General features: G+C 29.8%; 80 protein-coding genes and 1 tRNA gene (1 of these 81 only partly in view). 37 read left to right on the top strand and 44 right to left on the bottom strand.

Features of this window, described 5'->3' with window-relative positions; all coding sequences use genetic code 11:
• Positions 1 to 288: 288 nt before the first annotated feature.
• The 3 genes from radA to GFV00_RS08245 all read left to right on the top strand — a co-directional run bounded on the left by radA (position 289) and on the right by GFV00_RS08245 (position 3,224).
• A complete protein-coding gene (gene radA, locus GFV00_RS08255; protein WP_105297192.1) occupies positions 289 to 1,644 on the top strand; it encodes a DNA repair protein RadA in 1,356 nt (451 codons plus the stop codon).
• 265 nt (positions 1,645 to 1,909) lie between these two features.
• A complete protein-coding gene (locus tag GFV00_RS09840) occupies positions 1,910 to 2,776 on the top strand; it encodes a M23 family metallopeptidase (RefSeq protein WP_160557313.1) in 867 nt (288 codons plus the stop codon).
• A gap of 40 nt (positions 2,777 to 2,816) precedes the next feature.
• Complete coding sequence (locus GFV00_RS08245; protein WP_160557314.1) at positions 2,817 to 3,224, top strand: polymer-forming cytoskeletal protein; 408 nt, start codon at positions 2,817 to 2,819, stop codon at positions 3,222 to 3,224.
• Between the two features lie 36 nt (positions 3,225 to 3,260).
• Here GFV00_RS08245 and GFV00_RS08240 read toward each other — a convergent pair whose 3' ends face one another.
• On the bottom strand, positions 3,261 to 4,529 hold the full coding sequence (locus GFV00_RS08240; protein WP_160557315.1) for an NAD(P)/FAD-dependent oxidoreductase: 1,269 nt from the start codon (positions 4,527 to 4,529) through the stop codon (positions 3,261 to 3,263).
• Between the two features lie 165 nt (positions 4,530 to 4,694).
• Between GFV00_RS08240 and GFV00_RS08235 the strand changes: the two genes are divergently transcribed.
• Positions 4,695 to 5,270: a DUF3109 family protein gene (locus GFV00_RS08235; protein WP_160542595.1), complete on the top strand. Its 576-nt coding sequence runs from the start codon at positions 4,695 to 4,697 to the stop codon at positions 5,268 to 5,270.
• Between the two features lie 7 nt (positions 5,271 to 5,277).
• Here GFV00_RS08235 and GFV00_RS08230 read toward each other — a convergent pair whose 3' ends face one another.
• Genes GFV00_RS08230 through GFV00_RS08215 form a run of 4 tightly spaced genes read right to left on the bottom strand, consistent with a single transcriptional unit; the run spans position 5,278 to position 10,652 of the window.
• Positions 5,278 to 5,799: a thioredoxin family protein gene (locus GFV00_RS08230; RefSeq protein ID WP_160557316.1), complete on the bottom strand. Its 522-nt coding sequence runs from the start codon at positions 5,797 to 5,799 to the stop codon at positions 5,278 to 5,280.
• A 2-nt stretch (positions 5,800 to 5,801) separates the two neighbouring features.
• Positions 5,802 to 6,530: an LPS export ABC transporter ATP-binding protein gene (gene lptB / locus GFV00_RS08225; protein ID WP_105297198.1), complete on the bottom strand. Its 729-nt coding sequence runs from the start codon at positions 6,528 to 6,530 to the stop codon at positions 5,802 to 5,804.
• Between the two features lie 60 nt (positions 6,531 to 6,590).
• A complete protein-coding gene (locus GFV00_RS08220; protein ID WP_160557317.1) occupies positions 6,591 to 7,739 on the bottom strand; it encodes a PAS domain-containing sensor histidine kinase in 1,149 nt (382 codons plus the stop codon).
• A gap of 57 nt (positions 7,740 to 7,796) precedes the next feature.
• A complete protein-coding gene (locus tag GFV00_RS08215; protein ID WP_160557318.1) occupies positions 7,797 to 10,652 on the bottom strand; it encodes a BamA/TamA family outer membrane protein in 2,856 nt (951 codons plus the stop codon).
• Positions 10,653 to 10,655: 3 nt separating this feature from the next.
• Between GFV00_RS08215 and GFV00_RS08210 the strand changes: the two genes are divergently transcribed.
• The 4 genes from GFV00_RS08210 (at position 10,656) to GFV00_RS08195 (ending at position 13,446) form a co-directional block, all read left to right on the top strand.
• Positions 10,656 to 11,405, top strand: coding sequence for an RNA methyltransferase (locus tag GFV00_RS08210; RefSeq protein WP_160557319.1), 750 nt, complete (start codon positions 10,656 to 10,658; stop codon positions 11,403 to 11,405).
• Positions 11,402 to 12,172: a Kdo domain containing protein gene (locus tag GFV00_RS08205; RefSeq protein ID WP_160557320.1), complete on the top strand. Its 771-nt coding sequence runs from the start codon at positions 11,402 to 11,404 to the stop codon at positions 12,170 to 12,172. Before GFV00_RS08210 ends, GFV00_RS08205 begins: the two co-directional genes overlap by 4 nt.
• Before the next feature lie 103 nt (positions 12,173 to 12,275).
• A complete protein-coding gene (locus GFV00_RS08200) occupies positions 12,276 to 12,842 on the top strand; it encodes a cob(I)yrinic acid a,c-diamide adenosyltransferase (protein ID WP_160557321.1) in 567 nt (188 codons plus the stop codon).
• Positions 12,808 to 13,446 carry a thiamine diphosphokinase gene (locus GFV00_RS08195; RefSeq protein WP_255450639.1) on the top strand — a complete coding sequence of 213 codons (639 nt, stop codon included), beginning with the start codon at positions 12,808 to 12,810 and terminating at the stop codon, positions 13,444 to 13,446. The genes GFV00_RS08200 and GFV00_RS08195 overlap by 35 nt, the downstream gene beginning before the upstream one ends.
• Before the next feature lie 167 nt (positions 13,447 to 13,613).
• On the opposite strand, the gene ffh is transcribed toward GFV00_RS08195, so the two are convergent.
• Positions 13,614 to 14,960, bottom strand: coding sequence for a signal recognition particle protein (gene ffh, locus GFV00_RS08190; protein ID WP_160557323.1), 1,347 nt, complete (start codon positions 14,958 to 14,960; stop codon positions 13,614 to 13,616).
• Positions 14,961 to 15,168: 208 nt separating this feature from the next.
• Here ffh and GFV00_RS08185 point away from each other — a divergent pair, with 208 nt between their 5' ends.
• Positions 15,169 to 16,095 (top strand): manganese-dependent inorganic pyrophosphatase, encoded by a 927-nt coding sequence (locus GFV00_RS08185; protein ID WP_160557324.1) that lies wholly within the window; start codon positions 15,169 to 15,171, stop codon positions 16,093 to 16,095.
• Between the two features lie 113 nt (positions 16,096 to 16,208).
• On the opposite strand, the gene GFV00_RS08180 is transcribed toward GFV00_RS08185, so the two are convergent.
• Both GFV00_RS08180 and GFV00_RS08175 read right to left on the bottom strand, forming a co-directional pair.
• Positions 16,209 to 16,664, bottom strand: coding sequence for a DinB family protein (locus GFV00_RS08180; protein ID WP_160557325.1), 456 nt, complete (start codon positions 16,662 to 16,664; stop codon positions 16,209 to 16,211).
• Between the two features lie 31 nt (positions 16,665 to 16,695).
• Positions 16,696 to 17,361, bottom strand: coding sequence for an HAD family phosphatase (locus tag GFV00_RS08175; RefSeq protein WP_160557326.1), 666 nt, complete (start codon positions 17,359 to 17,361; stop codon positions 16,696 to 16,698).
• Positions 17,362 to 17,659: 298 nt separating this feature from the next.
• Here GFV00_RS08175 and GFV00_RS08170 point away from each other — a divergent pair, with 298 nt between their 5' ends.
• The 10 genes from GFV00_RS08170 (at position 17,660) to GFV00_RS08125 (ending at position 27,715) form a co-directional block, all read left to right on the top strand.
• Complete coding sequence (locus GFV00_RS08170) at positions 17,660 to 18,910, top strand: CinA family nicotinamide mononucleotide deamidase-related protein (RefSeq protein ID WP_160557327.1); 1,251 nt, start codon at positions 17,660 to 17,662, stop codon at positions 18,908 to 18,910.
• Positions 18,911 to 18,972: 62 nt separating this feature from the next.
• On the top strand, positions 18,973 to 19,926 hold the full coding sequence (locus GFV00_RS08165; RefSeq protein ID WP_160557328.1) for an aldo/keto reductase: 954 nt from the start codon (positions 18,973 to 18,975) through the stop codon (positions 19,924 to 19,926).
• A 201-nt stretch (positions 19,927 to 20,127) separates the two neighbouring features.
• Positions 20,128 to 21,390, top strand: coding sequence for a sodium:proton antiporter (locus tag GFV00_RS08160; protein ID WP_105297211.1), 1,263 nt, complete (start codon positions 20,128 to 20,130; stop codon positions 21,388 to 21,390).
• A gap of 336 nt (positions 21,391 to 21,726) precedes the next feature.
• Entirely contained in the window at positions 21,727 to 21,987 is a 261-nt protein-coding gene (locus GFV00_RS08155; RefSeq protein WP_220234011.1) for a GlsB/YeaQ/YmgE family stress response membrane protein, read from the top strand.
• A 13-nt stretch (positions 21,988 to 22,000) separates the two neighbouring features.
• Complete coding sequence (locus tag GFV00_RS08150) at positions 22,001 to 22,234, top strand: hypothetical protein (protein ID WP_105297212.1); 234 nt, start codon at positions 22,001 to 22,003, stop codon at positions 22,232 to 22,234.
• A gap of 196 nt (positions 22,235 to 22,430) precedes the next feature.
• Complete coding sequence (locus GFV00_RS08145) at positions 22,431 to 23,789, top strand: MATE family efflux transporter (protein ID WP_160557329.1); 1,359 nt, start codon at positions 22,431 to 22,433, stop codon at positions 23,787 to 23,789.
• A 12-nt stretch (positions 23,790 to 23,801) separates the two neighbouring features.
• On the top strand, positions 23,802 to 24,404 hold the full coding sequence (locus tag GFV00_RS08140; RefSeq protein WP_160542611.1) for an AAA family ATPase: 603 nt from the start codon (positions 23,802 to 23,804) through the stop codon (positions 24,402 to 24,404).
• Positions 24,405 to 24,665: 261 nt separating this feature from the next.
• Positions 24,666 to 25,412: a 3-oxoacyl-[acyl-carrier-protein] reductase gene (gene fabG / locus GFV00_RS08135; protein WP_160557330.1), complete on the top strand. Its 747-nt coding sequence runs from the start codon at positions 24,666 to 24,668 to the stop codon at positions 25,410 to 25,412.
• A gap of 73 nt (positions 25,413 to 25,485) precedes the next feature.
• Positions 25,486 to 27,153, top strand: coding sequence for a 2-succinyl-5-enolpyruvyl-6-hydroxy-3-cyclohexene-1-carboxylic-acid synthase (gene menD / locus GFV00_RS08130; protein ID WP_160557331.1), 1,668 nt, complete (start codon positions 25,486 to 25,488; stop codon positions 27,151 to 27,153).
• A 4-nt stretch (positions 27,154 to 27,157) separates the two neighbouring features.
• The gene (locus tag GFV00_RS08125; RefSeq protein WP_255448803.1) at positions 27,158 to 27,715 is read left to right on the top strand and encodes a hypothetical protein; all 558 of its coding nucleotides are present in this window, start codon (positions 27,158 to 27,160) and stop codon (positions 27,713 to 27,715) included.
• 84 nt (positions 27,716 to 27,799) lie between these two features.
• Here GFV00_RS08125 and GFV00_RS08120 read toward each other — a convergent pair whose 3' ends face one another.
• The 6 genes from GFV00_RS08120 to GFV00_RS08095 form a co-directional block, all read right to left on the bottom strand.
• Positions 27,800 to 30,178, bottom strand: coding sequence for an outer membrane beta-barrel family protein (locus GFV00_RS08120; RefSeq protein WP_160557332.1), 2,379 nt, complete (start codon positions 30,176 to 30,178; stop codon positions 27,800 to 27,802).
• A gap of 409 nt (positions 30,179 to 30,587) precedes the next feature.
• Positions 30,588 to 32,978: an outer membrane beta-barrel family protein gene (locus GFV00_RS08115; RefSeq protein ID WP_160557333.1), complete on the bottom strand. Its 2,391-nt coding sequence runs from the start codon at positions 32,976 to 32,978 to the stop codon at positions 30,588 to 30,590.
• 410 nt (positions 32,979 to 33,388) lie between these two features.
• Positions 33,389 to 35,605, bottom strand: coding sequence for a peptidase domain-containing ABC transporter (locus tag GFV00_RS08110; protein ID WP_160557334.1), 2,217 nt, complete (start codon positions 35,603 to 35,605; stop codon positions 33,389 to 33,391).
• The gene (locus GFV00_RS08105; RefSeq protein ID WP_160557335.1) at positions 35,592 to 36,917 is read right to left on the bottom strand and encodes a radical SAM/SPASM domain-containing protein; all 1,326 of its coding nucleotides are present in this window, start codon (positions 36,915 to 36,917) and stop codon (positions 35,592 to 35,594) included. Before GFV00_RS08105 ends, GFV00_RS08110 begins: the two co-directional genes overlap by 14 nt.
• Positions 36,918 to 37,347: 430 nt before the next feature.
• On the bottom strand, positions 37,348 to 37,530 hold the full coding sequence (locus tag GFV00_RS08100; RefSeq protein WP_160557336.1) for a hypothetical protein: 183 nt from the start codon (positions 37,528 to 37,530) through the stop codon (positions 37,348 to 37,350).
• Positions 37,531 to 37,611: 81 nt separating this feature from the next.
• On the bottom strand, positions 37,612 to 39,993 hold the full coding sequence (locus tag GFV00_RS08095; RefSeq protein ID WP_160557337.1) for an outer membrane beta-barrel family protein: 2,382 nt from the start codon (positions 39,991 to 39,993) through the stop codon (positions 37,612 to 37,614).
• Between the two features lie 480 nt (positions 39,994 to 40,473).
• On the opposite strand from GFV00_RS08095, the gene GFV00_RS08090 reads away from it, so the two are divergent.
• Genes GFV00_RS08090 through dtd form a run of 3 tightly spaced genes read left to right on the top strand, consistent with a single transcriptional unit; the run spans position 40,474 to position 42,665 of the window.
• Entirely contained in the window at positions 40,474 to 41,259 is a 786-nt protein-coding gene (locus tag GFV00_RS08090) for an exodeoxyribonuclease III (RefSeq protein ID WP_160557338.1), read from the top strand.
• A gap of 15 nt (positions 41,260 to 41,274) precedes the next feature.
• Complete coding sequence (locus tag GFV00_RS08085; RefSeq protein WP_160557339.1) at positions 41,275 to 42,195, top strand: OmpA family protein; 921 nt, start codon at positions 41,275 to 41,277, stop codon at positions 42,193 to 42,195.
• A 17-nt stretch (positions 42,196 to 42,212) separates the two neighbouring features.
• A complete protein-coding gene (gene dtd / locus GFV00_RS08080) occupies positions 42,213 to 42,665 on the top strand; it encodes a D-aminoacyl-tRNA deacylase (protein ID WP_160557340.1) in 453 nt (150 codons plus the stop codon).
• A gap of 159 nt (positions 42,666 to 42,824) precedes the next feature.
• Here the strand turns inward: dtd and GFV00_RS08075 are convergent, their stop codons facing one another.
• From GFV00_RS08075 to GFV00_RS08050, 6 genes are all read right to left on the bottom strand, one after another.
• Positions 42,825 to 44,075: a pyridoxal phosphate-dependent aminotransferase family protein gene (locus tag GFV00_RS08075; RefSeq protein WP_105297230.1), complete on the bottom strand. Its 1,251-nt coding sequence runs from the start codon at positions 44,073 to 44,075 to the stop codon at positions 42,825 to 42,827.
• A gap of 23 nt (positions 44,076 to 44,098) precedes the next feature.
• Positions 44,099 to 45,127, bottom strand: coding sequence for a PLP-dependent cysteine synthase family protein (locus GFV00_RS08070; RefSeq protein WP_160557341.1), 1,029 nt, complete (start codon positions 45,125 to 45,127; stop codon positions 44,099 to 44,101).
• Positions 45,128 to 45,274: 147 nt separating this feature from the next.
• Entirely contained in the window at positions 45,275 to 46,435 is a 1,161-nt protein-coding gene (locus GFV00_RS08065; RefSeq protein WP_160557342.1) for a GlmU family protein, read from the bottom strand.
• A 144-nt stretch (positions 46,436 to 46,579) separates the two neighbouring features.
• Complete coding sequence (locus GFV00_RS08060; protein WP_160557343.1) at positions 46,580 to 47,269, bottom strand: Sir2 family NAD-dependent protein deacetylase; 690 nt, start codon at positions 47,267 to 47,269, stop codon at positions 46,580 to 46,582.
• Between the two features lie 63 nt (positions 47,270 to 47,332).
• Positions 47,333 to 49,396, bottom strand: a complete 2,064-nt coding sequence (locus tag GFV00_RS08055; protein WP_160557344.1) for a cytochrome c biogenesis protein CcdA — start codon at positions 49,394 to 49,396, stop codon at positions 47,333 to 47,335.
• A 275-nt stretch (positions 49,397 to 49,671) separates the two neighbouring features.
• Complete coding sequence (locus GFV00_RS08050) at positions 49,672 to 53,034, bottom strand: hypothetical protein (RefSeq protein ID WP_160557345.1); 3,363 nt, start codon at positions 53,032 to 53,034, stop codon at positions 49,672 to 49,674.
• A gap of 294 nt (positions 53,035 to 53,328) precedes the next feature.
• On the opposite strand from GFV00_RS08050, the gene trxA reads away from it, so the two are divergent.
• The gene (gene trxA, locus GFV00_RS08045; RefSeq protein ID WP_105297236.1) at positions 53,329 to 53,625 is read left to right on the top strand and encodes a thioredoxin; all 297 of its coding nucleotides are present in this window, start codon (positions 53,329 to 53,331) and stop codon (positions 53,623 to 53,625) included.
• Here trxA and GFV00_RS08040 read toward each other — a convergent pair.
• A complete protein-coding gene (locus tag GFV00_RS08040) occupies positions 53,622 to 54,077 on the bottom strand; it encodes a regulatory protein RecX (protein ID WP_160557346.1) in 456 nt (151 codons plus the stop codon). The two genes, trxA and GFV00_RS08040, sit on opposite strands and share 4 nt — an antisense overlap.
• A gap of 103 nt (positions 54,078 to 54,180) precedes the next feature.
• On the opposite strand from GFV00_RS08040, the gene GFV00_RS08035 reads away from it, so the two are divergent.
• Positions 54,181 to 54,564 carry a hypothetical protein gene (locus tag GFV00_RS08035; RefSeq protein WP_160557347.1) on the top strand — a complete coding sequence of 128 codons (384 nt, stop codon included), beginning with the start codon at positions 54,181 to 54,183 and terminating at the stop codon, positions 54,562 to 54,564.
• Positions 54,565 to 54,716: 152 nt separating this feature from the next.
• Here the strand turns inward: GFV00_RS08035 and tssD (GFV00_RS08030) are convergent, their stop codons facing one another.
• From tssD (GFV00_RS08030) to GFV00_RS07960, 15 genes are all read right to left on the bottom strand, one after another.
• Positions 54,717 to 55,112: a type VI secretion system tube protein TssD gene (gene tssD, locus GFV00_RS08030; RefSeq protein ID WP_160557348.1), complete on the bottom strand. Its 396-nt coding sequence runs from the start codon at positions 55,110 to 55,112 to the stop codon at positions 54,717 to 54,719.
• Between the two features lie 105 nt (positions 55,113 to 55,217).
• A complete protein-coding gene (gene tssD, locus GFV00_RS08025) occupies positions 55,218 to 55,604 on the bottom strand; it encodes a type VI secretion system tube protein TssD (RefSeq protein WP_160557349.1) in 387 nt (128 codons plus the stop codon).
• Positions 55,605 to 55,713: 109 nt separating this feature from the next.
• On the bottom strand, positions 55,714 to 56,229 hold the full coding sequence (gene tssO, locus GFV00_RS08020) for a type VI secretion system TssO (protein WP_160557350.1): 516 nt from the start codon (positions 56,227 to 56,229) through the stop codon (positions 55,714 to 55,716).
• A gap of 11 nt (positions 56,230 to 56,240) precedes the next feature.
• Positions 56,241 to 57,401 carry a hypothetical protein gene (locus GFV00_RS08015; RefSeq protein WP_160557351.1) on the bottom strand — a complete coding sequence of 387 codons (1,161 nt, stop codon included), beginning with the start codon at positions 57,399 to 57,401 and terminating at the stop codon, positions 56,241 to 56,243.
• A 15-nt stretch (positions 57,402 to 57,416) separates the two neighbouring features.
• Positions 57,417 to 58,391 (bottom strand): TssN family type VI secretion system protein, encoded by a 975-nt coding sequence (locus tag GFV00_RS08010; protein ID WP_160557352.1) that lies wholly within the window; start codon positions 58,389 to 58,391, stop codon positions 57,417 to 57,419.
• Entirely contained in the window at positions 58,388 to 59,335 is a 948-nt protein-coding gene (locus GFV00_RS08005) for a type VI secretion system baseplate subunit TssG (protein WP_160557353.1), read from the bottom strand. The genes GFV00_RS08010 and GFV00_RS08005 overlap by 4 nt, the downstream gene beginning before the upstream one ends.
• A 2-nt stretch (positions 59,336 to 59,337) precedes the next feature.
• Positions 59,338 to 59,988, bottom strand: coding sequence for a C40 family peptidase (locus GFV00_RS08000; protein WP_160557354.1), 651 nt, complete (start codon positions 59,986 to 59,988; stop codon positions 59,338 to 59,340).
• Positions 59,985 to 61,835, bottom strand: a complete 1,851-nt coding sequence (locus GFV00_RS07995) for a type VI secretion system baseplate subunit TssF (protein WP_160557355.1) — start codon at positions 61,833 to 61,835, stop codon at positions 59,985 to 59,987. The genes GFV00_RS08000 and GFV00_RS07995 overlap by 4 nt, the downstream gene beginning before the upstream one ends.
• Before the next feature lie 3 nt (positions 61,836 to 61,838).
• Complete coding sequence (locus GFV00_RS07990; RefSeq protein ID WP_160557356.1) at positions 61,839 to 62,273, bottom strand: GPW/gp25 family protein; 435 nt, start codon at positions 62,271 to 62,273, stop codon at positions 61,839 to 61,841.
• Positions 62,274 to 62,286: 13 nt separating this feature from the next.
• Entirely contained in the window at positions 62,287 to 63,000 is a 714-nt protein-coding gene (locus GFV00_RS07985) for a hypothetical protein (protein ID WP_160557357.1), read from the bottom strand.
• Entirely contained in the window at positions 63,001 to 63,495 is a 495-nt protein-coding gene (locus GFV00_RS07980) for a hypothetical protein (RefSeq protein ID WP_160557358.1), read from the bottom strand.
• A gap of 146 nt (positions 63,496 to 63,641) precedes the next feature.
• A complete protein-coding gene (locus GFV00_RS07975) occupies positions 63,642 to 65,015 on the bottom strand; it encodes a DUF5458 family protein (protein ID WP_160557359.1) in 1,374 nt (457 codons plus the stop codon).
• Positions 65,016 to 65,017: 2 nt separating this feature from the next.
• Positions 65,018 to 65,464, bottom strand: a complete 447-nt coding sequence (locus tag GFV00_RS07970) for a hypothetical protein (RefSeq protein WP_160542641.1) — start codon at positions 65,462 to 65,464, stop codon at positions 65,018 to 65,020.
• 29 nt (positions 65,465 to 65,493) lie between these two features.
• On the bottom strand, positions 65,494 to 67,932 hold the full coding sequence (locus tag GFV00_RS07965) for an ATP-dependent Clp protease ATP-binding subunit (protein WP_160557360.1): 2,439 nt from the start codon (positions 67,930 to 67,932) through the stop codon (positions 65,494 to 65,496).
• 49 nt (positions 67,933 to 67,981) lie between these two features.
• Positions 67,982 to 69,073: a PKD domain-containing protein gene (locus tag GFV00_RS07960; RefSeq protein ID WP_160557361.1), complete on the bottom strand. Its 1,092-nt coding sequence runs from the start codon at positions 69,071 to 69,073 to the stop codon at positions 67,982 to 67,984.
• A gap of 949 nt (positions 69,074 to 70,022) precedes the next feature.
• Here GFV00_RS07960 and GFV00_RS07955 point away from each other — a divergent pair.
• From GFV00_RS07955 to GFV00_RS07930, 6 genes are all read left to right on the top strand, one after another.
• Positions 70,023 to 70,865, top strand: a complete 843-nt coding sequence (locus tag GFV00_RS07955) for a hypothetical protein (protein WP_160557362.1) — start codon at positions 70,023 to 70,025, stop codon at positions 70,863 to 70,865.
• 697 nt (positions 70,866 to 71,562) lie between these two features.
• A complete protein-coding gene (locus GFV00_RS07950; protein WP_160557363.1) occupies positions 71,563 to 71,919 on the top strand; it encodes a YciI family protein in 357 nt (118 codons plus the stop codon).
• The gene (locus tag GFV00_RS07945; RefSeq protein ID WP_160557364.1) at positions 71,909 to 73,114 is read left to right on the top strand and encodes a DUF6596 domain-containing protein; all 1,206 of its coding nucleotides are present in this window, start codon (positions 71,909 to 71,911) and stop codon (positions 73,112 to 73,114) included. The genes GFV00_RS07950 and GFV00_RS07945 overlap by 11 nt, the downstream gene beginning before the upstream one ends.
• Before the next feature lie 50 nt (positions 73,115 to 73,164).
• The gene (locus GFV00_RS07940; protein ID WP_160557365.1) at positions 73,165 to 73,344 is read left to right on the top strand and encodes a hypothetical protein; all 180 of its coding nucleotides are present in this window, start codon (positions 73,165 to 73,167) and stop codon (positions 73,342 to 73,344) included.
• Positions 73,345 to 73,990: 646 nt separating this feature from the next.
• Positions 73,991 to 76,429 carry an excinuclease ABC subunit UvrA gene (locus GFV00_RS07935; protein WP_160557366.1) on the top strand — a complete coding sequence of 813 codons (2,439 nt, stop codon included), beginning with the start codon at positions 73,991 to 73,993 and terminating at the stop codon, positions 76,427 to 76,429.
• An 11-nt stretch (positions 76,430 to 76,440) separates the two neighbouring features.
• Positions 76,441 to 76,602, top strand: a complete 162-nt coding sequence (locus GFV00_RS07930; RefSeq protein WP_160562700.1) for a hypothetical protein — start codon at positions 76,441 to 76,443, stop codon at positions 76,600 to 76,602.
• A gap of 85 nt (positions 76,603 to 76,687) precedes the next feature.
• Here the strand turns inward: GFV00_RS07930 and GFV00_RS07925 are convergent, their stop codons facing one another.
• From GFV00_RS07925 to GFV00_RS07915, 3 genes are read right to left on the bottom strand one after another with little or no spacing between them, the layout of a single operon-like run.
• On the bottom strand, positions 76,688 to 76,936 hold the full coding sequence (locus tag GFV00_RS07925) for a hypothetical protein (protein ID WP_160557368.1): 249 nt from the start codon (positions 76,934 to 76,936) through the stop codon (positions 76,688 to 76,690).
• Positions 76,914 to 78,560 (bottom strand): DUF2235 domain-containing protein, encoded by a 1,647-nt coding sequence (locus GFV00_RS07920; RefSeq protein ID WP_160557369.1) that lies wholly within the window; start codon positions 78,558 to 78,560, stop codon positions 76,914 to 76,916. Before GFV00_RS07920 ends, GFV00_RS07925 begins: the two co-directional genes overlap by 23 nt.
• A 1-nt stretch (position 78,561) precedes the next feature.
• Positions 78,562 to 79,668 (bottom strand): DUF2931 family protein, encoded by a 1,107-nt coding sequence (locus GFV00_RS07915; RefSeq protein ID WP_160557370.1) that lies wholly within the window; start codon positions 79,666 to 79,668, stop codon positions 78,562 to 78,564.
• 21 nt (positions 79,669 to 79,689) lie between these two features.
• On the opposite strand from GFV00_RS07915, the gene GFV00_RS07910 reads away from it, so the two are divergent.
• Positions 79,690 to 79,827, top strand: a complete 138-nt coding sequence (locus tag GFV00_RS07910) for a hypothetical protein (protein ID WP_160557371.1) — start codon at positions 79,690 to 79,692, stop codon at positions 79,825 to 79,827.
• A 26-nt stretch (positions 79,828 to 79,853) separates the two neighbouring features.
• Here GFV00_RS07910 and GFV00_RS07905 read toward each other — a convergent pair whose 3' ends face one another.
• From GFV00_RS07905 to GFV00_RS07895, 3 genes are all read right to left on the bottom strand, one after another.
• A complete protein-coding gene (locus GFV00_RS07905; RefSeq protein WP_160557660.1) occupies positions 79,854 to 80,405 on the bottom strand; it encodes a DUF2931 family protein in 552 nt (183 codons plus the stop codon).
• Positions 80,406 to 80,565: 160 nt separating this feature from the next.
• Positions 80,566 to 80,724 carry a hypothetical protein gene (locus GFV00_RS07900; protein WP_160557372.1) on the bottom strand — a complete coding sequence of 53 codons (159 nt, stop codon included), beginning with the start codon at positions 80,722 to 80,724 and terminating at the stop codon, positions 80,566 to 80,568.
• A 740-nt stretch (positions 80,725 to 81,464) separates the two neighbouring features.
• Positions 81,465 to 81,538: transfer RNA gene (locus GFV00_RS07895), tRNA-Asn, on the bottom strand.
• 191 nt (positions 81,539 to 81,729) lie between these two features.
• Here GFV00_RS07895 and GFV00_RS07890 point away from each other — a divergent pair.
• From GFV00_RS07890 to GFV00_RS07875, 4 genes are read left to right on the top strand one after another with little or no spacing between them, the layout of a single operon-like run.
• Positions 81,730 to 82,239 (top strand): hypothetical protein, encoded by a 510-nt coding sequence (locus GFV00_RS07890; protein WP_160557373.1) that lies wholly within the window; start codon positions 81,730 to 81,732, stop codon positions 82,237 to 82,239.
• A 12-nt stretch (positions 82,240 to 82,251) separates the two neighbouring features.
• Complete coding sequence (radC, locus tag GFV00_RS07885; RefSeq protein WP_160557374.1) at positions 82,252 to 82,929, top strand: DNA repair protein RadC; 678 nt, start codon at positions 82,252 to 82,254, stop codon at positions 82,927 to 82,929.
• Positions 82,930 to 82,944: 15 nt separating this feature from the next.
• Positions 82,945 to 84,207, top strand: coding sequence for a polysaccharide deacetylase family protein (locus GFV00_RS07880; RefSeq protein ID WP_160557375.1), 1,263 nt, complete (start codon positions 82,945 to 82,947; stop codon positions 84,205 to 84,207).
• Positions 84,185 to 85,102: a hypothetical protein gene (locus GFV00_RS07875; protein ID WP_160557376.1), complete on the top strand. Its 918-nt coding sequence runs from the start codon at positions 84,185 to 84,187 to the stop codon at positions 85,100 to 85,102. The genes GFV00_RS07880 and GFV00_RS07875 overlap by 23 nt, the downstream gene beginning before the upstream one ends.
• A gap of 134 nt (positions 85,103 to 85,236) precedes the next feature.
• On the opposite strand, the gene GFV00_RS07870 is transcribed toward GFV00_RS07875, so the two are convergent.
• Both GFV00_RS07870 and GFV00_RS07865 read right to left on the bottom strand, forming a co-directional pair.
• Complete coding sequence (locus GFV00_RS07870) at positions 85,237 to 87,273, bottom strand: M3 family metallopeptidase (protein ID WP_160557377.1); 2,037 nt, start codon at positions 87,271 to 87,273, stop codon at positions 85,237 to 85,239.
• 80 nt (positions 87,274 to 87,353) lie between these two features.
• A complete protein-coding gene (locus GFV00_RS07865) occupies positions 87,354 to 88,046 on the bottom strand; it encodes a metal-dependent hydrolase (RefSeq protein WP_160542652.1) in 693 nt (230 codons plus the stop codon).
• 84 nt (positions 88,047 to 88,130) lie between these two features.
• On the opposite strand from GFV00_RS07865, the gene GFV00_RS07860 reads away from it, so the two are divergent.
• Entirely contained in the window at positions 88,131 to 88,733 is a 603-nt protein-coding gene (locus GFV00_RS07860; protein ID WP_160557378.1) for an outer membrane beta-barrel protein, read from the top strand.
• A 52-nt stretch (positions 88,734 to 88,785) separates the two neighbouring features.
• Positions 88,786 to 89,205, top strand: partial view of a hypothetical protein gene (locus GFV00_RS07855; protein WP_160557379.1) — the 5' end (the start) only. 987 nt of this gene lie beyond the right edge of the window; the window shows 420 of its 1,407 coding nt (coding positions 1-420); the start codon lies at positions 88,786 to 88,788; its stop codon lies beyond the right edge, outside the window.

Below are 89,205 nucleotides of genomic sequence, written 5' to 3'. Positions count from 1 at the left end.
TCTCTCTTCTTCTGTTTTTCTCTTTCGTTGTTCCTGACTTGCGGGTGCAAAGATAGCTACTTTTTCTTTCCCCGCAAGTTTTTTTTTAATCTTTTTTTAATCTTTTTTGCTAAGCAATCATCAATCTCCTGAATATCACCTATTTAACCTCAAAAAAAATTTTAATTTTTTTTTTTTTATTTTTTTAATGCTCCTATTACTAGTTATTATATACTCATTTACAAAGATTATTATAGACTATCTTTGTACTAACTAATAAATGTAAATAACTATATATATCTATCAAATATGGCTAAGGCTAAAACTACTTTTTTTTGTCAAAATTGCGGAACTCAATATTCTCAATGGCTGGGTCAATGCAAAGTATGCGGAGAATGGAACACTATTGTAGAAGAAGTTATTGAAAAAAGTTCTGCAAATTCTATTTCTTCCCTTAGTTCCTCTTCTTCTAAAAATAAAATATATAAGATTCATGAAATTGAAACTACGGATGAATATCGTATTCTTTCTAATGACTCTGAACTGGATCATTTATTAGGTGGCGGTATTGTTCCCGGTAGTGTTATTTTGATTGGAGGCGAACCCGGCATCGGTAAATCTACTTTGTTGTTGCAAATTTCTTTACAAATACCCAGAAAAGTATTATATGTTTCGGGAGAGGAAAGCAGTAATCAAATTAAAATGAGATCTGACCGTCTGGATATTTCTAATTCTGAATGCTATATTTTAACGGAAACTTCAACTCAAAAGATTTTAAAGAAAGCTCATGAGCTTCAACCGGAGTTGTTAGTGATTGATTCCATTCAAACTCTACATTCCTCTTATATAGAATCTTCTCCGGGAAGTATATCTCAAATTAGAGAATGCGCTTCCGAATTAATTAAATATGCTAAGGAAACTTCTACTCCTGTATTTTTAATTGGACATATTACTAAGGAGGGTTCTATAGCCGGTCCTAAAATTTTGGAGCATATGGTAGATGTCGTTCTTCAGTTTGAAGGGGACAGAAATTATGTTTACCGACTTTTACGTGCAAATAAAAATAGATATGGATCTACTTCCGAACTTGGAATTTATGAAATGTTCTCTTCCGGATTGAAACAGGTAAAAAATCCGTCTGAAATTTTAGTATCTAAAAAAGATGAAAGTTTATCGGGAAATGCTATTGCGGTTACTTTGGAAGGATTACGCCCTATGTTGGTTGAAATTCAAGCATTGGTATCAACGGCTGTTTATGGAACGCCTCAACGGGTGACAACGGGTTTTGACGTCAAACGATTAAATATGTTATTAGCTGTTTTGGAAAAACGTGCGGGTTTTCATTTGGGAACTAAGGATGTGTTTTTAAATGTTACCGGAGGTATTCGTGTTGATGATCCTGCTATTGACTTAGCTGTTATTTGTGCTATTTTGTCTTCTAATGAGGATATTTCTTTACCGGATAATTGTTTATTCGCTGGTGAAATTGGTTTAAGTGGTGAAATCAGGCCTGTAAATCGTATTGAACAGCGAATTATTGAGGCTGAAAAATTAGGTTATGATGTCATTTTCATTTCTAAGTATAATAAAATTGATCGCAAGAAATATAATATTAGGGTCGAAATGGTTTCTAAAGTTGAAGATGTCTATAAGTTATTATTCTAATTAATTGTATATAAATTTCTCTTTCTTCGTATGGTGTAAACTTTTGCAGTCAATATATTTTTATTATACTAATAAGTGAAATTTGGCATTTATTATCTATTACACATTGTACTTTTATTTTTCAAATTAACGAAAATTGTGGACAGTTTATTGCTTACAAATAATGTCTAAATTTTTGCTAATTTATTGTTAAACGTAATGTTTAATATTATACTTTTAGTTTTAATTTTTTATATTTGTTCCACTACCTTCAGAATATTATACTATGAAAAATAACAAATCTAAATATTCCACTATAATTATTACTGATAAAAATTCACTGGAAACAAAAATTTTTTCTGTTAAGAATAAGCATATAAGAAATATTTTTCTGTACAAAAAGATTTTACTTTTATCAATTTTTACTATATTTTGTTTAGTTGCGGGATTGGTTAGTTATATAAGTTATGTGTATTACCAAAAACAAGATTTACATGTTAAGATTGCCGATCTTGAAAGCAAGTTGGATACTAAAAAATTAAATGATATGATTATCAATCTTAATGAAGCTGAAAAATCTTTATTAAAGATTGAGAGATACCTTAAAGATCGTCAAGTTAAAACACTCCCTACTAACGCCACTAATTATAATGTTGATAATGTGGGGGGAGAGTATTATCCTGTTAATGATTCTAACTTAAATTTAATTGAAAATAAAAAAAAGAGAATTTCCGATATATATAAAAAGATTCAATTCATTCCTATCGGCTTACCTCACGTTGGAAGGATTACTTCTAATTTTGGTGTGAGAGGAAATCCGATGAAAAAAGGTAAAGGATCCGAGTTTCATCCGGGTTTGGATATAGCGGGAACTATTGGTGATCCTATTCATGCTACTGCGAATGGGGTTGTTACCTTTGCCAGTGTTAGAGGAGGATATGGAAATTGTGTAATGATAAAGCACCATTTCGGTTATGAAACATTATACGGTCACATGTCTAAAATATTGGTTAAAGAAGGACAGGTTGTCAATGCCGGAGATGTTATTGGTGAATTAGGAAGTACCGGCCGTTCTACCGGACCTCATGTTCATTATGAAATTATTTTAAATAAAGAAAAAGAAAATCCAAATAATTATTTGCATGTAAATTAAATATGAAATAAATTTAACTACTATATAAAATAAACTAACTATGTTCAATAAAAAAAAAGGAGCTGCTCTTAATTTATCTACAGAAAACATTACTACTATTATTGCGGAGGATTGTAAAATCGAAGGAAATATAGAATGTAAGGAATTCATTAGAATTGATGGTCAAACATTAGGAAATGTCAATAGCACTTGTGGTCTTGTCGTTGGTCAGAAAGGAAGTGTTAAAGGAGATATTAGGACTAAAGAACTTATTGTATATGGTCAAATTGACGGCGATATTTTTGTTGATAATCTTAGTTTGAAAAATTCGGGATCTATTATAGGAAATATGCAGGTAAAAAGTTTTCAAGTTGAAAATGGTGCCTTATATAAAGGCACCGTTAGTATGGATCAAAATAATTCTACTCCTGTTAATAAAAAAGAAAATAATTCTCAAATTGTAGTATAAATTCTATTACTTAAATATATACAATATTTTAGGTATTCAGGGTCTTGGATCTCCAATTTTATAAGCACTTCCTAAGGAAGAATTTTTAGATATGTATATGGTTAACCAACGATATAAAGTATTTAATCTATTACCTATGGAAACTAAAGAAATTAAGTGGATGGATGACCAAATAATCCATGCCGGTAATCCTTTTAAAAATAAGGTAGGATGAATCAGATCGGCTACGGCTTTATTTCTTCCGATAACTGCCATAGACCCTCTATCTTTATAACTGAATGGTACAGGTTGATAGTTGTCTTGGGTAAGTTGTTTTTTTAAATTATTTGCCAAATTTTTTCCTTGTTGTATTGCTACTTGGGCTAATTGCGGATGTCCTGCAGGAAAATTAGAATCAGTAGTCATTATACAGGTATCTCCTATTGCATATACATTAGAAAATCCTTGAATTTTATTATACGCGTCAACTTGCATACGTCTACCTCTTCCATACACTTCTTTGGGTATTCCTTCAAAAATTCTTGAAGTAACTCCCGCTGTCCAGATTATGGTTTTTGTTTCAATTTTATCTCCGTTAGAAAAATATATAGTGTTTTCATCACAATCTTTTACTTGTGTATTTACGAGTATTTTAACTCCTAATTTATCTAAGGCGTGATAAGCTTCTTTGTGAGATTTTTCGCTCATAGGTCCCAATAATACGGGGCTTCCTTCTACCAAATAGACTTGAATTTGGTCTTTTAAATCTTTATAGTCAACATTTTCAATATAATTGATAATTTCGCGAATAACTCCTGCTATTTCAACTCCGGCAGGTCCTCCTCCGGTGATGACGATGGATAATAATTTTTTCTTTTCTTCTAAATCAGTTTCTCTACTTGCGGCTTCTAACCTTTCTAAAAGTATATTTCTAAGTAACAAAGCATCATTTAAGGTTTTCATTGGAAAGGCATATTTCTCTAAATTTTCCATTCCGAAATAGTTACTTTGCGTTCCCGTTGCTAAAATCAAAATATCATAATCTAATTCTCCATTAGATAAGACTACTATGTTTTCATCGGATTTGATTTCAATTAATTCTCCTAATCTGAATTTAACATTTTTTTTATGTCTTATAAATCTACGGAATGGATAGCTGATAGCTGCGGGATCTAAAATACTTGAACTTACTTGATATATTAATGGTGGAAAAAAATTATAGTTGTTTTTGTCGACTAAGGTAATTTCAAAATTAGGATCATTGGACAATCTGGTGATTATATTAATCCCAGCAAAACCTCCACCTATTAATACGATTTTTTTCATAATTTGCACTAAAAAATTAATTTAACATATTGATGCAAACACATTTATTTCTTAAGAACACAAAAATGTATAGCATACATTTTATCAAAGTTACTGTTTTTTTGTAAAGTTATATAAACTTTTAATAAAAATTTAATGCTATCTTTGAATTTATTTTCAAAAATCATGATTCAAATAGAAGATACAATAATTTCTTTAGATGTATTACAGAAACAATTTGTTTGTAATCTTAGTAAATGCAAAGGGATATGTTGTGTGGAAGGAGATTCGGGAGCTCCACTCGATGAAGAAGAATTACCGATTCTTGAAGACATATATGAGCAAGTATCGCCTTATCTTAGAGAGGAAGGTAGAAGGGCTATTGAATTGGAAGGTAAATATACAACCGATCTTGATGATGATTATGTTACTCCGTTAATAGAGGGTAGAGAATGTGCTTATGTAATCTATGATGAAAATCAAGCTGCGAAATGCGCCATTGAAAAGGCTTACGAAGACGGTAAAATTGATTTTAAAAAACCTATTTCCTGTCATCTGTATCCGGTTCGTCTTCAAAAATTACGAAAATATGTTGCGGTAAATTATGATGAATGGTATATATGCAAGGATGCGTGTACTTTAGGTAAAGAACTTAATGTTAAAGTTTTCGAATTTTTAAAAGAACCTTTAATTAGAAAATTCGGAGAAAATTGGTACCATCAGTTGATAGAAGCTGAGAAACTTTTAGAGATAAGTAAATAATTTAGCTTTATTTTTCCTGCAATGCATCTATGGTTTTTTGTATTTCTGTGTCATTTGCCGTAATTGCATAATAGTAAGCAATTTTTCCTTGTTGATCTATTACCATATAGCGTGGAATCCAATTTAATTCAATATATTCTGTAAAAGGATTTTTCCAACCAGTTGAAAACCAATAATTATCACCCGTATTTAATTCATACTTAGTGATACCGTTTTTCCAAGAGTCGTAATTTTTGTCTAATGACAGATAGATAAAATCTACATTATTATTTTTTTGCTTAAGAGCCCGTGAATCGGACATTCCCACTATGCAATCTTTACACCAAGATGCCCAAAATTTCAGGATAATAACTTTACCTTTGTGTTTATTTAGTACGGATTGCATCGTTGTTTCTTTATTATCCGTATCAACTACAAATTGCTTTAAGGCTTCTTCGGAAAATTCAGTTTTGGAAATTAATGGAACTTGTTGACTATAACTTAATGTAGCTATTAAAGTAATAAATAGTCCTGTTAATATTTTTTTCATTATTATATTTTTTCAAATCTGAAATTTTCTCCTAAATATACTTGACGAACTATCGGATCATTTGCTAATTCTTCGGGATATCCTTCCTTTAATATATTTCCTTCGAACATAACATAAGTTCTATGAGTGATAGCCAAAGTTTGCTGAACGTTATGGTCTGTTATTAAAATTCCTATATTTTTATTTACCAAAGAACGCACGACTTTTTGAATGTCTTCAACGGCAATAGGGTCAACTCCTGCAAAGGGTTCATCCAGTAAAATAAATTTAGGATCGGTAGCCAGACATCGGGCAATTTCGCAACGACGTCTTTCTCCTCCCGACAATAAATCTCCTCGGTTCTTACGAACGTGTTCTAAACCAAATTCTTCTATTAAAGAATCGGCTTTTATTTTTCTTTCTTTCTTCGAAAGTTTAGTCATCTCCAATACTCCCACAATATTATCTTCTACGGATAATTTCCTGAATATGGAAGCTTCTTGAGCCAAATACCCGATTCCTTTTTGTGCTCTCTTATACATGGCATCTTTGGTTATGTTAATCTTATCCAAAAATACATTTCCTTGAGTAGGTTTGATTAAGCCTACTATCATATAAAAAGAAGTGGTTTTTCCGGCTCCATTAGGCCCTAACAATCCTACTATTTCTCCTTGTTTTACATTTAATGAAACATCTTTAACTACTCGTTTGTTTCCGTATGTTTTTATTAAATGTTCTCCTCGTAATATCATAATATCAAAAGTAATTAAATTACTACGTTTTTTTCTATTACTCAATAAAATTTTTACAAATTATTTTTTTAAAGTTATTCTAAAAGTAGTCCCTTTATTAATTTCGGTATTTTGAACGAAAATTTTACCGTAGTGATAATCTTCAATAATTCGCCTGGCCAGAGATAAGCCTAGCCCCCATCCTCTTTTTTTAGTTGTAAATCCGGGTTTGAATATTTTTTTCACATTTTTTGATTCAATGCCTAATCCTTCATCGGAAATATCTATAAAAATATTTTTTTTGTTATCGTGGATTTGCAATTTGATTTTTCCTTCTCCTTTCATGGCATCTGCCGAATTTTTAATGAGATTTTCGATAACCCAACTATATAAGATGTTATTTAAGGAAACATATACTGGATACTCAGGTGCTTGAAATTCAAACCCTATTTGTTTGGACATTCTTCTTTTCAAATACATAAATGCTTGTTCCGATATTTCCACGATATCTTCTTTTTTTAGTGAAGGAGTTGATCCTATTTTAGAGAATCTGTCGGTAATATTTTGCAGTCTGTGTACATCTTTTTCAATATTTATTATCGGTTTCTGATCAATTTCTTCTGTTTTTAATATTTCCAGCCATCCCATGATGGATGAAAGCGGAGTACCGATTTGATGTGCGGTTTCCTTAGCCATTCCTGCCCATAGTAAACTTTGCTCTGTTTTTTTTACGGTTTTAAAATACCAATAGGTAAACCAGACAAACAATGTTACTAGTATAATTAGCACAAAGGGATAATAACCTAATTGTGTCAGCAGAACCGAGTTTTTATAATATACGTATTGATTTCCAAAAGGAAGTTTAATAAGAATGGGATAGTAGGATTCTGCCATTTCGTGCAATTCTTCCTTTAATTTTAAAGAATCTGAAATAATTTTTTTACTTACATTTTTAGAATCAATGTAATTTCCTTTTTCATCTACTAAAATTACGGGTATGGAAGTGTTTTGCTCGATAAGCTGCACTAAAAAAAATTGTGTTTTTGGAGGAATATCTGTTTCCGTGTTTAATAATTCCAACGTTTTGGCATAATTTGAAATTTTTACGGATTCTTCTTCTTTTAATTCTTCAACTTTGCTGTTAGAAAAGATTATAATAAAAAGAGCTACTATAAGCGCCAATATATATCCAAACCAATTCCGTAATCTAACATTTTTAAAAAAACTCATTTTCCGAATTTTATGAATTCATATATCAACGTATTTATACAAACAAAAATTATTTGATTAAAACGGATAGTCGATAGCAAAATTAACTTGAGGTTTCAACAGATTAATATATTTAAAATACCATCGGTCATTTTCATCTCTTCTTGGATCATGAAATCGATAAGCAAAATCAAAGCGAATGATAAAGTTACTTATATCCCAACGGATCCCCCATCCTCCTCCAATTCCCAGTTCTTTATAGAAGGAATTAAATTCAAATTTATTCAGGGAATTATTATTAATTCCCCAAACATTTCCTGCATCTACAAATAAAGCTCCTTCGAACCCTTTACTTGGTAAAGGAAACCTGTATTCTACCTGAGTCAACAATTTAAAATTATCGATTGCTATTAGTTCATAGCCGTCTTTTCCTCCTAATTTTGATGATCCCGGACCAAAACCAAAGGATTTCCAAGCTCGAACATCACTCGGTCCACCCACAGAGTAGCTTCGGTCAAAAGGCATACTAAAGGAATTTCCATAAGGTATTCCTATTCCGGTAAAAAGTCTTGCATTAAACGATTTTTTTCCGGAAAAAATCCAAAATTTTCTTAAATCCAAATCGAATTTCACATATTGTGAATAGGGAACTCCAAATATTTGTTTTATAGTTTTATTATTGGAAGTTGTAAAATCTTTGAGTGTTTTGTTAAATAAAGATTCCAAATTACCGGCTAATTCTACTTGTGCTTTTAAATAAAAAGGATGTTTACCCGGAAAATATCCTAATCGTTGATCGTAGGTAAAATCATATTTAAAAGAGGAGATTAATACATTCTGTGTGAAACGATAACGACGAAATTCCATTAAGTCGTAATCGTTAGCTAAACTTAAATGCGTAGTTCTTAAATAATCTTGAAAGTCTATATTATTCTGAATTTGAAACAGCAAATCATTATCGTTATGGTTTTTGTCGTACTCCTCTTTGGCGGAAGGATACTGTTGAAAATATAAATCGTAAACACTATTTCTTACTTTACTGTCTTGTGTATATATGTTGAAATAATTATTAGGATTTAAAAACTGTGTATATTGTAGATTCCATAATGTAATTTGGTGAACGGTAGTTCGTGTGGGATTGAAATTATAAAGTAATCCGGCATTATAACTTCTTTTATCCAAACCTATATTATATTGTGCATTATATCCTAACGAAATTGCCGATGAAGGCCCCCAGGCTTTAGGAATAATTCTTTTTGCGTTGAAAGGCAAAATAAGCTTAGGAAAGGATAAACTGGCCTGCGCTGATAGTTCCGATGCATTAAAAATTTTACTGTTATTTTTTTTGGTTTTAATATTTCCTAAGGATCCTCCAAAACTGACACTTAAATTTTCTGCTCCCCCAAAAAGATTTTTTACCGTAAAGGTAAGATTGGGAGTTATACCGAAATTAACAACACCTGAATTAAACGCTTCAAATCCTAATTCATAAGAATATTTATCCATGGGAGAAAGGATGATATTGGATATTAAGGTGGAATCAGAGTCTTTTTCAGGAACTGTATTAAAACCGAGGATGTTAAAATTATTTACTTTATATATATTCCGTCGAGTACGAGTCTCAGAGCTTAAATTATAAGAATGCCCTTTTTCAATAGCTAACATATCTGCCAATACTCTGTTTTTATATTTATTTCCTAAATGGTTAACAATGAAAGCTATGGTATCGTTAACCATGATTTTTGTTTTCTTTCCGTCAACCCGTCTTACTATTTTTTTGGTAGTTACATAGAAACTTGAGTCTATAGTATTTTTACTTGTATCTCTATTTTCGTTATCTAAAAGTGAAATGTTTATTTTATTGTATTTAAATCTTTTGAATTTATGCACTAAAGTATCTTTCTTAAGAGTATCCGATCTAGTGGAATCGGTAACAGTTGCGGTAGTGGTAGAACTTCCTATTTGGCTTTTCTTGATTGATAATCTGACCGAAACATCATATACATTATTAGCCGTATCAACATAGTAAATAACTTCATCTTTAAGATCATTAAAACGATAATATCCAATATTTTTAAAACGGTTTTCCAAACGGGATATCTCATTCTCAATTACATAAGCATCTAATCGATCTCCTTTTTTAACATAGGAACCTCTACTGAATAGGTTGTATATAAATTCGTCTTTTGAAAGTTCATAAGTTTGAGACTTTTTTTTCTTCGCCTGTCTTGTTCGTTTTAAATAATGAGCATATAAATCATCTTTTATTTCATCGGCAATATCATAGGTGATCGTATCCATAATCATAGGACGTCCTAATTTTATGGAATATTGCACATGAGCTTTTTTACCGTAAGTAATTACACTGTCTCTTACAATGGACTTACGCCAACCTCTGTTTTTAAAATATTGTTGTATATTTTTTGAAGAAGTTTTAGATAGTAAGGTATCAACTAATACAGGGGCTTCTCCATTATTATAAAAAAAGCGATCAAACCATCTGGATTTGCCAACATAATTTTTTAAGTTATATTTTACATATAGAGAATCCAGTAATTTTTGATTTCTTTGTTTTTGACTAACGGAATAGTATTCTGCGTAGACGGAATCGAATGTAGGATTTGAGAAATCATACAGCCACAACCCTAATGGAATTATGAATAGTATTTTTTTGTTAGATTTTTGCTTTACATAACTGTCCAGTTCATCCTCAAATGGTTTCTTGTATTCGTTGATAATTTCTTTGCCTTTTTTATTCAAAAAGGGATTACCGTATGCATCCAAATAAGGTTTTCCTTTTTTATCTACATATTTATATTTATTATCAATAAATAAATGTCCATTTTTAGGTACTTTATTTGTTCTACATGAAAAAATGAGAAACAGTTGAACAAAAATCAATATTTTTACTATAATATTGTATCCTAATTTCATTTTATGTTGTCTGCAAGTAAAATTAAACTTATTCAGTCGCTTTCAAAAAAAAAGTATAGACAAAAATATAACTTATTTGTTGTTGAGGGTATAAAAAGCATTAAAGAATTCTGCTTTTCGCAGTTTTCTGTAAAAAACATTTACAGTACGGTTCCCATTTCTTTTTTAGATGAAAATCAATATCAGATGATCAGTTTCGAAGAATTAAAGAAGATTAGTTTTCTAACTACTCCTCACGATGCATTAGCAGTATTAGAAATACCTCAAAATTCAAATAATTCATATAGTGGAATACAATTAGTATTGGATGAAATACAAGATCCGGGAAATCTGGGAACGATTATACGTCTTGCAGACTGGTATGGAATTAAACAGATTTTGTGCAGTAAAGGAACTACTGATGCCTATAATCCCAAAGCAGTTCAATCTGCAATGGGATCGTTAAGCAGAGTAAACGTTGTATATACTGACATCGCTGAAATATTGACAAATTCCAACATACCGGTTATGGGAACAGATATGAAAGGTGAAAATTTATATACAACGGGTTTACCCGAAAATTTTTATGTGGTTATGGGTAATGAAGGAAATGGCGTTTCAGATGAAATAAAATCTCTGTGTACACATACTCTAACAATCCCCAGATTCGGCTTAGAACAAAAAACAGAAAGTTTAAATGTCGCCATGTCTACCGGAATAATTTTAAGTGAATTCTACTCGAGAGCTGCAAAATTAAAAGGGAATATAAAATGAAATGGAATTCGTATATATCTAAAAAATATCGTAACAATACGGACATATTAAATGAAATAATTGAAAATTTTGATTCTTTAGGTGAGATTATATTTCAAGAACGGAACACTTTACGTAAAATACCTCATCCTGTACTGGGAAACGTAGCGGTAAAATCTTTTAAAAAGCCTCATCTTCTCAATCAACTTGTTTATGCTAATTTTAGAAAATCTAAAGCCCATCGTTCTTATTTTCATGCTGAAATTTTAACTTCTAAGGGTATAAACACACCGGAACCGATTGGTTTTTTTGAAGAGATTCATAATTTTAAAATCAAAAGATCTTTTTATTTTTCAAAGTATTCTGAGTATGATTTTACTTTTAGGGAACTCATTGAAAAAAGAAATAGTTTTGATGATTGGGAATTAATACTGAAAGAATTTGTTTCATTTGTTTTTTCTATTCATGAAAATCATATCTTATTTAAAGACCTTTCACCGGGAAATGTACTCATAAAAAATGATCAAGAAAAAAACGCATATTCTTTTTCATTAATCGATTTAAATCGGATGAGTTTTCAATCTTTATCTTTAGATCAAAGGCTTCAAAATTTTATTAGATTATCCTTAACGGATGAAATGATCCCTATCATTGCAAAAGAATATGCCAAATACAGCCATGAAAATGTTAATTTTATCAGGGAACAATTGCTTAAAAAAAATAATAAATTCATTGAAAAGAAGGAAAGAAAGAAAAAGATAAAGAAACTGTTGGGCAAAAATGTTTAGCATCTTTTAGTCCCGTTTTTATTTAAATTAACTTTACTATTAAAAATTATAAAGATTTAATTTTTTAAACTTTTTCATTTACAAGTAACAAAAAGATATATTAATGAAAATATATACGAAAAGAGGTGACGACGGAACTACGGGTTTGTATGGAGGAAAACGTGTATCTAAGAATTCCATTCGCGTTCAATCCTATGGCGAAATAGATGAATTAAATTCTTATATCGGTTTGCTAAGAAGCTATGGTTCTCTTAAAAATATTGATGAACAATTAAAAATTATACAAAATTTACTATTTACTATAGGTGCTGAATTAGCTACTCCTTCAGATAAAATGTATTCTCCAAATGGAAAATCAAAAATATCTTGCTTACTTTCTGAAGAAAAAATAATTTTATTGGAGCAATGGATTGATGAAATAAGCGAAACCCTCCCTCCTTTAAAGCAATTTATTCTTCCGTCAGGAAATGTATCTTCTTCTACTGCACATGTTGCAAGAACCGTATGCAGAAGATCAGAAAGAACTATAGTTACCTTAGGTGAAATTGAAGATATAAGACCCATAATTCAAAAATTTATAAATCGTTTGTCTGATTATTTGTTTGTTCTTGCGCGATATTTTGCACATTTAGCAAATGAAATTGAAGAACCTTGGAATCCCAATGAATAAAGCATTACTTTTTTTAAACGGAAAAAAACCTACAATTTTACCTGAAAATTTAGATTCATATTCCATTATTACGTGTACAGACGGGGCGTACAGCAGATATGTAAAAAATTTACCTTTTACAATTAATTATATTTCAGGAGATCTGGATAGTGTACAAGTATCGACTATTCCGACGTCTATTCCAATTATTGAAACTCCGGATCAAAACAAAACTGATTTTCATAAGGCTTTAGAATTATTGCTGGATAAAGGTATACATGATGTGGATGTTTACGGTGGCAGCGGAAGAGAAAGCGATCATTTCATTGGAAACTTATCTACAGCACTTTTTTTTAAAAATAAACTCCGCATTACATTTTACGATGATTATTCGAAATTCTTTTTCTCGGGTAAATCAACTAAAATTAACGGTGCAAAAGGTAAAACCATTTCCTTAATCCCTTTTTTTGAGGCTAAAAATATTTGTACGAAAGGTTTACAGTATCCCTTATCCAACGAAACTCTTATATTTCCGCAACGATTGGGTACGCGTAATGTGGCTGTAGAAAAAGAAGTTGTTATAACCTACGGTGAGGGAGAACTGTTGATCTATATCAGCCGCTAAACTTTTTTGCTAAAAAAATTAGTTAAGTCATGAGGTTTTAACGATATAAGTGCTTGAAATAACATCCAATAGCTAAATAATTCACGATTAACTAGTTAACCGTTATAATCATTATTAATGATTCTTTAAAAAGTTTATCTTTTATTTAAACAATATGGATATCTTATTTAAAAAGGTTTTCCTCCCGACATTTGTTTTGCCATTGCTTGCATCATCATCCTTCCTTGCGGAGTTTGCATCATCTTCATCATTTTGCTCATCTGTTCAAATTGTTTTAACAGCTGATTGATATCCTGTATGGATCTACCGCTTCCTTTAGCTATTCTATTCTTTCGAGATGTAGTTATAATAGCCGGATTTCTTCTTTCTTCAGGAGTCATGGAATAAATTAAAGCTTCTATATGCTTGAAAGCATCGTCATCGATATTAATATCTTTTAATGCTTTACCTGCACCCGGTATCATTCCAAGCAAATCTTTCATATTTCCCATTCTCTTAATCTGCTTAATTTGATTAAGGAAATCGTCAAATCCGAATTGATTTTTCGCTATCTTTTTCTGTAACTTACGTGCTTCTTCTTCGTCAAATTGTTCTTGGGCTCTTTCTACTAATGATACCACATCTCCCATCCCTAAGATACGATCAGCCATACGCGAAGGATAGAAAATATCCAGCGCTTCCATTTTTTCTCCGGTGGAAATAAATTTAATTGGTTTTTCAACCACAGTACGTATAGTTAAAGCAGCACCTCCTCGGGTATCACCGTCTAATTTGGTTAATACTACCCCATCATAATTCAATACATCATTAAAAGCTTTGGCTGTATTTACCGCATCTTGTCCGGTCATGGAATCCACTACAAACAAAGTTTCATTTGGACTGACTTTTTGATGAACGTTTCTGATTTCATTCATCATACTTTCATCAATCGCCAAACGTCCTGCAGTATCAATTATAACAACATTAAATTTATTTTGTTTAGCATATTCTATGGCATGACCGGAAATATCAACCGGATTTTTACTTTCCGGTTCTGTGTATACTTCTACTCCAATTTGATCTCCTAAAACTTTTAATTGATCAATTGCAGCCGGACGATATACGTCACAGGCAACTAACAGAACTTTTTTTTGTTTTTTAGTTTTAAGATAATTAGCTAATTTTCCCGAGAAGGTAGTTTTACCGGAACCTTGTAAACCCGCAATTAAGATAACGGTAGGATTTCCCGACAAATTTACTCCAACATTTTCTCCTCCCATTAGATCGGCCAACTCATCATGTACAATCTTCACCATTAGCTGACCCGGCGTAACGGAAGTAAGCACATTTTGACCTAAGGCTTTCTCCTGAATCCTTTTAGTCAAATCTTTGGCTACTTTATAACTAACGTCTGCATCCACTAAAGCTCTTCTAATTTCTTTAACGGTTTCAGCAACATTAATCTCCGTGATCTTTCCTCTCCCGCTGATGTTATGTAATGCCTTATCTAATTTATCTTGTAAATTCTGAAACATATTCGGTACTTAAATACTATTATACTATTTATACTAACTGCAAAAATAGTAAAGTTTTACTTAATTTAAAAATATGTATTTCAGTAATTAGAAAGCGCCTTTCTTTGCTAAAAAAGTTTAAAAATGTATATTTGCTTTTATATTAAATTAAATAAAAAAGACATCGTGTTTATATACATGATTAAAAAATTTTCAAATTTTAGCTAACATGAATAAAATTTTAATTACAGGGCATCAAAATCCTGATACGGATACCATTACCTCTGCTATCTCATTTTCTTACTTACAAAATGCCTTAGGTAAAAATACAGAGGCAGTCGCTTTAGGTATTCCTAATGAAGAAACCCAATTTGCCCTGAATTATTTTAAGATACAAGCGCCTAGAGTTATTTCTAGAGCTTCCGATGAAACGAAAGAAATTATTTTGGTAGATCACAATGAATTCCAACAATCGGTTGCTGATATTGAAGAATTGACTATTTTAGCTGTAATAGATCACCATCGTATCGCTAATTTTCATACTTCTGTTCCTCTCTATTATCGCGCTGAACCTGTGGGATGTACTCAAACTATTATTTCAAAAATTTATAAAGAAAATTCCATTGAAATTCCCGCTGCTATCGCAGGTCTTATGGTATCAGGGATTATTTCCGATACGTTATTATTTAAATCTCCTACTTGCACACAAGAAGATATTGATGCGGCTCATGAATTAGCAAAAATTGCCGGTATTGAGGTTGAAAAATATGGGCTTGATCTTCTTAAAGCAGGAACCAATCTTTCCAACAAATCTGCCGAAGAATTACTATCTCTGGATGCTAAATCTTTCGAAGTAAACGGAAAAAAGGTACGGGTTGCTCAAGTTAACACAATTGATTATGATGATGTATTTTCAAATAAATCCAATATAGAGGCTGCTATAACCGACCAAATTAATAAAGAAGGTTATGATCTTTTTTTACTTGTAGTGACTAATGTGTTGGATAGTGATTCAAAAATTTTAGCTATGGGTAATGCTGCTCAGGCTTCAGAAAAGGCTTTTGGAATACGACTTGAAAACGGCGAAGCTTTCCTTAAAGGGGTGGTTTCCCGTAAAAAACAGATTATTCCCCAAATAACTGAAGCATTATCCTAGATTCATCCATATTCTTAATTTTTTTAGAAGCCAAGCACTTTATTTAAAAGTGCTTGGTTTTTTCATTTTACAGTTAACACTAAAGGTTGCTAACTTATTTCAAAAAAAATATTTTACACTAATTTTTTCATACTTGACACTATTCCGTAGTGTAATGCTTCATGGGTATTGTTAAAATTTATCGCATCTTCAACGGAAGAAATCACAATGCCCATTTTTGTTTCAAATTCAGTATAAGATTCAAATTTTTTTTCATTAAAATCTTCTTCCAGTTGTTCAGCGGTGATAATGAGCTTACTTTTTAAGTAGTCAATTTCATCTTCTGTAATTACAAATCTGGGAAAAGTACCATTTTGATAGTTTTCAATCCAGTCATTGGTTATCAGCGGATTTAAACCTGACATTTTATAATGAAGAATTTGTTGAGAAACCAACGTATGGGCAACATTCCAAAAAATATTATTTTTAAATCCTTCAGGAATTTTCTGTAATTGCTCTAAACTTAAATCGTCAATCTCTTGTACTAAGGATTTACGGTATATTTTAAAAATTTCAAATTGTTTTTTCACCTCAAAAAGAATTTTAGCAAAAGTATTAAAGTTATTTAACTAAACCAATGGCCCTAATCGTATCGGAATCTAAATTAGAAAAATCATTTATTATTTGATCCGCTGTAGACAAATCTTGATCACCGGAAGCTTCACTCTTATAACCTATACAAAATATACCGGCCCTATTGGCGGCAATAACGCCATTAGTCGAATCTTCAATGACAATACAGTTTTCTTTTGGTTGTCCTGATAATTTTACAGCTTCTAAAAATATAGTAGGATCGGGTTTTGATTTTGGAAAATCTTCTCCACTCACAATATGTTTAAAATAAGGAAACAATCCAAAACGATCAAAAATTTTAGTTAAGGTTACACGAGCCGAAGAAGTAGCCAAAAGTAATTGAAAATTATCTTTATATAAACTTTCGATAAGATTTCTTACACCCGGCAATAAATCTAGATCTTCATCTTCTTGAAAAATTTTATTAAAAATATTTCTTTTTTGTTGAACCAATTTCTCAACCTCTTGTTTCAAACCATATTTTTGTTTCAAATTTTGATATAAATTACGGGTAGATAATCCTCTGAACGTATCATATTCTTCCTGAGATATATCCAATCCTATAGAATGAAAATGTTTTTTAAATGACAATTCATGAATAGGCTCAGTATCTACTATTACCCCATCCATATCAAAGATAACTGTGTTTATCATAAGTTTATTTTATCTACGATTGCAGTGTAGGTTTTAATTCAGATATTTTTTAATTATTCTCAATAAAATTTGATTTATTTAAAAAATTGTGAATTTAAAGGCTCAAATTTAAGAAATATTGTGTCTACTATGCAGCCATTACTAATATTCTAAATTTGGGATGAGCATCTACTTTATATAAATTAATTGTAAAATTTTACACTATTTCTGAAATTTCATTTTTTTAAAATTTTTAACTCATGAAATTAACACAAATATCCTGTATAATTATCTAAATTTGATATTTAAATTTATATATATGAAAGCGTGTATTATCGTTATTGGAGATGAAATTCTTTCCGGAAGAACTCTGGATACTAATTCTAATTTCATTGCTAAAAAACTAGATCTTACAGGGGTTTCGGTCACAGAAATTTCGACAATTTCCGACAACCCCGATTCTATAGTTACTAAATTAAAAGAAGCCTTCGCATCTGATACTAATTTTATAATAACAACCGGGGGACTGGGACCTACTAAAGATGATAAAACCAAACAAACTTTAGCAGAATTTTTATCTGATCAATTAGTTGTTAATCAACCTGCTTTGGATTACATCACTCAGTTGTATTGTACAAATGGCCGAACGATGAATGATTTGACCCTTAAACAAGCTCTTGTACCATCACATTCGGAAGTTATAATTAATAGATATGGTACAGCTCCTATCTTGTGGACAAAAAAATCAAATAAGATTTTAATCAACCTTCCGGGTGTTCCCTATGAGACCCAAGCTATGTTTGAAGAATTTATTATTCCGAAAATAAAAAAAGAATTTAACCTTCCCTTTATTGTAAGGCGTTCTGTTATTGTTGTAGATTATCTTGAAAGCGAGTTAGCCACAACGTTAACGGATTGGGAAAACAATTTACCTGATTTTGTGTCTTTGTCTTACTTGCCTTCGGGGGCTAGGATTGAACTTAGATTGAGTGCAAAGGGAACTGATAAAAATCTACTTGAAGAAACAATTACTAAAGAAATAAAAAAACTATCTCAAATTTTACATGAGAAATTACTCTCAACTACTACTACCAATATAATTGAAATTATCGCCGATTTTTTCTCAAAAAATAATCTTACTTTATCCGTCGCTGAAAGTATTACCGGTGGAAACATATCTCATAAAATCACTTCGTTAGCGGGAAGTTCTGTTTATTATAAAGGAGGAATTACGGCTTACAGCTCTTTAATTAAGGAGAGCGTTTTAAAGATACCCGAACCTTTTATTCATACTCATAAAGTGGTTAGTGAAGAAGTAGCGAAAGAAATGGCAATCCGGTGTGCCAAGTTATTTAATTCAGATGTTGCAATATCTACTACAGGCGTTGCCGGTCCAAGTTCTGATGAATTTAACGATCCGGTAGGTTTAGCTTACATAGGTTTATATGTTTATGGAAACACCTATGTAAAAAAATATTATTATCCTCATGTAACGAGAGATGAAATGATTATTCGAATAACCAACAAAGCGTTGGAATTTATTTATTTTGAAATGATTGAAAACAAATAAAAGTTGACCTACGCATTTGGTATAATTTTAGATTTTATGTATTGATAACAAATCATCAGATTATGAAAAAAAGAAAATTAGGTCCGACTGATCTTGAGGTTTATCCATTTGCTTTTGGAGGCAATGTATTTGGTTGGACTGCCGATGAAAACACTTCTTTTGAATTATTAGATCAATATACCGAATTAGGATTTAACTTTATTGATACTGCAGATGTATATTCTGCATGGGTTCCCGGTAATAAAGGCGGAGAATCAGAAACCATCATTGGAAAATGGATGCATCAAAAAGGGACTAGAGATAAACTTGTTATTGCAACTAAAGTAGGGGCAGAAATTGACAGTACACATAAAGGGTTGAAAAAATCATATATTCTCTCAGAAGTTGAGGAATCACTAAAACGTCTTCAAACCGATTATATAGATTTATATTTCACTCATTTTGATGATCCCGACACTCCCATAGAAGAAGTATTGGACGCCTATCAGCAATTAATTAAAGAGGGTAAAATACGTTACATAGGGGTTTCCAATATGTCTCCTGAGAGAATTGTAAAATCATTGGAAATAAGTAAATCTAATAATCTACCTTCTTATTCCGTTTTACAGCCTGAATATAATCTGTATGATCGTCAACCGTATGAAAAGGATTATGAGCCGATTGCCGAAAAATACCAATTAGGTGTCATGACTTACTATTCTTTGGCAAGTGGTTTTCTAACCGGTAAATATCATTCGGAAGCGGATTTAAATAAAAGTAAAAGAGGCGACAGCTTAAAGAAATATTTAAACGACAGAGGCTTACGAATTATAAAAACTTTAGAGGATGTTGCCGCACGAAATACAGCTACCCCGGCTCAGGTTGCTATCGCATGGATCATCCAAAGACCGAGTATTACTACTCCTATAGCCAGTGCTTCTAAATTGGGACAATTGGATATATTAAAAGCGGTAGACCTAAATTTATCTCAAGATGATATTAATGATTTAGACAATGCCAGTAAGGTAACTTCATAACGACAAGCGCTCAAATAATATAAAAAAAAGTATTCATCCCCTTGAATACTTTTTTTCCTTTTATAAGATAATTTAATTAATATAATCTGTTTTTATAAGATAAATATAAAATTTTTCTGTCTTTTAAGCAGGTGATGAAATTTGATTTTATTTTTTCTCTAATATTATTTATTATCTTTGCAAAAAATTTTATTCAATTTCATGGAATTATACTACTCATTTTCAATCCTTATTATTTTAGCTGCTATTTTTTCATACATTAATGTTAGGTTTTTAAAATTCCCTTCTACCATCGGAATAATGATCATTGCGTTAATTATGTCAATTATTTTAGTTCTTTTAGGTAGTTTAACCTCTAAACCTTTAAATGATATTGCCTCATTAATAAAAGAATTTGATTTTACCGAAATTTTGATGGGGTGTATGTTAAATTTCCTGCTATTTGCCGGAGCTATACATATCAATATGTCGGATCTAAAAGAACAAAGGCTTCCTGTTATAATATTTTCTACTTTAGGAGTTATAATATCTGCCATCGTTGTGGGCGTAGGCCTTTATTATACATCCAATTATCTTCTTCCTCTTATAAATGTACATACAGAAATTCCTTTAATATATTGTTTACTTTTTGGTGCTTTAATTTCTCCGACAGATCCGATTGCGGTATTGAGTATATTAAAACAAGCCAATGTTTCTAAGTCTTTAGAAACAAAAATTGCAGGTGAATCTCTTCTTAATGACGGGGTAGCTGTGGTATTGTTTGCCGTATTAGCTAATCTTGCTTATAATCCCGTAGTAGTTGCCACCGGACGAATGGATTTATCATTTGCCCATATTTTTGATTTATTTCTTAGAGAAGCGGTAGGCGGATTGTTATTAGGGGCGGCTCTTGGATATCTTGCCGCTTATGCAATACGAACTTCACATGATTATAAAGTGTCGGTTTTAATTACCCTAGCGGTAGTTATGGGAGGATATCTTATTGCAAGTTCTTTGCATACGTCTGCTCCTCTTGCTATGGTGGGTGCGGGATTGATAATAGGAGAATCCAGACGAAGATTGGGTACTAGTAAAAAAAGCAGTGTGGGTACTTTCTGGGAATTAATCGATGAGGTTATGAATGCAATTTTATTCCTTTTTATGGGATTCCAACTTTTACTTATCGATGATCTAATTCATTACTGGCTACTAGGTATTATATGCATTATCATTGTTTTATTTGCCAGATTTATTTCTATTAAAATTCCAACAATGATTATTCCTTTTAAGGAAAAATTCAGCAAAGGAACTATTGCCGTTTTAGTATGGGGTGGCTTACGCGGCGGGGTCTCCATCGCATTGGCTCTTTCAGTTCCTGAGAGTGACTATAAAGAAACTATTATAGCCGTTACTTATGTGGTGGTGGTTTTCTCAATTTTAGTTCAAGGATTGACTGTTGGAAAAGTAGCAAAAGACATTCAGTAAATTACTGCATCGTAACTATTTTCAAATAGTATTAAAAATAATGATAGTATCTGCAATAATCTATACATGCAGATACTATTTTCGTTTTAATACCGATTTAATTTCTATTGGTACTTCAATTTTGTTCAATTTATAAATTTCTGCAACTTCACTGTTTATACTTATTTTTAACATACGCCAATTTAAATGAAGTATCTTAAAATACAACTATGGTTTACTTATTAAATGATAAGGTAATGGCATATTTATTGTTTAAATCATAAAGAACTACAAGATTATTACACTTCCTTCGAACTTCGAAATTGAAATAATAGTAAACTCTAAAAAATTTTATAAATGGAAGGAATGGGTATTTTATGGTCTATAATTATTGGAATTATAGCCGGTTTTATTGCAGGTAGAATTATGCGAGGCAGTGGATTTGGAATGTTAGTTAATTTGCTTGTTGGATTAGTAGGAAGTATATTGGGGGGGTGGATCTATAGTTTGTTGGGCTTTTCCAGTGGAGGTAAATTAGGAATGTTACTAATGTCTGTAATTGGTTCTGTGGTCCTTCTATGGATAATATCATTATTTAGAACAAAAAAACCTTATTAAATTATAATATGTTATGAAAAAAGTATTATTGGGTACAATCTTGGGTGCTGCTCTAGGTTATGTTGCCAGAAAAATGCAAGAAGATGGATTTCTAGATCAAGTTTCTGATGAGATAAGTAAATTTACATCCAAAACCAAAAAAAATTTTAGCAATATAGTGGATGTTGGTAAAAATGAGGCTGAGTATTTAAAAGATCGAGCGAAAAAATACGGAGAAAAAGGAGAAAGCTTTATACACGAAGAGTAATAAGAGTAAGCATTAATCAGTAAGTAATAAATTGAATACATGTAAATAGCAGCTAATTAGCTGCTATTTTGTTTACCTGTCGAAATATTCTATATTTACATTTTAAATAGTATACTAGTAATTTTACTACCTTTATATTGTATGCTTTTTTACTTCATTTTAGATTTAAAATATTCATAATTAAGATAAATAAAATATGAAAGTAACAGGTACACCTATTGAATTAGGTACTGAAAATATTGGAAAACTTTTAAAACAATATGCTATTCCTGCTATTATAGCCATGATTGCTTCCTCTCTCTATAATATTACGGACAGCATTTTTATAGGACATGGTGTAGGACCTTTAGCAATTTCCGGATTAGCCATTACTTTTCCGCTTATGAATCTTGCAGCAGCCTTTGGCTCGTTAGTTGGTGCAGGTGCTGCTACCTTACTTTCCGTTCGTTTGGGACAAAAAGATTATACCACAGCCAACAGCATTTTAGGTAATGTGTTCATCATGAACTTATTTATTGGTATTTCGTTTACCATTATTTCCTTATTGTTTTTAGATCCGATATTATATTTTTTCGGTGCGAGTGAAAAGACCCTTCCCTATGCTCATGATTTTATGGTTATTATACTTTCAGGAAATGTAATCACTCATATGTATCTTGGATTAAACTCCATGTTACGTTCTTCCGGAAAACCCAGACAGTCCATGTATGCGACCATATTTACCGTAATTATAAATTTAGTTTTAAATCCATTATTTATTTTCGTTTTTAATTGGGGTATTCGTGGGAGCGCCATTGCTACGGTTATTTCTCAAACTTCAGTATTAATTTGGCAGATTTATCTGTTTTGCGACAAAAATAATTTTATCCATATACAGAAAGGAATTTTTAAATTAAATAAATATATCGTTAAAGATTCTCTATCTATTGGTATGTCGCCGTTTTTAATGAACGCAGCTGCCTCGGTGATTGTTATAATTATTAACCAGGGCCTTTTAAAATATGGTGGAGATCTTGCCGTTGGTGCTTACGGAATTGTAAATAGGATTGCGTTTTTATTTGTAACCATAGTATTGGGATTAAATCAAGGTATGCAACCTATAGCCGGTTATAATTTCGGAGCAAAACTTTATCCCAGAGTAACACAGGTTTTGAAAAAAACAATTTTAGGAGCAACTCTGGTCATGTGTACCGGCTTCCTTGTGGTTGAATCTGTGCCTCATGCGGTTGCTTCTATTTTTACAACCGATAAAGAGTTAATTGATATTGCATCCTTAGGATTGCGCATGGTATTTATTTGTTATCCGATTGTAGGTTTTCAAATTGTTACTTCTACCTTTTTCCAAAGTATCGGAATGGCTCAAAAAGCTATAATTTTATCTCTCACTCGTCAAATACTATTTTTAATTCCTTTTTTACTAATTCTACCTAAATTTTTCGGCATTGCAGGAATATGGTTAAGTATGCCTTTAGCTGATTTTTTTGCTACTATTTTGGCTGCCATTATGCTTTATAAGCAATACAAAGAATTTAATAGATATAATCCTGAAAACTAATATAAGTAAGTTATGAAAGATAAATATTTTATTACCATTGGTCGACAGTTAGGAAGCGGTGGCAGACAAATCGGTAGAAAATTGGCTGATTTATTAGACATTTCATATTATGACAAAGAGATTATTAATCTGGCTTCAATTGAGAGCGGTTTAAATGCTGATATTTTTGAGCAAGCGGATGAAAAAAATTGTTATAGTTTTTTTGATAATTTTTTTGGTATGCAATTATCTAAAAACTATTTAGGGAACGAAAATTTATTTGAAATACAAAGTAAAATAATTAAAGAAGAAGCCCTTAAAGGTTCTGCTCTTTTTGTGGGTCGTTGCTCCGATTATATTTTGCGTGAATATGAAAGAAGGATAGACATATTTATTACAGCTAATAAAGAAGATAGAATTCGGAGAACATCTCAAAGAAAAAATATTTCTTTAAAAGAAGCAGAAGAATTAAACGTAAAAATAGATAAAAAGAGAAAAGAATATTATAACTTTTTTAATAAGAAAAGTTGGGGGCATGCCAGTTCTTATCATCTTTGCATCAATTCATCCGTTTTAGGGATTGATAAAAGTGTACTTCTTATTAAAAGTTTTGTAGAGCAAAAATTTGCACTTTAGTTGTTTTTTATAAAGATTTATTATCTTGTTTTAAATCAAAGATTGTAAGGCTAATAAACTTCCTTATTTTTAGAAATAACAAGGAACAATTATTGTTATAAATCTTGTGAATCTATTTTACTTTTTAAACTTTACTGCCAGAGAATTTATGAAAAAAATATCGTGGATGTATTTTCAACTATTAAAAGACAGTAGAGAATAATGAAAAATTATCTTGATAATGACAAAAGTATTATATTTGAAAAAAAATAATATTACAATATGAAATTGCTTGAAGGAAAAACCGCGATTATTACCGGAGCAACCCGAGGTATTGGAAAAGGAATTGCTGAAGTATTTGCTCAAAATGGAGCAAATATAGCTTTTACTTATGCATCTTCAGTAGCTAAAGCAGAAGAGCTGGAAAAAGAATTAGGTTCTTTAACCAAAATAAAAGGATTTCAATCTGACGCTTCAGATTTTGATTCTGCTCAGAAACTTGCCGATGATGTTATAAAAGAATTCGGGCAAATTGACATTGTGGTTAATAATGCAGGTATCACTAAAGATAACCTTATATTAAGAATGAGTAAAGAGGATTGGGATGAAGTAATTCGCATCAATTTGGATTCGGTATTCAATCTTACCAAAGCAATCATAAAACCGATGATGAAGCAAAAAAAGGGTTCGATTATCAATATGAGTTCTGTAGTTGGAGTAAAAGGTAATGCAGGTCAAGCAAATTATGCTGCTTCTAAAGCAGGAATTATTGGATTTTCTAAATCCATAGCATTGGAATTAGGATCCAGAAATATTCGATGCAATGTAGTTGCTCCCGGATTTATTGAAACTGAAATGACTGAAGCTTTGGATGAAAAAACCATTCAAGAATGGAGAAATAATATTCCTTTGAAAAGAGGAGGAACCCCTGAAGATATTGCTAATGCATGTTTATATCTTGCCAGTGATTTATCAAGCTATGTAACCGGACATGTACTCAATGTCAACGGTGGAATGCTTACTTATTAAAAAATATGGATTAAAGCACGATAAACAAGAGATTAAATTTTTTTAATCTCTTTCTTTTTTAACTTAAAAAACTATGTATAGTAATAAATTATCAGTTCAACTAATTGGAGAAGTTTTATATCGATACGGAATTACGGATATCATATTATCTCCGGGATCTAGAAATGCACCTTTAACCATACATTTTACTAATCATCAAGAATATACTTGTTATAGCATAGTGGATGAGCGATCTGCTGCATTTTTTGCGTTAGGAATGGCTCAATCAAAGAAAAAACCGGTGGCCATCTGTTGCACCAGCGGCACAGCATCCGCTAATTATTATCCGGCAATTATAGAAGCTTTTTACCAAAATATACCTATAGTCGTGCTTACTGCTGATCGACCGGAAAATTATGTAGATATTTTTGACGGTCAGACTATAAGACAAAAAAATATGTATAGCAATCATATTTATGGATCTTATCAATTGTCTGAATCAGAAAGTGAAGAATCAATTACACAAAATTTTCTAGATTTAAAAAAAGCATTGAATACTTGTGTTTTAAAATCAGGACCGATTCATATCAATATTCCATTTTCAGAACCTTTATATGAGCAAACAGATCAAATTGAAATTTCATTTGAAAAACTAACTCTTCCTGAAAAAAATTATAATTCAGATAAATACAAACACTTGTTTTCTACTTGGAACAACTTTTCTAAAAAAATGATTCTTATTGGGATGCAACAACCCAATTCGGAATTAAATCAATTACTCGAAAAATTAGCTGAGAGGGAAGATACGATTATTCTTACTGAAGTTACTTCAAATCTAAATTCTTCAAAATTTTATCCTAATATTGACCGCTATATATTTCCTTTTGGTGAAGAAGCGATGGATGATTATAAACCGGAATTACTTCTTACCATTGGTCAAAATATTGTTTCAAAAAAAATTAAAGATTTTTTACGAAAATCTAAGTTGAAGGCCCATTGGCATTTAGATGAATATTGGCATCCTGATACTTATTTTTCTTTAACTGAAAAAATTGAAGAAAATCCGGTCATTTTTTTAAAAGAATTAGTGAAAGTTCCTCCCGTTGCTTCTTCGTATTCTTTACTATGGAAACAACTTAAAGATGAGCGACAACTTAGGCATAATGATTTTATTAAAAACTTACCATTTTCCGATTTACGAGTTATAAATACTTTGGATGAAAAAATACCTGATTCATATAATCTGCAAATTTCTAACAGTTCTATGATCAGATATGCTCAGTTATTCAATTTTAACTCTAAAAATAAGATATTTTGCAATCGAGGTGCCAGCGGCATTGACGGGGCAACTTCAACGGCCGTTGGTTTCGCCGTTGCAGATACTCACCCTACTCTTTTGATTACCGGTGATATTGGTTTTTTTTATGATTCTAATGCTTTATGGAATAAATATATCCCTAATACATTTAGGATTATACTTGTAAATAATGGTGGTGGTGATATTTTCAAAATTATTCCCGGGCCCGATTCTTCCAATTCTTTAGAGGAATATTTTGTTACCCGACATAATCGTACTGCTCGATTATTGGCTCAAGAATATAATTTTGAATATATTCAAGCTCATAATCAAGAAGAACTGTTAAAACAGTTAGATTCTTTTTTTCTTTGCTCGGAAAAACCTAAATTATTGGAAATTAATACTGTTAATCATCCTAATTCACGAATTTTACGTGAATATTTCAATTATTTAAATCAGGAATAAAAACATGAGAATTAATTTATTCACCCCTATGAGGGAAGAAAATCAAAAAATTTTAGATGCTTTAAAAGTTTTTTCTAAATTAAAACATTCTTATGAGGTTATTATAACCGGAATAGGTCGTGAAAAAATTGCTAAATCCATGATTACTAAACCAAAGTCTGATTTAGATATTTTGGTAGGATTTACAGCTATTACCGGAATTGAGAAAACGATGCCTAAAGAGCTACAAAAAGGAAGTTTAGTTGAAGTGGTGGCTTCTTCGTTATACGGATATTCAGGAGAAATATTTGAAAATGGAAAAATAATACTTTCTTCGTCTCATACTCATTTTCCTAAACTAGGTTCCCTTACCTCCGATAAGTTTGTTACTACTTCCAATATTCCGATCGGAACATTGATTAATATGGAAGATTATACTTTTATGTATTTGAAAAGACCACAGGATTTTATCCTGCGTATTATCTCTGATTTTTTACCTCATCAGGAAGAAATTGATTTTTTTAAAATTATTGAAGAAATTAGTTTTTCATCGGTAATTGAGTTTTTGGAAGGATTGAATTAATATATTGTATTTAATAACACCTATAGAACATATTAATCATATTTGTAAATCTAGATTCTATTCAATATAATATTATATAAATACTTACAACCTATTTTTTTCTTCTTCATTACCTAATTTTCTTTTTCTTAAATTTAGTTTATTATTACCTAATTTATATACTATCGATATTTGAAAAAAATGATTAATATCCCCATACCAGCTATACGTCTGCTTTATGCTGTTTGTAAAATCAGTATATTTGGGCTTATTGGATTGAAAAATATCTTCTCCTGTAATGGTAATTTGCAATTTTTTTTGTAAAAAAAACATTCTGAAAGCTAAATCAATACTTTGATATGAATTTATTTTACTTATCTCATCTACCCCTTTACCACTATAGACCCATTTTATATTAAATATAAAATTTTTATTTTTGGATAAGTAAAAGGAATTATCTGTTGAAAAATAGAATAACCAACCCATATTACGGATTTTTCCTATTTGTGAATTATCTGACTTATATTCGGAATACTGTAAATTCATTTCATTATTACTTTCCCACCAAGGAATTTCTGAAAATAAATAGAATATATCTAAATTTGAAGTAGATGAATTTATAGCATTCAATTGAGTAGAAACTTGTGTTTTATCAATAGTATTTAATAATGTTACATCTGTGTATTCATTTTTCACCCTTGAATAAGACAAAGAAACTGATAAATCTTTATACTCATAATTCAATTCGAAATTATGTGTATAATATGGTTTTAAATCAGGATTCCCTGTTATATAGGAATTAGGGGTTAAATATTGTTTAAATGGATTTAAAACTGAAAACTTTGGTCGATGTATTCGCCTTCCATAATTTAAGGATATTACATTTTCTTCATCCATAGTATAAGAAAGATAGGCCGTAGGAAAGAGTTTTATATAACTATTTTTGTTTATTTGTTGCAAAGTTTTAGATATGCCTTTTACTTGAGAAACTTCCATTCTTATTCCTAGCTGAGCCTTCCATTTAGCGTTAATTTCTTTAGATGTGTTCACATATAGACTTTCAATATTTTCTTGATATGTAAAATGATTACTATTGATTGTATCCGGAATTGGAACATTTTCTATATTCAAAATATAATAAGAGTATTTATTATCAACATGGTTAAAAGAAATCTTGCCGCCATAATTAAATTTAATATTAGAAAATGGATGCTCCATATCTAGTGAGGTAGAATAATTTTCTAATTTTTGATCTAAATAATTTTTCGCTACATCCGTTTCATCAACAATTTGATCATGCAAAATATAATTTGAATGAAACATACTACGAGGTTCGTTATTAAAACTAATATAATTAATATCCAAATTTAGCAATCGCCCTATACTGTCTATTTTATATTGAGTATGAAAATTAGCAATATGTATTTGTGAATTTTCTTTTATTAAAGTTGGAGTGTGAATAATGTTATAATATTTATTACCTTCAATATCTACCAACGAATTTCTTTTCCCTATGAAATTAGATTGAGAATATGAATAATTTCCGCCTAAAGTAATATGATTATTTAATTTATAATCAAAATTTGTTCGAAATGATGGTTTTCTACTTTTATCTGTACCATTAAATTTATTATACCACAATCCATCAGGGTAATAATAATTAATTTTATTTGTGAAATCACTAAATGTAAAATTATTAAATATATTAGCCGATACTGAGATTTTATTTTTATTAAAATTAAAATCAGCACCTTGACCGGAAGAAGTATGATGCGATTGTTTTAGATTTTCTTGCAAAGAAAGATTCCATGAATCTTTTTTTGCTTTTTTTAAAAGAATATTGATCAATCCACTATTACCTTCCGCTTCATATTTTGATGGCGGGTTCGTAATAATTTCTATACTTTTAATTGCTTCTGATGAAATACTTTGTAAATAATTAATGAGCGATTCACCAGATAATTCAACTATCCTATTATCAATCATAATTTTGACAGAGTTTTTACCTATAATTTTAATATTACTTCCATCAAACTTTAATTTAGGGGTCTTCTTCAATACATCAAGAGCAGTACCTGAAGAGGAGGCAAAAGATTTTTCAACGTTGAAAACCATTCTGTCTATTTTTCGCTCAATTAGTTTTTTATTTCCTGTTACTAGTACTTGCTCTAATTCTTTAGTTGGGAATATTTTTATTTCTCCTAAATCAATGTCTTCTTTTACATCCAAATTTTTCTTATAAATACTTTTACCCCACTGTTTTACATTTAAAGTATAAACACCTTGCGATATATCATTAAAGATAAAAAAACCGTCTTCTTCCACAATAGTATTTTTAATTATAGAATCATGTTTATATAATAATATCTCAGCTAAATTTTCAATAGCTGAATTTTCGATACTTATTTTCCCTTTTATTTTAAAAGACTGAGAAAAAGATATGTAAAAAGAAAATAATAGAATTGTAAGATATTTAAATTTCATAATAACATTCTCATTCAAAGGCGCAAAACTATAATAATAAAACAATAAACCAAACAATTTTATTCGTTTTAAGCCTTAATAACAATTTAACTAAATCTAAATATTATTAAAATAAGATAAATTTATTTTTTTTACCCTTGAAATTACTTTATACTTATTTTTATCTTGAATAAAGTGAAATATTTTTATTTTAAATTATAATTATTTTAAAAAATGATTTTTTATCATAATTGAAATATGATTTTTTTTTTTTAGAATAAATTTAGGATTATGTACCCTATTCCAATTGATTTTAAACCAGTTTATAATAATTTGACTTTAATTTTGCTAATTGGCTTTGATTTCCTGTTTTTTGAATTTACACTCTTTTTAAAGATAAAAATAGATTGTCTTATAAATATCAGATAGCTTATTTAGCTCTGATCTGTTCTTCCTCATTACCTGTTTTAATAGACTTTGATTTTATTGAATTATTTCCAAAATTATATTTTATCGAAAACCTTAGATTTTGTGAAAATTCATAATCAGTAATTTTATTCTTATTTTGATTGTATACACTATATACTTTATATTTAAATGTTTTAAAAATATCATTGGCATATAAGGAAAGCACTAATTTTTTATCAAGAAACAGACATTTCAATCCTGCACCAAAATTTGAAAAGGATTTCAATTTATCCGTCCCATCATACTGAGGAAAATTATATTGATATACTATGGTAAAATATGCAGTTTTATTTCTATTTAGAAATAAATTATTATTTGTCTCTAAGCTTGAACTTATAGTATTATTTGAATTAAAACCTTCAATTTTAGATTTATTTTCTTTATAAAATAAATTTAATGTAAGAGTACTTTCCCAAAATTTAAATGTATTGAATACATAATTTTGATTTAGACCTATGGAATACTCGTTGACACTGTTTTCAAATTTATAATGCAAAAAATTAGTGTCGTCCTCTTTTAAATAATTTACCATATTTATCACATCTTCCGCTTTATAAAAATAGATCCCACTTGTCCACTTATTTTTCCAGGTATAATTTAATTCTAAATTATCTGAATTTGAAGAATGTAGATATGGATTACCTGCTTGTGTTGTATTTTTATTTATATGAAGAACAAACGGATTTAATGCCCTATACCAAGGTCTATTTATACGTCTTGTATAGATAAATGTAAAAGTATTTTTTTCATTTAACACATACGATAAATAAAAGCTCGGAAACAATTCAATTGAATTAGATTTATATTCTTCTTTAGATACTATGGAATTAATTTTGCTTTGAAAGCTTTCCAATCGTAATCCGATTTGTATTTCCCATTTATCCAAAATTTTTCTTTTCCCTGAAAAATAAATTGCTTGAATGTTTTCTTTATATTCCAAAAGATCTTTGTATTTTTCTTGAAAATCATTTTTTCCTTCTTTATTTTCACTATAGCCTATATTATTAGCTATTTTACTATGCGATATTTTAATTCCATAATCTATTCCCAAATTTTTTAATTTTTGCTCTATATCTAAATTTCCAGAATAATTTGAAATTTTTTGATTATTTGTATCCAGAGAGGCAAAATCGTTTGTAGGTAAATACGAATCAAAATCTATATAATCTTTTGAATTTAAAATTGCATTTTCTTTTCTCGTATTTTTAAAATAATTCAAATTAAATTTAATCTTACTTCCCAGACTATCCAATTTATAGTGTGTGTAAAAATTCGAATAAAAGTTTTCTCTTTCTTCGATTTCTTTTGACACACTATTCGTCAAAATATTTGGATTTAATAAATTATATTGATATTGTTTATTATACAGATTTAAAGAACCTTCTGTTTTCTTATACAATAAGTGAACCCCTAAATTTAATTTCTCTATTATTTGATAATCCAAATCAAGGTTTCCATTAAAGTATTTTTTTAGCTTAAAATTACTATTAATATAATTATTGATATTTTTATCAGTAAATTCACTATATTTATTGATCAATTGTGAAAAATTTTTACCATTATAAAAATCTATAGCAGTATTGAATGTTAGTTTTTTATAATTAAATGTAAATCCTAAATTTTCATTAAATAACGCATATTTAGCCTGTTTATAAGTCCCACCAATATAACTGTTCCAATTATTCTTTTTACTTGTTTTTAAAACAATATTTATTAATCCCGAATTTCCTTCAGCATCGTATTTCGCGGGAGGCGCGGTGATCACTTCAATTTTCTTAATATTATCAGATGAAATGGATTTTAAATAATTAATTAAATCATCATCAGATAGTGGTATGATCTTATCATTAACTAATACTTTCAAGCTACTTTTACCGACCATGGATATTTGATCATTTATAACTTGTATTCCCGGAGTTAATTTCAATACATCCAAACCATCTCCTCCTGAGGTTGCAGCTGAATTTTCAACGTTAAATATGGTTCGATCTATTTTTCTCTCAATTAATTTTTTATTTCCTGTAACTACTATCTGCTGTAATTTTACACCGGTAGACAGATTAATTATTCCTAAGTCTGTATTTTCTTTTATTATTAACGATTGGGAATATAATTCTTCATTATCTTCTTTAATTTTTAACTCGTATAATCCTTCGTATAAATTTCTAAAATTAAAGTTTTTATGATCATCTATCTCTGAAGTAATGATAATAGAATCTTGTTTGATCAAATATATTTTGTATTTATTTTCAAATATATTTTCATTTAATTCAAGCCTTCCTTTAAGAGTAATTTCTTGAGAATATGAATAATTACATACTAATATGATAACAAATAAATAGAAAATTTTCATAGTTTTTGTTATAAAAATTATGGCAAATTTATATCAATAAATATTATTTATAACGAGATGTTATATATTTTAAACATATTATTAAGTTTTATAATATATCTTTAAAAAATTTGAGATAAAATTTAAAGATAATTTATTTTAATTTTAATCAAAAACAATATAAAACAGATATTTTATCCCTTTTATTTATTTTGTGTTTTTATGATTTTTATCATATAAAATATTTTGTTTTTTTATAATTTTAATTTATAATCAACTTAATAATTATTTTTTTAGTCGATTGATATAATTTTTTGAAATATCCATGATATTTATATAGTATAAAAGAACTTTACCTCTTTATAAAATTATTGAAGAAATTAGTTTTTCATCGGTAATTGAGTTTTTGGAAGGATTGAATTAATTTAGGATTATGTGCCCAATTCCAATTGATTTTTAACCAAATTATAATAATTTGACCTTAATTTTACTAATTGGCTATGATTTCCTGTTTCTACTATTTGACCGTTTTTTAAAACTACTATCTGATCTGCATTTTTAACCGTTGACAATCGATGAGCTATAATTATCACGGTTTTACCTTTAAAAAATTCTTGTAAATTGTTGTGAATAATCCTTTCATTTTCAGAATCTAAAGCAGAAGTAGCTTCATCAAAAAATAAGTATTCAGGATTTTTATAAACAGCTCGAGCTATAAGAATTCTTTGTTTTTGTCCGCCCGATAATTCTATCCCGGCATTCCCAACACGAGTGAAATAATGCATCGGTAAGTTTTCTATAAAATCTTGTATTCCCGCTATTTTTGCTGCTTTTCTAAGTTTATCTACATCATAGCTTTTTCCGGACATGGAAATATTACTTGCAATGGTATCACTAAAGATGGTTCCATTTTGAAGCACTGTTCCACATCGCTCTCTCCATTCTTCGGCATTTATATCATTCATGGAACAGGTATCTAAATATATTCCTCCTTTTTTTATAGGATAGTACGATAATAATAATTTCAACAGAGTTGTTTTACCACTACCACTAGCGCCGACAATGGCCGTTATGGAGTTTTTAGGTATTACCATATGTATATCCTTTAGTATAAAGGGATTATGGGTTCCAGGATATTTAAAGGACACATGATCAATATAAATATTATGAATAACGCAATTTTTTATGTGCTTTTTATTTTGAGAATCTTCATCAGGTATTTCATAGATTAGTTCAATTCTTTTATTGGCAATAATGGTATCTTGTGTATCACGAAGAAACATAATTAAATTTTGTAGTGGTGATGAAAGTTGTCCGATGACATAGGATATTCCCATTAAAGTTCCCAAAGACATTTGGTCCTCTATGATAAATGTTGCACAAAATGCTATGGCAATAATTTCTTTTAATTTGGAGAGTGTATCTACTCCAAAAAGCTGATAGGTATTTAAAAGTAACGATTTAATTTCCAATCGGTTTAATTTATCTTGAGTAGAAATAATTCGATCAATAATTTTTTCCTGAGCATTATTAATTTTTATCTCAGGCATATTCATTATGAATTCGTATATATTATTGCTGTTTTCTGATCTTTTTAAAAATGATGCATATTCAATTATATTTCGTTTATTAAAAAAAATAGAAAACCACAATACTGAAATTATTGACAATACCAGATATACACAAAATATGGTTATGCTAAAATATGCCAATACACAGCTAAAAACAACCACATTTAAAAAACTCAATAGTAAAGTAACCCCTTTCCAAGTAAAAAACCGTTGAATGGTTTGCTGATCTTCCAATCGTTGTAGAATTTCCGTATTTATTTGAGTGTCAAAGAAAACTATGGGCAAACGTAATATTTTTAAAAGTAATGTTTTCCGTAATTCAATACTTAATATAAAATTTAGCTTGGTAAGCACAATTTGACTAAAAAAGTCCGAGGCAAAATTAGAGATGAACAAAATAAATTGCGCTAATAAAAGATAATAAACTACTCGTAATGATTTTGAAGAAATTCCTAAATCAATAATGTTCTGAAAAGTAAAAGGAATGAACCAATTCGTCACTAATCCTATGAAAACTAAAAATATAGCAAGAAAATAGTTACGTTTATGATTTTTTAAAAATTCATATGTATATTTTATTATACTGGATTGAAACAAACTTTTATTTTTTACACTATCAATTTTTATAGAGCAAAAATTTTCAGAAGGTTCTAAAAATAAAACGATCCCCTTAGTATTGTTTTCTTTCCACTCAGTTATAAAAGATTCTCTATCTAGTACTACCTTACCATAACCGGGATCTGCTAAATGATAATAAACTTGATTTTTCTTTTTAACTATTTTTTCTAAAACTACAAAATGACTTTGTTTCCAATATAAAATATAAGGCGTGGGAATTTCATCTAATTCTTCAACAGTTAATTTTAACGCATGGGCTGTTAATCCTAATTTTTCGGAGACATCCACGAGATCTTGTACAGATACTCCAATACGAGTAAATTCAAAAAAAGATTTAATATAATTAAGTGAAGTTTTTTTGCCAAAATAGCTCATGATCATGGCTAGACAGGCTGCTCCGCAATCGCTGCTTTCGAGTTGATTATAAAATTGTAAACGATGCCTTTTATTTATTCGCATTCTCTAAAATTTCACTTATTTTATTTCTTATAACCTTTTCTTTTTCTGTCTCATCCCATGAATACACACAATACTCTCTATTAGCGGCCAGACTTTCCAAGGCAGTTTGAGAACATCCCCCATTACATAAAGGTAAAATTTTACACTCTAAGCATGGGCGATTCTTGAACTTTGAATTCATTCGTTTATTTAAGGAGTCATTTTCCCAAAATAATTCTCCGTTTTCCGTTAAATATCCTTCCCTATTTTTAGTTGAGAAATCACGGGCCGTGCATTTAAATATATCTCCGTTATAATTGATAACAACACTATTTTTTTTATCTGCATAGCATGAATTTCGAAGGGTATCCGGGCTGTATTCATGGCATGAGGTTTTCCCTCCTTTGCTATTTATTTGATTCATTTCTTTATCAGCAATATCTTGTGTCTGATCTATTTTTTTATTTTGCCATACTCTATGAAAATCGAATTTTAAAAATTGAGTTTTAATATCTTCTTCGACATCTTCAAAATCGTCATAAATTTTGTTTGCATTAAAAATATTTGAATCAGTGAAATTTATTCTAACATTCACATAGAATTTATTTTTTATCAAGTTTTTTATATTTGAAACAATTTTATCATAAGAACCTTTATTTTGACTTATATAGCGCACTTTATTATGTTCTTCTCTATGACCATCTAAGGTGATTTGTAAATTGCATCTGACGTTTTTATCCAAGAAAAAATTTATAAATTCTTGATTTGCTAAATATCCATTAGTAGTGAAAGATGTATAAGCATTTATATTTTTCTCTGCACATCTTTCTAAATAATAATTAATTATAGGAATTACATTTTTATTAAAATATAATAAAGGTTCTCCGCCAAAAAATGAAATATTCATATTTTTTAAATCCTTATTATTGGTAATGGTATCTATCAACTTTTTGATTTTAGAAAGTCCATTTTCATCTAACCTTGAACTTTTTACCAGATTTTCATAACAATACCAACATTTAAAATTGCAATTCATAGTTGGATTGATAGTTAATAAAAACAATGAATTATCTTCATCAATGCTTTTACTTATTTTTTTTATTTCATCCAGCTCATCTATTTCCTCATTAATAATAAATTTTTCTTCTACCATATAATTGAAAAATTCCGGATGGATTTCTTTTAGCTCTGATGTTTTATACATTTCCATTAATTCTTTAAGTTCAGATTGTATAAAAAGTAATCGTTGCTCAAGGGTATTATATAAAACATATTGCTCTCCATAAGGTAAGCATACATTATAATGACTATATTTCATAGAATGTATTTCCATTATATTTATTTAATTTATTAAGTTCTCTTCTATTACTAATATTGAAAAATAAAATCCATTTATTTGCTTTATACTTATTTTATACTTTTATAATATTGTATTTACATTTAGATGATCGTTATAGTAAATCTTATTATTCGTTATATATTTTAAAAAATGATTGCTAGATTAATATTTTAATAAGACATAAGAAGTCATGATAATTCATTTGAATATAAACCAAGTGCTCATAGGCAAAACTTTGTTTTGTTTATCTTTGACTCTTTATATTTTAACACAACTATGCGAGTATTTAAAATACATCTGTTACTCATTCTTACATATCTATAAAGCTTTATAAAATCCAGCTGACATTTTTTTAAACTTATATGTAATAGTCCATAACAGAGTATTGCTGCTAACAATACTCTGTTAGACTAAAGTAAGATTGTTAACATTTCCATCTACCCGGACCCGTACATTTATTTATACAAATTCCTACATTCATACATCCACCCATTACATCCTTAGCATCAACTGCAGTTAATGATTTTGAAAAACCTCCTTTTAAAACTTCTCCTGACGTTTGTAATGTTTCAAATTTTTTAACGTCAACTTTTTTTGTTGTTTTCATATTTGAATAATTATTATAAATTTTAGAGTAACCTTTTTGTGTCTTGACTCATTTATGGACAACGATTGCAATCTGTATTTTTTATTTAATTCTATTCTGATCTTCTGTATTACTACCCTCAATATTTTTTACTTTTACTGTTGAACTTCCTAATTTATAGCTTAACGATATTCGTATTGAAGGAGATTCATAATACCCTCTATATTTAGCACTTATGCCGTTATTGGTGCTTTTATTTCTAAACTGATCTGCATTAAATAGGTTAGTAAACTGTAAGGATAATTGCATTTTTTTATCCAACAGTAGAGCTTTAAAAAACATATCCATTTGTGTTAATGAATAATTGGTACTTAAAGCTCCTTGACTGCGCGGGTAATAAGAAATTATCAAGTCTGCTGACAGTGTCTTACTTTTATTAAGGATAAATGTATTATTAGCTTGTATTCTACCCATAAATCCTTCTTGAGATTTATCCGTGATCGGATAAATTTTAGATTTTAAATATAGATATCCCCCGACTAACATTAGATTACTTTGCAACCAATTCAATTTAGTATAGGTAAAAGATTGAATTATCCCTACTCCGTAATTATCAAAATAATTCTCCACTTTTGTTGCTTGTACATAACTATCTTTATCCAAATAGGTAACATCGTTAAAGTTATCTTTTTGAATCATAAATTGTAAAATGGTTTGTATAATGTCTTTATAATAATAAGATAACTCAATACTGTTATTAATGACAGGTTTTAGAAAAGGATTCCCTTCAGAATATTGATAGGGATTAGAATAATTCCTGAAAGGATTAACAGAATTGTAATCCGGCCGGTCAATTCTTCTTGAATAGGTAAAAGAATAAGAATTATTCTCGTTAGCTTTATAAAGTATATATAAGGTTGGAAAAAATTTCAAATAATTATTTTTATTGCATTCATTAAGTGAAATGGAATTTCCACGAGTTTGCGTATTTTCCATTCTAATCCCTAGTTGAATATCCCATTTTTTCATTTCTTTATTGACTGAAACATAAAGAGCTTGCGAATTTTCTTTATATATAAAGTCATCTTGATGCGTTTTTTCAATTACACTCTCACCTTTTGTCAGGTAATTCCTTAAACTGCTTTTCGTTTTCGTAAAAGATATTTTAGCCCCGTATTGTAAGTTTATAAAAGAAAGGGGGTAATCAATATCAACCTGGCCGCTATAATTATCTATATCTAGCGATCCCTTATTTTCAACTGGGAAATAACGCGTAATTAGATCGTTGTGAGTCCCATAAGAACGGGTTAAATAATTGTATTTTTTCTCAGTATTGTAGTTAAAATAATCAAAATTCAATTTTATTTTTTTACCTAAACTATCAATGGTAAAATGTGAATACCAATTAAGTGAATTCAATCTTTTTGTAGAATTTTCATAGCTTTTAGTCCTGAGTAATGAATCCAATTTATTTTCATATGTATGGAAATTTGTTATATCCTTATATCGAGAATGCGGTTCTGAATAATTGAGCAAATATTGTATTCCTGAATTCCATTTAGAAGTTAATTGATAATCTAACAAAAATTTTGAACTGAGTGTATTTTGATAATTTTTACCTGTTTCCTTTTCATCCCATAATTGCTCGGGATAATACACCTTACTTTTTTTTAAATTTTTGTAATTGCCGTTCGAGTAATTAGATGATAGTCCAAAGTTTATTTTATTTTTACTGTAAGTAAAGTTTGCTCCAAAATTACCTGATGCGTAATACCCTTGTTTATATGAAGACGTAAGGTTAGATGCCCAAAAATCTTTTTTGATTTTTTTTAAATTTATATTTATGAGACCTGAGTTACCTTCTGCATCATATTGTGAGGGAGGCGTAGTTATAACTTCAATAGTCTTTACCTGGTCAGAAGGAATACTTTTTAAATAATTAAATAAATCATCACCATTCAAGTAAAGGATTTTATCATCAATCATCACTTTTACCGAACTTTTACCTGTAAGAAATAATTGATTATTTCGTAACTCTATTCCCGGCATAAGGTGTAAAATATCTAAAACATCTGTTCCGGCGGATCCTATTGAATTTTCAATATTATAAATCGTTCGGTCAACTTTCTTTTCAATTAACCTTTTTTTTCCGGTAACTAATATCTCCTGTAATTCGTTAGGCGTTCTTATGGATAGTATACCTAAATCAGTATTTTCTTTAAGTTCCAAGCTTTGAGCATATAAAACTTCCCCCGATTTTTTAATGATCAAGTTATAATTTCCTAGAGACAAATGATCAAAACAAAATCTACCTTCTTCTTTGACTATAACTTTTCCTACTATCGAATCTCGATTTGCCAGAATTATTTCAGCTAAATGACCGGAATTAACTTTTTCAAATTTTATTTCTCCTTTAATATGTACTTTTTGAGAAAAACTTAGGAAGAACTGAAAGAATAAAACTAATAAAATATTAATCTTCATACAAGCACATTTATATCATTATCCTTAGTTTTACAAATACATTTCATAAATGATTACTAATTAAATTACTCTCATTGATAGAAATTTTTAAATTTAGATTTCCTGATCAGATACAACCTATAAAAACAGAGAACTTATAAAATTTAATACAGATAAATATAAAGAATTCATAGTAATTTTATTTTATATAAAATACAAATTTATATTATAATACTATTTAAATAAAGCTGAATTATATCATATTTTATTATTACTCAATGAATACTTAGTCTTGAATACATCATTTTAAAATAAAATATCAAATTTTAAAATATATTTCTCTCTCTACTTATTAGCCAATTGTAAACTTCTAACTTGTTATGTAGTTACTTTATACTATAAACTAGTGATTTAAATAACATTTCATTTTTAATTTATTATTAACAAGTAAAACGCTTTTTTATAAAAATCTGAAATATAAAAAAACAGTACTTTTGTAAAATGAAACTATTGAGTTACAACGTTAACGGAATAAGAGCCGCATTAAATAAAGGCTTACTTGATTGGTTGAAATCTGCCAATCCTGATATACTTTGCTTGCAAGAAATAAAAGCACACACTGATCAATTCGACTCAACAGTATTTGAAAGTTTGGGTTATCATTCCTACTGGTTTCCGGCAGAAAAAAAGGGATATAGCGGAGTAGCAATTTTATCTAAAGAAAAACCGGTTTCAGTGAAATATGGTTGTGATGAGCAAGAATACGATCAAGAAGGAAGAGTATTACAAGCAAATTTTGAAAACTTTTCAGTTTTAAGTGTTTATGTTCCCTCTGCAACCAATATTTCTCGTTTAGGATTTAAAATGAAATTTTGTGAATATTTATTAAATTATATTAAAAAATTAGAAAAAGAGTTTAAAAACCTTATTATAAATGGCGATATAAATATTTGTCATAAAGCCATAGACATCAATGATCCGGTTCGAAATGCTAAAGTTTCCGGTTTTCTTCCTGAAGAAAGAGAATGGATGGATCGTTTCTTTGATCAATGTAATTTGGTAGATACTTTACGGGTTTTTAATCATGAACCCAATCAATATTCGTGGTGGACATACCGTGTAAAAACAGCCAGAAGCAATAATAAAGGATGGCGCATCGATTATACTTTGGTTACCAAGCCTTTGGTAAAACATTTGCAAAGAGCTTATATTTTAACTCAAGCAGTACACTCCGACCACGCTCCGGTAGGTATTGATTTCGACCTAAATAAAACACAAAATCTTTAATTAAATTATCTAATTATGAAAAAAGCAACTTGTATTATTTCTCTTGTAATTCTCGCCGCATCGTGTGTACCTCAATCCAGATACGATGAATTGGAAAAAAAATATTATGCTTCATTGCAAGGAGAAAGAAAAAGTCAAAAAGCAATTCAAGAAAAAGAAAACGAATTAAAATCTTTATCCGACCAATATTCATCATTACAAGAACAACAAGACGCCCTGGCTAAAAAGAAAGCACAGCTGGATGCTGAATATTCAGATCTTCAAATTGAATATGCTACACGACTTAAAGATATGGAAGATCTTAAAGCCAAAAACGCACAAATAGCTGATCAAGTTCAAACTACGGAACAATCCAGAAAAAAAATATTAAATGAATTAGAGCAAACCCAAGGTCAGCTACAAGAAAAAATTAAAAGAATTAATGAGTTGGAAAACTTAATTTCTCAACAAAAAGAATCGGTTTCCAAATTAAAAAACAAACTTCAAATCGCTTTAAAAAATTATTCAGGAAAAGGAATAACTGTTGAAGAAAAAGATGGAAATATTTACGTCTCCATGGAGAATAAACTTCTGTTTCCATCAGCAAGTTGGACGGTAGAAACGGAAGGTATAAAAGCTCTTCACGACCTTTCCGAAGTTTTATCTAAAGATAAAAATTTAAATATAATTATTCAAGGACATACAGATTCCGATAAATATGCCGGTAGCGGAAGTATTAAAGACAATTGGGATTTATCTGTAATGCGTGCAACCGCCATAACTAAAATTCTTCAATCTGAAGGAGTTTCGCCTAAGCAAATGACCGCTTCCGGTAAAAGTGAATATGCTCCTCTAGCCAGTAATTCTACAGCTACCGGAAAAGCAGCTAATAGAAGGGTTGACATTATTATAGCTCCTAATTTGAGTGAAATTACTAAAATTTTAAATGATTTATAATTTTAAGATTTAATTTTATGCGAGTGGTTATCCAAAGAGTTTTAGAATCTTCCGTGAAAGTTGATAATAAAATAGTTGGCCAAATTAATCATGGTTTGTTGATACTTTTAGGTATTGAGGAAGCAGACAACCGGGAAGATATAGATTGGTTGTCTAATAAAATTTGTAACCTTCGAATATTTAATGATGAAAATGAAATAATGAATAAATCAATTTTGGATATTGGAGGGGATATTTTATTAGTAAGCCAATTTACCCTTCATGCTTCCACAAAAAAAGGTAACAGACCCAGTTATATAAAAGCTGCAAATCAAGAATTTGCCAATACTATGTATGAAAAATTTAAAGATCAATTATCCAATATATTATCAAAGCCTGTCCAATCCGGGATATTCGGTGCAGATATGAAAGTTTCTTTACTCAATGATGGTCCGGTAACCATTCTCATAGATTCTAAAAATAAAGAATAATAAAAATGGATAATTATTCAAATTAAAAGAGTTTTTTTTTAAACTTTCACCTTTTGATTAATAATTTGAATACTTAAAAATAAATTGAAAATTTATCGCATAAAAAAACCTGATTATTTAAAATAATCAGGTTTTTATTTTTTTATTTAAACAGAAAGATTAAATATTTAAATTTAAATCTGTCATTTGTTGTTTATATACACCTCCAACCAGCTTATCTCTAACAGCTTCGAAAGCATCCAAGGTTTTATCAATTTCTTCATCTGTATGTGAAGCCGTTGGTATTAAACGTAAAAGTATCATTCCCTTAGGAATAACCGGATATACTACAACACTGGTAAAAATTTTATAATTTTCACGAATATCTTTAATTAATAAAGTAGCCTCGATAGGATCTCCCTGCATATATACAGGAGTTACACAAGTATTGGTTTTACCGATATCAAATCCCCTGGCTTTCAACCCCTCTTGAAGTTTTTTTACGTTATGCCATAATTTATCTTTAAGTTCGGGTTTGCTTCTTAACAATTCCAATCTTTTTAACGCACCAATCACCATAGGCATCGGCAAAGATTTTGCGAAAATTTGAGATCTTAAATTGTATTTTAAATATCTGATTATTTCTTTATTAGAAGCTACAAATGCACCTATTCCGGCCATAGATTTTGCAAATGTTGAAAAATAAACATCTATACCGTCCTGGCAGCCTTGCTCTTCTCCTGCTCCTGCTCCTGTTTTACCAAGTGTACCGAATCCGTGAGCGTCATCAACTAATAATCTAAAATTGTATTTCTTTTTCAGTTCTACAATTTCTTTTAATTTACCTTGCTCTCCTCTCATTCCGAAAACTCCCTCGGTAATAACTAAAACACCTCCTCCTGATTCTGCTGCATTTTTTTCCGCTCTTTTCAGGTTTTTTTCCAAGCTTTCTATATCGTTGTGCTGATAGGTAAATCTTTTTCCAAAATGAAGTCTTACTCCATCAACTATACAAGCATGGCTATCTACATCGTAAACGATTACATCGTTTTTAGAAACCAATGTATCTATAATCGATAACATTCCCTGGTATCCAAAATTTAATAAATAAGCTGATTCTTTGTTTGCAAAATTAGCCAATTGTTTTTCCAATTCTTCATGGTAATGAGTCTGCCCCGACATGGCTCTAGCTCCCATAGGGTAAGCCATACCATATTGAGCTGCTGCATCAGCATCTGCTTTTCGTACTTCAGGATGATTAGCCAATCCTAAATAATCATTAATGCTCCAGATGATCATGTCATTACCCTTGAATTTCATTCTTGGGCTGATTTCTCCTTCTAGAACAGGAAATATATATTCTCCTTCCCCATAGTCCGCATATTTAGCTAGTGGACCGGGATTATTTTTTATTCTTTCAAAAATATCCATTGTTACAATTTAACCAAAGTTAGTTATATTTTTTCTACAGTAGCGTGAGATTCTAACCCATTCAATTTGCTGTTAACAAAACCTTGAGATGCCATCCATTCATCACTGAAAACTTTAGTCATATATCTGGAACCGTGATCCGGAAAAATTAAAACAGCCAATGAGTGATCACTAAAAGTATCTGCTATGGTACGTGCTGCTGTTAAGCTTGCTCCACTGGTATATCCTACCATCATTCCTTCTTTTAGAGCTAATTCTCTGGTAGCATAGGCACTGGGCTCATCTGATACTTTAACGTATTGATCGATAACAGAAAAATCTAATGCACCAGGGATTAAATTTTTACCTAAGCCTTCAATTTGATAAGGCTTAATCTCGTTACGGTCTAATTCTCCTGTTTCAAAATATTTTTTTAATACGGAACCTACTGCATCCACTCCTATTACCTTAATATCAGGATTTTTTTCTTTGAGAAACTGTGCAGCTCCCGTAAGTGTTCCTCCGGTTCCTGTACATCCAATAAGATGGGTAATTTTCCCTTGCGTTTGCTCCCAAATTTCAGGTCCTGTACTTAAATAATGAGATTTTGTGTTTTCTTTATTAAAATATTGATTAATATATAAGGAATTAGGGGTATCTGCTGCTATTCTTTTGGCAACTTCATAATAGGATCTGGGATCATCTGCCGGAACATTAGCCGGACATAAATAAACTTTAGCTCCCATTGCTCTAAGAAATGAGATTTTTTCAGGTTTTGTTTTATCGCTAACTGCTACTATACATTTATAGCCTTTCACGATACTTACCATAGCTATGGAAAAACCTGTATTTCCTGAAGTAGTTTCAACTATGGTTGCCCCTGGCTTTAATAAACCTTGTTTTTCAGCATTTTCAATAATATGAAGCGCAATTCTGTCTTTAGTTGAGTGTCCGGGATTATAGCATTCTAATTTTGCAAAAAAAGAACCTTTCATTCCTTCTGTTACTCTGTTTAAGCGAACTAACGGCGTATTGTTAATTAACTCAAGAACATTATTATAAGTTCCAGCCATCCTATCTTATTATTAATTTATATAATTAATTCAAGGGGCAAATTTATAATTTTTTTTTCTTACAAAAAATTTAACTGAATGAAATTTAACATATACAAATTGATTAAAAATTTATATTAAACTTTATTAGAAAATCCGTATAAATTATTAGTAATTGTTATAGATATATCCTATAATTTTCTTATCCAGTTCAGATAATTCAATTCCCCTTCTTTTCATAGTCCTTTCTGCAACTTCAAATACTTGTTCCAATTTAAAATTAGGACTCTCTGATTTACCGCCCCATGAGAAAGATTTAATAATATTGGGTGGAAAACCGGAAGTAAATATATTAGCCGAAACTCCTACTACCGTGCCTGTATTAAATTGTGTGTTTATAGCTGATTTAGAATGATCCCCCATGATCATCCCTGCAAATTGTAATCCTGAATTAATAAACTTTTGTTTTGTATAATTCCAAAGCTTAACTTCTGCATAATTATTTTTCAAGTTTGAGGAGTTGGTATCTGCTCCCAAATTACACCATTCACCTATTACCGAATTTCCTACAAAACCGTCATGTCCTTTATTTGAATATCCTAAGATTATAATATTATTTACTTCTCCTCCTACTTTGGAATACGGTCCGACTGTTGTTCCGCCATAAACTTTCGCTCCCATATTTATTTTAGAACCTGTACCTAAGGCAAAGGAGCCTCGAATCATCGCTCCTTCCATAATTTCAGAATTTTTACCTAAATAAATGGGGCCTTCTTTAGTATTGAGTATTGCACATTCAGCTACGGCACCTTCTTCAACAAACAGTTTTGAAGTATCTCCTATGATTCTAACGGTATTTGATAAGGTACATGATTTTCTGCCTTGTGTAATTAATTGGAAATCATAAGTAATGGCATCTGAATTATAAGTAAACAAATCCCAAGGATATTGTATGTGAAAGCTTTCAAATGTTATATCCAATTTTTTTACAAAATTATTTAATTGAAAATTTTCAAGAGTAGTTTTTGCTGCTACCAGCTCTTCCTGATAATAAAAAGCTTCTCCGAATTTTAAATTTTTTAATTGGAAAATAAAATCTTGATTTGGAAAATAGGCGGGATTTATAAATACATTTTCTTCTTCATTTTGAAGAGTATATTTTTCTGAAAGATATCCTTGAGTTAGATAAGAGATTTTTTCCGTTTGGAAAATAAGTTTCCATCTTTCTGCAAATGTTAATATTCCCATCCTTAGTTCAGCTACCGGTCGTGTAAAAGTTAAGGGCAAAAGATCGGAATACTCTTTCCCATCAAAAAGAATAATATTCATAGTATATACTTTATTATTTTTTCAAATATAAAAAATTATATCATAGTTTTTATTCTTTTATTTCCGTTAAAAGTTTTAATTAGTTTACGTATAAATAGTTAAAATACTGATTCCCTATTTTTTAATAATGCCTTATTATTTATTTTATAAAGCATTAGCATAATGTTCTTTGAAATATTCCAATCCTTCGGATGCTCCTTTTTGTATGAATATGATATCATTGCGCAATGAGGTTCGGAAAGGTTTAGGATCTATGACAAATATTTTGGAAGTAACCGGAACAAAATCAAGTAGAGATGCAGCCGGATATACTTGCAGTGAGCTTCCAATGACTAAAAAAATATCGGCATTTTGAGTTATTTCAACGGCATTTTCCATTTCAGGAACCATTTCTCCAAACCATACTATATGGGGACGTAATTGTCCACCATCTTCTGCTAAGTCTCCCATATGAACATCTTGTAACGTATCATAAATTAGTGATTCATTAGTTTCGCTTCTTACTTTTGTCAGTTCACCGTGTAAATGAAGTATATGTGTTGATTGAGCTCTTTCGTGAAAGTTGTCAACATTTTGAGTTATAATTGAAATATCAAAAATGGATTCCAATTCTTTCAGCAAATGATGTCCCCGATTCGGTTCATGTTTTTGCAACTCGGCTCTGCGCATATTATAAAAATTCTGCACTAATTCCGGGTTTTTATACCATCCCTCAATAGAAGCAACTTCTTGTACATTATAATTTTCCCATAATCCTCCAGAATCTCTGAATGTGCTTAATCCACTTTCTACGCTCATCCCAGCTCCTGTTAAAACAACTAATTTTTTTTTCATAATTTATGCATTCAATTAGTTAACTAATTATATTTTAAATAAAAATTTTTCCTTTTTGAATTCTTAATTTAGCTCATCATAAGTAGTATATCCACATAGTAGAAAATTTTTGAATTCTTCTTTATCCATATAACCTGCAACCGGAAAATTCAAAATTCTATTATCCGGCGTCACTAATACATAGAATGGTTGAGAATTGGAATTAAAGTTCTCTCTTTGAAAAGTAGACCATTTATTTCCTATTGTTTTAATTTTTCTTTTTCTTCCATCTTTTAAATGAAGGGTTTGTTGCTCATTATTAGGCAATTCTTCAGAATCATCAACGTATAAAGATGAAATTATGAATTTATCGTGTAAGATGTTCCAAATATCCGGTTCACTCCACACATATTCTTCCATTTTTCGGCAATTTTCACATCCATAACCAGTAAAATCAATGAATATGGGTTTATTTTCCTTTTTTGCTATTTCCCTTGCTTTCTCATAGTCATGAAAGATGTTCAATCCTAAAACACCATTTTTTTGGTTGTTTGGATATATGCTAATTTGCATAGGTGGAGTAAGTCCACTAAGCAATTTTAGATTAGGCTTTTCTGAAGGAAACAATCCGGGGATCATATAAACCCCAATCAAGCCAAAGAGACAAGCCCAGATTATCCTTCCTATATTGATTTTTACTTTTTTATTATCGTGAGGAAATTTAATTACACCTAATAAATATAATAAAATTGAAATACAAATAAGGATCCAGATCGCGATAAAAATTTCTCTTTTCAACAAGAAAGTTTTAGCTACTAAATCTGCTTTTGATAAAAATTTGAACGCTAATGCCAATTCTAAAAAACCTAAAACAACTTTAACGGTATTCATCCATCCTCCTGATTTAGGCATCGTATGTAAAAATTGAGGAAACAATGCAAATATACCAAACACTAGTGCCCAAGCTAATCCACATCCTCCAAATGCTACGGTCAACTGATTCGGGTTTTGAATTGCATTCGCCAGTATGCTTCCTAAAACAGGACCAGTGCATGAGAATGAAACGATTACCAGGGTTAAAGCCATGAAAAAAAGACCTATTATACCTCCCGATTCGGAAGCTTTATCAGATTTATTAGCCATCCATCCGGGTAACGTTATATCGTAATATCCAAAAAAACTAAAAGCAAACAATATAAAAATCACAAAAAAGATTAGATTCAACCATACATTGGTGGCAATCTGATTAAAAATATCCGGATTTATACCACTTATAAGATGAAAGGGCAGTGTAAATAGTACGAAAATTAACACTATGAAAAAAGCGTAAATCAAGGCATCTTTCTTGCCTTCTTTTTTACTTTTAGCATGTTTGGTAAAATAGGATATGGTTAATGGAATCATAGGATATACACACGGGGTTAGCAAAGCTACCAATCCTCCTAAAAAACCAAATGTAAAAATCCATATATAACCTTCTTTTTTAATTATCCTATCTCCGCAATCTTTATTAATCGGATCAGCTATATTAAAGCCGGGTATAATGATCTGATTTTTATAACTTTCTGTAACCGTATTAATCTTTTGAATGGAATCTTTTATTGGAGTTAAAGGAACGGAATCTATTTTTGGATTCGATTGAGTCAGTTGCTTTACCGTGTCTTTAAGTAAGACCGTTGACTTATCTTGATTTATTGACTTAGGGATCAATTTGAATGAAAATGTTTCTTCATCAGGTGCTAAACATACTTTATCATTGCATATCTGATATTCAACATCTGCTTCAAATACAACCGGTTTAGAACCTAAAACCTCAACTCGTTGCCTATATTCAACTTTATTGGAATAATAAATCAAAGTTCCTTCAAATACATCGGAATATTCTTCAATTTTTTTACCAATTTCTTTAGTTGGACCAATTAATTTTATTAAGGAATTTTCGGGGTATGAAAATGAAGTTGGAATTGCATTTTCAACCTTTATATCTTTGGAATATACATGCCACCCCGACTCTAAAATAGCTGTGAATACGGCTTCATAGATATTATCTTTTTCGTGTTTTATTTCCGATTTCCACTGGATAGGATTCTTTACTTGCGCATTGGATACTAGGGTAAGAACAAAAAAAATCCAAATCAGTTTTTTCATTATAAGCTTTATGTTAGAATTATTTAGTTTATGAACCAAATGTAATAAATTTCACAGATATAATTGATTGATTTTATCTTAATTTTAGTTTTTTATAAAATTCATTTTATTTTTAAAAATGTTTGATCTATTTAATCGTTTTGATATAGTGATAATTAAATTTATAAGTAATTAATATTTTTTATAAGAAACATCATTAATTATAAATCATAACCATTTTTTAAATTATTTGGTAACTGTTAATATTTTTTACTCCTCAAATTAAGATTTAATTATTAAAACGAAGCTTTTATCTGAACACTTCCTGTATGTATGGTTTTTGAATCTTCACTTTTGCGACCATCATATATTATATTCAATGTAAAAACAGAGCTAAGCTCCCGTTGAAGATATGCTTTCCATATCATATTTTTTCCACTTAGTAGTCCTTCCATCATCTGACTGGATACCAAGGAAAAATTATTTCCTTTTAATTCATTTTTTATATATGAAAAAGTGCCGGTAAGAGAGGTTCTTTTCTCATCATTCCAATGGCATTCAAATCCGGCTTGTTTCCATTCTAACCGTTCATTTCCTAATTTGTTTTTTTTATGTTGATACTTTAGTAAGGCTTTCAGGTTGATATTTTTTTGAATTTCATAGGTTAATGAAGGATGAAAAGCTGTTGTTTCAATGGTAAATCGTTTGGTAACAAAAAGTTGAGATCTACTTTTATCTGTGATAAAATTATTTTGAAGAGAAAAAATCCATAAATCCCATGGTTTATAATTTACTAAAGTTTGAAAATTGACACTATTTCTTTTGTCTTTTCCGGTAAATATAAATTGTGTAGAGTTATTTTCCATGAATTGAAAAGCTCCGGTCCATTTGTGTACACTGATTCGATTAAATGATAAATTTGTAGTTATATTCTGTGTCTGAGTCAAGAGATCTTTATTGGAAAACGGATTAAGTTCAACGGTTTTATTTTTTTTCTTGTAAGATGAAATCGATTGAAAAGCAGATTGTAAGGTTATTCTTTTCCACCAGTCGGAATTAAGAAAACGAGAGGGATGTACATGAATTGTAAACAGTAATTTATTATTATTTGATTTTAAATAGTTTACATTGTCTGTATAAACTCGTATATATTGTGCTTGATCGCTGAATTCTGCCACTTCAAATTCATCAATTTCCTCTATTCCGTTCCCATTATAATCCGTCCATTTATAAATGCCTTTTCCATCCGTCACTTTTACATATTTAAATTCTCTTTGGGCTTCCTGACCACTCGACAACTCATATTCAGAATTTAAGACTAATCCGCTTTTAAGTAAAATTTTATTCCAATGAATAGATCCTAATAAGTAATTTTCATCTTTTTGGTTTGTATATATAGCTTTACTGTAATGCACTTTACGATAATGGAAATCAATATTTAAATTATGTTTTTGAGATTGTATCAATTGATTGTTTATGATCGTTCCATAGGAAGTGGTAAAATTTTTCAGTTTACCAATACGTACGGAATCATCTGTTCTGGCATAAATTTTTAATTGGGTAAAAAATTTTGCGCTATCTGTGAGTAAGGTTGCATATATTTCATTCCAGTTAAAACTGGATGAGGTAAATTTTGAAAGTAAATTGTTTTTAACTTTATTGGTTTCTCCTTTTAAACCGATTCCTACTTTCACCTTTCCTATTTGTTGATTAACTTCCGAAATATGCTTTATAAAATTTGAATGGATACTGTCTTGTTGTTTGGAATATAAATAACTAACATTTGTAGATATGGCTGTATTATTAGTAGCATATCCCAGGTGTATATCATTTTTGTATCCTTTATAAAAATTTTCTTCTTCTAAATAATTCAAGGTGTAATTTAACTTCCATTTTTCATATAGTATGTTTTGCCAACCCAGACTTAATTGGTTCTGATTTATGCCGTTGAATTCTTGTGAAATATTAAAATCCCTATCGAATTCAACTTGGTTAATTCTTTCTAAGATGTGAAAGTTTTTTTGAATAAAAATATGGGATAAATTAAAATTACTTTTCCAATATTTTTTATCTATATTCTTATTTAAATATAATTTGCTTGCAAATCCATTATTTTTGCCATTTCCAATAGACGAAAACGTATTTTCATCATGATCGCTTAGTGCCAAATTAACACCCAAATTACCTTTATTAAACCTATATTCTGCATGAGTTGAAACTATTTGTGTTTTTTGAGGTGGAATCAATTGGGTTACGGGTTCATATTCCCCTTGTAATATCCCGTCAATTGGAGGAATATATTCATATACACGACCATTTACAGGAAGTGATACAATTTTATAATTTCCTTTATTAGCCCCCATATAGGTAAATGAAAGTGTATATAATTCTTCTGAGCTATCGGTTGAATATTGATAAATTAATTCTTGACCCGTATTAATTTTTTTATATAAAATTTTGTTTGGATCATATTCGGTTAATACCGCATTCGGCGCATACATTCGGTCTATTTCGTTTCCTGCTTCACGTAAAACTTCTTTTTGTTTATCTGTTAGTTCCTGATTACTAGCTTTGGTATCATTTTCAGAAAATATATTGGCACTAAAAGTAAATCTTTCAGATTGATATTTTCCACCCGTATATAGTAAAAAACGTGTATAAGTAGTGGTATTATAAATATATTCTACTACTATACGACTATTGGACGAAATATAGGTTTTAGAGGTAAAAGTAAGTTCTCCCGTATTATAATTGATCGTATAATCTTGATCTTCGCCCCTTTTTAATAACGCACCGTTCATATAAACTTTTTCTGAGCCTGATAATACAATTATAAAAAGTTCTCCTTGTTTTCCTTTTAATTTATAAGGCCCTTGATTTCCTTCTATTCCGGTAAATTTCATTCGATTAAATTCACCTCTGGAAAGTGAACCTAAAGCATATAAATCGGTAAATGAATTTGTACGTTTTATTCGTGTTCCAATTTGCATACCCGTAATCTTTCTCGAGAAATTGGCAAAATAATCTTGTTCTTGAATCAAATCTAAATGTCCCGCTCTTAAGTAAGAATTTTTATTAGAAAGCTCAATATAGATTTTATCAAATTCATCCAATCGTTGGGTATATCCGTCGGCTTGTATAGGTATATTATGATCTGATATTGCTGCTTTTATCATAACATCTTTACTTAAATGACCGGATAGCTCTAAATCCAATGAAGACTGAACGGAAGCACTTTGATTGGTTCCAAAAGTGATTCCTCTAATTAAGGTCCCTGAACTTGTCAAATTTTGAAAAAATTCATTATTTTTCTTTACTTTTTCAGTTATTTCATATAGTTTTAAAGGCTTATTAATTCTCACTATTAGTGACGTATCTTTAGAATAAATTATTTTTTCTTTTTTTTCAGGAAATAGGTAATAACAAATTTTTAATTCCTGACCTATCAATAAAGGATCAATTTTTATCGCATTTAGTGTCGATTGGTATGAATATAATTTGGAGTTTATTTCTTCATTATTTTTATTCTTTATGGAAATCGGCTCAGGTATAATCGTTAGAGAATCAAGTACTACTAAGGTGTCCTTTATTACAATTTTTTTACACTTGAAATTTGGATTTTTCCAATCAATATCCTGAGCCTGGATAAATAATCCCAAGCATATAGTAATTAGTATGAATATTGATCTACTTAGCAATTTTATAAATTAACGAATTTATACTTTTTTTTGATATACCCATTAATTGATAAAACTTTATTTTATTCAATAAATTTTACTCACTATAATTTAGTTTATTACTTTTAATAACATTATCTTAATCTTCAACTAAAAAATTAAAATGACTTTTCAATAATGTAATTGTATTAAATAAATAACGATAAAAAATCGTAATAATTTATCCAACGGTTTAATTTTTGTATTAAACTATATAAATAATAAATAGGAATATTTATGTCAAATTTTACCGATATAATTCAAGGAGATAAAACCGTGTTAATTGATTTTTCCGCAGAGTGGTGTCAACCCTGTAAAATGTTAGCACCAATATTGAAAGAGGTTAAAGAAAAAATTGGAGATAAAGCAACAATTATTAAAATTGATATAGATAAAAATCAAAAATTGGCAAGTGCATATCATATTCAATCAGTACCTACCTTAATTATTTTTAAAAAAGGAGAAATAAAATGGAGAGAAAGCGGCGTAAGAGCTGCACAAGAAATTATAGATTTATTAAATCAATACTCTTAATAATTCTTAAGTATTTCGTTGATTAAATTGTATTCATACCCTTTTTGTAATAGATAATTATATATTTTTTTCTTTTTTAAATATACTTCAGATTCCCTAAGAATATTCCATTTTTTTTCAGTCAACTCCATGAGAGTTGATTTGTAATCTTCCTCGTTAATTTCTTCAATCCCTTTATCTATTAAATTAGTTGGAATTCTCTTTTGCTTTAATCCTTGCTTAATTTTATTCTTCCCCCATTTTTTTTGATAAAATTTCCCTCTAGCATATGATTTAGAAAATCTTTCCTCATTCAAAAAGTTATTTTGTATCAACCATATGAGTATTTCCCCCCTCTCATCCTCATTTAAAGTTTTTAATTCTTTCAATTTTTGTTCAACCTCATAATGACTGCGATCCTGATAGACGCAATAATCTGCTAATTTTTTTTTTATTTGGGACAAATCAAGCACGACATCTTATTTATGTACTAAAATATAAAAAAGTTTCAAAATTTTTGTATTAAGCTTATTAAGCCGATTTTTTAAGTATTTTTATAACAATAATTTTTAGAACATGAAATCATTTAAGAGCTATTTACATATATTTTTAGTTGTAACTACTTTTTCAATTTCCTATGCACAAAATAATAATTCTTTTAAGCCTGAAGAAATTACAGAAAAACAAATTACAACATTAGATAAAGACCTAATCCTTGACGATTTTCAAAAATTAGAGCTTAAAGAATTCATATTAGAAAAAACTACATATCTAAAAAATGTAATGGATACCGGTATTGACAATCAAGAGATACGATTTTTGATTGAAAACAACAACAGGGAAATTGATTTTAAATTAAAAGAAGTATTATCAACTGAACAGTTTGATAAATATTTAAAACTAAAACGGGAAAGAGCGATTAATCCGGATCAGAAAAAAAGAAAAAGAAAAAACATCTAACTAAGTCTAGCAATCAAATGCATATTTGATTAAATTTTAGCATTGATTTCTATAGTATTATTTATTATTTTTAAAAAATAAAAGGCGATTGTATCGCCTTATTTTTTTTTGAAAATTAACAATTTTCAATGATTTTATATAGATATACTTAATTATCCAATTTTCCAAACATTTTCATAAGCCACATTGCTTATAGAAAGTGATTTTGCAACTATAACAAGGTTAATTTTCATTGGTTCATTATTCACAGAATCAAACTCCTCTGAAAATTCAATGCAATATCCTTTTTCAAATTTTACCTCTTGAAGTTTACTCATGGCATCTCTACGATAAAATATAATCTTTGCATCTTTTGTTTTTTCTGTGGATAACATCCAATCAACAAAATAGGGCGCTCCTGTACTTTCTATCGTTAAATAGATTTGTCCCCCACGGATAGTTGCTTGTGGTTTTCCTGTACTATCTACCCCTTGATTAAAACTATATTTACATTTGAGAACATTATGAGTATTACCATCCATTTCCAATTTAGCTAAGAATGATGACATAATATTATATTTTTAATAATGAATTAAATTTATCATAAATTAGACAGAAATAAAAGGGAATTTAAAATTCCCTTTTTTTGTCAGAAAGTTATTAATGTATGGATTTTAAACCCATTCATTAATATGTTCTCCTGTTCCCATTTTAATAGCTTTCGCTGAAATAGTAAACGTTTCGGTTAATGGATTAGTACCAGATGCATCAAAGTTTTCTCTATACTTAACCACATAACCATCAGTAAATGTCAACTCTTTCAAAGTGGCATCAGAATCTCTTTTTACAAAGATTACCTTACCATCTTTTCTTTCAAAACTATTGGTCATCCATTCAAAGATATCAGATTCACCTGTTGATTCAACAGTTACTTCAATTCTTCCACCTCTGGTTTGAGAAGATGGACGTCCGGTTGGGTCTGTTTCTTGTGCTAAAGAATAATTAACATTTAAAATGTTATATTTCTTTCCAGCAACTTCTAATTTTGCTTTAAAAGACATAATAAAAAAATTTAATGATTAATATTTAATAAAATATATTTATACCACAAAGATAATTATATAAGGTAATCTTATCCTGATACAATATGTTAAATTATTGTTAAAATATCTATTTGTTATTGTATAATTGCCTACATACTTCTAAATCTCTAGTAATAATTTGTATCTGTCTTCTATAAGTTTCCACCTTAGCAAGTAAGGTATCAATTTCTGCTTTACTTTTTCCATACGTTTTTATAGTCTTTTTAGATTCGATAAGGGCTCGACTTGTCAACAAAAAATTCTTATATAACAAACCTCTTCGTACGCTATCTTTACCCGGGATATTTTGTTCCATTTTTATAACCATATCAATGGCTTTTTGTTGATAATAATACATATCATGGTTGGGCATGTCAATGGAATCAATATATTTTTTCAAAATTTCCATTTGATTTTCAAACTTTTCCTGATATCTAAATTCATTAATAATTGCAGTATTTTCTTTTCTGAGTTCATAATTTTCTCTCCAAGGTAACTGATAATTAAAGAATATTGATGTAACAATAATTATTATTGTTAAAGTAAATAAAGATATAAAAAGTAGAAAAGCTATCCATCTATCTTTTTTATTTAATACTTCCATATTATAAATTTTTAATCGTCAAAAAATCTGCTTTTTTTTGTTTTTTCAATAGGATTATTTTCCAATCTTTCTTTAATGAATATTCCGGTATCATTTCTTTTTCCGATGTAATCTAGTCTATTTAATGCGGCAAACAATTGATCTAGCGTTCGCATAAATACATTTACCTTTTTAATAGTTTTATCAACTTGTGAATGATTATAACCGGCATTAACCAGATCCGTAAACAGAACTTCAAAATCACCTTGTGATAATCCACACCATTCTGCCAAATAATTCAATAGTTCTTCTTTACCTGCTCCAGATTTGGCATCAACAAAGTTTTTCATGATTCTGGCTAATCGAACTACTTTATCCAACATGTAAGCCGGTGTAGTATACAACCCAAGCCATCTTAAAGAATTGATTTCATTACCCAAATAGGTAATCACCAACTCTGAAAGCTTTAATACCATAATAGCTAATTCATTTGTTTGATTTTTCCTGTTAATTTTTTGAGCTATTTGAACTGCATATAATTCCAATTGCCCCATAAACTTATCAATTTGAGTATGTACATCAATCAATTCTTTATGACTATTCGTTGAGGTGCACGGAGGTATATAACCCGGTTGTAAATACGTTTCCTCTTTAGTTACAACAATTTTCCCTACTGTTAGCTGATAACCAATGTTAGAAGTTTGTTCTGATATTTGTCCCTCTTGAACTAAATGTAATTTATAAGTAGGAGTTAAATATGGATACCTTGGTGGGTTTTCATCAGAATTTAAGACCCCAAAAGGTATTTGTTCAAACGGATTAACCACTATATTGGCTAATAAAATGATTTCTTGTTCCTCATCTAAATTATATATGGCTTCCGGATAAGGCATCTGTATATCTATCGAATTATTTAAAGGGGTAATTTCTATTCTTGCTCCGTTAGGAGTAACTGCATGACATTCTTCAATTTTTACTCGCAATAATTTATGATTATCTATAATTAAAGAAATTTTTATTGATTCCATCGTGTTATACACCGGTAGAAGACCATAGCTTATAGGGGTTACATGACTTCCAATGGCATCACGCATCATATCAACAAAATTATCTTGCATGGCTATGAAGTGGGATTTGTTTATCTTCATCCCATCAATCCAATTAACTGGAAAATAATTTAACTTTTCTAACATAGCGAAAGATTTATTTTAAAAATTATCATTATTTTTTTCATTTATATTTTCATATTCATCATTTTGATCATTATCAAAATTATATTTCAACTCTTCTTCAGAATTGATTAATGGCGGAGTACGTTGACATATGATGACACTATTCTCTTCAATTGAATTTACATACAATGGATAATCAGGCTTAATAAATTTTGGTAAGCCTAAATATTTAGATTTTAAATAAAATACCCAGTGTTGTTTTTCACCGTTTATATCCATCAAATTAATAGTTGAATCAGGATTTCTTAAGTTATAATCATTTACAAAATGATAAAATAACCTTCCAAAATCCATACGTATTGGAGCTTTTGCTCTAAATTCCGTTCGTATATCTGAATTAGGATCTCTATGGAAAATAAAAGTAATGACTACCATGTCTCTATATTCGCTGTCCGGTGGATCAGGATAGGCATGTTCTTCCGGAAATTGCCAAGTTTTATAAATTTTCGGAGGAATTGAAATAGATGCTTGAAATGTTAAAAATATAGATGTCGGAATGATAAATACTAATGATGAAAACATCATGTTATATACAAACGTATTACCTTTTACCAGTGTATACACGAATAGAAATGGTATAAGAATGTATATCACCATTGTTATACTAAAAAGTAATTCAATCCAGGGAGATTTAGAATCAAACTTATCAAAGTAATTTCTGTATACGAAACAATGGATAATTCCTAGTACAAAAAAAACTACTTGATAAAAAATAAAAATACTAAATATCTGATTGTTAAAAACTTCCGAAGAACCTATAAAAACCACTAATGCAGTTACTAAAACTAATATAATGGTGTATGCTATAAATTTGTTTTTATATTTTTGTTTGAAACCTTCTACTTTTGAGCTAAAAAAAATATAGACAATTATAGATACAGCCAATATTATCAATACTCCTGTTATAATTGAAGGATCTATTAAATCCTTAAGATATGTTTTAAATTTCATATTCTCGATGTTATTCCTAAAATTGTATTTTCAGTTAAATTAAAAACTTCTGTTTCTTTTTCTAATAATATGGTTGTTTTTACATCTACTTCCATAGGTAGAAAATATTCATAAAATAATTCTATAAATTTCTTTAGCTTACCTTGATGTATATAATCTAAAAATGAAGTCTTTTGTAACGGTCCGATTTTAAATTCTAAGTATAATGAGTAATCCATATAGGCACTTCCTGAAATCATATCTAATCCAAGTCTGCAATTTCCCAGATTTATTTCTTCCTCAGAACTGGATTGTTCTTTATATCCTTGCTCTGCTATTTCCACTTCTTCTTCCAACAAATAGCTTAAGCAATGCACGGTCATATCAAGATTTCCAACAATTTTATGGAGATACGGCAAGATTCTAATTAATTTAGAAACTAATACGGGGGGCAATTCTCGATCAATATGCCAAAAATCGTAAAAGAAATCCAGTGGTTTAGATCCATTAAGTTCCAGTAAAATTTCTTTCTCAATATTTTCTCTTTCTATAGCTTTAAGAAAAAATTCATTTTCAAAAGGAAAGAAAAATTTCCTTGCATATTCTTCTTCCTTTTTATGGATTTTATATTCTTTGGTCATATCAGAGACCATTTTTTGGGGTGTATCGGCACCCAGTTGGTGAGTTAATCCTTCGGGAAGAGTATCATAAATACCATCTCTAGATAAATTAACTTTCACATACTCCGTTATGTCATAATTATAATTAACAATTTCCGCCCCTAAAACATCCTTCCTAAAGGGTCTTTTAAATTGTCCTTTGTGATCTACTAAAATGTTTTGTTCTTTACTATCTACTTGCTCGAGTATTTCTGAAATAATTACTTCGGCTTTTAGATCAAATTTAAAATTGTTTATCCTATTTTTTATTTCATCCGATAGGATATTTGTTTCTATAGCTTCCATATTTATTCAGTCTCTTTATCAATAATTAGTCTTCCAGCACTGACATATCTAAGTTGAAAGTAATCTAAATTAAAATCACTTATTATTAAACCTTTACTCCTGGTACTTACCAATATTCTATTATTTCTTAAATATATTCCTATATCGCCAACCGGTATATCTTTTTGATATCTAAAAAAGAGAATATCACCTTCTTTAAGAAAATTTCGTCCCGTAAAGAGATTAATTTCCGGAGAATTAAAAATTCCCAGAGGGGTGGAAGGTATTTTTCTCTTATAAGTTAATTGAAACAAAGCACTTGTAAACGCTGCAATATTCAAACTATCAATGGTAAAACCTTTAGTTGCATAAGGTGTTCCGATCCATTTATCTATAAAATCATAAAACTTATAATTGGTTAATTCCTCAGGCTTAATACCTAAGGTTATTGAATATTTTTCTTTAAGATAAATTTGTCTATCTGTTAAATTTTTTTCATATTGTTGATCTAAAGTATCCAAGATAGGCAAGTAATTAGTTGTGATTCCTAATTTTAATTTTATATCATCTTCATTGTATTTGAACTTATAAGGTATTTCATTATAATACTTATTTTGACATGCATAGAACAAAAAAAACGTCAATACAGATAGTGCAAGTATATTCTTTTTCATTTTATTAATAATCTATAAGGATAAATATTAGAGGAAACTTTATCTAATTTATAAAGCATGTTATCACATAAATATTGCCATTCAAAATCAGTGATTGTAGAGTCCGGTGTTAAATTTCTTTCTAAAATTATATCAATGGTTCGGACAAATCCTTTATTTGTGGAAGTATCGATTTTGGTACCTTTTCTTATTTCCACCCCGGTAATAGTAAACTTAAAATGGTTTTGACAAAAAGTTTTTATATCAGCAAAAGTTACTATTCTTCCTCGAGTTAAAAGGGCTTCCCTATAAGAATCAATTTTACCTTTAGTATCCATCCTGGACTTGCCTCCTACTGAGGTATTAATCAGCATGATAGAATCTTGCTTGAAATCACTAGTACCTATCCCGTCCAAATGAGTTCCTACTTTCATATCGTTGGCTTCCTCCCCATTTGTAACCCAATAACTTATGGTAAAGAAATCATTATCATTTTTTATAGCTGCAGATTTTGGACGAATAATGGCATAAGGAAAATTAGATTTTGTGAATTTCTTTTCTTTTATGTGCTGCTCCAATGTTGCAATCGATTTGTTGATCTCTTTAATCGTCCCGTCAATAAAATCGCCTCCAATAACTGTAAAGGAAGCACTTTCATCTTTTAATAATTCAATCAGATATTGTATCAATTCAGAAGCATTCCGTTCATCAAATCGAGTAACACCAGTATGTCTCAACGTGGCATCTCCTATATCTAAATTTCCTTCCGAAAATTCCTTAATATGATATTGGTAACCTCTCGAATCATTTATACTGTCTAAATCTAAAAATATATCTTCAGAAGCTAAAGGTATATAATTAATAAAAGAACCAATGGTTTGATTTTGAGTAAGTAATCTTTTATTAATAACAGGAATCGCATTAATGTAAAACATTACATTCTCAAAAGCATCATTGATAACAACTTCCGGAAATTGAATCTGAATCCAAATTACATTTTCAGCATCATTAATTTTTGTGACATTGCTACCAAATAAATCTATTAATTCATCCGGGACTTTAAATACTTCATCTTTGATAATAATATCTTGAGTAAAATGGAAAAATTTTTCTGAATAAAAATTATTTACATCTGTATACAATTGATTGATTTTATTATAGTTCTTATTTACAACTGCATCAATATCAATTGTATAATTTTCGACATTAAATCCTTCTTTGTAAGGTATTTCTTGATTGTTAATATAAAATTTTGCTTGTTTTAAATAATTATAAAAAATTTCCCTTTGAGATATATTCCTTACATCCGTAAAAAACATAAGCTTTTCGAGTTTATCTACCCCATCCGGACAAGTTATTCCTAACCATAAGGATCCCGGTTTCATAAATCTAGTTTCTTTTGCAATAGGATCTTTGTGAATAGTTCTTTTTAAAGAATATAATGAATTGCCAAAAGCGATATAGTTTAATTTAGCTTTTGTTAAAATAAAGGGTAAAGTTGTTCCAAAATAAATATCTTTAACAATAGGTTGTAACGGGTCATAAATATTTTGTATTGTCTTTTTACATCTAAATTGATGTTCCAAGGATATGGTAAAATTATTTTCAATAGGCTCTAAATGAAGAATTGATCTGGCAGGTATAATTCCAGTATTAATCTCAGGAGACATTATTTCCAATAATCTTTCAATAATACGTGATCTGGAATTATTTAATTCAGCAGATATTTTTTCTAATTCTGATGCGCAAGCTTCTAATAGCAGAGCAACTATAGGATCAAAGGATGTTTCTAGTTCACTATCCGTATAACCCCACGTTTGGGCAGCCCTTCTAAGTATTCTGTCTTTTATTTTTTCTTGAGTATCCATTTTCTAAATTTGTGAAAGGGGTCCAATAAAAAAATATCCTTGAAAATTGAAGGGTCTATTTGTTTTCTTAATCAGTCCATCGATTTTCATCGTTACTTTTTTCTTTAATCGTATTGAATTATTATAAGAAGGATTCTGACCTACGCCAATCGCAACATCTACTTCTAATAAATTTAATCTACTCTCATTCATCATTATAGCATCTTTAATATCATTTTTGAATTTGTCTCTTAAACTATTGGTGTCTGATAATAAATCAAAATCCATCTCCCAAATTTTACATCCTAACATCTCATTGAATTTACATTCACCAAAGGAAGAGGTTACAATCAAATTAATATATTTAGCTATTGATTGATCTAAATTTGTTTTTTCAACATCTTTTTTTTCAATGAGATGTTGAAAATTTATGGGAATATTATAATAAATTCCATACATATCAATTTCTTATTTATAAATAAATGATTTTATTTATTTTACCTGATTTGTCTAATTCATACTCTTTAATATTATTTAGACGTTTAATAAGGTGTATTTCAACTTTAGGAATAGTTTTTATAAATTTTTCTCTATATGAAATATCTCCTATGAATTTTTGCCCTTGATGGTGATCCTCAATATAAAAAAAATGTTCACAGCTTGTAGAATTAATAAAGCTTTCCGGAGGTAAACCTGAAACTAATAGTGCTTTTTCATTATTTCTGTGTAGAGTATAATATAAATAATTATCTTTTTTTGTACGGTATTTGGAAACTTCAAATACTTCTTTAACGGATTTTAATGGCTCAAAAGCGACTACAGGTAACATATAAACTGTTTTTTTTAAAATATTTAATCCTAAAAATGAAAATCCACCTGTTTTATTAATTTTTAATTCATTGAGCAATAAAGAGTCACGAGTTACTTCATAATAAGTTTTTTCTTCTGTTTTGTCATCAGTTACCATCATTTTATAGGTAGGTAACATAATTTTATGTAAGTTTTTATCACTTACATTCAGTTCAATTTCATTGACTTTTTCATCAGTAATAACAATGGTAATAGTATGTTGTCGTATAGCCGAATCAAAATCAGACATCTTCTCCCTCTCACCTTTTCCAGAATACATAGGTGACCCGGGATTATCTGTTATAGATAACGATAAACCTAATTGAGGTAATGGCATTTATTTGAATTTAAAACGTTTACTTTTCAAGCATTGAAATTCATCTTTTATTTGATCGGCCTCGGCGGATTCGAGATGAAATTCATAATCTCTATCAAAAGTTATTATTTTAATACTGCTTATATCACTTCTGGTTAGATTTTTAATATCTTTTCTCCTTATTTTTCCTATTAAATATCCGTCGCAGTTTGGTTTATAACTATTTTTTATCCTATATCTATAACCGTTATTTGTAATAAATTCCATAATCTCATCTTTTTTAAGACAGGTATTAAATCTAAAAATTTTAACAAATAACAGAGGACGCCTTCCTTTTCTTTTAATCGTTTGAAATACTGCAAAATCTTTTTTATTATTAAAAACTCTTTCATAATAAGGTTCGGCATAGATATAAGGTTTTCCACCTATTAAGTCAACTTTTCTATTATTGAGTGTAAACAAGGCATTGCAATCAACTATTTTTGTTAGCAAAGTGTCTTCTGTTATTTTTTTCATTGGTAAACTTGACTGTCCATATGACATATTATATCCAAAGAGGATACATCCGCTTATAAAAAATAATTTAAAGATTTTGCTTTTTATATTCATATTATAATTTTTAAAAAGAGAGGTAAAATATTTCCCTCTCTTGGTACTATCAATTATTTTTGTTCATATTCAGTATCCCAATCATTTCCTTCATCTCCTTTATGTCCATCCATTTTTATAAGAAAGTTCTTAGCCGGAAAATAAGGTTTTAAATGTATATCTAAATAAATTCGATCTTTCTGTACTGCATCTTGTTCGAATCTTCTTACTTCAAAATTTTCAATTAATTTATCCGGGCCGGTAATACCATCTAAAAAGCGTACAATTTGATTCATAATTTCTTTTCGTGTTTTTGCTGTAAAATTTTCAAATGCTCTTCGATTTAAAAAATCCATTAATACCTTAGTAACATAGTCAAATACTCTCACCACTGAATAGGTCTGAAGCCCTAAATTATCTCCATTGAATAAGGTTTTACCTGAGAAAGCCATTACTTTACCGTATTCATTAACCATTGGTATTAAACCCATATTCTCTAAATTAGCTATTTCGCTTTTTTTAAGATCGAATTTAACTCCTTCTATTTCATTAATTCCTCCAAATTTTTTACCTGCAGTAACTTGCGACATTAAAGTACCATATATCTTACCGGCTAATGCAGCGGATGGAGGTATGTATAGATCGTTTTCTTCTTGAATTTCATCAAATTTTCCTCTACCTACTAACCAATTACATGTCATTAGTACATTGGAACGATAAATGTCTCCACCGGTAAGATATGCTTCATCAAACATCTCCATTACATCATCCGGTTCATCAAGGTGAGCAAAATCTGTTACCAACATTACTTTATTTTCATGAGCAATTTTTGCCCATTTTTCAACCACTCTATTACTACCTAAATAACCGGGTATAACTAATAACCCATAATTATTTTTTAAATCCAGTCGATCATAATTATCTACTAATTCTGTATGTATAGCATCTATAAATCGAGTGTTATCTAAATCAGTTAATTGGTCTAGTTCTGCATTAATTATTGAAACATTTTTTACCTTATCTTGATCTGTATTTTTATAAAATAAAGCTACGGTACGATAGGCCTTTTCTAGCTCTTCAGTCTCTCTTACTGCATTAGCTAAATTCTTTTTTAATGTTTTATCGGCAAGTTTACTCTTATCTTCACTAAGTGCCACCATATCTGTAAGACTGGTATTATTCTTCAATACATTAAGCCAAAGTTCTAACGTTTTCTTAAGTGCATTGCGTTCATTTTCTTTATTGGAATCTCCTAAAAATATTTGACGTCTAGCCTTACGTTCCGGATTTAAATTTTGAACATTTTCTATAGAGGCTTCTAATAAATCAAATCCACCAAATTTGGCTAATTTATCTAAACCACTTTTGATATCATTTTTTTTATTAGCTTGTTCTGATACCGCAACATCTACCGGCTGGATTTGCGCTTTTACATTTTCTTTAGCCATAATTATTTTTGATTTAATTCGTTAATAAGCCCTTCTATACTATCCATTAAAGCTTCTCTGGCTTCCGGATCTTCAAGTGCTGCTTTTAAAATTTTATTGGTTTTAAGCTGTTTAATAATTTTTTGGTATTGGTCTTTTTCAACCTGTAAATCAGTTAAAAACTTACTTTGAGCTGTAATCCCTTTTATTCCAAAATCCCCAAGATTTTTAAATTTTAGCTCTTCAAATTGAGTTACTCCGTCTGCATCTTCAAAATTCACTTTTACTTCCGGTTTAAAGTGTTCGAAAACTTGTTCAACGGTTGTTAACCCTTCGATTATTTCAGGTCTGATTGGAGTTTGACCTGTTAATTTTTGAGCTATTAAAGTTCGGTTTTGTGCAATTTCCAGTATTGCTTCATTTGCATCTAAAGGAACTTCGTTTCCTCCAATGCCATAATTTGATAACATATTATTTAAATTTTAATTAATAATTTATTTTAATTGATTATCCATTGTAATTTATCATCCAGCATATCTACAGTAACCTTATTCCCTTCTTTAATTTCTCCGGAAATTATTTTTTTAGCCATAGGTCTTCGTAAAGCTGAACGAATTATTCCTTTTAAAGGTCTTGCTCCATACGTTGCATTAAATCCGTTATCAACTAAAAAGGACTTAGCATTTTGCGACAAGCTTAGATCGATATTTAAATCTTTAACTAGATCTATTAATTCTTTTTTCAAGTGAATTTCAAATATTCCCATCGCATTATCTTTAGTTATAGGACTAAAAGGAATTATTTCAGTAAGTCTACCTAAAAATTCCGGTCTAAAATTACCTGACATAATTTCCATTAATTGATTAGAAGAGGGCAGCCCTTTACCTGTATTAACAGAATCCACAATAAAATGTGCCCCGATGTTAGAGGTAAATAAGATTAAAGCATTGGAAAAATCTCCTTCTTTACCTAAGCGATCATGAAGTTTACCTTCATCCATAATTTGTAAAAAGACATCAAATACAGATGAATGTGCTTTTTCAATCTCATCAAATAATACTATAGAATAAGGTTTTTGTCTGATTTTATTGACCAATAATCCCCCTTCTTCATATCCTACATAACCCGGAGGAGCTCCATATAATAATGCAGCCGAATGTTCTTCTTTAAATTCCGACATATCAAAACGAATAATCGCCTGTTCATCCTGAAAAAGGAAATCTGCTAATGATTTTGCTAATTCTGTCTTTCCTGTTCCTGTGGGTCCTAGAAAAAAGAATGATCCTATGGGTTGACCTGCTTTGCTTAAACCTGAGCGAGATTCTAAAACTGCTTCTGTTATTACTTCAATGGCATAATTCTGTCCTACTACTCTTTTTTTAAGTATCTCATCCATATTTTGTAACCGATCTTTTTCTTCAGAATGAAGCTTACCTAATGGAATTCCTGTTTTTTGCGCCACTACTGCAGCTAAATCAATTGGATCTATATGTTCTTTTTTGGATTGTGCAACTTGAGATAATCTTTCTAATAAAGATTTTAAATATTCGTATAAAGAATCTTCAGATAATAATTCTATGTCATCCCTAATTAAATTTTCTTGAACCAATAAATATTGAGCCTTCTTTTTTAAATCTTCATAAAACCATTTTAATTCAAGTTTTTTATTTCCTTCTCCTTCTTGTATTTTCATTAACTTATCTTGCAAGGCATCTTTTTCTTTTAGAAAAGAAATACCTGCAGTTTTAATTACAGACATGGTTCGATCTAATAAATTTAACGCTGACTCGGGTAAGCTTTTTTCTTTTAAATATCTTTGAGATAGCCTTATGGATTCTGTAATCGATTCATCCGTAACCTTAATAGTATGATGAGTTAAATAAGAAGGCAAAGCTGATTTTAATATTCTAAATGCCTGTTCTTCATTAGGTTCTTCAACTTTTATTACTTCGAACATGCTGGAAAGTCCTTCGTCTTTTTCAATTTTTTTAGTATATTCATCTACCGTTGTAGTCACGATAAGTGTTAGTCCGCTATTTCCGGATAATTCACTTTTTAAAATGCTGGAAATTCCCGAATTATCACTGTTTTTATCCAAAAGAACATGTATTCCATCTATTACAAGTATTGATTGAGGAAAAGATTTTAATTCTTGTAATATCTTTTTTAAGCGATCTTCTATTTCTCCTTTATATGAGGCCCCTGCTATTAATGTCCCTAAATCTAATTCATATACTTTAGTTTTTAACAATTCATCAGGTGCTTGTTTATGAACAATTTGGTTTACAAATCCTTCGATTAATACCGTTTTACCTACACCCGGATAGCCTTGCAAAAGAACATTAGGTTTAGAAAAACGGCTTATAATTTCTACTATTTCCTTAATCTCTTTTTCTCTGGCCACAATTTGTTTAGGATTTTTTTTAGCTCTAGCTAATAGATCCTTGCAATATTTATATAAGTACTTTATCGAAGCATTTATGCTATTATTTTTTTCTGATATTTTTGAATTACTTTCATCACCAATATCGTTTAATAATTCTCCTCTAATAACAGGAAAACTCTTCATTTGATCAAAGCTGAAACCCACACCCGGAGTTGCCATTGCTACCATTATACAATACAAGTCTACCTCTTCCCTACCTAGTATATCTCTTATTTCATCTGCTTCTTTTATAATTTTATCAATACTATCATCAGCTTCCGGTTTTATATTTCTGCTTGCTCGTGGAAAATCATCTATCCTTACATCTGCCCATTCCTCTATAAAAAAAACATCTTTTTTCATAGCTTCTAATTCTTTTAAAAGAGATAAATCTCTATGAAGAATTGCTTTAAGAAAGTGTGGCGCACCAAAATGTGCATTTTTCTTTTCCATTGCATATTTTCTAGCTATATCTAAAGCCGAGTAAATTTCTTCTGTAAATGTCGCTTCCATTATAAGTATGTAGTGAATATTTTATATTTAAAATCATTTATTTGAATATTTATTCATAAACCCAAATAAGTCCTTTTTTAATTTTATATTTTATAGTCAAACCTTCAATGCAGTTTCTATTATTTTTTGTAAGTCGTATGGATTCAATTTTAATTTTTTTATTTTGGATTTTATCACAAAATTCCGAAAACGGTATAATAATTTTTTCGTTTTTAATTACCGGAAAATCATAGTTATCGCAAGTATATTTACCAAAGTCTTCCTTAGCTTTATTCTGCTTAGCTACATCAATTAATAATAATTCAAACTGATTTTCAGATATGGAAGGAGCTAAGTTTTCTTCTATTTTAGTAATTTTCTCTTCTACCGGAGTCTCCATAGGTATAGCAGGTATATATCTTAAAAATTCTTCCATGGGATCTTTTTGCGGATTACCTGGAGGCAAATAATAGACAATGGTATCTTTTTCCGGAATATATCTTTTAAGAGTATCAATTTTAGACACATTTAATTTTCTAGGCTTGACATATATATCTTTACTGGCAATATGCGTTATATCTCCATTGATTGCTAATGTCAATCTTTTTTTACCTGGTGAACTATAACTATAAACCGGAAATTCAGAAGTATTGTCCATTTGTCCAGATTCTCCAAAACTCCATTCCCATGAAAAAGCTTCCCCTAAATATTTATAATAAACTTCAACTGGTTGTCCAACAGTAACTACCGTTGGAGCAATAATTTTAGGAATTTTCATGGAATCTATAATTTTCCCCATACTCCTTATTTCTAATGTTTTTTGAAATGTACAAGAACCATTAACCTGCAAGGTTACGATATACATTCCTGATTTATCATATTTATGTAATGGAGATCGGTCGTATACTTTCGCAGAATTATCCCCAAAATCCCACACCCAACTTTTAGCATTAGGTGTTAAATCTTTAAATCCGATTATTTCTCCGACCTGTTTTTTTTCAGCTTCAATAGTAAAATCGACCTGCCCACAATCTATATACCTAGAATATTTATAGAATAATATAAACAACCCTATCAGAATAAATACAATAAATATCAAAACTATTCTGAAATCAACTTTTTTAAAAAACTTATTTAAAGAATATTTTAATTTATAGTTCATTACAACAAATAATATTAAAGGTATATACCATTTGCTAACTTAAGCAAAATATTTATATATATAAAATAAATCAATAAATTTTTTATAGTATATGTTTACATATATACAAATATTTATTTTGTGTAATTAATTTAATTTTATTTATAAAGTCTTAAATTTTAAATAATTTTTATCTTGAATTAAAGCCATTACTAGGAAAGCATATTTATATCCATAATATAATCAATACTTGTAATATATTGATAATTAATTATTTAAAAAATTTTTTACGAGTAATTACTTATAAATTTAATTTTATTTATATTTATTTACGGATATGTATAAACTATTATAAGTGTATATTGATTTTTTTTATATTATAATTTATAAAAGATCTAAGAATAATTATAATTTATATTTTATTTAAACACACATTGTTTATCACATATTTAAATGTATTTAAAAATTTTAAAATTTATAAATTAAAATAAAAGTCAATTAAATTACTCTATAAAATTTTATTTCTCATACAACCAAATAAACTAACATCATATTTTTTTAAAGATTAATTAGATCGACAAACAATATTTTATTTTATAAAAAGATTACTATTCTACTTATAAATATTATCTTACTTAATAAAATTAATTTATCTTTAATATAAATTTTAATTTTGTTTTACCAAAACCCCATAATTAATCAATAGATATAAATAAAAATATATATTTAAATATAATTTTGAATTTGAAAAGTGTTGTTAAATAGATATTCAATTAAAAATTTAATATTTATGATAATTTTAATTTAATACCAATTAATTTACTTAAACTTTAAAATATTAATAAAAAAAACATATTATATCATATTTATTATACTAACCAATCAATTTTGCCATATATTTAATAATTTTAAATGTTATCTTTAAAAATTAACTTTATTATATTTTATTTATAATTAAAAAATACAAAAAATGAAAAAAAAATTTCAACTGCTTAAGACTTTATTTATTACTATTAGCGGATTACTATTAATTAATAGTTGTAATAACGACAATGATATCAACCCAATATCGAATAAGAATGAAAGTATTACTACTTTCGAAAAAAATTATATAAGGTATATTTATCCGGAATCAAATAATGATTCAATTAAATTAATTGGATTTAAAACGGTCTATTTCAACAAAGATGAAGCACAAGAAATCAAGAACGCACAAGAATTATACAAAAAAGAATTAATTGAAATTAACAAATCAATTTATTATCCTGAAGATTATTCTTTTATTCGAGTATATTTCCCGATGAGTGATGCTATAGTAAACTATAATGGAAAAACGTATGAAGCAAGTAATCGAGGAAGCTTTATTACAGATGCGTTTATAAATTTAAAAACTACTTCTTGGATACAAGTGATTGGAAGAAAAGCATCCGAATTCGTTTCGGGAACAGATTTTAATAGCATAGAAGGAAATCAGATATTGCTAGCCGAAAAATTAGAAAAGGCAATGAAAGATCATGCTACTGAAAACACCTATGTATTTAATTTAGGAGAAAGAAGCTTTATTCATCACTCCTTAGAAAATAAAACTGTTACTGCACGTTCCATTTCCTGTTATCAAAATCATGGAAATTTAAATTGCAGCACAGCTTTCGGTTATAATGGAAAATGTGATAGAGAATTTACAAATTGCATGGATTATAATGGATGGCCTGCAAGATGCTTTGATAAAAGCAAAATTGGTTTTATTGGTAGTGATTGCCAAAGAGCAATGGCTGCCGGAAAATGTTGGAATGAGATTATGAATCGTAATTAAAAATTTCTATATATTACAAATCAATTAGTTAACTAAAAGATTTTGTTAAGTTAGTTTGTCAAAAATATTACAGTATAGATAATTTCAGATAAATTATGTGAATATTATTATTTGTTAAATAAATTATTAAAAAAACTGTTTAATTGTATAAATCTATAATGTATCTGATCATCTATTATATTCTTTGTCTCTTGAATTATCACAGTTAATATTTTCTAACTTATTATTTCTAGATTTTATTTTTTCACTTTTTTATATATTTTCATTCATATAGTTAATTAAATAAAAATCTTTTTAATTATTTAAGTTTTTAATTTCTTTAATTCGTTAGTTTATCTATATTTTTGATATGTCTGAATGAATTTCCCTTAAAAACACTACTTTAGACTCAATATTAATCCTCCCAATTATCAAATTTCCTTCTTATCAAACAGAAATTTAGTACATAATAAATATCATTAAAAATCTATTATAACTTTCATATAAAATCATATAATCCGATAATTCATCTAAAACAGCCTTAAGGGTGGTTTAATTTATATAGCTATTTAAAACCAAATCCCCTTTAATAAACATCCTATTTTATTTTATCTTTGTATAGTATTTCGAATGTAAGTTTTTTTAATTATTTAAAATTTTTATTTAAAAAAATGTCCAAAAATAGCATAATAAAATGTCTTAAATTAAAACATTTAAAATGAAACAATTCCTATTATTATTACATGAAAACAATGAAAAACTAAGAGAATTATCTGAACAAGAAATGCAGGCATTAGCTGATGCTCATATGAAATGGGCAACAAAATTAGCAAAAACAGGGCATTTAATTTCAGGGGATGGATTACATGAAAAAGGTGTACTTATTACGGGTAAAGACTGTGTTATTAAAGACGGGCCATACTTGGAATCCAAAGAAATAATTGGAGGCTATTATTTATTACAAAGCGAAAATCTAGAAACTATTATCGAGTTAGCTAAAGAGTGCCCGACCCATTATTATGGGGGAACGACAGAAATCCGTCCCATCTTGAATATGGAAGATTATGATTCCTAATTTACCTTTTGAAGATAAAATAAATTACAGAACATTATACGGAAAGCTTTTTTCTATATTAGTGATTCGATTTGGTGCTACCCATATTTCTGAAATTGAAGATGCTATTCAAAATTCTTTTTTGAAGTATCTAAAAATCCAGAAACAAAATAATATACCAAAAAATATAGAAAATTGGCTATTTATGGTAGCTCGTAATGATTTACTAAATATAATAAAACGCAAACAAAAAGAAAATTATAATTTTTCAATAGAACTTACAGAAGATGAAAAAGTAGAACCATATGAAACCGATCTTCGTTTACAAACGATACTATTTATCTCTTCGTTAAACAGCCTATCCACACAATCTAAAATTATTTTTATACTCAAAAATATATTTGGGTTAAGCATGCTTGAAATTCGTGAATCCACTTTAATTAATCAAGAAGCTATTTATAAAAGCATTAACCGAACTAAAAAGAAACTTAATATTGATTTAAATTGCAAAAAAATCGAAATAAATTCCGTTCCGGTTAATCAAAAAACAATATCAATTGTTGAAGAAATTCTTTATGCCGTTTTCAATATTGGCTTTGATTCTTTTAGTGAAAAGACTGAAAATATTGTGAATAAAGATTTATGCTTAGAATCATTTGTTTTGACAAAGTTTTTATATAATAAATTCAATTATATTTCAACCAGTAATTTACTCGCCGTTTTATATTTTCACATATCAAGAATTCCTGCAAAAATTGATAATGGGAAATTAATTTCCTTTTTTAATCAAAATCGAGACAAATGGAATAAAGAACTACTTACTATGGCTTTCCATCATATTAAAAAACCCAAAAATAGTAATAAATATTATATTGAAGCAATTATCATCAGCAAGTATATGTCTAAAAAAGATTTTAGCTTAAAAGATTGGGCTGAAATATCATATTTATATGAAATGATGCTTAAAATCTCGCAATCACCAATACTAAGACTTAATTACTCATTTTGCTTAAGCAAAATTGGAAAAAAAGATAAAGCCATGAACATTCTTTCAGAAGTTCAAAATCAACTACCAGATCATCATCTATACTTTTCTTTAGTAAAAGCTATAATAATGAAAGAGTCCAACCCTAAAAAGTCACATGATATAATTCTTACGCTTAGTAATAAAATGAACCAAAAAATAAGAAAAGAATATTTAAAGTGTTTACCTTAATAATAAAATAGATATTTATTAGATTATTGATTTTCCAAAATAAAACGGGCATGATTAAACCTAATGATTATCCTTTTGATAAGGAATTACACGAAATACCAACGACAAAAAGTCGAAAACTCGCCTTAACCCTTAAACAGATTAAACAAATTGCCAATTTTGATGAAGGAATGAAAGCAACCGCACAATATCGTGATTTATGGTTATTCCAATCTATGCAATCAAATTAACTTTGTTTATATTTTGCTTTTAAACTTCAACTATATCGAGTAAGATGAGTTATTCTTTTACTGACATAAAAACTTACGGATTGCTAAAGATAAACATGAATTTTCTGTAACAATCTCATTCAAAATATATAAATTATCAATCGCTGGGACAGTATAGATAAAAAAGATTATAATTACCCTTTCCCTTATTTGATAGCACATGAAACACCTTTGCAAGAAAAAAAAGAAAATCATTGCGAGTGTGATTAAGTTTTGCGGTAAAATAATGAAAAAAATTGCATGAGCATTAAAAAATAAACATCTATTAGTACACACACGACAGGAACTCTTACGCAACAGTTCTTAAACCTTATGGTGCGAGTATTTCCTATTTTCGGAAAGTAATTGAATATTTAAAGCCTTTACTTATAGTAAAATAACTTTTAAAAAATCTTTAATCAACATTAATAAATTGATATAATAATAAAATATAGAGTAAATTATATTCAATTAAATATTGCTATTATAATATTTTTAATATTTTTTAAAATATTTTTATATTTATTTATTTAATACCAAATGGTACTATATATTTGTGCTATTGTTTGATCTTAACGATAAATAAATTAGTTAAAATTTCTTAATTAAAAAGACAAGGTGTGATTAGATGAAAAGTATAAAAATAACAGGAGCTCGGATTCACAATCTTAAAGATGTTGATATTACTATTCCCAAAAACAAATTAACCGTTGCTACCGGTATAAGTGGATCAGGAAAGTCTAGTCTGATGTTTGATATTGTGTTTGAAGAAGGACGTAAAGGGTATCTTCAATCATTAGGAATATTTCCGGGACTTGATAATGAGAGAAAATTTGCAAGCATAGAGGGTATCGGCCCGACAATTGCTGTTAAGCAAAGCGTTGTACGTCAGAATAACCCAAGATCAACAGTCGGTTCAAAAACAAACATATTTAACCTTCTCGCCCTACTGTATTCAAGTGAAGGGCAGGTTAAATGTTCAGAGTGCAACGAAACTATTGGACAAGATAGGATCTGCGCTAAGTGTGGACATGAGGAAGAGCGCCTTGAATTAGGCTATTTTTCCTATAATAACCCTAACGGAATGTGTATGAAATGCGCTGGCAGAGGCGCATATTATCACGTTAATATGGAAAAGCTTATTGCAAATAAAAATCCCACCGTTCGAGAGTTATTTAATTTTATCGGGGTAACTCCGGGTATACTTCGCGTCTTGGAAAGGAATTTCAAAGGCTATATGGATCAGCCTTATTTAGAAATACCGGATGAAATAAAAGAAGACGTGGTAAACGGGCATTATGTCAGCAATAACAGTGCAAATCAAAGCTTCTGCTTATCAAGAATTTTGCAAGCTAAACACAAAAGAGGCGAATATTTAAATGGTCTATACGAAATAACCCTTTGCTCAGAATGTCATGGATATCGCATAGGTGAAGAAGCTCGCAATATATTAATTAATGATAAACATATTGGTCAAGTCGGCAAAATGACTTTAGACGAGGCTAAAACGTTTTTTGAATCGGCATTAGAACTAAACGAAATAACGCAATGTGGGAAAAATCTTCTTAACGATATTTTGAACAAGACAAAATCATTAATTGCTTCTCGTTTAGGGCATTTATCACTTTATAGAGAAATGTCCTCACTAAGTGGCGGTGAAATACAACGACTCTTCCTTAACTCACATTTGGAGTCCAAACTTGAATCACTTATCTATATTCTTGATGAACCCACAGTCGGACTACATGAATCAGAAAAACTTGAACTTTTACAATCCATAAAAGCGCTTAAAGATTTAGGTAACACGGTTATTGTCGTGGAACATGACAGAAGTACGATAGAAATAGCTGAACATATCATTGATATTGGTCCAAAAGCGGGGATTGAAGGCGGAGAAGTTATTTATGAAGGTGATTATGCCGGTCTGTTAAAATGCGATAAATCATTGACAGGACAATATCTTTCCGGTAAGGCAAAAATGCCGGTAAGGATGTTAAAACAAAATATCGATGATTCTGATATTCCTCGTTTAGTTATTCGACACGCCAAAACCAACAATTTAAAAGATATTTCAGTCGCATTTCCATTAGGCGTTCTTATTGGGGTTTCGGGCGTTTCTGGAAGTGGTAAAAGCTCCTTGATATCGAGCACGCTAACGCCCCTGTTAAAAAGTTATTTTCGCTTAGACGCCAATAAGAACAATACCAATGGAGAAGAAAACGAAGTAAATATTGAAGAAGAATCACTATTAATCGAAACAATAGCAGAAAGGCTTGATGGCGCAGAAAATATTTCTGGCTTTGCTGAAGTATCGCAGGCACCAATAGGAAGAAATATAAATTCGAATCCTGTTACTTTTACCAAAATATGGGACAAGATACGTAGATTATTTGCAGAACAACCCGAAGCAAAACGGTTAAATTTAACGGCGGGACACTTTTCCTTCAATTCCGAGGGCGCTTGCCGAGAGTGTAATGGTAGTGGACGTAAAGCTATTTTTCCTGAGGGTAGCTTAAAAATGTACGCAACATGCGAAAAATGTAAAGGTAAAAGATATAACAACGAAGTTTTAACTGTCACGTATAAAGGGAAAAATATTTCAGAAATTCTTGATATGCAGATTTCCGAAGCGATAGCCCTATTTAGTGATAATGATGTCATCGTTCGTCCGTTACAGATAATGGAACGGATTGGTATGGGATATATAAAGCTTGGGCAACCCACTTCAACAATGAGCGGAGGGGAAACCCAAAGACTAAAACTCGCGAAGGAATTAGGACGGCAACGAAAAGGTCATATCTTGTATATCATGGATGAACCCACTACTGGTTTAAGCCTTTATGATACAGCTCAGCTGATAAAACTGTTGGATGAATTAATCAAAAGCGGAAACTCTGTGATTGTTATTGAGCATAATCATGAAGTTCTTGAATCGTGTGATTGGATCGTGGAGCTTGGCCCTGAAGGAGGATTAAAAGGCGGTGAAATCATTGCCGAAGGAACGCCTAAAGACTTGGTGAAAAATCCAAAATCACTAATCGGAAAATATTTAACTCCTACGACTTAAAAAGTGGATACTTGATTATGGCTAATGTAAAAGAATTAGAAACCATTGATGCAGAATCGGTGAATATGAATCCAGATAAATTGAGAGAGCTGGATGTCGCCTTGAATTTTCAACTAGGTATTATTAAAGGAATCGCAATTTTGCGAAAAGGCGGCATTGTTTTACAAGAATAAAGTATTTAAGTATAGCCTGAAGATATGCGATTCTCTACCTCAGCAAAAATTACATAAATCAATTATCAGTATATTTTACGGTGATTTAAAGAAAAACCCGAAGCAAATTATATTGGGGTATGGCTTTTTCCAACTTTACTTCCGTGTGAAAACACAGAATTTGAAAGTGAAAGTGTTCACGGGTTTTTCCGGTAAATAAGATTCCGACATTTCTGGTCCAAAGTTTTTCCTTACCTTTTCCATGATTCATTTGATCCATAAAACTTGTAGTGAGTCGGTAGTAGTATGTTTTTCCCGGCTGCATTTTTATTTCAATTGGTGTCAACGGTTCCATCGGCATTATAATATTCTCTTTTTCTGCTTTTATTGGGCGTATTGCCCAATTCTCCCCAATGGGAAGACCAATGCAAGTAGTAGTTTCTTATTTTCTTTAGCAATCGATCGGAATCGGTGACGTATATTTCTTCTAATTCTTTTTCGATTGATTGGTGGTTAGTTTCTGTTTTTTCTTCTGTTAGTATCTTCTTGTCTGCTTGATTCAAGTGATTTTCCTTGATTTCTTTTGTTGAAGTGGCTTGATTGAGTTTTTCCTCTTCTTCTTCTTCTTTTTCTTTTTCGCTTTTCAATACCCAGTCTTCATTCCATTTCATGGTATAAAGCTGTAGATACTCTTTGGCCTGTTCCAGGATCTTGTTTCCCGAAAGACTGTATTTCTCCATTTCGCCGGGCATATAATACTTCCCCATATAAGGTTCTGATTCTTCCCGCATCAGGTGTAGAAAGATATAGCTGTATTCTTTCCTTAGGTTCCGTTCGCCTTTTAAGCTGTAATGGCTGTGCTTGGTTACCATTTTGGGTTCTATTTTTAATTGTTCCGGCGTGTACCATCCGCCTTGGATCAGTTCTGCTCGATAGTCTATCAGCTTTTCCAATTCATATTTTGGCCTTTTTTCGATTAACAGGTTTTCACTGCCGGTTTCGGTATAGTTGGAATAGCTGCCTCCTATATCACTGTGAACCCCGGGGAAATTGCGTTCTATGCGATTGTTCCCCGGCTTAATGCGTGTAAGTGGAAAATATTCCCGATGCTCGTCCAACGAGGTAAAATGAACGATTTTTTGTGGTCTTCCTAATTCATCTAAATGTAATTTATGTATTTTACTTTTGAAATTTGGTATAAGCAAGGCATCCGGATCGTAAGAAACTACTGTATCGTAGATTCCTAAAAAACGTAGATGAATAAAGGTATTGTCGATCAGTTCATGACTAAATCCCATTTTTAATAAGGCTGTTCCTAAATTACCCATTCGAGGCAGTTTTCCATTTTTTATCCAAGCTTGTGGCACTTCTTTTCCTTCATGATCATAATATTTACCGTTTTTTACTTTCGCTGAATACGCTAATTTTTGAATGTTGTAAGCAAAATACCGTGCAGCAGCAGCTCCTCTGCTAAAGCCAAAAGCATCTACGATAATTAATATTTCCGTTATTTTATCACCTTCATCAAGAAAATCTATTGATTCCTTAATTTTTTCAACTAGAAAATCACACCCTTTGGTTACTTTGCCAGTAATTCCTGTTTCTCCCCTACCGTAAGCATACCCTTGAAGTTTATCTTCTTTTTTGTCTTGAGTACCAATTCCTTCTATATAAATAGTATAATCTCTCTTACAACTTAAAGATTTTCTGCCGACATTGGTAAAATCATTTAAATAACTGGTGCTTTCTTTATCTACTCGTTTTCTGCTTAAAAATTTTTTTTCCCGGGCATTTTGCTCGAATATTTCAATCTCTTCCTCGGTGGGATTTCCATACCCGTCTATCCCCCGCACTTTTTTCCATATCCGGGTATTTTCTCGATTATTTAGTGTTCCGTCAAAAAACAATCCATAGGTTAGTTGAAGCTCTCCCGGTTCAGATCGGGCCTCTCCGCTGTTAAATACAAAGGTTTTTCCCATTTTAAAATATTTTTACCTCACTTTTATACAACCCGATGCTTTTTCCGTTTCCTTCCAACCATACCGAGGCATCATCTCCGGTATGGATAATTCGTACGGTTAATTGTATTGATTCTTCCGTATTTCCTTGGGTTAGTTCTTCAAAAGTTTTAAATATCTGGGCTTCATTAAAAATTATTGCTCCTGATCTTAATTTATTTTCTTTTTCAATCCAACTAAATGATATTTTCTTGGGTATTGCTTTTTTTTCTGATTTGTTCCATCTTAATTCTTCCGGTATTTGGTATAATTTTATCGGTTTGTCTCCGAATAAGATTTCTTTTTCTCCATTAAAGTAAAAACAGGTTACTCTATTGGTTATTTCATTTGAATTCGGAAAATCAAAGTTAAATTTCCAATTATATTTTTTCCTGTATGTATCCCATAGCCCGTAAGGAATGGGTTTGTTTTTATTGGCCTCTTGTACTTCTTGGGGGATGATCCCAGGATTTTTCATTATGGATTCTTGATATTCCGGACGTAGCATACTGTATTCTGGTTCGTCTTTTAATTTTTCGACTTGTTCTTTGGGTATTTCCGTTTTCACTCCCTGGAATCTGCCCACTTCTATTTGACGACCTATACCTGCTACCCAAACCACGGCTACACCTCCCGGGGCAAAACCTACATTGATTGTTCTATAGTTTTCTTTAAACGGTTCCGGATTATCTTTACTTATAGATGGAGTAAAATATCCTTTTGTAAAAAGTCGGGCTATTTTTTCATAATCCAGTTCCGCATCTACATGATAAAAGGTTTTCTCTGCAAATGATATCCAAATTACATTTAGACGTTTGGGTAACGGCTTTACTCCGCTGCTCATACTCCTTCCCGCACTCCCCCATTCTGCATTATCTACCACTCCTGAGTATAAACTAGTATAGCCTCCTGTGGTTAATTCTAATCCCCCCATAAACACATCTACGGGATAGCCTGAGGGACAGGAAACAGTTTCCTTCCAATCAAATTCTTCTTTCATAGTTTTTTTATTTTTATCCTGACAGCTTACCACTACGGAAAGCAGTTGTAGCAGTGCTATCAGATAATGATTTTTTATTTTTAGTTTCATCGTTAAATATTTATATAATTAATGGTTTACCATTATATATCAACTTCACTTTCATACAATCCGATGCTTTTTCCGTTTCCCTCCAACCATACCGAGGCATCATCTCCGGTATGGGTGATTCGTATGGTTATTTGTAGAGGTTCTTCCGCCTTATCCTGAGTAAGCTCTTTAAATGCTTTAAATATTTAATCTTCATTAAAAGTTATTGCTCCTGATTTTAGTCTGTTTTCTTTTGTTATCCAACTAAAGGTTATCATTTTTGGTACACTTCTTTTTCTTGGCGTATTCCATTTCAACTCTTCCGGTATTTTAAATCTTTCTATTTGATAATCTCCAAATAAAATCTCCATTTCCCCATTAAAATAAAAACAGGTTACTCTATTAGTTATTTCATTTGAATTCAGTAATTCAAAGTTAAATTTCCAATTATATTTTTTCCTGTAAGTATCCCAAAGCCCATAAGGTATGGGTTTGTCTTTATTAGCATCTTGCACTTCTTGAGGAATAATCCCCGGATTTTTCATTATGGATTCTTGATATTCCGGCCGTAGCATGCTGTATTCCGGTTCGTCTTTTAATTTTTCTACTTGCTCTTTGGGTATTTCCGTTTTCACTCCCTGGTATCTGCCTATTTCTAATTGACGACCTATTCCCGCTGCCCAAACTACGGCTACTCCTCCCGGGGCAAAACCTACATTGATTGTTCTATAGTTTTCTTTAAACGGTTCCGGTTTGATGGGGTTCTTCTCCTTTTATAAGAATATAACCTTCTCCTTTATATACTTTTTTTCCATGCGCTTTTTTGTTTTTAGGTTGTGTGATAAAAAAACTTAACTAAACACCTATTTCTTTTTAATGAAAGAAAGCCATTAAAACTCAGGCTGAGTGCTAACAAGGTCATACTAACCTGTATCGGGGAAGTTCCAACGGAGCTGAATTTATCCCGGAATTTAATGCAGTAAACTTTTTCGAATGTTTTTTCCAATAGGCGCTCATTCCATCCCGACTGAAGAAGATAATTTTTCTGATTTTGTCCCCGTCTGTAGAAAGAATCAAGCCTACAAATAGGTTTTCCCGGTTTTTCTATGCTTAGTTCTATTTCTCTGCTTTAATGTTTTTCCGGCAGGTTTAAGATGCTTTCGGTGTACTTTCAAAAATTGTACTTGCACTTTAGTACGGTGTAGCTTTCTCCGTCTATTGCTAATTTAACTAAAAAGAACTCATAGCTTTAAATTTTTTTAAAGAAAATAAATAGTGATTTTTCATAATAAATAAATTTTAACAAAGATAAATATTATTTTTTTTAATGGATAAAACAGCTATAATAGATGTGATTCAAAATGCAAAAAACATAGCTATTATTCGTTAAAGATATATAACAGCCATTTTTTCTGATTTTATTTATATTTATTGAACTAGGCGTAATTAATCAAGAATATTGAATATAGATTATTTAAGTTGTTTTCCTCTTTTTCCCTTTTTTTACACAAAACTAATATGTCTTTTCACAAGTTCTTCAATACAGCAGGGTATGGTTTGTATGACTGCCTGAAGTCAGAATCAGATAACCACTAAGAATCCTTTATTAACATGTTACCCCCTGTTCAGGGTTACATTTCGCGCGCCCTAGCTGAACAAAAAGAGTAAATAAAATGTAAAGTAATGAGGCGAAATATTAAAACAATAAAGATAATGACATTACAAAACAAAGAGATATATAAACAAAAATACCTTATGAGCAAATTGTGTGTACAGGGAATAAAAAAAGAGTTACAAATTATGTAACTCTTTTTTAGCTCCTCCTGCTGGGCTCGAACCAGCGACCCTCTGATTAACAGTCAGATGCTCTAACCGACTGAGCTAAGGAGGAATTTTGTGAGTGCAAATGTAGAAGAATTTTATATATGCTCCAAATATTTTTTAATCTTTTTTTCTTCTTAAAATCTAAGTACATAAGTATCAATGAAAAAAAATTTTAATTTTTTAATATATAGCTCATATAAGATACTTTTTCTAATATAAAATAGTATTTTTGTCTCTGTCTAACTTATATAATTTATTATGGACATATCTATATTGCTTGTATTCTTATTGATTTTAGTGCTCTTTATGGGAGGTTTTCTGTTTATGTTAACCCGTTTTTTTCAATCAGAAAGAGAAAGAAGAAGTTTTGAGTTGCGTTTAAAATATTCTGAGAATATTTTACCGAACAAATTACAAGCCTATGAACGTATGACTCTTTTTTTAGAAAGAATACGCCCTTCTTCTTTAATACGACGAGTAACTCCTACGGATGATAGTAAATCTTATGAATTCACTTTAATAGAAACTATTCAAACAGAATTCGAACACAATTTAGCACAACAACTCTATATAAATCCGAATTCGTGGAAGATTATTTTATCGGCAAAGAATGCGACCCAATTGCTTATAAAAAATACCATTGAAGCTATGAAAGAATCTTCAATACAAGAAATTCAAGAGGAAATCATTAAACAATCGATGGAAGACGCTTCTCCTTTGTCTGCGGCAATATTGTATTTACAAAAAGATATTCAAGACGGAATCTAAAAAATTTTCACTATGAACATCAAATCATTGGCTGAAGAAGAAAGACCCAGAGAAAAATTATTACTGAGAGGGAAACAATCCTTATCAGATGCCGAACTTCTTGCAATAATTTTAGGTAGTGGTTCGAAATCTGAAAGCAGCATTGCTCTTGCTCAACGAATTTTATCATCCGTGAATCATAATTGGAATGAATTGGCAAAGCTAACCATACGAGATTTATGCAAATTTAACGGAGTAGGTAAAGTTAAAGCAATTGAAATTATCACTTCTCTTGAAATTGGAAGACGAAAATCCTTACAGCAAGCTTTAAAAAAAGAAAAAGTTTCTTCTTCGAAAGATGCCTATAATATTCTTCAACCTATTATTGGTGATTTGATGATAGAGGAATTTTGGGTAATTTATTTAAGCAGATCCAATAAAATATTAAGTAAAGAAAAAATTTCCCAAGGAGGAATAACCGGTACAATGGTAGATAATAGACTCATATTTAAACATGCTATAGAACTTAATGCAGTTTCATTAATCATATCCCATAATCATCCTTCAGGAAATATTCAGCCCAGCAATTCTGATATACAAATTACCCATGAAATAAAAAAAGCAGGGAACTTATTAAATATAACTTTGATGGATCATTTAATTGTTACGCAAACCTCTTTTTTCAGTTTTGCCGATGAAAATTTACTGTGAAAGACCACTTTACCTATGATTCTTATATATGTTCCTGAAATCAATGAAAGAATTAAGTATATTTTTACTTTTATTTTCGAACAAATTTTGGGAATTTCTTTCCGACTCACAGATTGCGCTATTCTCTTCGATAAAGAAACATCGCCTAAATTTTCTTACTCATTTTCAATAGTAAAAAACGAAATTCATTTTTCAGCTTGTAATTTATTATTCGAAACGGATATTAAAACACAAAACCTAAGAGAAGTTTTAAAAGACCCTTTTGCAACTGCTTTTTTTTTACTTTCAAGATATGAAGAATATTTACCATATAAAAAAGATGTTCATCATAGATTTTCATACAAAGCATCATCAGTTAAAGATAAGATTGATCCGTTAGTTCCATGGATAGATATCTTTGCTTATAAACTATTTAATACTTTAAAAAAAAACTTTCCTTCACTCAATTATAAAGCTCGGAAGTTTACCTATGTAAATACCATAGATATAGATCATGCTTGGTTATATAAAAATAAATTTTGGTTAAAAAAATGTAAAGCATTAGGAAAAAATATTTTAACTTTTCGATGGAAAGATTTTCACCAACAAATTTTAGTTTTATCAGGATTAAAATCGGACCCTTATTACATTTATCCTTATATACAAAAATTAAAAATACCTACCATTTATTTTATTTCTTTTGGATTAGGAAGTCAATGGGATACTAATCATGACCCTAAAAATTCAGCTTACCAAGAATTGATACTACAATTATATAATCAAGATTATACTACTATAGGTCTTCATCCCAGCTATTTTTCCAATAAGGATTTCACAATCTTGAAAAAGGAAAAATTAGCATTGGAAAAACTTGTAAAACAAAAAATTACCATTTCCAGACAACATTTTATAAAACTTCATTTACCCGAAACTTATGTCAACCTGATCCGATTAAATATTATAGCAGATTTTTCCATGGGTTTTCAAGATCATATCGGTTTCAGAGCAGGGACTTGTACCCCTTTTTATTGGTTTGATTTGAAAAATAATCAAGTTACCCAATTAAAAGTTTATCCATTCTGCGTGATGGATGTTACGCTTAAAAATTACATGCAACTATCTATTGAAGAAGCTGAAAATAAGCTACTAAATTTATTGCATGCCGTAAAAAAAGTAAACGGAACTTTTATATCTATTTTCCATAATGACAGCTTATCTAATCATGGAGAATGGAAGCTGTGGAAAAACGTATATGAAAAATTGATTAGTAAAGCCAATGATCTTCAAGTACAATCATAAAACCATTGATAAAACAAAATATTCCGCATGTTTGGATCAATGCCTCAATTACAGAATTTATGCAGAACTATGGTATTTAAACGTTGTTTCTCCCGATGGCTATGATATTTTGGTATTAAACGATTATGAAGCTGTAATGCCTATCCCCTACCAAAAAAAATGGGGATTTAAATTAGTTATTCAACCTATTTTTTGTCAACAATTAGGCATATTTTATAAAGAAATCATATCCGCTGAAATCTTCCATCTTTTTATATCTTTCTTAAAAAAATATAAAGTCAGAAGCTATTGCTTTAACGAAGAAAACACCCCATATTTACCTTCGCACTATATAAAGAGAGATAATCAAGTATTGAATTTAGATCGTGAATATTCAACTCTTGTAACTAATTATAATGCAAACAAAAAAAGGGTCCTTAAAAATTATTTATTATCCAATAGCAAAATTGAAGAAAAATATACGGGATCAATTGTATCAGAAAAACCAAGTAATCTGCTCAATAGAATTCTATCAGCCTCACAGCTCCATATCTTAAACACTCTTTTAGAAGAATTAAATCGACAAAAAGCGTTAAAACAATATACCCTTTATAATATAGATAATATTCCTACAGTTTATGTATGGCTCATTTTTTCCAAAGGAAGGATTATAAATTTACTGTCAGTAAGAGACAAAGAGTTAGAAATTAAAAATTCGTATGCTTATCTGATAGACGTATTGATTAAAAATTATTCCGATCAAAAATTAATTTTAGATTTTGAAGGTTCTATGATACCGGGAATAGCTCATTTCAATAAAAGTTTCGGAGCAGCGACTAATCATTATGTGTTATACAAAAATTTAAAATGGATGGATAATTTAAGCAGCTTAACTATTTTTAAAACTTCTCGTTAACTTTCCTTTTATTAGTGTATTCATTAACCTATTTTTGATAGAGTTGATTTCTCTGAACTTAAAAATAACACTATAAAAAAATGGTTTGAAATATCAAACCATTCATTGTATTATACTATCTAAAAACTCTTTTTTTAATTAGTGTTGGCTAGTAAACCGGCACGTTTAAGTAAGGACTCCGATTGAGGTCTTCTACCTCGAAAACTTATATATAATTCCATAGGGTCTTCAGTCCCGCCTTTACTTAATAAACTTTCAAATTTAGAAGCTGTTTCTTTATCAAAAATTCCTCTTTCTTTAAAGTAATCAAAAGCATCAGCGTCTAAAACTTCAGCCCATTTATAGGAATAATAACCTGCAGCATATCCCCCTTGAAATATATGTGAAAAAGATGTACTTATACATGTATTTTTGATATGAGGATACAATTGGGTTTCTTTAATCTTTTCTACTTCAAAATCTTCAATCCCTTGATCTGATGTCAACTCATCGGTATGATAGGCCATATCCAAAAGACCTAAGCCAATTTGTCGAAGAGTTTGATATCCTTGCATAAAGTTAGCAGATGCAACTATTTTATCAATTTTCTCCTCATCCAGCATATCCCCTTTTTGGTAATGAAGGGCAAAAGTTTTTAAAAATTCCTTTTCAAAAACATAGTTTTCCATAAATTGAGACGGTAGTTCAACAAAGTCCCAATAAACATTCGTGCCTGATAATGATTCAAAGGTTGTATTAGCTAAAATACCGTGTAATGCATGGCCAAATTCATGAAATAACGTGGTAACTTCACTAAATGTCAATAAAGAAGGTATTTCTCCGTTAGGACGTGAAAAATTACAAACTATCGAAATATGCGGTCTGATATTATCACTTAAAGTTTTAAATTGCCCCTTATAAGAAGTCATCCAAGCTCCTGCCCTTTTCCCTTCTCTGGGAAAAAAGTCGGTATATAACAAAGCCTGATGTTTTCCCTTATCATTGATGACTTCATACACTTTAACTTCCGAATGATATTTTTGTATATCTTCTCTTTCGATAAAAGTCAACCCATATAATTTTTTAGCTACATCAAAAGCAGCATTTAAAACCTGATGCAACGGAAAATAAGGTTTTAATTCTTCTTCAGAAAACGAAAATTTTTCTTGTCTTAATTTTTCAGCATAATAGGCATGATCATAAGGCATCATTTCAGTTATTCCGTCTCGTGAAGCTATATTTTTTAAGTCTTGAATTTCTTTTTGAGCAAATGGCTTAGCTTTATGCAACAAATCATATAAAAAATCATATACAAGTTTAGGTGCAGAAGCCATTCTCTCTTGCAAAATCAAATCGGCATAAGTTTTAAAACCTAATAATTTAGCTTTCTTGCTACGTAATTCAACAATTTTATGAATAATATCTTCATTATTATACTCATTATCTTTAAATGCTCGTTGCATATAAGCAGTATAAATTTCCTTGCGTAACTCTCGATTTGCCGAATACGTTATAAAAGGCACATAGCTGGGATAATGTAACGTAAAAACCCAACCTTTCAAATTTCTATTTTCCGCCTCTTGTTTTGCCATTTCTTTAATGGATTCCGGAATTCCTTCCATATCCTTATTTTCAGATATATGAAGAAAATAATCATTGGTTTCCTTTAAAACGTTCTGACCAAACTTAACGGATAAAATTGCTAATTCATTAGATATTTGTCGGAGATTATTTTTATCCTCCGAGGATAACAAGGCTCCATTTTTTGAAAAATCCTTATACGTTTTATCTAAAAGTCGTACTTCTTCTTGGCTTAACTTTGATTTTAAAGTTGTATCGTAAACGATTTTTATTTTTTCAAATAATTGTTCATTCAGTATGATATCATTTGCATATTCAGTTAGCATAGGAGATATTTCCTCCGCTAAACTTTGCAAATAATCATTAGTTTCCGCTGAATTTAAATTAAAAAAAGTAGAGGAAATTATGGTAAGTTTTTTTCCGACATTTTCTAAAGCTACTATGGTATTTACAAAATTCGGTGGATCAGTATTTTGAACTATTTCGTTAATTTCGTTCTTAGCATCTTCAATTGCCTGTTCAATCGCTGGTTTAAAATCTTCTTGTTTAATGTTTTCGAAAGGGATGCTTTCGTAAGGCGTATTAAATTTTTCCACTAAATTATTACTCATAATTTTTTTGTAAGTATATACTATCGAATAAAGTTTCCCCTATATACAGTTCTATATAATTAATTTATATTTGATTAAAATTATTCAAATTTACAAATATCCACTGATTCTCCAATGGATAAAAAAGTTAACCGTTTTTCTTCGGCTAAGAATAAATGTTTAATCTTATCCTTATTAACTTTTATGGCAGGAAAAGTATCATAATGAGACGCTATAGCATTTTTTGTTTTAACAAATTTTGCTGCAATAACAGCATCATATCCACCCATCGTATAGGTATTACCAATAGGTAATATTGCCACGTTAATATATCCATAGATAAATGGTAGCAATTTCATGTCTGTAGTAAGGGCAGTATCACCGGCTACATAAATTACTTTTCCATCCATTTTCATCAGGAAACCACAAGCTAATCCGCCATAGGAACCATCGGGAAAAGAAGAACTGTGGGACGCCGATACCATTTTAATTTTACCAAAATCAAATTTCTTAACTCCTCCTATATTCATGGGTATAACATTTAAACCCAATTTTTCATAGTGAGCAGTAATTTCCGGATTAGCCAATATTTGGGAATTATTGTTTTTAGCAATAGTTTCAACATCCAAAATATGATCATAATGGGCGTGAGTCAAAAAAATATAATCTGCTTTAATTCCATTTATATCAATATCTTTTGCTAGTTCATTCCCTGAAATAAATGGATCAATTAAGACCGTTGATGATGAGGTTTTAAAACCAAAACATGCATGTCCGTAATATATAATTTCCATGACTTTATCCTTTAATATTTAATGTTCTTCAAATGTAATAAATAATAATTATCTTTGAAAAAAATTAAGCAAAAATCATTATATATGAAAAGACTCTTTCCGATATTATTTTTACTTTTTATTTCAATCGTTACTTATGCACAACAAGTTGAATTTGGAGCCAAAGCCGGAATGGCTTTCGGTTATAAAGGAACCTTAAAGCAAACCGTAACCAATATTAAAGAAAGTAAAGCCACAGATAATATCGGATGGCATGCGGGTTTTTTTAGTCGAATAAAATTTTTGGAATGGTTTATCCAACCCGAGATTTATTTTTCTTCCATGAAAACTAATTTCGATTATAGGAACGATGGTGAATTTACAGCACATTCCAACCGATTGGATATCCCTATTTTGTTTGGATCTAAATTTTTAGAAGTTACCCGATTGTATGCCGGCCCTGTTTTTTCCACTTCTTTAAATGAAGATATTTCTTTAAAAGGAATAAGAAAAACAAAAACAGATGATTTTTCACTTGCCGGTCAAGTAGGAGGAGGTTTTGACTTAGCTAAGCTCACTTTTGATGTGCGATATGAATTCGGATTTAATAAAAATCAAACAAATTTTATAAAGAAGCGTACCGGTGAAGCATTTAAATTAGAGAAAAGACAAAATTCTCTGGTATTAAGTGTCGGATATAAATTTTAAGGCAAAACGTATTTCTTATTTTAGTGCCCATTCTTATTATGATTAAACTGATATGAAAAAATTATCACTTTTATTATTTTTATCTTTTTTAGCTCTTTCAATTTTTTCATGCAGAGATGATTATAATTATGATTCTGCTTCTAAACCTCTTCGTTTTTCTAAAGATACAGTTATGCTGGATACTGTATTTTCAACGGTTCGATCAGAAACCTATGTACTTAAAGTTTATAACCAACAAAACGATGATGTTGTAATTCCGAGGATTTATCTTGAAAAAGGCTCGTCCTCTCAATTTAAAATTAATGTAGACGGAACTCCCGGCAATGCAACCAATCAAAATAGTTTTCAAAACATACCTATACGGTCTAAAGATAGTTTATTCATTTTTATTGAAGTTGCTCCTCAAGCCATTAATGCATCCAATGCGTTAGCAGATGAGGACTTATTGTTTACCACCGTCGGATCTACACAA

It is taken from the genome of Apibacter sp. B3935 (assembly GCF_009827705.1).
In the GTDB taxonomy this organism is placed as follows: Bacteria; Bacteroidota; Bacteroidia; order Flavobacteriales; family Weeksellaceae; genus Apibacter.
Note: the sequence above shows the minus strand (reverse complement) of the source record. Positions and strands in the feature narration are given on the sequence as shown.

Bases quoted from the DNA above. Each gene is read 5' to 3' on its own strand.
- radA (WP_105297192.1), top strand. From the start codon at position 289: ATGGCTAAGGCTAAAACTACTTTTTTTTGTCAAAATTGCGGAACTCAA.
- GFV00_RS09840 (WP_160557313.1), top strand. From the start codon at position 1,910: ATGAAAAATAACAAATCTAAATATTCCACTATAATTATTACTGATAAA.
- GFV00_RS08245 (WP_160557314.1), top strand. From the start codon at position 2,817: ATGTTCAATAAAAAAAAAGGAGCTGCTCTTAATTTATCTACAGAAAAC.
- GFV00_RS08240 (WP_160557315.1), bottom strand. From the start codon at position 4,529: ATGAAAAAAATCGTATTAATAGGTGGAGGTTTTGCTGGGATTAATATA.
- GFV00_RS08235 (WP_160542595.1), top strand. From the start codon at position 4,695: ATGATTCAAATAGAAGATACAATAATTTCTTTAGATGTATTACAGAAA.
- GFV00_RS08230 (WP_160557316.1), bottom strand. From the start codon at position 5,799: ATGAAAAAAATATTAACAGGACTATTTATTACTTTAATAGCTACATTA.
- lptB (WP_105297198.1), bottom strand. From the start codon at position 6,530: ATGATATTACGAGGAGAACATTTAATAAAAACATACGGAAACAAACGA.
- GFV00_RS08220 (WP_160557317.1), bottom strand. From the start codon at position 7,739: ATGAGTTTTTTTAAAAATGTTAGATTACGGAATTGGTTTGGATATATA.
- GFV00_RS08215 (WP_160557318.1), bottom strand. From the start codon at position 10,652: ATGAAATTAGGATACAATATTATAGTAAAAATATTGATTTTTGTTCAA.
- GFV00_RS08210 (WP_160557319.1), top strand. From the start codon at position 10,656: ATGTTGTCTGCAAGTAAAATTAAACTTATTCAGTCGCTTTCAAAAAAA.
- GFV00_RS08205 (WP_160557320.1), top strand. From the start codon at position 11,402: ATGAAATGGAATTCGTATATATCTAAAAAATATCGTAACAATACGGAC.
- GFV00_RS08200 (WP_160557321.1), top strand. From the start codon at position 12,276: ATGAAAATATATACGAAAAGAGGTGACGACGGAACTACGGGTTTGTAT.
- GFV00_RS08195 (WP_255450639.1), top strand. From the start codon at position 12,808: ATGAAATTGAAGAACCTTGGAATCCCAATGAATAAAGCATTACTTTTT.
- ffh (WP_160557323.1), bottom strand. From the start codon at position 14,960: ATGTTTCAGAATTTACAAGATAAATTAGATAAGGCATTACATAACATC.
- GFV00_RS08185 (WP_160557324.1), top strand. From the start codon at position 15,169: ATGAATAAAATTTTAATTACAGGGCATCAAAATCCTGATACGGATACC.
- GFV00_RS08175 (WP_160557326.1), bottom strand. From the start codon at position 17,361: ATGATAAACACAGTTATCTTTGATATGGATGGGGTAATAGTAGATACT.
- GFV00_RS08170 (WP_160557327.1), top strand. From the start codon at position 17,660: ATGAAAGCGTGTATTATCGTTATTGGAGATGAAATTCTTTCCGGAAGA.
- GFV00_RS08165 (WP_160557328.1), top strand. From the start codon at position 18,973: ATGAAAAAAAGAAAATTAGGTCCGACTGATCTTGAGGTTTATCCATTT.
- GFV00_RS08160 (WP_105297211.1), top strand. From the start codon at position 20,128: ATGGAATTATACTACTCATTTTCAATCCTTATTATTTTAGCTGCTATT.
- GFV00_RS08155 (WP_220234011.1), top strand. From the start codon at position 21,727: ATGGAAGGAATGGGTATTTTATGGTCTATAATTATTGGAATTATAGCC.
- GFV00_RS08150 (WP_105297212.1), top strand. From the start codon at position 22,001: ATGAAAAAAGTATTATTGGGTACAATCTTGGGTGCTGCTCTAGGTTAT.
- GFV00_RS08145 (WP_160557329.1), top strand. From the start codon at position 22,431: ATGAAAGTAACAGGTACACCTATTGAATTAGGTACTGAAAATATTGGA.
- GFV00_RS08140 (WP_160542611.1), top strand. From the start codon at position 23,802: ATGAAAGATAAATATTTTATTACCATTGGTCGACAGTTAGGAAGCGGT.
- fabG (WP_160557330.1), top strand. From the start codon at position 24,666: ATGAAATTGCTTGAAGGAAAAACCGCGATTATTACCGGAGCAACCCGA.
- menD (WP_160557331.1), top strand. From the start codon at position 25,486: ATGTATAGTAATAAATTATCAGTTCAACTAATTGGAGAAGTTTTATAT.
- GFV00_RS08125 (WP_255448803.1), top strand. From the start codon at position 27,158: ATGAGAATTAATTTATTCACCCCTATGAGGGAAGAAAATCAAAAAATT.
- GFV00_RS08120 (WP_160557332.1), bottom strand. From the start codon at position 30,178: ATGAAATTTAAATATCTTACAATTCTATTATTTTCTTTTTACATATCT.
- GFV00_RS08115 (WP_160557333.1), bottom strand. From the start codon at position 32,978: ATGAAAATTTTCTATTTATTTGTTATCATATTAGTATGTAATTATTCA.
- GFV00_RS08110 (WP_160557334.1), bottom strand. From the start codon at position 35,605: ATGCGAATAAATAAAAGGCATCGTTTACAATTTTATAATCAACTCGAA.
- GFV00_RS08105 (WP_160557335.1), bottom strand. From the start codon at position 36,917: ATGGAAATACATTCTATGAAATATAGTCATTATAATGTATGCTTACCT.
- GFV00_RS08100 (WP_160557336.1), bottom strand. From the start codon at position 37,530: ATGAAAACAACAAAAAAAGTTGACGTTAAAAAATTTGAAACATTACAA.
- GFV00_RS08095 (WP_160557337.1), bottom strand. From the start codon at position 39,993: ATGAAGATTAATATTTTATTAGTTTTATTCTTTCAGTTCTTCCTAAGT.
- GFV00_RS08090 (WP_160557338.1), top strand. From the start codon at position 40,474: ATGAAACTATTGAGTTACAACGTTAACGGAATAAGAGCCGCATTAAAT.
- GFV00_RS08085 (WP_160557339.1), top strand. From the start codon at position 41,275: ATGAAAAAAGCAACTTGTATTATTTCTCTTGTAATTCTCGCCGCATCG.
- dtd (WP_160557340.1), top strand. From the start codon at position 42,213: ATGCGAGTGGTTATCCAAAGAGTTTTAGAATCTTCCGTGAAAGTTGAT.
- GFV00_RS08075 (WP_105297230.1), bottom strand. From the start codon at position 44,075: ATGGATATTTTTGAAAGAATAAAAAATAATCCCGGTCCACTAGCTAAA.
- GFV00_RS08070 (WP_160557341.1), bottom strand. From the start codon at position 45,127: ATGGCTGGAACTTATAATAATGTTCTTGAGTTAATTAACAATACGCCG.
- GFV00_RS08065 (WP_160557342.1), bottom strand. From the start codon at position 46,435: ATGAATATTATTCTTTTTGATGGGAAAGAGTATTCCGATCTTTTGCCC.
- GFV00_RS08060 (WP_160557343.1), bottom strand. From the start codon at position 47,269: ATGAAAAAAAAATTAGTTGTTTTAACAGGAGCTGGGATGAGCGTAGAA.
- GFV00_RS08055 (WP_160557344.1), bottom strand. From the start codon at position 49,396: ATGAAAAAACTGATTTGGATTTTTTTTGTTCTTACCCTAGTATCCAAT.
- trxA (WP_105297236.1), top strand. From the start codon at position 53,329: ATGTCAAATTTTACCGATATAATTCAAGGAGATAAAACCGTGTTAATT.
- GFV00_RS08035 (WP_160557347.1), top strand. From the start codon at position 54,181: ATGAAATCATTTAAGAGCTATTTACATATATTTTTAGTTGTAACTACT.
- tssD (WP_160557348.1), bottom strand. From the start codon at position 55,112: ATGTCATCATTCTTAGCTAAATTGGAAATGGATGGTAATACTCATAAT.
- tssD (WP_160557349.1), bottom strand. From the start codon at position 55,604: ATGTCTTTTAAAGCAAAATTAGAAGTTGCTGGAAAGAAATATAACATT.
- tssO (WP_160557350.1), bottom strand. From the start codon at position 56,229: ATGGAAGTATTAAATAAAAAAGATAGATGGATAGCTTTTCTACTTTTT.
- GFV00_RS08015 (WP_160557351.1), bottom strand. From the start codon at position 57,401: ATGTTAGAAAAGTTAAATTATTTTCCAGTTAATTGGATTGATGGGATG.
- GFV00_RS08010 (WP_160557352.1), bottom strand. From the start codon at position 58,391: ATGAAATTTAAAACATATCTTAAGGATTTAATAGATCCTTCAATTATA.
- GFV00_RS08005 (WP_160557353.1), bottom strand. From the start codon at position 59,335: ATGGAAGCTATAGAAACAAATATCCTATCGGATGAAATAAAAAATAGG.
- GFV00_RS08000 (WP_160557354.1), bottom strand. From the start codon at position 59,988: ATGAAAAAGAATATACTTGCACTATCTGTATTGACGTTTTTTTTGTTC.
- GFV00_RS07995 (WP_160557355.1), bottom strand. From the start codon at position 61,835: ATGGATACTCAAGAAAAAATAAAAGACAGAATACTTAGAAGGGCTGCC.
- GFV00_RS07990 (WP_160557356.1), bottom strand. From the start codon at position 62,273: ATGTATGGAATTTATTATAATATTCCCATAAATTTTCAACATCTCATT.
- GFV00_RS07985 (WP_160557357.1), bottom strand. From the start codon at position 63,000: ATGCCATTACCTCAATTAGGTTTATCGTTATCTATAACAGATAATCCC.
- GFV00_RS07980 (WP_160557358.1), bottom strand. From the start codon at position 63,495: ATGAAAAAAATAACAGAAGACACTTTGCTAACAAAAATAGTTGATTGC.
- GFV00_RS07975 (WP_160557359.1), bottom strand. From the start codon at position 65,015: ATGGCTAAAGAAAATGTAAAAGCGCAAATCCAGCCGGTAGATGTTGCG.
- GFV00_RS07970 (WP_160542641.1), bottom strand. From the start codon at position 65,464: ATGTTATCAAATTATGGCATTGGAGGAAACGAAGTTCCTTTAGATGCA.
- GFV00_RS07965 (WP_160557360.1), bottom strand. From the start codon at position 67,932: ATGGAAGCGACATTTACAGAAGAAATTTACTCGGCTTTAGATATAGCT.
- GFV00_RS07960 (WP_160557361.1), bottom strand. From the start codon at position 69,073: ATGAACTATAAATTAAAATATTCTTTAAATAAGTTTTTTAAAAAAGTT.
- GFV00_RS07955 (WP_160557362.1), top strand. From the start codon at position 70,023: ATGAAAAAAAAATTTCAACTGCTTAAGACTTTATTTATTACTATTAGC.
- GFV00_RS07950 (WP_160557363.1), top strand. From the start codon at position 71,563: ATGAAACAATTCCTATTATTATTACATGAAAACAATGAAAAACTAAGA.
- GFV00_RS07945 (WP_160557364.1), top strand. From the start codon at position 71,909: ATGATTCCTAATTTACCTTTTGAAGATAAAATAAATTACAGAACATTA.
- GFV00_RS07940 (WP_160557365.1), top strand. From the start codon at position 73,165: ATGATTAAACCTAATGATTATCCTTTTGATAAGGAATTACACGAAATA.
- GFV00_RS07935 (WP_160557366.1), top strand. From the start codon at position 73,991: ATGAAAAGTATAAAAATAACAGGAGCTCGGATTCACAATCTTAAAGAT.
- GFV00_RS07925 (WP_160557368.1), bottom strand. From the start codon at position 76,936: ATGGAACCGTTGACACCAATTGAAATAAAAATGCAGCCGGGAAAAACA.
- GFV00_RS07920 (WP_160557369.1), bottom strand. From the start codon at position 78,560: ATGGGAAAAACCTTTGTATTTAACAGCGGAGAGGCCCGATCTGAACCG.
- GFV00_RS07915 (WP_160557370.1), bottom strand. From the start codon at position 79,668: ATGAAACTAAAAATAAAAAATCATTATCTGATAGCACTGCTACAACTG.
- GFV00_RS07910 (WP_160557371.1), top strand. From the start codon at position 79,690: ATGGTTTACCATTATATATCAACTTCACTTTCATACAATCCGATGCTT.
- GFV00_RS07890 (WP_160557373.1), top strand. From the start codon at position 81,730: ATGGACATATCTATATTGCTTGTATTCTTATTGATTTTAGTGCTCTTT.
- radC (WP_160557374.1), top strand. From the start codon at position 82,252: ATGAACATCAAATCATTGGCTGAAGAAGAAAGACCCAGAGAAAAATTA.
- GFV00_RS07880 (WP_160557375.1), top strand. From the start codon at position 82,945: ATGATTCTTATATATGTTCCTGAAATCAATGAAAGAATTAAGTATATT.
- GFV00_RS07875 (WP_160557376.1), top strand. From the start codon at position 84,185: ATGATCTTCAAGTACAATCATAAAACCATTGATAAAACAAAATATTCC.
- GFV00_RS07870 (WP_160557377.1), bottom strand. From the start codon at position 87,273: ATGAGTAATAATTTAGTGGAAAAATTTAATACGCCTTACGAAAGCATC.
- GFV00_RS07865 (WP_160542652.1), bottom strand. From the start codon at position 88,046: ATGGAAATTATATATTACGGACATGCATGTTTTGGTTTTAAAACCTCA.
- GFV00_RS07860 (WP_160557378.1), top strand. From the start codon at position 88,131: ATGAAAAGACTCTTTCCGATATTATTTTTACTTTTTATTTCAATCGTT.